At 66.5% G+C, this 111,648-nt stretch carries 113 protein-coding genes, 2 tRNA genes and 4 pseudogenes (1 of these 119 cut by a window edge); 57 read left to right on the top strand and 62 right to left on the bottom strand.

Annotation, left to right across the window (positions count from 1 at the left end):
* Positions 1-1,363 carry the 5' portion of an FAD-dependent monooxygenase gene (locus HCT51_RS13780; RefSeq protein WP_166877633.1) on the bottom strand. It extends 320 nt beyond the left edge of the window, so the window shows 1,363 of its 1,683 coding nt (coding positions 1-1,363); its start codon is at positions 1,361-1,363; its stop codon lies beyond the left edge, outside the window.
* A 71-nt stretch (positions 1,364-1,434) separates the two neighbouring features.
* Here HCT51_RS13780 and HCT51_RS13775 point away from each other — a divergent pair, with 71 nt between their 5' ends.
* Positions 1,435-2,202, top strand: coding sequence for a lytic transglycosylase domain-containing protein (locus HCT51_RS13775; RefSeq protein WP_224760503.1), 768 nt, complete (start codon positions 1,435-1,437; stop codon positions 2,200-2,202).
* Between the two features lie 19 nt (positions 2,203-2,221).
* Here HCT51_RS13775 and HCT51_RS13770 read toward each other — a convergent pair whose 3' ends face one another.
* Entirely contained in the window at positions 2,222-3,070 is an 849-nt protein-coding gene (locus HCT51_RS13770; protein WP_166877636.1) for an SDR family oxidoreductase, read from the bottom strand.
* A gap of 124 nt (positions 3,071-3,194) precedes the next feature.
* Between HCT51_RS13770 and HCT51_RS13765 the strand changes: the two genes are divergently transcribed.
* Together HCT51_RS13765 and HCT51_RS13760 are read left to right on the top strand one after the other, a co-directional pair.
* A complete protein-coding gene (locus HCT51_RS13765) occupies positions 3,195-4,100 on the top strand; it encodes a helix-turn-helix domain-containing protein (RefSeq protein ID WP_166877639.1) in 906 nt (301 codons plus the stop codon).
* A 117-nt stretch (positions 4,101-4,217) separates the two neighbouring features.
* Positions 4,218-5,591 carry an MFS transporter gene (locus HCT51_RS13760; RefSeq protein ID WP_166877642.1) on the top strand — a complete coding sequence of 458 codons (1,374 nt, stop codon included), beginning with the start codon at positions 4,218-4,220 and terminating at the stop codon, positions 5,589-5,591.
* A 17-nt stretch (positions 5,592-5,608) separates the two neighbouring features.
* On the opposite strand, the gene HCT51_RS13755 is transcribed toward HCT51_RS13760, so the two are convergent.
* Positions 5,609-6,322: an IclR family transcriptional regulator gene (locus HCT51_RS13755; RefSeq protein ID WP_166877645.1), complete on the bottom strand. Its 714-nt coding sequence runs from the start codon at positions 6,320-6,322 to the stop codon at positions 5,609-5,611.
* 149 nt (positions 6,323-6,471) lie between these two features.
* Between HCT51_RS13755 and HCT51_RS13750 the strand changes: the two genes are divergently transcribed.
* Positions 6,472-8,382, top strand: coding sequence for an FAD-binding monooxygenase (locus HCT51_RS13750; protein ID WP_166877649.1), 1,911 nt, complete (start codon positions 6,472-6,474; stop codon positions 8,380-8,382).
* 6 nt (positions 8,383-8,388) lie between these two features.
* On the opposite strand, the gene HCT51_RS13745 is transcribed toward HCT51_RS13750, so the two are convergent.
* Positions 8,389-10,041, bottom strand: coding sequence for a thiamine pyrophosphate-binding protein (locus HCT51_RS13745; protein ID WP_166877653.1), 1,653 nt, complete (start codon positions 10,039-10,041; stop codon positions 8,389-8,391).
* 202 nt (positions 10,042-10,243) lie between these two features.
* Between HCT51_RS13745 and HCT51_RS13740 the strand changes: the two genes are divergently transcribed.
* The 5 genes from HCT51_RS13740 to hpaD all read left to right on the top strand — a co-directional run bounded on the left by HCT51_RS13740 (position 10,244) and on the right by hpaD (position 16,126).
* Complete coding sequence (locus HCT51_RS13740; protein WP_166877656.1) at positions 10,244-11,740, top strand: fumarylacetoacetate hydrolase family protein; 1,497 nt, start codon at positions 10,244-10,246, stop codon at positions 11,738-11,740.
* Positions 11,741-11,760: 20 nt separating this feature from the next.
* The gene (locus HCT51_RS13735) at positions 11,761-12,456 is read left to right on the top strand and encodes a GntR family transcriptional regulator (RefSeq protein ID WP_166877978.1); all 696 of its coding nucleotides are present in this window, start codon (positions 11,761-11,763) and stop codon (positions 12,454-12,456) included.
* Positions 12,453-13,397, top strand: coding sequence for a 4-hydroxy-tetrahydrodipicolinate synthase (dapA, locus tag HCT51_RS13730; RefSeq protein WP_166877659.1), 945 nt, complete (start codon positions 12,453-12,455; stop codon positions 13,395-13,397). The genes HCT51_RS13735 and dapA overlap by 4 nt, the downstream gene beginning before the upstream one ends.
* Positions 13,398-13,399: 2 nt before the next feature.
* Entirely contained in the window at positions 13,400-14,920 is a 1,521-nt protein-coding gene (gene hpaE, locus HCT51_RS13725) for a 5-carboxymethyl-2-hydroxymuconate semialdehyde dehydrogenase (RefSeq protein ID WP_166877662.1), read from the top strand.
* A gap of 63 nt (positions 14,921-14,983) precedes the next feature.
* Entirely contained in the window at positions 14,984-16,126 is a 1,143-nt protein-coding gene (gene hpaD / locus HCT51_RS13720) for a 3,4-dihydroxyphenylacetate 2,3-dioxygenase (RefSeq protein ID WP_166877666.1), read from the top strand.
* A 6-nt stretch (positions 16,127-16,132) separates the two neighbouring features.
* On the opposite strand, the gene HCT51_RS13715 is transcribed toward hpaD, so the two are convergent.
* Complete coding sequence (locus HCT51_RS13715; RefSeq protein ID WP_166877670.1) at positions 16,133-16,333, bottom strand: hypothetical protein; 201 nt, start codon at positions 16,331-16,333, stop codon at positions 16,133-16,135.
* Between the two features lie 307 nt (positions 16,334-16,640).
* On the opposite strand from HCT51_RS13715, the gene HCT51_RS13710 reads away from it, so the two are divergent.
* The gene (locus tag HCT51_RS13710; protein ID WP_166877674.1) at positions 16,641-16,841 is read left to right on the top strand and encodes a hypothetical protein; all 201 of its coding nucleotides are present in this window, start codon (positions 16,641-16,643) and stop codon (positions 16,839-16,841) included.
* On the opposite strand, the gene HCT51_RS13705 is transcribed toward HCT51_RS13710, so the two are convergent.
* Positions 16,838-18,196 carry an MFS transporter gene (locus tag HCT51_RS13705; protein WP_224760502.1) on the bottom strand — a complete coding sequence of 453 codons (1,359 nt, stop codon included), beginning with the start codon at positions 18,194-18,196 and terminating at the stop codon, positions 16,838-16,840. The genes HCT51_RS13710 and HCT51_RS13705 overlap by 4 nt on opposite strands.
* A gap of 39 nt (positions 18,197-18,235) precedes the next feature.
* Positions 18,236-18,667 (bottom strand): VOC family protein, encoded by a 432-nt coding sequence (locus HCT51_RS13700; RefSeq protein ID WP_166877677.1) that lies wholly within the window; start codon positions 18,665-18,667, stop codon positions 18,236-18,238.
* 205 nt (positions 18,668-18,872) lie between these two features.
* On the opposite strand from HCT51_RS13700, the gene HCT51_RS13695 reads away from it, so the two are divergent.
* The 3 genes from HCT51_RS13695 to HCT51_RS13685 all read left to right on the top strand — a co-directional run bounded on the left by HCT51_RS13695 (position 18,873) and on the right by HCT51_RS13685 (position 21,076).
* Positions 18,873-19,784 carry an NAD-dependent epimerase/dehydratase family protein gene (locus HCT51_RS13695; protein ID WP_166877680.1) on the top strand — a complete coding sequence of 304 codons (912 nt, stop codon included), beginning with the start codon at positions 18,873-18,875 and terminating at the stop codon, positions 19,782-19,784.
* Between the two features lie 94 nt (positions 19,785-19,878).
* Positions 19,879-20,586: an SRPBCC family protein gene (locus HCT51_RS13690; RefSeq protein WP_166877684.1), complete on the top strand. Its 708-nt coding sequence runs from the start codon at positions 19,879-19,881 to the stop codon at positions 20,584-20,586.
* 25 nt (positions 20,587-20,611) lie between these two features.
* Positions 20,612-21,076, top strand: a complete 465-nt coding sequence (locus tag HCT51_RS13685) for a hypothetical protein (protein WP_166877687.1) — start codon at positions 20,612-20,614, stop codon at positions 21,074-21,076.
* 123 nt (positions 21,077-21,199) lie between these two features.
* Here HCT51_RS13685 and HCT51_RS13680 read toward each other — a convergent pair whose 3' ends face one another.
* The gene (locus HCT51_RS13680) at positions 21,200-22,807 is read right to left on the bottom strand and encodes a GMC family oxidoreductase (RefSeq protein ID WP_224760501.1); all 1,608 of its coding nucleotides are present in this window, start codon (positions 22,805-22,807) and stop codon (positions 21,200-21,202) included.
* Between the two features lie 141 nt (positions 22,808-22,948).
* Here HCT51_RS13680 and HCT51_RS13675 point away from each other — a divergent pair, with 141 nt between their 5' ends.
* A complete protein-coding gene (locus HCT51_RS13675; protein WP_166877690.1) occupies positions 22,949-23,542 on the top strand; it encodes a TetR/AcrR family transcriptional regulator in 594 nt (197 codons plus the stop codon).
* A gap of 24 nt (positions 23,543-23,566) precedes the next feature.
* Here HCT51_RS13675 and HCT51_RS13670 read toward each other — a convergent pair whose 3' ends face one another.
* On the bottom strand, positions 23,567-24,514 hold the full coding sequence (locus HCT51_RS13670) for an AraC family transcriptional regulator (protein WP_166877692.1): 948 nt from the start codon (positions 24,512-24,514) through the stop codon (positions 23,567-23,569).
* 81 nt (positions 24,515-24,595) lie between these two features.
* Here HCT51_RS13670 and HCT51_RS13665 point away from each other — a divergent pair, with 81 nt between their 5' ends.
* The 4 genes from HCT51_RS13665 to HCT51_RS13650 all read left to right on the top strand — a co-directional run bounded on the left by HCT51_RS13665 (position 24,596) and on the right by HCT51_RS13650 (position 26,853).
* Positions 24,596-25,438: a Rossmann-fold NAD(P)-binding domain-containing protein gene (locus HCT51_RS13665; protein ID WP_166877695.1), complete on the top strand. Its 843-nt coding sequence runs from the start codon at positions 24,596-24,598 to the stop codon at positions 25,436-25,438.
* On the top strand, positions 25,435-25,914 hold the full coding sequence (locus HCT51_RS13660; RefSeq protein WP_166877698.1) for an anthrone oxygenase family protein: 480 nt from the start codon (positions 25,435-25,437) through the stop codon (positions 25,912-25,914). The genes HCT51_RS13665 and HCT51_RS13660 overlap by 4 nt, the downstream gene beginning before the upstream one ends.
* A gap of 66 nt (positions 25,915-25,980) precedes the next feature.
* Positions 25,981-26,052, top strand: a tRNA-Arg gene (locus tag HCT51_RS13655).
* 297 nt (positions 26,053-26,349) lie between these two features.
* Entirely contained in the window at positions 26,350-26,853 is a 504-nt protein-coding gene (locus HCT51_RS13650; RefSeq protein ID WP_191413636.1) for a hypothetical protein, read from the top strand.
* Positions 26,854-27,087: 234 nt separating this feature from the next.
* Here the strand turns inward: HCT51_RS13650 and HCT51_RS13645 are convergent, their stop codons facing one another.
* From HCT51_RS13645 to HCT51_RS13635, 4 genes are all read right to left on the bottom strand, one after another.
* Positions 27,088-28,827: an ABC-three component system protein gene (locus HCT51_RS13645; protein ID WP_166877704.1), complete on the bottom strand. Its 1,740-nt coding sequence runs from the start codon at positions 28,825-28,827 to the stop codon at positions 27,088-27,090.
* Positions 28,827-29,075, bottom strand: a complete 249-nt coding sequence (locus HCT51_RS19030; protein ID WP_166877708.1) for an ABC-three component system middle component 6 — start codon at positions 29,073-29,075, stop codon at positions 28,827-28,829. The genes HCT51_RS13645 and HCT51_RS19030 overlap by 1 nt, the downstream gene beginning before the upstream one ends.
* Positions 29,072-29,977 carry an ABC-three component system protein gene (locus HCT51_RS13640; protein WP_224760500.1) on the bottom strand — a complete coding sequence of 302 codons (906 nt, stop codon included), beginning with the start codon at positions 29,975-29,977 and terminating at the stop codon, positions 29,072-29,074. The genes HCT51_RS19030 and HCT51_RS13640 overlap by 4 nt, the downstream gene beginning before the upstream one ends.
* A 216-nt stretch (positions 29,978-30,193) precedes the next feature.
* Positions 30,194-30,859 carry a GAP family protein gene (locus HCT51_RS13635; protein WP_166877717.1) on the bottom strand — a complete coding sequence of 222 codons (666 nt, stop codon included), beginning with the start codon at positions 30,857-30,859 and terminating at the stop codon, positions 30,194-30,196.
* 586 nt (positions 30,860-31,445) lie between these two features.
* On the opposite strand from HCT51_RS13635, the gene HCT51_RS13630 reads away from it, so the two are divergent.
* Positions 31,446-31,820 (top strand): hypothetical protein, encoded by a 375-nt coding sequence (locus HCT51_RS13630; protein WP_166877720.1) that lies wholly within the window; start codon positions 31,446-31,448, stop codon positions 31,818-31,820.
* 41 nt (positions 31,821-31,861) lie between these two features.
* Here HCT51_RS13630 and HCT51_RS13625 read toward each other — a convergent pair whose 3' ends face one another.
* Positions 31,862-33,001, bottom strand: a complete 1,140-nt coding sequence (locus tag HCT51_RS13625) for a low temperature requirement protein A (RefSeq protein ID WP_166877723.1) — start codon at positions 32,999-33,001, stop codon at positions 31,862-31,864.
* A 156-nt stretch (positions 33,002-33,157) separates the two neighbouring features.
* Between HCT51_RS13625 and HCT51_RS13620 the strand changes: the two genes are divergently transcribed.
* Positions 33,158-33,346 carry a hypothetical protein gene (locus tag HCT51_RS13620; RefSeq protein ID WP_166877727.1) on the top strand — a complete coding sequence of 63 codons (189 nt, stop codon included), beginning with the start codon at positions 33,158-33,160 and terminating at the stop codon, positions 33,344-33,346.
* A 20-nt stretch (positions 33,347-33,366) separates the two neighbouring features.
* On the opposite strand, the gene HCT51_RS13615 is transcribed toward HCT51_RS13620, so the two are convergent.
* The 5 genes from HCT51_RS13615 to HCT51_RS13595 all read right to left on the bottom strand — a co-directional run bounded on the left by HCT51_RS13615 (position 33,367) and on the right by HCT51_RS13595 (position 38,302).
* The gene (locus tag HCT51_RS13615) at positions 33,367-34,236 is read right to left on the bottom strand and encodes an EamA family transporter (protein WP_224760499.1); all 870 of its coding nucleotides are present in this window, start codon (positions 34,234-34,236) and stop codon (positions 33,367-33,369) included.
* 206 nt (positions 34,237-34,442) lie between these two features.
* Positions 34,443-35,486 (bottom strand): alpha/beta hydrolase family protein, encoded by a 1,044-nt coding sequence (locus HCT51_RS13610; protein ID WP_166877730.1) that lies wholly within the window; start codon positions 35,484-35,486, stop codon positions 34,443-34,445.
* Positions 35,487-35,634: 148 nt separating this feature from the next.
* On the bottom strand, positions 35,635-37,086 hold the full coding sequence (locus HCT51_RS13605; RefSeq protein ID WP_166877732.1) for an aminotransferase class V-fold PLP-dependent enzyme: 1,452 nt from the start codon (positions 37,084-37,086) through the stop codon (positions 35,635-35,637).
* 85 nt (positions 37,087-37,171) lie between these two features.
* The gene (locus HCT51_RS13600; RefSeq protein WP_166877735.1) at positions 37,172-38,005 is read right to left on the bottom strand and encodes an oxidoreductase; all 834 of its coding nucleotides are present in this window, start codon (positions 38,003-38,005) and stop codon (positions 37,172-37,174) included.
* 9 nt (positions 38,006-38,014) lie between these two features.
* On the bottom strand, positions 38,015-38,302 hold the full coding sequence (locus HCT51_RS13595; protein ID WP_166877740.1) for a hypothetical protein: 288 nt from the start codon (positions 38,300-38,302) through the stop codon (positions 38,015-38,017).
* Between the two features lie 175 nt (positions 38,303-38,477).
* On the opposite strand from HCT51_RS13595, the gene HCT51_RS13590 reads away from it, so the two are divergent.
* A complete protein-coding gene (locus HCT51_RS13590; protein ID WP_166877743.1) occupies positions 38,478-39,341 on the top strand; it encodes an SDR family NAD(P)-dependent oxidoreductase in 864 nt (287 codons plus the stop codon).
* Between the two features lie 40 nt (positions 39,342-39,381).
* Here the strand turns inward: HCT51_RS13590 and HCT51_RS13585 are convergent, their stop codons facing one another.
* The 6 genes from HCT51_RS13585 to HCT51_RS13560 form a co-directional block, all read right to left on the bottom strand.
* Positions 39,382-40,845: an aldehyde dehydrogenase family protein gene (locus HCT51_RS13585; RefSeq protein WP_166877746.1), complete on the bottom strand. Its 1,464-nt coding sequence runs from the start codon at positions 40,843-40,845 to the stop codon at positions 39,382-39,384.
* Between the two features lie 80 nt (positions 40,846-40,925).
* On the bottom strand, positions 40,926-41,420 hold the full coding sequence (locus tag HCT51_RS13580) for a MarR family winged helix-turn-helix transcriptional regulator (protein WP_166877749.1): 495 nt from the start codon (positions 41,418-41,420) through the stop codon (positions 40,926-40,928).
* Between the two features lie 112 nt (positions 41,421-41,532).
* A complete protein-coding gene (locus tag HCT51_RS13575; RefSeq protein ID WP_166877753.1) occupies positions 41,533-42,480 on the bottom strand; it encodes a 3-hydroxyacyl-CoA dehydrogenase NAD-binding domain-containing protein in 948 nt (315 codons plus the stop codon).
* 6 nt (positions 42,481-42,486) lie between these two features.
* A complete protein-coding gene (locus HCT51_RS13570; RefSeq protein ID WP_166877778.1) occupies positions 42,487-43,800 on the bottom strand; it encodes an MFS transporter in 1,314 nt (437 codons plus the stop codon).
* On the bottom strand, positions 43,800-44,561 hold the full coding sequence (locus tag HCT51_RS13565) for an SDR family oxidoreductase (RefSeq protein WP_166877782.1): 762 nt from the start codon (positions 44,559-44,561) through the stop codon (positions 43,800-43,802). Before HCT51_RS13565 ends, HCT51_RS13570 begins: the two co-directional genes overlap by 1 nt.
* A gap of 243 nt (positions 44,562-44,804) precedes the next feature.
* The gene (locus tag HCT51_RS13560) at positions 44,805-46,169 is read right to left on the bottom strand and encodes an MFS transporter (protein WP_166877786.1); all 1,365 of its coding nucleotides are present in this window, start codon (positions 46,167-46,169) and stop codon (positions 44,805-44,807) included.
* 138 nt (positions 46,170-46,307) lie between these two features.
* Between HCT51_RS13560 and HCT51_RS13555 the strand changes: the two genes are divergently transcribed.
* The 5 genes from HCT51_RS13555 to HCT51_RS13535 all read left to right on the top strand — a co-directional run bounded on the left by HCT51_RS13555 (position 46,308) and on the right by HCT51_RS13535 (position 51,479).
* Positions 46,308-46,997: an IclR family transcriptional regulator gene (locus HCT51_RS13555; protein ID WP_166877789.1), complete on the top strand. Its 690-nt coding sequence runs from the start codon at positions 46,308-46,310 to the stop codon at positions 46,995-46,997.
* A 96-nt stretch (positions 46,998-47,093) separates the two neighbouring features.
* On the top strand, positions 47,094-48,857 hold the full coding sequence (locus HCT51_RS13550; protein WP_191413633.1) for a bifunctional 3-(3-hydroxy-phenyl)propionate/3-hydroxycinnamic acid hydroxylase: 1,764 nt from the start codon (positions 47,094-47,096) through the stop codon (positions 48,855-48,857).
* On the top strand, positions 48,850-49,716 hold the full coding sequence (locus tag HCT51_RS13545; RefSeq protein ID WP_166877792.1) for an alpha/beta fold hydrolase: 867 nt from the start codon (positions 48,850-48,852) through the stop codon (positions 49,714-49,716). Before HCT51_RS13550 ends, HCT51_RS13545 begins: the two co-directional genes overlap by 8 nt.
* A 30-nt stretch (positions 49,717-49,746) precedes the next feature.
* The gene (locus HCT51_RS13540) at positions 49,747-50,697 is read left to right on the top strand and encodes a 3-carboxyethylcatechol 2,3-dioxygenase (protein WP_166877794.1); all 951 of its coding nucleotides are present in this window, start codon (positions 49,747-49,749) and stop codon (positions 50,695-50,697) included.
* Positions 50,694-51,479, top strand: coding sequence for a 2-keto-4-pentenoate hydratase (locus HCT51_RS13535; RefSeq protein WP_166877797.1), 786 nt, complete (start codon positions 50,694-50,696; stop codon positions 51,477-51,479). Before HCT51_RS13540 ends, HCT51_RS13535 begins: the two co-directional genes overlap by 4 nt.
* Positions 51,480-51,546: 67 nt before the next feature.
* Here the strand turns inward: HCT51_RS13535 and HCT51_RS13530 are convergent, their stop codons facing one another.
* The 5 genes from HCT51_RS13530 to HCT51_RS13510 form a co-directional block, all read right to left on the bottom strand.
* A complete protein-coding gene (locus tag HCT51_RS13530) occupies positions 51,547-52,920 on the bottom strand; it encodes an MFS transporter (RefSeq protein WP_166877800.1) in 1,374 nt (457 codons plus the stop codon).
* Positions 52,921-53,048: 128 nt separating this feature from the next.
* Positions 53,049-54,113 (bottom strand): NYN domain-containing protein, encoded by a 1,065-nt coding sequence (locus HCT51_RS13525; RefSeq protein ID WP_166877802.1) that lies wholly within the window; start codon positions 54,111-54,113, stop codon positions 53,049-53,051.
* A gap of 70 nt (positions 54,114-54,183) precedes the next feature.
* Positions 54,184-54,888: an amino acid deaminase gene (locus HCT51_RS13520; protein ID WP_166877805.1), complete on the bottom strand. Its 705-nt coding sequence runs from the start codon at positions 54,886-54,888 to the stop codon at positions 54,184-54,186.
* A gap of 209 nt (positions 54,889-55,097) precedes the next feature.
* Positions 55,098-56,345, bottom strand: coding sequence for an RNA polymerase sigma factor (locus tag HCT51_RS13515; RefSeq protein WP_224760498.1), 1,248 nt, complete (start codon positions 56,343-56,345; stop codon positions 55,098-55,100).
* A gap of 55 nt (positions 56,346-56,400) precedes the next feature.
* A complete protein-coding gene (locus HCT51_RS13510; protein WP_166877810.1) occupies positions 56,401-56,781 on the bottom strand; it encodes a YciI family protein in 381 nt (126 codons plus the stop codon).
* Positions 56,782-56,959: 178 nt separating this feature from the next.
* Between HCT51_RS13510 and HCT51_RS13505 the strand changes: the two are divergent.
* A pseudogene (locus tag HCT51_RS13505) lies at positions 56,960-57,652 on the top strand (NADPH-dependent F420 reductase); the annotation flags it as partial.
* A 59-nt stretch (positions 57,653-57,711) separates the two neighbouring features.
* Complete coding sequence (locus tag HCT51_RS13500; RefSeq protein ID WP_166877815.1) at positions 57,712-58,371, top strand: histidine phosphatase family protein; 660 nt, start codon at positions 57,712-57,714, stop codon at positions 58,369-58,371.
* 63 nt (positions 58,372-58,434) lie between these two features.
* Here HCT51_RS13500 and HCT51_RS13495 read toward each other — a convergent pair whose 3' ends face one another.
* On the bottom strand, positions 58,435-58,959 hold the full coding sequence (locus tag HCT51_RS13495; protein WP_166877818.1) for a hypothetical protein: 525 nt from the start codon (positions 58,957-58,959) through the stop codon (positions 58,435-58,437).
* Between the two features lie 366 nt (positions 58,960-59,325).
* Positions 59,326-59,697: a DoxX family protein gene (locus HCT51_RS13490; protein ID WP_166877823.1), complete on the bottom strand. Its 372-nt coding sequence runs from the start codon at positions 59,695-59,697 to the stop codon at positions 59,326-59,328.
* Positions 59,698-59,865: 168 nt separating this feature from the next.
* Between HCT51_RS13490 and HCT51_RS13485 the strand changes: the two genes are divergently transcribed.
* On the top strand, positions 59,866-63,870 hold the full coding sequence (locus tag HCT51_RS13485) for an AAA family ATPase (RefSeq protein ID WP_191413630.1): 4,005 nt from the start codon (positions 59,866-59,868) through the stop codon (positions 63,868-63,870).
* On the top strand, positions 63,867-64,118 hold the full coding sequence (locus HCT51_RS13480; RefSeq protein WP_166877828.1) for a hypothetical protein: 252 nt from the start codon (positions 63,867-63,869) through the stop codon (positions 64,116-64,118). Before HCT51_RS13485 ends, HCT51_RS13480 begins: the two co-directional genes overlap by 4 nt.
* 297 nt (positions 64,119-64,415) lie before the next feature.
* On the opposite strand, the gene mscL is transcribed toward HCT51_RS13480, so the two are convergent.
* Genes mscL through HCT51_RS13465 form a run of 3 tightly spaced genes read right to left on the bottom strand, consistent with a single transcriptional unit; the run spans position 64,416 to position 65,921 of the window.
* Positions 64,416-64,922, bottom strand: a complete 507-nt coding sequence (gene mscL, locus HCT51_RS13475; RefSeq protein WP_224760497.1) for a large conductance mechanosensitive channel protein MscL — start codon at positions 64,920-64,922, stop codon at positions 64,416-64,418.
* A 13-nt stretch (positions 64,923-64,935) separates the two neighbouring features.
* On the bottom strand, positions 64,936-65,334 hold the full coding sequence (locus HCT51_RS13470) for an FmdB family zinc ribbon protein (protein WP_166877831.1): 399 nt from the start codon (positions 65,332-65,334) through the stop codon (positions 64,936-64,938).
* Positions 65,335-65,336: 2 nt separating this feature from the next.
* Entirely contained in the window at positions 65,337-65,921 is a 585-nt protein-coding gene (locus HCT51_RS13465) for a 5-formyltetrahydrofolate cyclo-ligase (protein ID WP_166877834.1), read from the bottom strand.
* Between the two features lie 40 nt (positions 65,922-65,961).
* Between HCT51_RS13465 and galU the strand changes: the two genes are divergently transcribed.
* The 6 genes from galU (at position 65,962) to HCT51_RS13435 (ending at position 71,073) form a co-directional block, all read left to right on the top strand.
* A complete protein-coding gene (gene galU, locus HCT51_RS13460) occupies positions 65,962-66,855 on the top strand; it encodes a UTP--glucose-1-phosphate uridylyltransferase GalU (protein ID WP_166877837.1) in 894 nt (297 codons plus the stop codon).
* A 52-nt stretch (positions 66,856-66,907) separates the two neighbouring features.
* Positions 66,908-67,564: a GNAT family N-acetyltransferase gene (locus HCT51_RS13455; protein WP_166877841.1), complete on the top strand. Its 657-nt coding sequence runs from the start codon at positions 66,908-66,910 to the stop codon at positions 67,562-67,564.
* Between the two features lie 183 nt (positions 67,565-67,747).
* Entirely contained in the window at positions 67,748-68,650 is a 903-nt protein-coding gene (locus tag HCT51_RS13450) for a hypothetical protein (RefSeq protein WP_166877844.1), read from the top strand.
* A 160-nt stretch (positions 68,651-68,810) separates the two neighbouring features.
* Positions 68,811-68,883 (top strand) — tRNA-Ala (locus HCT51_RS13445).
* Between the two features lie 197 nt (positions 68,884-69,080).
* Complete coding sequence (locus tag HCT51_RS13440) at positions 69,081-69,902, top strand: hypothetical protein (RefSeq protein WP_166877846.1); 822 nt, start codon at positions 69,081-69,083, stop codon at positions 69,900-69,902.
* Between the two features lie 124 nt (positions 69,903-70,026).
* Positions 70,027-71,073 (top strand): NAD(P)-dependent alcohol dehydrogenase, encoded by a 1,047-nt coding sequence (locus tag HCT51_RS13435; RefSeq protein ID WP_166877848.1) that lies wholly within the window; start codon positions 70,027-70,029, stop codon positions 71,071-71,073.
* A 29-nt stretch (positions 71,074-71,102) separates the two neighbouring features.
* On the opposite strand, the gene HCT51_RS13430 is transcribed toward HCT51_RS13435, so the two are convergent.
* The 4 genes from HCT51_RS13430 to HCT51_RS13415 all read right to left on the bottom strand — a co-directional run bounded on the left by HCT51_RS13430 (position 71,103) and on the right by HCT51_RS13415 (position 74,942).
* Positions 71,103-71,699, bottom strand: a complete 597-nt coding sequence (locus HCT51_RS13430; protein ID WP_166877850.1) for an NADPH-dependent FMN reductase — start codon at positions 71,697-71,699, stop codon at positions 71,103-71,105.
* A gap of 92 nt (positions 71,700-71,791) precedes the next feature.
* Positions 71,792-73,162: an MFS transporter gene (locus tag HCT51_RS13425; protein ID WP_166877853.1), complete on the bottom strand. Its 1,371-nt coding sequence runs from the start codon at positions 73,160-73,162 to the stop codon at positions 71,792-71,794.
* Positions 73,163-73,356: 194 nt separating this feature from the next.
* The gene (locus tag HCT51_RS13420; RefSeq protein ID WP_191413895.1) at positions 73,357-74,670 is read right to left on the bottom strand and encodes an MFS transporter; all 1,314 of its coding nucleotides are present in this window, start codon (positions 74,668-74,670) and stop codon (positions 73,357-73,359) included.
* 80 nt (positions 74,671-74,750) lie between these two features.
* Positions 74,751-74,942 (bottom strand): hypothetical protein, encoded by a 192-nt coding sequence (locus HCT51_RS13415; protein WP_166876964.1) that lies wholly within the window; start codon positions 74,940-74,942, stop codon positions 74,751-74,753.
* A gap of 107 nt (positions 74,943-75,049) precedes the next feature.
* On the opposite strand from HCT51_RS13415, the gene HCT51_RS13410 reads away from it, so the two are divergent.
* Complete coding sequence (locus HCT51_RS13410; protein ID WP_166877856.1) at positions 75,050-75,397, top strand: DUF488 domain-containing protein; 348 nt, start codon at positions 75,050-75,052, stop codon at positions 75,395-75,397.
* Positions 75,398-75,402: 5 nt separating this feature from the next.
* On the opposite strand, the gene HCT51_RS13405 is transcribed toward HCT51_RS13410, so the two are convergent.
* Complete coding sequence (locus HCT51_RS13405; RefSeq protein WP_166877859.1) at positions 75,403-76,323, bottom strand: DUF4349 domain-containing protein; 921 nt, start codon at positions 76,321-76,323, stop codon at positions 75,403-75,405.
* A 97-nt stretch (positions 76,324-76,420) separates the two neighbouring features.
* Between HCT51_RS13405 and HCT51_RS13400 the strand changes: the two genes are divergently transcribed.
* The 4 genes from HCT51_RS13400 to HCT51_RS13385 all read left to right on the top strand — a co-directional run bounded on the left by HCT51_RS13400 (position 76,421) and on the right by HCT51_RS13385 (position 79,387).
* Positions 76,421-77,206, top strand: coding sequence for an alpha/beta fold hydrolase (locus tag HCT51_RS13400; RefSeq protein ID WP_224760496.1), 786 nt, complete (start codon positions 76,421-76,423; stop codon positions 77,204-77,206).
* Positions 77,207-77,246: 40 nt separating this feature from the next.
* Positions 77,247-77,627 carry a DUF1304 family protein gene (locus tag HCT51_RS13395; RefSeq protein WP_166877865.1) on the top strand — a complete coding sequence of 127 codons (381 nt, stop codon included), beginning with the start codon at positions 77,247-77,249 and terminating at the stop codon, positions 77,625-77,627.
* Between the two features lie 17 nt (positions 77,628-77,644).
* Positions 77,645-78,625, top strand: a complete 981-nt coding sequence (locus HCT51_RS13390; RefSeq protein WP_166877868.1) for an aldo/keto reductase — start codon at positions 77,645-77,647, stop codon at positions 78,623-78,625.
* Positions 78,626-78,688: 63 nt separating this feature from the next.
* Entirely contained in the window at positions 78,689-79,387 is a 699-nt protein-coding gene (locus tag HCT51_RS13385; RefSeq protein ID WP_166877871.1) for a response regulator, read from the top strand.
* A 48-nt stretch (positions 79,388-79,435) separates the two neighbouring features.
* Here the strand turns inward: HCT51_RS13385 and HCT51_RS13380 are convergent, their stop codons facing one another.
* Together HCT51_RS13380 and HCT51_RS13375 are read right to left on the bottom strand one after the other, a co-directional pair.
* Positions 79,436-80,164: an alpha/beta fold hydrolase gene (locus HCT51_RS13380; RefSeq protein ID WP_166877874.1), complete on the bottom strand. Its 729-nt coding sequence runs from the start codon at positions 80,162-80,164 to the stop codon at positions 79,436-79,438.
* A gap of 21 nt (positions 80,165-80,185) precedes the next feature.
* On the bottom strand, positions 80,186-81,394 hold the full coding sequence (locus HCT51_RS13375; protein ID WP_166877878.1) for an MFS transporter: 1,209 nt from the start codon (positions 81,392-81,394) through the stop codon (positions 80,186-80,188).
* Between the two features lie 306 nt (positions 81,395-81,700).
* Here HCT51_RS13375 and nrdH point away from each other — a divergent pair, with 306 nt between their 5' ends.
* From nrdH to nrdF, 4 genes are read left to right on the top strand one after another with little or no spacing between them, the layout of a single operon-like run.
* A complete protein-coding gene (gene nrdH, locus HCT51_RS13370; RefSeq protein WP_166877881.1) occupies positions 81,701-81,934 on the top strand; it encodes a glutaredoxin-like protein NrdH in 234 nt (77 codons plus the stop codon).
* Between the two features lie 53 nt (positions 81,935-81,987).
* Positions 81,988-82,404 (top strand): class Ib ribonucleoside-diphosphate reductase assembly flavoprotein NrdI, encoded by a 417-nt coding sequence (nrdI, locus tag HCT51_RS13365; protein WP_166877884.1) that lies wholly within the window; start codon positions 81,988-81,990, stop codon positions 82,402-82,404.
* Positions 82,374-84,533 carry a class 1b ribonucleoside-diphosphate reductase subunit alpha gene (gene nrdE / locus HCT51_RS13360; RefSeq protein WP_370626835.1) on the top strand — a complete coding sequence of 720 codons (2,160 nt, stop codon included), beginning with the start codon at positions 82,374-82,376 and terminating at the stop codon, positions 84,531-84,533. Before nrdI ends, nrdE begins: the two co-directional genes overlap by 31 nt.
* Positions 84,534-84,576: 43 nt before the next feature.
* The gene (gene nrdF / locus HCT51_RS13355; RefSeq protein WP_166877887.1) at positions 84,577-85,596 is read left to right on the top strand and encodes a class 1b ribonucleoside-diphosphate reductase subunit beta; all 1,020 of its coding nucleotides are present in this window, start codon (positions 84,577-84,579) and stop codon (positions 85,594-85,596) included.
* A 255-nt stretch (positions 85,597-85,851) separates the two neighbouring features.
* On the opposite strand, the gene HCT51_RS13350 is transcribed toward nrdF, so the two are convergent.
* On the bottom strand, positions 85,852-86,022 hold the full coding sequence (locus tag HCT51_RS13350; protein ID WP_166877890.1) for a hypothetical protein: 171 nt from the start codon (positions 86,020-86,022) through the stop codon (positions 85,852-85,854).
* A 445-nt stretch (positions 86,023-86,467) separates the two neighbouring features.
* On the opposite strand from HCT51_RS13350, the gene HCT51_RS13345 reads away from it, so the two are divergent.
* Together HCT51_RS13345 and HCT51_RS13340 are read left to right on the top strand one after the other, a co-directional pair.
* Positions 86,468-87,154 carry a hypothetical protein gene (locus tag HCT51_RS13345; protein WP_166877892.1) on the top strand — a complete coding sequence of 229 codons (687 nt, stop codon included), beginning with the start codon at positions 86,468-86,470 and terminating at the stop codon, positions 87,152-87,154.
* 181 nt (positions 87,155-87,335) lie between these two features.
* The gene (locus HCT51_RS13340; protein ID WP_224760494.1) at positions 87,336-88,520 is read left to right on the top strand and encodes an IS30 family transposase; all 1,185 of its coding nucleotides are present in this window, start codon (positions 87,336-87,338) and stop codon (positions 88,518-88,520) included.
* Between the two features lie 100 nt (positions 88,521-88,620).
* On the opposite strand, the gene HCT51_RS13335 is transcribed toward HCT51_RS13340, so the two are convergent.
* On the bottom strand, positions 88,621-89,337 hold the full coding sequence (locus HCT51_RS13335; protein WP_166878857.1) for a GNAT family N-acetyltransferase: 717 nt from the start codon (positions 89,335-89,337) through the stop codon (positions 88,621-88,623).
* A gap of 406 nt (positions 89,338-89,743) precedes the next feature.
* A complete protein-coding gene (locus tag HCT51_RS13330) occupies positions 89,744-90,577 on the bottom strand; it encodes an alpha/beta fold hydrolase (RefSeq protein ID WP_166878853.1) in 834 nt (277 codons plus the stop codon).
* Positions 90,578-90,734: 157 nt separating this feature from the next.
* Here HCT51_RS13330 and HCT51_RS13325 point away from each other — a divergent pair, with 157 nt between their 5' ends.
* Positions 90,735-92,864, top strand: coding sequence for a transcriptional regulator (locus HCT51_RS13325; protein ID WP_166878849.1), 2,130 nt, complete (start codon positions 90,735-90,737; stop codon positions 92,862-92,864).
* Positions 92,865-93,269: 405 nt separating this feature from the next.
* On the opposite strand, the gene HCT51_RS13320 is transcribed toward HCT51_RS13325, so the two are convergent.
* Positions 93,270-93,554 (bottom strand): hypothetical protein, encoded by a 285-nt coding sequence (locus HCT51_RS13320; protein WP_166878846.1) that lies wholly within the window; start codon positions 93,552-93,554, stop codon positions 93,270-93,272.
* 138 nt (positions 93,555-93,692) lie between these two features.
* Here HCT51_RS13320 and HCT51_RS13315 point away from each other — a divergent pair, with 138 nt between their 5' ends.
* The 3 genes from HCT51_RS13315 (at position 93,693) to HCT51_RS13305 (ending at position 95,392) form a co-directional block, all read left to right on the top strand.
* The gene (locus tag HCT51_RS13315) at positions 93,693-94,106 is read left to right on the top strand and encodes a hypothetical protein (protein ID WP_166878843.1); all 414 of its coding nucleotides are present in this window, start codon (positions 93,693-93,695) and stop codon (positions 94,104-94,106) included.
* Between the two features lie 587 nt (positions 94,107-94,693).
* Positions 94,694-95,014: a hypothetical protein gene (locus tag HCT51_RS13310; protein WP_166878839.1), complete on the top strand. Its 321-nt coding sequence runs from the start codon at positions 94,694-94,696 to the stop codon at positions 95,012-95,014.
* 213 nt (positions 95,015-95,227) lie between these two features.
* The gene (locus HCT51_RS13305) at positions 95,228-95,392 is read left to right on the top strand and encodes a hypothetical protein (RefSeq protein ID WP_191413627.1); all 165 of its coding nucleotides are present in this window, start codon (positions 95,228-95,230) and stop codon (positions 95,390-95,392) included.
* 9 nt (positions 95,393-95,401) lie between these two features.
* Here HCT51_RS13305 and HCT51_RS13300 read toward each other — a convergent pair whose 3' ends face one another.
* The 5 genes and pseudogenes from HCT51_RS13300 to HCT51_RS13280 all read right to left on the bottom strand — a co-directional run bounded on the left by HCT51_RS13300 (position 95,402) and on the right by HCT51_RS13280 (position 98,146).
* Positions 95,402-95,779 (bottom strand): hypothetical protein, encoded by a 378-nt coding sequence (locus HCT51_RS13300; RefSeq protein WP_166878834.1) that lies wholly within the window; start codon positions 95,777-95,779, stop codon positions 95,402-95,404.
* Between the two features lie 91 nt (positions 95,780-95,870).
* A pseudogene (locus HCT51_RS13295) lies at positions 95,871-95,990 on the bottom strand (transcriptional repressor LexA); the annotation flags it as partial.
* Between the two features lie 100 nt (positions 95,991-96,090).
* On the bottom strand, positions 96,091-96,441 hold the full coding sequence (locus tag HCT51_RS13290; RefSeq protein ID WP_370626834.1) for a GNAT family N-acetyltransferase: 351 nt from the start codon (positions 96,439-96,441) through the stop codon (positions 96,091-96,093).
* A gap of 246 nt (positions 96,442-96,687) precedes the next feature.
* A complete protein-coding gene (locus HCT51_RS13285; protein ID WP_166878830.1) occupies positions 96,688-97,116 on the bottom strand; it encodes an ester cyclase in 429 nt (142 codons plus the stop codon).
* Positions 97,117-97,408: 292 nt separating this feature from the next.
* On the bottom strand, positions 97,409-98,146 hold the full coding sequence (locus HCT51_RS13280; RefSeq protein WP_166878826.1) for a helix-turn-helix transcriptional regulator: 738 nt from the start codon (positions 98,144-98,146) through the stop codon (positions 97,409-97,411).
* Positions 98,147-98,197: 51 nt separating this feature from the next.
* Between HCT51_RS13280 and HCT51_RS13275 the strand changes: the two genes are divergently transcribed.
* Both HCT51_RS13275 and HCT51_RS13270 read left to right on the top strand, forming a co-directional pair.
* On the top strand, positions 98,198-98,926 hold the full coding sequence (locus HCT51_RS13275) for an alpha/beta fold hydrolase (protein ID WP_166878823.1): 729 nt from the start codon (positions 98,198-98,200) through the stop codon (positions 98,924-98,926).
* Positions 98,927-99,586: 660 nt separating this feature from the next.
* Entirely contained in the window at positions 99,587-100,846 is a 1,260-nt protein-coding gene (locus HCT51_RS13270; RefSeq protein WP_224760493.1) for an APC family permease, read from the top strand.
* Here HCT51_RS13270 and HCT51_RS13265 read toward each other — a convergent pair.
* From HCT51_RS13265 to HCT51_RS13250, 4 genes are all read right to left on the bottom strand, one after another.
* Positions 100,825-102,171 carry a dipeptidase gene (locus HCT51_RS13265; RefSeq protein WP_166878818.1) on the bottom strand — a complete coding sequence of 449 codons (1,347 nt, stop codon included), beginning with the start codon at positions 102,169-102,171 and terminating at the stop codon, positions 100,825-100,827. The two genes, HCT51_RS13270 and HCT51_RS13265, sit on opposite strands and share 22 nt — an antisense overlap.
* A 2-nt stretch (positions 102,172-102,173) precedes the next feature.
* Positions 102,174-102,623 (bottom strand): hypothetical protein, encoded by a 450-nt coding sequence (locus HCT51_RS13260; RefSeq protein WP_166878814.1) that lies wholly within the window; start codon positions 102,621-102,623, stop codon positions 102,174-102,176.
* Complete coding sequence (gene gadC / locus HCT51_RS13255; RefSeq protein ID WP_166878810.1) at positions 102,620-104,095, bottom strand: glutamate/gamma-aminobutyrate antiporter GadC; 1,476 nt, start codon at positions 104,093-104,095, stop codon at positions 102,620-102,622. The genes HCT51_RS13260 and gadC overlap by 4 nt, the downstream gene beginning before the upstream one ends.
* Before the next feature lie 424 nt (positions 104,096-104,519).
* Positions 104,520-105,656 (bottom strand): M24 family metallopeptidase, encoded by a 1,137-nt coding sequence (locus HCT51_RS13250; protein WP_224760492.1) that lies wholly within the window; start codon positions 105,654-105,656, stop codon positions 104,520-104,522.
* A gap of 116 nt (positions 105,657-105,772) precedes the next feature.
* On the opposite strand from HCT51_RS13250, the gene HCT51_RS13245 reads away from it, so the two are divergent.
* The gene (locus HCT51_RS13245; protein ID WP_224760491.1) at positions 105,773-105,973 is read left to right on the top strand and encodes a PLD nuclease N-terminal domain-containing protein; all 201 of its coding nucleotides are present in this window, start codon (positions 105,773-105,775) and stop codon (positions 105,971-105,973) included.
* A 32-nt stretch (positions 105,974-106,005) separates the two neighbouring features.
* Here the strand turns inward: HCT51_RS13245 and HCT51_RS19025 are convergent.
* Positions 106,006-106,068 (bottom strand): annotated as a pseudogene (locus tag HCT51_RS19025) (helix-turn-helix domain-containing protein); the annotation flags it as partial.
* 229 nt (positions 106,069-106,297) lie between these two features.
* Entirely contained in the window at positions 106,298-106,483 is a 186-nt protein-coding gene (locus HCT51_RS13235) for a hypothetical protein (RefSeq protein WP_166878807.1), read from the bottom strand.
* 140 nt (positions 106,484-106,623) lie between these two features.
* Between HCT51_RS13235 and HCT51_RS13230 the strand changes: the two genes are divergently transcribed.
* The 3 genes from HCT51_RS13230 to HCT51_RS13220 all read left to right on the top strand — a co-directional run bounded on the left by HCT51_RS13230 (position 106,624) and on the right by HCT51_RS13220 (position 108,370).
* Positions 106,624-107,457, top strand: coding sequence for an endonuclease/exonuclease/phosphatase family protein (locus HCT51_RS13230; RefSeq protein WP_166878803.1), 834 nt, complete (start codon positions 106,624-106,626; stop codon positions 107,455-107,457).
* 201 nt (positions 107,458-107,658) lie between these two features.
* Positions 107,659-108,072 (top strand): hypothetical protein, encoded by a 414-nt coding sequence (locus tag HCT51_RS13225; protein WP_224760490.1) that lies wholly within the window; start codon positions 107,659-107,661, stop codon positions 108,070-108,072.
* On the top strand, positions 108,065-108,370 hold the full coding sequence (locus tag HCT51_RS13220) for a transcriptional regulator (RefSeq protein WP_166878800.1): 306 nt from the start codon (positions 108,065-108,067) through the stop codon (positions 108,368-108,370). Before HCT51_RS13225 ends, HCT51_RS13220 begins: the two co-directional genes overlap by 8 nt.
* A gap of 160 nt (positions 108,371-108,530) precedes the next feature.
* Here the strand turns inward: HCT51_RS13220 and HCT51_RS13215 are convergent, their stop codons facing one another.
* From HCT51_RS13215 to HCT51_RS13195, 5 genes and pseudogenes are all read right to left on the bottom strand, one after another.
* Entirely contained in the window at positions 108,531-108,869 is a 339-nt protein-coding gene (locus HCT51_RS13215; RefSeq protein WP_166878797.1) for a YciI family protein, read from the bottom strand.
* Between the two features lie 205 nt (positions 108,870-109,074).
* Positions 109,075-109,209: pseudogene (locus HCT51_RS13210) on the bottom strand (superoxide dismutase); the annotation flags it as partial.
* 29 nt (positions 109,210-109,238) lie between these two features.
* Positions 109,239-110,282, bottom strand: coding sequence for an LLM class flavin-dependent oxidoreductase (locus HCT51_RS13205; protein ID WP_166878793.1), 1,044 nt, complete (start codon positions 110,280-110,282; stop codon positions 109,239-109,241).
* 57 nt (positions 110,283-110,339) lie between these two features.
* Entirely contained in the window at positions 110,340-111,008 is a 669-nt protein-coding gene (locus tag HCT51_RS13200; protein ID WP_166878790.1) for an NADPH-dependent F420 reductase, read from the bottom strand.
* 345 nt (positions 111,009-111,353) lie between these two features.
* On the bottom strand, positions 111,354-111,548 hold the full coding sequence (locus tag HCT51_RS13195; RefSeq protein WP_166878787.1) for a hypothetical protein: 195 nt from the start codon (positions 111,546-111,548) through the stop codon (positions 111,354-111,356).
* Positions 111,549-111,648 lie beyond the last annotated feature (100 nt).

Genomic DNA, 111,648 nt, shown 5'->3' with positions numbered 1-111,648 from the left:
CCCGCCCGTCGAGCTGCACCGCCGCGTCGGGCAGTCGCCGTCCCGCCTTCGGGCCGTGTTGCAGCGCCGGCGTGCCCTCGACCGACAGCGGGCTGTGCCGGTAGTTGATGTTGAGCTCGGCGACCGTGCGGAAGGCGGCGGTGCGCAGGGCAGCAACCACCGCGCGCAGGCCGCGCTCATCGCGCCCGCCGCGCGCAGGCTGCCCACCGCGCCGACTACGCCCACCGAGTACCAGCGCCGCGATCCGCGGCGCGATCCGCGCCCGAATGAACCGCACCGCCGGGTTGATGCTCGTCGCCACCCGGAACGCCCGGTTCGTCAGCCGGATCACCTGCCGGGCAACCGGCCGGCGCTCGGTGTCGTAGGTCGCCAGCAGCTCCCGGCCGGCGTGGCCGCGCAGCACGAAGGCGAGCTTCCAGGCCAGGTTCGCGGCATCCTGAATCCCGGTGTTCATGCCCTGGGCTCCGGCCGGACTGTGGATGTGCGCCGCATCGCCGACCAGGAACGCGCGCCCGGCCCGGAACCGCGCCGCGTGCCTGCTGTTCACCGAGAACGTCGCGGTCCAGACGGGATCGTGCAGCCGCGGCGGCCTGGCGGTGTGCCGCGCGATGGCCGCCTGCAGGGTGGGAAGGCTCGGCGGGTCGGGCGCGCCGGTCGGGAGCATCACGATCATCCGCCAGCTGGCCGGCGACTCGATCGGAAAGAACAACAGGATCCCCGCCGCGGAGAGGAAGGCGTGCACTCGATCGGCGGGCAGCCCGTCGACCTCGAGATCCGCGAGTCCGAAGGTCTGCGGAAACGCGGTGCCGTGAAAGCCCAGCCCGGTGAGGTGCCGCACCGCACTGTGCGCCCCGTCGCAGCCGGCCACGAACCGCGCCCGCACGGTCGACGTGGCGCCGCCGGTCTCGATCGTGCACCGCACGCCCCCGGCATCCTGCTGCAGCGCGACCAACCGACATCCGCGCTCCACCGGCACGCCGCCCTCGGCCAGGTGGCGCCCGAGCACCCGCTCGGTCTCCGCCTGCGAGAGGAACAGCAGGTACGGATACGCGGTGTCCCGCACCGCCCCGGCGTATAGCGTCAGCGGCAGTTCGCGCTCGCCGAGGTGCAGGCTCACCTGCACGGCGCTGCGCCCGAGCTCGACCAGCTCGGCGGCCACCCCGCTCGCGGCCAGCACCTCGAGGCTGCGCGGTTGGATCGCCAACGCCCGCGACTCGTGCACCGCCTGCGGTTCCCGGTCGATGATCCGGAACCGGATGCCGAACCGTTGCAGCTCCACCGCCAGTACCAGGCCGCTCGGGCCGGCGCCGACGATCAACACGTCGACGTCGTCGTTCTCCGGATCAAGCGGCCCGCTGGCCATGACCTCACTCTAGGCTCCGGGCCTCCTGTACACAGCGCCGATTGGTCGCATCAGCGGGGTAGCGTGTACGGGTGGCGCGCAGTGATCCGTTCAAGAGCATCCTGCTCGGCGCTCTCGTCGCCGCCCTGCTGGTCGGCGGGATCGTCTGGCTGATGTCGCTCGAACGCGTCTCCCGCCAGACGCAGCAGGATCCGACCGCCCCGATCGCGGCGTCGCTCGCGCCCGGGCCGGTGATCGAGGCCCCGGATGCCGCGGCCCCGAGTTCCCCGGCCGGGATCGCCATCCGGGTCGACCAGGGCTGGCTGGCCGCCGTGGCGCAGGCCACCGGCATCCCGGCCCGGGCGCTGGCCGCCTACGCCGGCGCACAGTTGCGGCTGGCCGACGAAGCACCAAGCTGCCGCATCGGCTGGAACACGCTCGCCGGCATCGGACGCATCGAGTCGGGACACGGAAGCCACGGCGGGGCGAGCATCGACGCCGAGGGAGTGGTGGCCCCGCCGATCCTCGGCATCCAACTCGACGGGTCGTCCTCTGCGGTGATCAACGACAGCGACAACGGAGCGCTCGACGGCGACGCCGAGTGGGACCGCGCGGTGGGCCCGATGCAGTTCATCCCCGACACCTGGTCGCGCTGGGGCGCCGACGGCAATGCCGACGGCATCACCAACCCGCACCAGATCGACGACGCGGCGCTCGCCGCCGCCCGCTACCTCTGCGCCTCGGGCGACCTGAGCGGTGCGGAGCGCTGGCGGGCCGCCATCTTCTCCTACAACCACAGCGAGCAATACGTGACGGATGTCGCGGACGCCGCGAACGCCTACGCGGGCCAGGTGGGCTAGCCGGGGTTTCGGCGGGATTTCATGCGGCGTCGTCATGCTCGAGCGACGACGACAACTCGCGGTACGCATCGGCCTGCGCCAGCAGGTCGGCGGCTTTTCCTTCGGCGGTAGCCACCGCGTCGGCTCCCGCTAGGAAGCGCAGCGGCGGCTCGGCGGATCCGGCGATCGTAATCAGTGCGGCGGCGAGCTTCCTCGGGTCGCCGCCCTGCTTGCCGTTCATGCTCGACCACGCCGCGATGGTCGCCGTGGTGCGCTCGTCGTAGTCCTCGATCGTCAGTTCGGGCCAGAGCGTGGACGCGCCCTCGACGAGTAGCTCGGTGCGGAAGAACCCGGGTTCCACAATCGTGGTGCGGATGCCATACGGCTCCAGGTCAAACCGCAGCGATTCCATCCATCCCTCGAGGGCGAACTTGGACGCAGAGTAAGCCGCGACAAACTCTTGGCCGACGAGGCCAGCGGTGGAGCTGATCGTGATCACATGGCCGCCGCGCTGTTGACGCATGATCGGCAGGATGGCGCGGGTGACGTTGAGCTGTCCGAAGAAGTTGGTCTCCATCTGCGTGCGGAACTGCTTGTCGCTTATGACCTCGAAGAATCCCGCATAGAAGTTGCCCGCGTTATTGACGAGGACGTCGATTCTTCCGAACCGCTCGATCGCCTGCTGGGCAGCGGCAGTGGCCGCGTTCGGGTCGGTGATGTCGAGAGCGACTGCGAGAAGGTTGTTGTGGTCGCCGACAGCCTGGCGCACCCGGTCCGCGTCGCGTCCGGTCGCCACGACGGAATGACCCGCCCTGAGCGCTGCCTGCGCGATATCGACACCCAAGCCGCGACCCGCGCCGGTGATGAACCATGTCTTGTTACTAGCCATTGAGGCCTGCCTTTCGTGGTGGTGGTTCCAGTCAATCCGGGACAGCGCAGGGGAGGGAGTCACCATCGTTAGGGGTAATGCCAGTGACCCCCACAGGTGCGTCCTGCTGTCGTAGGTTCGAGGCATGGACAGTCGAACCGACATCCGCGAATTCCTGACCACGCGGCGAGCTCGCCTTACTCCGGAACAGGCCGGTCTGCCGAACTTCGGCGGCCGACGCCGGGTACCGGGACTGCGCCGCGAAGAGGTCGCCCTGCTCGCAGGGATGAGCGTTGAGTACTACGTGCGCCTCGAGCGCGGAAACGCCACTGGCGTTTCCGAGAACGTGCTGGAGGGAATCAGTCGGGCTCTCCAACTAGATGAAGCCGAGCACGCGCACCTCTATGACCTGATTCGCGCCGCCAACTCAGGAATCCGTCCGCAGCGGCGCAGCTCGCCGCGAGTGCGGCAGGTGCGACCGGCGCTGCAGCAGACACTCGACGCGATGTCCAGCCTGCCGGTGGTCGTGCAAAACGGACGGCTCGATATTGTGGCCGCAAACCGGTTGGGCTTCGCCCTGTTCTCCGAGATGTTCGTGCAGCCGCAGCGTCCCGCGAACTTCGCCCGCTTCGTCTTCCTCGACGAGCGAGCGCAGGCTGTCTATCGCGACTGGCAGGATGCCGCGCAGCAGACGGTTGCCCTGCTGCGCAGTGAGGCCGGACGCGCGCCGTACGACCGCGCTCTCACCGACCTCGTCGGAGAGCTCTCGACCCGCAGCGAGCTCTTCCGCACCTTGTGGGCGTCACACGATGTGCGGGAACACCGCACCGGCCAGAAGAAGCTCCATCATCCGGTGGTCGGCGATCTCGACTTGACCTACGTAGGCATGCAGCTGTCCTCGGAGCGCGGCCTGCAACTCATCGCCTACACCGCGGAGCCGGGTTCGGCGTCTCACGACGGCATCCAGCTCCTGGCGGCGTGGGCTGCGACCACTGATCACACCGCCGCGTCCACGCCGATCGCTGAGGACGCCGCGGATCGCACCGTCTGACCGGGCTCACACGCGCTTCTATTGCGTCGTACTCGAAATCGTATATAGTCTGGGTCAGCAAGGGAGCTGCTCTGCTCCCGTGCGACAACGATGTCAGCGTACGAAGGAGTACCAACCATGAGCGCAACCGGGTTAACCCCGACTGGATCGATCGCGAGCGTTCGCGACCGCCGACGAGTGGTGTTTGCCACGGTCATCGGCACCACCGTGGAGTGGTACGACTTCTTCATCTACGCGTCAGCGGCCGCCCTCGTGTTCGGGCAGCTGTTCTTTGAGCCGCTGGGGCCGCAGGCCGCCATCCTGGTCTCATTCGCGTCGGTGGGCGTGAGCTTCCTCTTCCGTCCGCTGGGCGCATTCCTCGCGGGCCACTTCGGTGACAAGTACGGCCGCCGCGTCGTGCTGGTGATGACCCTGATCCTCATGGGTGCTGCGACGGCCCTGATCGGGCTGCTGCCGACCTATGCGCAGATCGGCATCGCCGCACCCATCCTGCTGATCCTCTTGCGTATCCTCCAGGGCATCTCTGCCGGTGGCGAGTGGGGCGGGGCGGTGCTGATGGCCGTCGAGCACGCACCCACGAAGAAGCGGGGGATCTTCGGAGCATCCCCGCAGATCGGTGTTCCGCTCGGCCTGCTGCTCGCGTCGGGAATCATGGCGCTCATGACGCAGATCGCCCCCGGCGACGCGTTCCTCGAGTGGGGCTGGCGCATCCCGTTCCTGCTGAGCATCGTGCTGATTCTGATCGGCTACTGGGTGCGCCGGCGGGTGGAGGAAAGCCCCGTGTTTACCGAACTCGCGCAGCGGAAAGCCAAGTCGCGGATGCCGATCGTGCAGCTGTTCCGCAAGCACACGCTGCTCGTCGTCATCGCCGCGCTCGTCTTCGCGGGAAACAACGCCGTCGGCTACATGACCACCGGCGGCTACATCCAGAACTACTCCACCAACCCCGAAGGCCCGATCGGTCTCGAGCGCGGTCCGGTGCTCTGGGCGGTCGCCGGCAGTGCGGTCGTATGGTTGCTGTCGACCATCGCCGCCGGGCGGATCTCAGACGCGATCGGCCGACGCAACACCTACCTCATCGGCTGGGGCATGCAGCTGGTCGGCGTGATCGCGCTGTTCCCGCTCGTGAACACCGGCACCGTCGGGGGCCTGTTCGCCGGCGTCGCGATCCTGACGCTCGGCCTCGGTTTCACTTACGGTCCGCAAGCGGCGCTCTACTCAGAGCTCTTCCCGGCGTCGATCCGGTTCTCGGGAGTCTCCATCTCCTACGCCATCGGTGCGATCCTCGGTGGCGCGTTCGCCCCCACTATCGCCACGGCTCTCGTGCAGGCCACGGGGTCGACCTGGTCGGTGACCTGGTACCTGGCCGGCATGACGCTGGTCGGGTTCGTGGCGACACTGCTGCTGCGTGACCGCAGCGGCATCCCGCTCGGTCCCGACCATGAGGCCGAGCAGGCGAAGAGCCCGATCTACGGGGCGTCGAGGGTCTAACCCCCGAGGGCCTGACCTCACCCGCCGAGCGCCTCGCGAATGGTCGCAGCCGACCTCGCGAGGCGTTCGGCGACGGATGCCGCCGAGGTTCCGTTGGGCAGGTACACCACGGCGATCGCCGCGGGTGCCCTGCCGCGTAGCGAGAGCGGCACCGCGATCGAGTGCAGGCTCGAGATCACCTCGTCCTGGCTCTCCGCCCAGGCCCGCACCGCCACCTCCCGGATCTCCTCCACCAAGGCAGCGCTCATGCCCTCCGGCCACGACTCGGGCGGGAGCTGGGCCAGGAGCGCCTTGCCCGGTGCTCCTACCGTGATCGGATGCCGCGTGCCGGGGCGCTGGGCGACGGTGGCCACCCCGTGCCGCGGTTCCACACTGGCCAGGGTCACGCACTCGTCGCGGTCGAGCACCGCGAGAAACGCTGTCATCCCGAGTTCGTTTGCCGTCGCGGTGAGCTCGGGCAGCGCTTCGGCCTGCAGATCATGCGCGACCCCGGCGGCGAGTGCCGCCAGGCCCGCGCCGAGCTCGATCCGACCCGCGGCGTCGCGTTCGATCAGTCCGTGCGCCTCGAGCGTGCGGACCAGCCGGTAGGCGATCGACCGGTGCACGCTGAGTTGCGTCGTGATCTCGTCGATCGACAGCGGCTGACGCGCGTCGGCCAGAATCTCGAGCACGCGGATGCCGCGGCTCAGCGTCTGCGAGGACGCACCGGTCGCGCTATCAGCCTTCGTCATGCCGTCAGCCTTCGTCATCGCTGTGCTCCATTGCGCGTAGAAATCGTCTCGGCTAGCATCGGTTCAATAGTAGAACTCGTTGTTCGATATTAGAACACACTCTTCGACACGGATGTCGGGGAAGTCAATGAAGACACGTGAGGAATCCCATGCAGTTCCACCACCACGGCTATGTATCAGGCGATCCGCGAGTGAGTCCTGCGGCTGGAACCGGGGTGAACCGCCCCGAGGAGGTTCCCGACGAGGTCGATGTGCTCATCGTCGGCGCCGGCCCGGCGGGCATGATCCTCGCCGCGCAGCTCTCGCAGTTCCCTGAGATCACCACGCGACTCGTGGAGCGGCGGCCCGGTCGCCTCGAGATCGGTCAGGCAGACGGCATCCAGGCCCGCAGCGTCGAGACCTTCCAGACGTTCGGCTTTGCGGAGCGGATCATCAGCGAGGCGTACCACATCACCGAGATGGCCTTCTGGGGCCCGGATGCCGCGGACCCGACCAAAATCGTGCGCACCGACCGGGCAATCGACGACGAGATGGGCATTAGCGAGTTCCCGCACCTCATCGTGAACCAGGCCAGAGTGCTCGACTACTTCGCCGAGGTGGCAAAGAACTCCCCGACACGATTGGTACCGGACTACGGGCTCGACTTCGTCGGGCTCGAGGTCGCCGATGAGGGCGAGTACCCGGTCACCGTGACGCTGCGCGAGAGCGCCGGCGAGCGCATCGGCCAAGAGCGCCAGGTGCACGCCAAGTACGTGGTCGGCTGCGACGGCGCACGCAGCGGCGTGCGGGAGTCGATCGGCCGCAAGCTGGCGGGCACCCAGGCCTTCCACGCGTGGGCGGTCATGGATGTGTTGGCCGTCACCGACTTCCCCGACATCCGTACCAAGTGTGCGATCCAGTCGGAGGCCGGCAGCATCCTGCACATCCCGCGTGAAGGTGGCTACCTGTTCCGCATGTACGTCGACCTCGGCGAGATTTCGCACGAGGACCACGGCAAGGTGCGCGAGACGACGGTCGAGACCGCGATCGTCAAGGCCAACCAAATCCTGCACCCGTACACGCTCGACGTGAAGAATGTGGCCTGGTACAGCGTGTATGAGGTTGCGCACCGTCTGACCGACAAGTTCGATGACGCGCAGCCGGAGAGCGGCCGGTCGCCGCACGTGTTCATCACTGGTGACGCCTGCCACACGCACAGCGCGAAGGCCGGGCAAGGCATGAACGTGTCGATGCAGGACGGCTTCAACCTCGGTTGGAAACTCGCCCACGTTCTCACCGGGCGCAGCCCCGAGAGTCTGCTGGAGACGTACTCCGACGAGCGGCAGGTCATCGCGCAGAACCTGATCGACTTCGACCGGGAGTGGTCGACGATGATGGCGAAGAAGCCAGAGGAGTTCGCCAGCCCGAAGGAGTTGGGGGAGTTCTATGTGCGCACGGCCGAGTTCCCGGCCGGCTTCATGACGCAGTACCAGCCGTCGATGCTGATCGGTGAGGCGACGCACCAAGAGCTCGCGACCGGCTTCCCGATCGGCAAGCGGTTCAAGTCGGTGCCGGTGGTGCGCGTCGCGGACGGCAACCCGGTTCACCTGGGTCACCACCACCGCGCTGACGGGCGCTGGCGGCTGTACGCCTTCCCGGGCGCCGCGGCATCCGGTGGCGATTCGGCGCTGCGGAACTGGGCCGACTGGCTGGCGACCTCGCCGGAATCACCGGTCGTGGCGCACACGCCCGCGGGCGCCGACATCGACAGCGTCTTCGACGTCAAGGTGGTCTACCCGCAGCGGCACGTCGACGTCGACATCCTGAGCGTTCCCGAGATCTTCCTGCCCCGCGTCGGCCCGTTCGAGCTGATCGACTACGAGAAGGTGTACGCGGCGGACGAGGAGGACATCTTCGAGCTGCGCGGCATCGATCGGGAGTCCGGATGCGTGGTGGTGGTGCGACCCGACCAGTACGTGGCGCACGTGCTCCCGCTCACCGCGACCGGAGAGCTCGCGGCGTTCTTCGCCGGCAACATGCTCGCCGCGCAGGGGGCGGCCGCCGAGCTCGCCGAGGCCTGACCTCGGTCAGCTGTTCACCCGGATAATCTCCTGCTGATACGGCGCGATGATCTCGCCCGAGATGCGGAGATCCAGTAGCAGGAAGGGGCGCTCGCCGGCTGGGCGGGCGGTCCAGGCCGCGAGGGCGTCGAGGTCTTCGAGTCGACGCACCACGATGCCCTCGGCGCCGACCGCATTCCCGAGGGCGGCGAAGTCGACCTCGGGAATGCGCATCGGGCCGTCGGCGAGACCCTTCAGCCCGTAGAGGTTGACCTCAGCGCCGTAGGCGGCGTCGTTCCAGACCACCGCGATCCCGTGTCCGCCGGCGACCCGCACCGCCGATTCCAGGTCGGCCAGGGCCATCAGGCCGCCGCCGTCGCCCGTGTTCAGCACGATGGTGGCGTCGGGCTTGGCCCTGGCCGCTCCCGGCATGCTCGGAAAGCCGAGGCCGATCGACTGGAATGCCGTGCCGACCATCACCATCCGGTCGGGCGAGGCGACCGGCCAGTACATGTTCGACCAGCCGAGGAAGTGGCCGCCGTCGGTGACCACGACCCGGTCGGTCGGCAGTATTTCCGCGATCCGCCGCGCCGCCGAGCGCGGGTCGAGGCGACCATCCCGAGCGAGCGGCTCACCGGGATGGAGCTCCGTGATTCCACTCAGATCAAGCGACTCGCGCCATCCGCTGGACTCGGCGTCGAGACTATCGAGTTCTACGACGAGGGCACGGGCCACGACGGCGGCGTCGCCGCGGATGTAGCCACCGACATGCGGGTGAGTCGCGGTCGGGGCGACATCGACCTGGATGACGCGAGTGCCGGGGGCGAACAGGCTGCCGAACCGCATCGTGAACTGGTTGAGCGACGCACCGAACACCCCGACGACGTCGGCCTCGTGGATCAGCGCCATGGCCTTCTCGGCGCCGAACCCTCCGGTGACGCCGAGGTCGTAGCGCGCGTCGGGGAACAGGCCGCGCCCGAGAGCGGTTGACGAGGTGAGGGCGCCGGTGGCGTCGGCCAGCGCGCCGAGGGCTTCGCCGGCTCCGGCCAGCCAGGCGCCGCGGCCCGCCAGCAGCAACGGCCGCTCGGCGCCGGCCAGCGCCGTCGCCGCGTCGCTCACCGCGCCCAGCGCGAACGCCCCGGTGGGGACCAGCGGCGCGGGCAGTCGCGGCTCGGGCACCGGCGGTACCGGGCCGGCGTCGAGCGCGGCCACGTCGTAGGGGATCGCCAGCACCGTAGGTACCCGGTAGGACAGCGCATGCTCGACAGCGATGACCGTGGTGGCCGCGGCATCCGCTCGTCCGACCGTATAAGTGCGGGCGCCGACCGCCGAGGCCAGCGCGATCTGGTCGACGTCCCACGATCGGGGCCCGGAAGTCGGCTCGTCGCCCACGACGAGCACCAGCGGCACGCGCGCCTGCACGGCCTCGGCCAGTGCGGTGAGGGTGTTGGTGAATCCGGCGCCGTAGGTGGCGGTCGCTGCGGCGAGGCCGCCGCCGGCCCGATGGAAGGCGTCGGCCGCAACGACACCGCCGGCCTCATGCCGGACCGCGGTGAAGGAGGCGGATGTCTGGCGCTCGATGGCGTCGAGGAAGTAGGCGTTGCCGTTCCCCATCACTCCGAAGACGTGATCGACATGGTGGGAGAGGGCGACGGCGACGTGGGCGGATACGGTCGGCATGACAAGCCTTTCGAGACAAACGGGGACTATTCCGTATGTGTCTCGCGCGGCGGCGGTGCGGCAACACTGCGGCTCGGCTTCGTGCTCATTTTTCGAGCACCGGGTCGGCACCCGGCCGACCATGACAAGGTGAGTCTAGCGATCGGCCGGTGCCGGAAAACCAGTGCTTGGCAATATGTATCAAAAGATATACGATCTAGCCATGACCGATCAGGAACTGTCGGACCGCACCGGGGCGGACGCCGAAGCACAGGCCAGTTTTCGCCGTCCCGGCAAAGTCATCGCCCTTCACCTCAACTACCCCAGCCGCATCGCGCAGCGCGGTCGAGTGCCCGCGCAGCCCTCGTACTTCCTCAAACCGAGCAGCTCGGTGGCCGAGAGCGGTGGCGTGATCGAGCGGCCGGTCGGAACCGAGCTCCTGGCGTTCGAAGGCGAGATCGCCCTCGTCATCGGCACTCCGGCGAAGAACGTCTCGCGTGAGGAAGCCTGGTCGCACGTGGCCGCGGTCACCGCCGCGAACGACTTCGGCGTGTACGACCTCCGCTGGGCAGACAAGGGCTCCAACCTGCGGTCCAAGGGCGGCGACGGGTTCACCCCGCTCGGCCCACGCCTGATCGACGCCCGGTCGATCGACCCGACCGCGCTGCGCATCCGCACCTGGGTCGACGGTGCCCTGGTGCAAGACGACACCACCGCCGAGCTGGCATTCCCGTTCGATCAGCTGGTCGCCGACCTGTCCCAGCTGATCACCCTCGAGCAGGGCGACGTCATCCTCACCGGTACCCCCGCCGGATCCAGTGTGGTCGCCCCGGGACAGACGGTGGAGGTCGAGGTGGATGCCCCGGATGCCGCGGGGTCACCGTCGAGCGGACGCCTCATCACCACCGTCATCCAGGGCCAAATCGAGCCCGGCACCCACGGGGCAGGGCCACAGGTCGACGACCTGCAGCGCAGCGAAGCCTGGGGGAGTCGTGAGGCGGCGGGTCTGCCCGCGCTTCCGCAGCCCTTCGAGCTCACCGCTGAGCTGCGCGAGAAAATCGCCTCGGTCGGCACGGCGACGCTCAGCGCGCAGTTGCGCAAGCGCGGCCTGAACAACGTCACGATCGACGGCGTGCGCCCCACGCACCCGGGCGAGCGGATGATCGGCCGGGCGCGCACCCTGCGCTTCATCCCGAACCGGGAAGACCTCTTCGAGACCCACGCCGGCGGCTTCAACGCCCAGAAGCGCGCCTTCGACTCGCTCGGCCCCGGCGACGTGCTCGTGATCGAGGCGCGCGGCGAAGCCGGAACCGGCACCGTCGGCGACATCCTCGCCCTCCGCGCCCAGGCGCTCGGGGCCGCCGGCGTCGTGACCGACGGCGGCATCCGTGACCTGGCTGCCGTGACCGCGCTCGAAATTCCGGCGTACTCGCAGGGCGGGCACCCCGCCGTGCTCGGCCGCCGGCACGTGCCGTGGGACACCGACCTGACCATCGCCTGCGGCGGCACCGCGGTGCAGCCCGGCGATGTGATCGTGGGCGACGACGACGGCGTGCTCGTGATCCCGCCGCGCTACGTCGAGGAGGTCGTCGAGGCCGCCATCGTGCAGGAGCGCGAGGAGACCTACATCGCCGAGCGGGTCGCCGCCGGGGAAAGCGTCGACGGGCTCTACCCGATGAACGCGGCCTGGAAGAAGCGCTACGACGAGGAAACCCGATGACTAAGAACGCGACGAACTCGATGACGGATGCCGCGACGACGGATGCCGCGGCGCCGAGCAAATCCCAGCGGGCCTACGCGTTCGTGCGGGGCCGCATCGAAGACGGCCGCTACACCCCCGGCTTCCGGCTGGTGCTCGGCCAGATCGCCAAACAACTCGAGATCAGCGTGGTACCCGTGCGCGAGGCGATCCGCCGGCTCGAGGCCGAGGGCCTGGTGACGTTCGAACGCAACGTCGGCGCGCAGGTGGCCATGGTCGACGAGCGCGAGTACTTCTACACGATGGAGACGCTGAGCCTGGTCGAGGGCGCGGCCACCGCGCTCTCCGCCCCCTTCGTCACCCCGGCCGACCTCGTCCAGGCCCGCGCCATCAACGCCAAGATGATCGACAGCCTCGACGACTTCGATCCGCACCAGTTCACCGAGCTCAACCGCGCGTTCCACTCCGTGATCTTCGAGCACTGCCCGAACCCGCACATCCTCGACCTGGTGCACCGCGGCTGGAAGCGACTCGCGGTGCTCCGCGACTCCACCTTCAGTTTCGTTCCCGGTCGCGCCCGCGACTCGGTCGACGAGCACGAGCAGTTGCTGCGCCTGATCGAGACGGGCGCCCAGACCCTCGACATCGAACTCGCCGCCCGGGCCCACCGCACCGGCACGCTCGACGCACTCCTTAACTACCAAGCCACTCACCACACCGAAAGCGCAGGACGATGACGTTCAGAACCAACCCCCACTCGATCCGAGGCTCGATCGCCCCGCTCATCACGCCGTTCGCCGAGGATGGCGCGGTCGACCACGAGAGCCTGGCCAACCTGGTGAACTGGCAGCTCGCCAACGGCACCCATGGCCTGTCCATCGGTGGGTCCACCGGCGAGCCGAGCTCGCAGAGCATCGACGAGCGCTTCGCCGCGATCAAGACCGTCATCGACGCCGGCGCCGGTCGCGCACCCGTGGTCGCCGGCACCGGCAGCGCCAAGCTCGACGAGACCATCGAGCTCACCGGCCGGGCGGTCGATGCCGGAATCGACGCCTCGCTGATCATCACGCCGTACTACGCGCGGCCCACCCAGGAGGCGCTGTACGTCTGGTACAAGACGATCGCCGCCGAGTTCCCCGACCTGCCGATCCTCGCCTACAACGTGCCGGTCCGCACCGCGGTCGACATCGCCCCGGAGACCATCGCCCGGCTGTACCGCGACGTCGACAACTTCGTCGGTGTCAAGGAGACCACCAAGGACTTCGAGCACTTCTCCCGGGTGCTGCAGCTCTGCGGCAAGGAGCTCATCGTCTGGTCGGGCATCGAGCTGCTCTGCCTGCCGCTGCTCGCCCTCGGCGGCATCGGATTCCTCTCCGCCACCGCGAACATCGCCCCGGCCGCCCACGCGAAGATGTACGAACTGTGGGAGGCGGGCGACATCGAGGGCGCCCGCGAGATCCACTACGGTCTGCACCCGCTCGTCGACCTGCTCTTCGTCGAGACCAACCCGGCACCGAGCAAGTGGGTGCTCGAGCAGCGGGGCCTCATCCGTTCCGGATTCGTCCGCCCGCCGCTGATCACGCCCACCGACGGCGGCCTGACCAAGATCCAGGCCTACCTCGAGCAGGGCGCCGACTACCTCACCCCCGTCGGTGAATTCAACATCGGAGGAAAGTGACCATGACGATCCAACAGAGCCCGAGCATCCAGCACATCCCCGAAGGGCTGCCGGAGAAGATCCAGCACTACGTCGACGGCGAGTTCGTCGACAGCATCGGCGGCGCCACCTTCGACGTGCTCGACCCGGTGTCGAACCAGACCTACGTGCAGGCCGCGGCCGGTCAGCGCGAAGACATCGACCGCGCGGTGGCCGCCGCCCGCAAGGCGTTTGATGAGGGCCCCTGGCCCCGGATGCTGCCACGCGCCCGGTCGCGGGTGCTCAACCGCATCGCCGACATCGTCGAATCCCGCGACGCCCGCCTGGCCGAGCTCGAGTCGTTCGACTCCGGTCTGCCGATCACCCAGGCGCTCGGCCAGGCGCAGCGTGCGGCAGAGAACTTCCGCTTCTTCGCCGACCTGATCGTCGCCCAGACCGATGACACCTACAAGGTGCCCGGTCGGCAGGTCAACTACGTGAACCGCAAGCCCAAGGGCGTCGCCGGGCTGATCACGCCGTGGAACACCCCGTTCATGCTGGAGAGCTGGAAGCTGGCGCCGGCGTTGGCATCCGGATGCACCGTGGTGCTGAAACCCGCCGAGTTCACGCCGCTCTCGGCCAGCCTCTGGGCTGACATCTTCCGTGAGGCCGGGGTGCCAGACGGCGTCTTCAACCTGGTCAACGGATTCGGCGAAGAAGCCGGCGACGCCCTGGTGAAGCACGAGGACGTGCAGCTGATCTCCTTCACCGGCGAAAGCTCCACCGGGCAGACCATCTTCGCCAACTGCGCCGCAACCCTCAAGGGCATGTCGATGGAACTCGGCGGCAAGTCGCCCGCCGTGGTCTTCGCCGACGCCGACATCGAGGCCGCCCTCGACGCCACCGTGTTCGGCGTGTTCTCGCTGAACGGCGAGCGCTGCACCGCCGGCTCGCGCATCCTCGTCGAACGCAGCATCTACGACGACTTCGTGGCACGGTACGCCGAACGCGCGAAGAACATCGTGGTCGGCGACCCGCACGACCCGAAGACCGAGGTCGGTGCGCTCGTGCACCCCGAGCACTACGACAAGGTGATGAGCTACATCGAGATCGGCAAGAGCGAGGGTCGTCTCGTCGCCGGCGGCGGTCGACCCGACGGGTTCGACACCGGCAACTACGTCGCCCCCACGGTGTTCGCCGATGTGAAGCCGGATGCCCGGATCTTCCAGGAGGAGATCTTCGGCCCGGTCGTCGCGATCACCCCGTTCGACACCGACGAGGAGGCACTCGCGCTCGCGAACGGCGTGAAGTACGGCCTCGCCGCCTACATCTGGACCAACAACCTCAAGCGCGCCCACAACTTCTCGCAGGCGGTGGACGCCGGCATGGTCTGGTTGAACTCGAACAACGTGCGCGACCTCCGCACCCCGTTCGGCGGCGTCAAGGCGTCCGGCCTCGGTCACGAGGGCGGCTACCGCTCGATCGACTTCTACACCGACCAGCAGGCCGTGCACATCACGCTGAACGAGGCGCACTCGCCCCGGTTCGGCACCCAGTCGAAGTAACTCGCTGGTATCGAAACCCGCCACACCGCGACATCCGCTCAACGAAGAGAAAGCACCAGCATCATGACCGAACCGATCATCACCGACGACGCTGCCGAGCCGGTCGTCACCTACACCGACCCCATCCCCGCCCCGACCAACCCCATCCCCACGCCGACGGCCACCGCGCCGGACATCGTGCGGTGCGCGTACATGGAGCTCGTGGTCACCGATCTGGCCGTGTCCCGCGCGTTCTACGTCGACGTGCTGGGCCTCGTGGTCACCGAAGAGGATGAGAACGCCGTCTACCTGCGGTCGCTGGAGGAGTTCATCCACCACAACCTCGTGCTGCGGAAGGGTCCGATCGCCGCGGTCGCCGCGTTCTCTTACCGGGTGCGCACCCCCGAAGACCTTGACCGCGCGGTCGAGTTCTACACGGAGCTCGGATGCCGCGTCGAGCGCCGCGCCGAGGGCTTCACCACCGGCATCGGCGACTCGGTGCGGGTCGAGGACCCGCTCGGCTTCCCCTACGAGTTCTTCTACGACGTGCAGCACGTCGAGCGCCTCGCCTGGCGCTACGACCTGCACACGCCGGGCGCGCTGGTGCGGCTCGACCACTTCAACCAGGTCACCCCCGACGTGCCTCGCGCGGTGAAGTACATGGAGGACCTGGGATTCCGGGTCACCGAGGACATTCAGGATGAGGCCGGCACCACCTACGCGGCCTGGATGCGCCGCAAGCCCACCGTGCACGACACCGCGATGACCGGCGGCGACGGCCCGCGCATGCACCACATGGCGTTTGCGACGCACGAGAAGCACAACATCATCGCGATCTGCGACAAGCTGGGCGCGCTGCGGATGTCGGACGTGATCGAGCGCGGACCCGGCCGCCACGGCGTCTCGAACGCGTTTTACCTCTACCTGCGCGACCCCGACGGCCACCGGGTGGAGATCTACACGCAGGACTACTACACCGGCGACCCCGATAACCCGGTGGTCACCTGGGACGTGCACGACAACCAGCGCCGCGACTGGTGGGGCAACCCGGTCGTGCCCAGCTGGTACACCGAGGCCTCGGTCGTGCTCGACCTCGACGGCAACCCGCAGCCGGTGGTCGCCCGCACCGACGCGAGCGAGATGGCTGTAACCGTTGGGGCCGACGGCTTCTCGTACACGCGCAAGGACGACAGCGTGCAGGGGTTCAAGCTCGGGGCGTCCTTGTGACGAGTATCAGCGCGTCGCGCGCCGGCGGTAGCGACGAATCAGCAGCACGTCGATTGGGGCAACCAGGCCCAGCGACAGCACCAGGGCAAACCACTGGCCGGTAGCGACGCTGGCCCAAACACCCACGCCCAGAATCAGCGCACTGTAGATCGCGGCCCCAACCCACACCCAAGGGGTCCACTTCACTGTGGCCGGACGCGCGCTCATATCGACAGAGTACTGCTCTCGCGCTGAAACTGACCACTATTCACAGCCCGCTGCTACGGTGTCACCGTGACAGTGCGGGCTCGGGATGCGATTGCTGGGGCGACGGTCTGGCTACCGCTGATTGTGCTCGCGGCGACGTGGTTGCGGTGGGCTGGCGACCTGCCGGCTGCCAAGCCGGAACTTATCCTCACTTCGATCGCAAGTGCGGATGGCACCGCTGCCGCCCCGACTTTCGGTGGCACATGGACTGGGTGTGGTTCAGCCGCGAACACGTCGGTAGCGTGATCAGTCGATCACGAGGGGTGCAATGTTCTGCCGAACTACAGCGGGTCTGGCGGGGGCTCCCGCCACCGCCATGGTGCTTGCGGCGGCGGAGTTCGACGTGGTCGCCATCGCGATCGGCGTGCCGATCGGGGTCGTCGTGCTGGCGAGCATTGCCGGGTTACTGATCTGGCGGGACCGGTCTGGTCGCATCGGCAGCTCGCGGAGACGTCGCCGCCGGGATTAGCCGCGAGCGGCCACGCGCGGTGCGACGACGATCGCAGCCGCCGCAATCACCGCGGCGAACGCGAACACGCCGGGGAAGCCGAACGCCGCGAACACCAGGCCAATGACCGCCAGTGCCAGCGCCGAGCCCAGCGAGTCGGAGATCGACATTGCGGCGCTGTTGAACCCCTGGTTCTGCTCGGTCGACATGGCGAGGGTCATTACGCTGATCCGCGGGTACATCAGCCCCATCCCGCCGCCACCGAGCAGCCAGCCGGCGATCGCGACGGAGGGCGACCAGCCGAGCAGCGCGGTCGCGAAGGCGAGCAGGATGGCCACGAGCACCAGCACGGTGCCGATCGTGGTGGCCGCGCGGTTCGACAGCGCGTCGCCCATGCGGCCCTGCAGCCACGAGGTCGCCGCCCAAGCCAGCGCGCCGGAGGTGAGTGCCAGCCCGGCGAGGCTCGGCGAGAAGTCGTACTGGTCGATTAGTAGGTACGGCAGGTACACCTCGGCGCCGAAGAAGGATGCCGCCGCCAGTCCGCGCAGCAGCACCACGCTGGGCAACCGACGCCGGGCGGTGAGGGTTCCGCGCGGCACCAGGGGGCGCAGTGCGATGAGCGCGACGATCACGGCGGCGAGGGACAGCCAGCCGCCGATGCGCGGCACGGTGGCCACCAGGTTGAGTGCGAGCACTGCGGCGGCGGCGATGATCGCCCACATGATGCGCCCCACCGCCCAGGGCGTCTTGGGTCCCTCGGCGTTCGTCGACGCCACACTGCGCATCGCCGGCCCGACCATGATGGTGGCGATCACGACCAGCCCGACCACGCCGAGGAACACCCAGTGCCAGCTCAGCCATTCGGTGACCACGCCGGCGATGAACGGGCCGATCAACGACGGGATCACCCAGGCGGCGGCGAAGCCGGCGAAGATCGCGGGATGCAGTCGCGGCGGGTAGATGCGGGCGATCACCACGTACAGCGCCACGGTGACCGCTCCGGTGCCGAGCCCCTGCACCAGGCGGCCGGCGACCAGAACCGGCATGGCGGTCGCGGTTCCGGCGATCAGCAGGCCGAGCGCGAACAACGCCGACGACGTGTACAGCGGAGCCACCGGCCCGCTGCGATCCGACCAGTTGCCGGCGACCACCATGCCGATCACCGCGGTGGCAAACGGCCCGGCGAATGCCAGCGCGTACAGGCTCGCGCCATCCAGGTCTGCGCTCACCACCGGCATCACCGTCGTGACGGCGAGCGATTCGAACGCTCCGAGAAAGACCAGCGCGCAGGAGCCGATCGTGATCCACAGGTAGCCGCGGCTGAACAGGCCGGGAACACGCGTGGTCGTCGTCGGGGTAGGCAGGTCGGCGGGCACGGGTTCGAGCCTAGGTCGAGTCGAGCGTGGCGACTACCGCTAGAGCGCCTGGCCTGCCCGAACCTCCAGATAGTGCGGGTTGAACATGACGCCCAGGATGTTGCCGAACGGGTCGACGACGGTTGCGGTGATGAACCCCTCGCCCCGATCGGCGGGCGCCTCCCGTTCCGTCGCGCCCATCGAGACCAGCCGCTGCACGGCGGCTGGCACGTCGTCGACGTGCCAGTACACGACGGCGCCGGCGGGGCTGCCTGCCGTGCCCGGCAGGGCGTACTTGCTGTCGACGATGCCGAGTTCCTGGCTGTAATCGCCGACCCGGTACTCGATGTACGCCGGCGGCTCAGGCGCCGGCGGTCGCACGAAGTACGGCTCGATGCCGAAGATCTGGGAGTACCACTGCTGTGCGGCTGGAATGTCCGCAGCCCAGAGGTTGACCGTGGCGATCCCGTGGAGTTTCAGTGACGAGTTCATGAGCTGCCCAATCCGCGGCGACTGCCGCCCGGCCGGAATTTCTGCACTCCGCCCGACAGTAGCCACTGGGTGCTCCGAGTTCTAGGGGTCGGCTTGGGGCCCGACCGCACAGCGCCGGGGCACTGGTGCCGGGGCACTGGTGAGGTGCGGACTTCTTCGCCAGACTGAGCAACAGGGGACACGGGACAGGTGAAAGGGCGGTGACATGAGAGTTCTGCTCGCCGGGGCATCCGGCACCCTGGGAGCCCCATTGATCAGGCAGCTGGTCGCGGCCGGCCACGACGTCACCGGACTCGGGCGATCGGGGAGCGATCGCATGCGGCAACTCGGCGTCACCCCGCTGATCGTCGACGTGTTGGACCGCGACGCGCTGCTGGCCGCGGTCGACGGCCACCATTTTGACGCGGTCATAAACGAACTCACCTCTTTGAAGAAGCTGCCGCTACAGCACCGCCACATGGCCGCCACCAACACGCTGCGGTCGGTCGGCACCACGCACCTGGTCGAGGTGGCCCGGGCGACCGGCGCCGGCAGGTTCCTCACCCAGTCCATCGTGTTCGGGTACGGCTTCGCCGATCACGGCACCGAGGTGCTCACCGAGCAATCGCCCTTCGGGGTGATGCACGGCACCGAGTTCGACGTGCACGTGTCGGCGATGGTTGATACCGAGCAGCAGGCTATGACCGCCGAGGGAATCGAGGGGATCGCCCTTCGCTACGGACTGTTCTACGGCGCGCCAAGCGATACCAACAGGGTGGTGTCCATGCTGCGCAAGCATGCGCTGCCGGTGGCACGGCACGGCGGCGAGTTGCCGTTCATCCACCACGAGGATGCCGCTGCCGCCACCGTCGCCGCGCTGGAGCGCGGGATCGGCGGGCAGGCCTACAACATCGTCGACGATCTGCCCGCAACCTTCCGCGACCTGGTCACCGCGATCGCCGACGCGCACCACGCCCCGCATCCGCTGCCGCTGCCGACCGGGGTGCTGGAACTCGCCGCCCCGTACGGCGCCGCGGTGCTCGGCGAGGTATCGATGCGGGTGTCGAACGCGAAGGCGAAAGCCGAGCTGGGCTGGATGCCACGGTTCCCCACGTATCGCGAGGGCGCTGCCGGGTAACCCTGCGAGGGCGGAGGATTCCGCTCACCGTTTGGGCTGGTCGCAGCCCTGCAGTGCAGGTTAGGGTTTGCGAAACGGCGAAATGAGGTCAGTCATGAGTGGTTCATCCAGAGGCTCGGCAGGGAGGGCGCTCGCCCTTATCGCGATCCCAATCATCGCGGGCGCTGCCTATGTGAAGTATTTCCGACCCAAGCAGGTGCGGTGGGGGAGCGAGGACGCGGAAGTGTCGGCCGTTCTGCCCGGCGATGAGTTGGTTCGGCAGCCGAAGATGACCACGACGCGGGCCGTCACGATCCGCGCGACACCGGCCGAGGTGTGGCCGTGGCTCGTGCAGATGGGTTACGGCCGAGCGGGCTTCTACTCGTATGACCAGAGCGAGAAAATCGCCGGAGTTGACCCCGCGCGGTCGCGCAAGATCCTGCCGGAGTTCCAGCAGCTGAATGTCGGTGACGTGATCCCCTGGGGCGAGAACAACGAGGGCATTCCGGTGCGGATGCTGGAACCCAACTCTGTGCTGTCGCTCGGCGGCACGATGGACGCGTCCACTGGCAAGTTCGTCAGCGCAACCGCCGCGCGCCCGGAACGCCCCATCGACGTGTCGTGGACCTTCGTGCTGAAGCCGGTGGGCGAGACATCCACGCGGCTGCTCACTCGCACCCGCGTCGCCTACGACTCCCCGCTGATCGGCGCCGCGGTGCACGCGATGCTCGAACCGGGCCAGTACATGATGGAACGCAAGATGCTGCTGGGAATCAAGGAGCGCGCCGAGGCGCACCCGGTGCGATCGGATGCCACCAGCTAGCGTCCTCCCGACGAGGGCACGAGCGATGATCGGTACCCGAAACCAGCGACTGCTCGTAGTGGGAGTCGCGCTGCCCGTGGTCATCGCGGCGACCGCCTCGATCGTGATGATCTCCTGGCTGCCGGAGTTGCCCTCCGAGGTTGCGACCCAGTGGAACGCAGACGGAGTCAGCCAGACCTCGAGCGTCTGGCTGAGCATTCTGCTTCCGCTGGGCATCGTCGCGCTGTACTCGGCGTTCATCACCGGTTCGGTGGTGGCAGGCCACTCGAGCAGCTTGGTCGGCGCCCGCATCCTGATCGTCTCCGCCCCATTTCTCGCCTGCCTGCTCGCGATCGGGGTGACCGGCTCCGTGTACGGTCAGCGCGGAATCACGGACCCGCTGACGGCGCCGGATCCGGGTCCGTGGCTACTGACCGGTGCCGCCGTTGGCCTCGTGGTTGCCGCGCTGTGTTGGCTGGTCGTGGCGCGCACGGATGTCGAAGGCCGATAGGCCACTCGCGCCTCTGATTGCCGCCCGCAGCCACACCGTCCCGAGCGAACCTCCGCGATTGACGTATGTCACTCTGCAGTGACATACGTCAATCGCGGGCCGCGCGAATGGGCTAGTTCCGGGTTAGCCGGCCTTCACCAAGTCCGCGCCCTTCTCGCCGATCATGATGACGGCGGCGTTGATGTTGCCGGAGACAATCGTCGGCATGACCGAGGCATCGATGACGCGCAGCCCATTAACCCCGCGGACGCGGAGTTCGGGATCCACCACGGCCATGGCGTCCGTGCCCATCCGGGCGGTGCCGGAATAGTGGAATCCGGTATCCGCCGTCGTCCGGATGTAGTTGAGCAGTCCCTCGTCGGTGTCACCCACCGGGCCGGGGGCGATTTCCTTGATGTCAAGGTTGGACGGCATCGCGTCGACGATCTGCGTCGCGATCTTCATACCGGCCATGATGGTGCGCACGTCCTCCTCCTCTGACAGATGGTTGAAGAGGAATGCCGGGCTGACCTTCGGATCCGCCGAGGTGATGTGCATGGTGCCCCGGCTGAGCGGGCGGTTCTGGTACATCCCAATGCGGAAGCCGGAGAACTTCGCCAGGCCCCATCCCGCCTCGGCCGGCATGAACGGCAGGAAGTGCAGGTGCAGGTCCGGTGCCTCGGCGCCCGGCTGGGTCTTGAGGTACGCGCCGCCCAGGGAAGCGCCGATGGTCAGCGGCCCGTTGCGCTTGCCGGCGAAGTAGCCGATGCCGGTCAGGCCTTGCTTGATGATGTTGCCGGCCTTCTGGTTCAGCGTCCACTCGCTGGAGGTCGTGTATTTCCGGCCGACCTGCACGTGGTCCATCAGGTTCTCGCCTACCCCCGGCAGGTCATGCACCAGGTCGATGCCATGCTCGCGGAGAAGGCCAGCGGGGCCGACTCCGGAGATCTGCAACAGCTGGGGCGTCTGCAGCGCGCCGGCGCTGAGGATGACCTCTCGCTTTGCCGACGCCCGGACAGTCTGCCCGTCGCGCTCGTAGATGACACCCGTCGCGGTCGTGCCGTCGAACTCCACCTTGGTCGTCAGCGCGCCGGTGAGCACAGTGAGATTGGGGCGCTTGCGGTTCGGGTGGATGTAGTTCAGGGATGTCGAGGAGCGCTTGCCGTTCCAGGAGGCCAGGTCCCAGTAGCCGGTGCCCTCGGTATCGGCGCCGTTGAAGTCGTTGTTCTTCGGAACCCCGAGGCTGCGGGATGTCGCGTCGAAGAACGTGTCCGCGAGCGGGTTCTGCCACCGGGCGAGCTCGATGCCGAGGGGGCCGTCGTCGCCGTGGAACTTGCCGGCGCCTCGGTGGTCGCGCTCGGACTTCTTGAAGTACGGAAGCACGTCGTGGTAGCCCCACCCCTTGGCGCCCTGGGATTCCCAGGTGCTGTAGTCCAGGGGGACGCCGCGGACGTGCACGAGGCCGTTGATGGCGCTAGAGCCGCCGACCAGCTTGCCGTGCGGCAGTGCGTACCGCTTGTTGTTGAGGTGCGGCTCAGGCTCGGTCTGGTGGTCGAACCACATGTACTTCTTGTTGAAGAGGATCTTGGCAAAGCCCAGCGGGATGCGCGACCACATGCTGCGGTCTGCGGGGCCGGCCTCCAGTAAGAGGACGGATTTCTTGGGATCCTCGCTCAGGCGGGTCGCGACGATCGCGCCCGCCGATCCGGCTCCGACGACGATGTAGTCGTACTCAGTTGCTTGCTTTACCACGATGAACTCCTCTGTCGCTGCTGTGAGACATAAAACAGGGAATGTCTCAGCGTCGCATGTCATCATATGTAACCCGGTCAACCCGGAAAGGATTCCCGCGCCCTGCGGCGCTGCCCGAGACGGCGCATCTAGACTTCCCCCATGTCCACTCCCGATGCCTCTGCAGCGGTGGAGCGCATCCTGGATTCCACTGAGCAGTGCTTCCTCCGCTACGGGGTCTCGAAGACCACGATGGACGACGTGGCGCAGCAGGCGGGAGTCTCCCGGGCGACCGTGTACCGGTACTTCTCCGGTCGCGACGGCCTGGTCGAGGCGTGGATCCGTCGGCGCTCCGCCCGCTACCTCGAGGACAACCGGAAGTGGCTGACGCGGTGGTCGTCTTTCGCTGAGCGGCTCGAAGAGGGAATCGTCGAGGACGTGCGTCGGAGCAATGCAGATCCGTTCGTGCACCTGGTCGCCACAGATCCGCGCCTCATGTCCGCTGAGAAGGGGAGCTCGACTCTCTCCGAGGATCTGACGGCCGAACTGTGGAACCCGATCCTCGACGATGCCGAGAGGACGGGCGAGCTGAGACAAGGCCTCGATCGACGGGAATTGTCCGACTGGATCACCCACCTCGAAATCATGTTCATCACCCGCTTCGACGACGACGAGGACTCCCTTACCCGGATCCGGTCCTTCGTCCGGCAGTTCGTGGTTCCGGCTGTGGTGGCGCCGGACTTCACGAACGGATGACGCGGATCGGAACTGCGTCGAGGCTTACGCACTCCGCGCCGCGCCCGCCAGTCCGCGCCGATACTCCGTCGGGCTGGCGCCGAACTGCCGCTTGAACGCGGTGCTCAACGCGAACGGGCTGCCGTAACCGACCCGGTCGGCGATCGCGGCGGTGGTCAGGGCCGGGTTGGCGAGCAACTCGCTGGCCAGCAGCATCCGCCATCTGGTCAGGTAGCCCATCGGCGGTTCGCCGACCGCGGCGCGGAAGCGGTGCGCCAGCGTCGCCCGCGACACGGCCAGACGGGCGGCGAGGCTGTCGATGGTCCAGTCCGCGGCCGGGGCGTCGTGCAGCAGGTCGAGGGCGTTGGCCACGAGGGGGTCGCGGGTTCCGGCGAGCCATCCCGACGCGGCATCCGGATGCTCGTGCGCCCACGCCCGCATGGCGTGCACCAGCACGATGTCGAGCAGGCGGTCGACGGTGCCGCCCTGACCGGGGTCGTCGGTGCTGATCTCGGCGTCGAGCAGCCGCAGCAGCGCAGGGTCGAGCGAGCCGACGGGGATGACCGCGACATCCGGAAGCGACGCGGCCACCGTGGCGCCGATCTGGGCGTCGCTTTGGTAGGTGCCGATCAGCATCGTGGTCTGCCCGCTGGCGGCGTTGCCCCAGGTGCGCAGGCCGCGGCTCATGCTGAGGCTGACGCTCTCGCCGGCGACCGTCGTGCAGCGCTGGTCGGGGTGGATGATGATGCCGGCCGCGCGGTCCGGGCTGTCGGCGACCGTGTACGGGGTGGGTCCGCGCATGATGGCGACGTCGCCGGCCTCGAGCGCGACCGGATTCGGGCCGGTCAGCCATGCGGTGCCGGAGACCATCGCGATCAGGGTGAGCGGCGCCTGGTCTTGCACGTCGATGCCCCACGGCGGGTCCATCACGACGCGGAGGGCGAAGGCGCGTTGCGCGCGGGGGCCGGTGAGGAGGTGGCTGAGCGGGTCCATGCGACCGACTCTAGACGATTGCGTATGAAACCGACACCCTGAGCTATTCAGCATCTGGTCCGGTGTTGATTGGGTAGAGGCATGACAGAAAACACCGTCCTCGTTCTCGGCGGCACCGGCCGCACCGGCCAGCGCATCGTCAACCGCCTTCAGGCGCGTGGCATCCCCACGCGCATCGGATCCCGCTCCGCCGCCCAGCCCTTCGACTGGGATGACGCGTCCACCTGGGATGCCGCCCTCACCGGCGTTTCCGCCGCCTATGTCTGCTACTCGCCCGACCTCGCCTTCCCCGGCGTCTCCGACCTGATCGCCGACTTCGCCGAGCACGCCCGCCGCCGCGACGTGCGCCGACTCGTCATCCTGTCCGGCCGCGGCGAGGAGGGAGCGCTCGCCAGCGAGCAGGCGATCCAGCAGTCGACGGATGATTGGACGGTCGTGCGCTCCTCCTGGTTCGCGCAGAACTTCAGCGAGCACTTCCTGCTCGGCCCGGTACTGCGCGGACGCCTGGTGCTGCCCGCCGGCACCGTGCGCGAGCCGTTCGTCGACCTCGACGACCTTGCCGACGTCGCCACCACGGCGCTCGTCGACGAGGGGCACGCGGGGCGCGTCTACGAACTGACCGGGCCGCGACTGCTGTCGCTGACGGATGTCGCGGACGAACTCTCCCGCGCGACAGGCCGCACCATCGAGTACGTGCCCGGCACACCGGACGAATTCGTCGCCGACGTCGCCGCCGACGGCATCCCGCACGAGGAGGCCGCGCCGCTCGCCGAGCTGTTCGAGTCGATCCTCGACGGCCGCAACGAGTCGCTGACCGACGGCATCGAGGCCGCGCTGGGACGTCCCGCCACCGACTTCGCCGACTACGCGCGCCGCGCCGCGGCAACCGGCGTCTGGGACGTCGAAAGCCAGGTGGCCTCATGAGTGCGCTCGCCACGGCGCTGACCGCGGCGGCCGCCGTCGGCGCTGGGGCGGCCGGGGGCGTCTACCTGGCGTTCTCGGCGATCGTCTCGCCGGCGTTGCGGGCCCGGCCCGCCGCGGAGGCGGTGGCCAGCATGCAGCGCATCAACGAGCATGCGGTGCGCGCCCCGTTCATGGTGGTGTTCTTCGGTGGGGCGGCCGCGGCGTCCGCGGTGATGGTCACCGAGCTGGCCACGGGCCAGGCCACTGAGAACCCAGCGCGGGCCCTCGGCTCGGCGCTAGCACTGGCCTCCTTCGTAACGACGGTGGTGGCAAACGTCCCGCGCAACAACGCGCTGGCCCGGGTGAGCGCTGTGTCGTCTGGGGCAGCGGATGCCGCCTGGCACTCCTTCGACCGCCCCTGGACCCGAGCGAACAACGCACGAGCAGCCTTCGCTCTGGCGGGTGCCGCGCTCCTCGCCGCCAGTTCCGTTGGTTGAGGAGCGAGCGCCAGCGAGCGTCTCGAAACCCACCCACCCCGTACTTTCGCTAAACTCAACCGGTCAGCCTCTGTAGCTCAATGGAAGAGCAGTTCCGTCCTAAGGAAAGGGTTGGGGGTTCGAGTCCCTCCAGGGGCACTGCCGGATACTTTCGGATTTTGGACGCTGCACTTTGTCGTCGGCGATCGAGGCTACTCTTTCAGCGTCGCGGCAGTGGCCCATCGTCGTGACGGATTTTCCCCACTGACGCTGCTCATTTGATTCGGTCGGGGCTTGTCGCCCGCATGCTCGTGCGGCTAGCGGCGACAATGGAGTGTGAGCAGCAAGAAGTCATTGCCCCCTGAAGGCTGGGACGATCACGTTTCCGCGCGTCTGCCGGAGATTCGGCAGGGTCATCGCAATGCGCGATTCTCACATGAGTTGATTGTCGGCACGGTGGCCGGCGAACTCCGGGCAGCCCACGCTGACACCAAAAAGCACGAACTCAAAATCCTCGCCGCCGTTGCCGCTTTGGACTACGAGATGAAAACGCTGCTGCTCCGGCTCATTGAGGCGTCCGCGGATCGGGCCGTCTGGCAGAAGTACCTCGCCCTCGTCATGTGGCAGGTCTTGGAGGAGCTTCCAAAGTGGCTCGGGGCAGGCCTTCAGGCCGAGGGGAAGGCCTTCAAGGACGCCGTCAGGGATGTCCGCAAGGATCAAGTGTTCATGGATGAGCTCGGTCAGATTCGAAACGGGGTCGCGGCGCACCTTGGGCTGGCGGCTGACGTCCCGGGTTCGGTCGAGTGGTCGGTGGATTCCATCGCCAGCGAGCTGAGAGGCGATCCCGCAGTCCACACCGAGCTCGTCTTTCACGCGATTGCGGTTTCCGGGGCGGTGCATCAGCTCGGGTCATCAATCCTCCGGAAGTACGCTGCAACGTTCCCTGGCGCCAAGGCCTGAGTCGTCCGGATATCGGTCAGCCAGGCAGGGCCGGACGGTCTCAGTAGTCTGGGTCGACAACGTTCCGCCACAGGAGGTGCGATATGGCCCGATCGAGCTCCGTGCGCTGGTCTCGTCGGGGGACCGACAGAGTGATCGCCGACTTGAGGACGTCCGGCAGCCTCGGCGGGCGCGTGATGGAGTTGGATGCCCATGCTCTGGCGGGGTAGGGCGCGTTGATCGCTCATTTACCGATCACTCGAATCGGAAACCGAACAGTCCGCCATCCTCATAGTCGTCGGTCAGACGAGGCTCGATGACGTATTGCGCCAAGGAGACGCCACGACGTTCGACTTTGTCGAGCTCATCAGAATTCATCGTTACGACGTACTGGATCCCCTCTTCCTCACACACTTGTGTCGCGAGGTTGAGAGCTTTCGCCACCTGCCGCTCGTCAACTCCGTCAAAAAGGTGACTGTCGTGAACGAGAAAATCGGGACCGCGGCCCGCTCGATGCGCTAAAACCGCCCATGTCAGATCAAAACAGAAGACAACCATCTTTCCTATGCCTTGGCTGTCCTCGCCGCCGATGTGTGGCGCGATCTTAAGGCTCTTATCGAGAGCGACAATTTCGACGTACGCCTCGCGCTCTGGTCCGTATAGAGCCACGGCGAAGCGCTGAAAGAGCGAGTTGACCTCGTCTACGATGGACTCCCGCTCGTCGAGGTCCCGTGAGATCTGTTGTTGTAGCTTGCTTCGTTCGAACTTGATGTCGGCCTGCGTCGCTTCAAGTTTTCTTGCGGTCTCGTGCCTTGACTCCAGTAACTCCAGCGATGCACGCGCGTGCGACAGCTGATCGTGTAGCGCCGTGTATGCCTCTAGGGCCCCACCCTCATTTAGCATTCTCAGCAATCGCGCATGGTCGTGACCGAACCGTTCACGTTGAGCCTGTCGCTCGTCGAGGCGTTCTCGAGTGGAGTCAATCTCTTCCTGCAGGTATGTGCGGCGGTTCACCATGACGGAGTCATGGAACCGCCGCACCTCCTCGTAGGTTCGAACGACACCGTTTGGGATACTTACGCCAAGTTCGCTGTACACGCGCCCGACATAGTCCATTCCGGGCTCTGCCTCCGCTAGAATCGCGGACTCCAGATCCTGAAGATTTCGACGATCAGCGGCATCTTGAACCCGTAGGCCACGTATCTCCGCGTCAATCTCGTCGGCCTGCATCTGCAGCAGCTCGTGCTCCGGCAAAACGGTAAATGCGGCAACCTGGTCGGCAAGCTCGCGCGCGCGTCGGCTCGCAGCGGTGATCTGTCCGCGCAATTCGGAAGCGGATCCGATTACCAGGCCAAAGACCGGGTCTTTGGCCGCTTGCCGCAGCTTTTGTCTCAGTGACTCTCTCGCGGCAATCTTCTGATAGTCCGCAGCAAGACGCCAATCCAGGCCAAGGAGGTACGCCGCGTTAGTGGATGCCTCCGCTGCGCTTTGCTTCGCGAACGTCGTAACCGCGTCGTCCATGCCGTGTTGGCTAACGCGCCGAATGTACAGCGCAAGCAGTCCTCGAGCAGAAACGCCCGTGTGGTCCTCGGGAAGATCAAACAGGTCATGACCGATCGCCTTCGCCCATTCCACATTGGTCACCTGGTCGGCTACGGCGACAGCCTGCGTCGCATCAACCACATTCGGCGCCAGCAGTACTTTCGGGCGTTTCCTAAGCGATCGAGTGATCGAGATCTCAGACGCAGTCCGACGCCAATCCATCTCCAGCGTAAAGCTGTGGTCGCTAAGCGCGGAGTTCTTGAGTACCGAGTCTGTGAGTGTTCGCAGCCCCAGAAGAAAATGTAGGACCTCGATTAGCGAGGATTTTCCGGCACCGTTTCGACTGTCCGTGGACGTCGATTCACTCGCCCTATCGGCGACGAGGATGTTCAGGCCGTGGCGAAAGGTGATGCTCTTGAATCTTTCGTCATCGGATCGGAGCGATAAGAGCATTAGTTCTGACCTTTCTTGCGGAGGAGGCCCTCGTCATATTCGAGGGCGCCCAATGCAAACAGAACATCAACTGCAAGCACGAACCACCCAAACGAGATTGGGGCCGTGTGGCGATTTCGTTCCCGCCATTCCTTTAGGGACGCCCATGTCTGGCTGATTGTCATTGGTTCCTTGAGAACCATCGCGACTTGCGCCGCGACAGATACCAGCGCTCGCTGCGGAGCAATCCCTTTGGTCGGAGTAATCACGCCTGTGTCACCAGCGCAACGGGGGGTACCCAACCTGCCGGAGGATTATCGAAGATGTCACACCTCTGGAAGAAGTACGCGAGAACCGCAGTTTGAGCGCGATAAGCGGGGCCAGCCGTGGTCTTCGAGCCCGCAAGAAAGACGCGCAGCCTGAGCAGAATTTCTTCAGGCTCCGATACTGAGCGCTTTGCATCCACGTACTCTGCGCGGAATCGTGCAGCGACGTCATCCAGCTCGGTCACGTCGATCCGCTCGCCGTAGTAGGAATCGATCAATCCGCTATGTTTCATCCCGTCCCGGACCTCAGCCTGGCTTTCAACGGTCAGTTCGCTGTAGTGCAGCTTCTGGACCGAAACGGGCGAAGCAGTTCCAGGGTTGCTCGAGATGACACGATTTGCCGCGAGGTGCTGAAGCAAATCCTCCATTTCCTCCAGACCCACTGTGACCGTGTGCTCGATCGGAAGGGGCATCTTCAGCACATCTTCGACTGATATGCGGGCAGCGCCGCCCAACAGGTCTCGTATGTGACGCATGCCCATCAACTCGAATTGCAGTCCCGGATGGTCTGTACTCAGTGAGACGAGCTCCTCTGATATGTCGGGATGAACACCACGCACATCGTTGTGGACGAACACAAAGGTTGTGAATTGCCCGTTGCGCTGCCTTAGTGCGCTCTTAACATCGGATCGCAGCTTCGCGATTGATGCCGCGGCATTCGGGGTCTCGGGAGCGTAGCAGGCATACAGCTTCCCGAAGTGAAGGCTCATGCCGTCACTGCCCTTGTCCCCGAGTTTGCCGTGCGTGCGCACGTCCACGAATCCGGGAACGCAGAGGGTCATCACGTCGTGAAAGAAGTCCTCGAAGGAGTTGCCGGTCAATCCCCACATGACTGTCCACAGCATGGGCCGTAGCGAAAGTCGCTCGTAGAACTCCAAAGCGTGACCCCCATCACGTCGATTGACATCGCCAGCCTAACGACTTTCCATCGTGTGGCCCGACGGTTCAGTACCTTTCCTCAGTTTTTTCTACAGAGCCGTTCACGACGGGCTGATGGGCGACGGCTGAAGCTCGAGGAGTGCCACCGACGGTACGGGCAATATGGAAGAGGGCCGTACCTCCTACCAGCGAGCAATACCCATAACAACGATCACCACGCCGATCAGCGCCAGGATCACGCTGGTGAGGGCCTCACCGTTTCGACTCATCCACGACTGAACTCTCACCAGCCGAGGTTCCATACGGGCCGGCGCCGCGAGCGTTGCGATCACCGGCGCTGCAACGGTCGATGCCGCGATGAGGGTATAGATCGTGATCGCGAGCAGGGCGGATGACGCCGCCTCTGTATCGGCGCGAATCGAGAGCCCGGCAGCGCCAGCGAGCAGCAGCCCCTTCGGCCGCAGATTGAGGACAAACCCCAGGCCCAGCGCCGGCCACGGACCGAACCTGTCGACCTTCTTCAGCCACTTCGCCCCTGTCGATCTCGTCTGGTGGCGTGACCTCACCCAGGACCATGCCGCGACGCCGATGATTGCGACACCGAAAAAGATTTGGAGGGCGGCAATGACCGTGTCCGGTCGGCGCGGTGAACGGGAGGTGGGGACGCCCTGGGCCAGAAGCGTAAACAGGAAGAGCACGACGAAGATGCCGACGACCCAGCCGACAAGGAACGGCAGCGCTGCCCGGCCCCGGTTGGGGGAGAGCAGGATGAAGATACTCGCCATGATCGGTACCGAACTGAGCGCAGCCGCCAGCGCGATCGGGAGAATCGGAACGATCGCCTCCACTGGGCCGTCCCCCTTTCACCTGATCGAGGTTGAACCGCGATTCTAAGACTGTAGAACCGCACAGGTACAAGCGGCCGATCGGCCCCGCGTCATTCTGGCACTGGCAGGGCCATCGTCCCTCGTTTGGGGAGTGTCGGTCATCTGCGCTCCTCGGTTAGAAATGAGAGGCTTTCGAAAGGGGCGTCGAATGGGCACTGGTCCACGGGACTGGAGTCCTCCCGGTTATTGGGATGACCCGCCACCAGGGCCGCGACCTCGACGCTCCTATCCAGCGACGGCCGTGGCCGAGCGTCCTCGACCAGCACCGAAAAGAGACAGCCGCCTTCGCGGCCTCGTAGCAGTAATGTTCGGGCTGTTCGCTTGCTGGTGGCCGCTGTCATTGGCCGAACCCGGATTCCGCGGATTCGCGGTCACGACGGCTGGGATCAGCGCTATCTTTCTCGCGGTGAGCGCGGGTCGGGCCGGTTACCGGGTGTTGGCGACACTCGGCCTGCTCCTTGGTATTGCCGGAACGGTCCTCTGCGCTTGGAGCCTCTCCGCATACCAGTGGCCTGACACGGTTCCAGCTGCACCAACACTGACTTCGTTGACAGCGCCGGAGAGCGAGGCAATCACGCCCCTCGTGCCGGTTGAAGCCCGAGTCATCCCGCCGATCGAGGGGGCGAACATCGCGACGACACCCGATGGACAGCTTCGCGCGAACCTCAGGCATGTCGTGTTCTCGCTCGGTGCCGGGCTGAGTGGCGCACAGCAATTCGGGAGGTTACCGGCGCAGCTGTTCATCGCGGAGGACCGGATGATCTACACCGAGACCGCCACCTTCTCGAAGCTTCCGCCTGACATGGACCTGGGCTATGCGCCATCCGCCGACGGCCAGCACTTCTCGATTCGGGTGAGCGACGCGCTCAGTGGAATTGCTGTGAGCCTCAATTCGGCAGATGGACTGGTCGTTGACGAGTAGGAGCCGAGGCCCGTGCGGCGGTGTCGTGCATCGCGGCCAGCTCAGGAAGTTGTCGGCGCACTGCTCCGCTGGCGCGCTGCACCCTCAAGCACGAGCATCACCGAGAGCACGGCCACCACGATCACGATCGCCCAGATTGCGGCCACTGCTGCGAGCACCGGAACGGATACCGCGAGCACCAGCGCCGCGACGATGCGGATCACCGGCCAGGGCAGGTCGGCAAGGCGTCCGAAGATCGCCGTGGAGGCCGCGTAGGTGGTGAGTCCACTGGCGAGGGCGGCTGCACCGAACCAGCCGAACGGCTCGGTTTCCCCGATGTGCGCCATCGCCTCCTCGATGCCCAGCGCAGCCAGGATCACCCCGGCGACGATCAGGAAGTGCACGTAGGTGTACGCGTCGCGGGCAAGGACGACGCGCGCGGCATCCGTTCGATCATTCAACGCGTGCTCGCCCGCCGCCGAGATGCGCGCGAAATAGGCCCACCACAACAGGATCGAGAGCGTCACGGCGAACACGACGCCCACCGTGATCGGCCAGTCGATCGGCTCGCGGGCCACGCCGACGCCGACCGCGACGATCGATTCGCCGAGGGCGAGGATGACGATGAGTCCGTGTCGTTCCGCCCAGTGCGCGGGGGAGTGCAGGCGCCAACCGCCCCCGCCGCGCGAGCTGAAGTAGGTCAGCGCCGCTTCGTAGAGGAACGCGCCCAGCCAGATCCAGGTCTGGGCCGGACCGCCGACCAGCGCGCCCACGATGAGCGCCACAGACGCTGGCGCCATCGCGACGGCTTGGGTGAGCAAGACTTGGCGGCGTAGACCGGCATCGTCGCCTGCGGCCACCAAGTACAGCGTGATGTGCACGATGCGCACGAGTGTGTAGGCGAGCGCCAGCACGAGCGGCCCGTCCCATCCGCCGGGGAGGTCGTCGTAGGCCTCGGGGATGGTGAGCGCCGCGATGAATATCGCGATCATCGCGATGCTCATGCCAACCTGCATCACGCCCTGGTCGGCCGGCGCCTGATTCGCGAGCCACCCGTACGACACCCATGTCCACCACAGGAGCGCGAGCACCACGAGCGCTTGCAGGATGCCGAGTGGGCTGTGGGTGTCTGCCATCAGGCGGCTCACCTGAGTGAACGCGAACACGTAGACGAGATCGAAGAACAACTCGAAAGTCGTCACTCTGGCGGAGGCATCCGCGACGCGCACACGGGTCCCACTGAAGGGAGAGGATGCGCCACCTTCATTTCGCACTCGATCAGGATGCAGGATGCCGGGCGGGAAAGAAACGGGTCGGGACGGGCTACCAGCCCGGCCGAATGAGCTACCTTCAGAAACATGGTTTATGAGCCGAGCTTCTGGAGCTACCTCGTGACGATCCTGTGGGGGCTTCTCGTTGCCTTCGGGGCCGCGGTGCTCGCCTCCCTGATCGTGCTGATCATCGCCGCGATTCGCGCGCTCAACGCGTACTCGCACAATATGCGGCTGCGAACCGCGATCCTGCTTGCGGAGCACGAGGAGAGCTGACCGCGCGGTCGCTCCTCAAGTCAGTCCAGCAGCGGTGTCGCCCGTGGCCGGCGCGCGGATAGGGTGACGCCGAGGCTCGCGAGCGAGACCAGCACCAAGGCCAAGATCTGCAACCATCCGAGCGCTTCGCCGAGAATCACCAGGCCGGCCAGAGCGGCGACCGCCGGCCCCAAGCTGGAGAGCACCCCGAAGACTCGCGTGGGCATCCGCCGCAGCGCCACGAACTCGAGTGAGTAGGGCAGCACGGATGTCGCGATCGCGACGCCCACGAAGAAGATCAGGATCGTCGGATCCGCGGTAACGGAGTTGACCGCGCTCGCGGCGCCGAACGGCGTCGCGACGATCGCCGCGATCACCATCGCGACCGCGAGGGTGTCCAGCCCGCCGCCGGTGCTGCCCAGCCGGGAGCTCGCGAGAATGTAGACGGCCCAGAACACCCCGGCGACGGCGGCGAACAGCAATCCAATCCAGGAGAGTGTGGTGGTCGCCTCGAAGCCCAGCATGAGCACTCCGGCGAACGCGAGCAGCGCCCACGCGGCATCCGTGACCCTGCGCACCTGCGAGAGCGCGACCGCCAACGGGCCGAGGAACTCGACGGTCACCGCGATGCCGATCGGGATCTCGTCGATGGCCAGGTAGATGAAGCAGTTCATGCCGCCGAGAGCGAGCCCGAGTGCCGCGACGGTGATCCACGTCTGCCGCGTCCAGGACCTGACCTTGGGGCGGACCAGGGCTAGAAGGATCAGACTCCCGAGTACCAGACGCAGCGTCGCTGCGCCCAATGCACCTGTTTCATCGAAGAGCGTTCGCGCTGATGCGCTACCGAACTGCACCGAGACTATGGCGGCCACTGCGAGCACGGGCGGGGGAACTCGGTCAAGCAGGTGCACGGCACGAGCCTAGTGTCGCGAGTTCCTCGCCCGAGAAGTGGCGCGTCCGCGAGATGCCCGGGTGCGGGCGCACCGAACCGAACCGCGCGGAGGCTCTCACACAATGCGGTGCTACATAGCCCCGCGCGGTGTGAGAGACCCCGCACGGTTCACTGCGTGACACCGCCGTTCTCCTGCGGGGACAGGGATGTGGCTGTGGCGACTGGTCAGTCCAGCTCGTCGTCGAGGAACTCCTCGGCCAGCTCCATCGCGTCACGCCATCGGGAGCTGAAGATGTGCCCCTCGCCCTTGAGTCGCACCAGCCGAACGTCCGAGCCGGCCGCGTTCCAGACATCCGCTGTCGCCTCCGACCACTCGACCGGCGTGACCGGGTCGTCGGTGCCGTGGATGATCAGCAGCGGAGCCTCGGCACGGTTGGCGAACGTGCGGGCTGAGATGTCCTGCCAGAACGCCGGTCGGTCTTCCGGGGTGCCATACCGGGCGAAGATGCTCCCGCTCGTGGCGCCGGCCATCAGGCTCAGAACGTGCACGTTGTCGACCGCGTCGCTCGACGCCGGCGCGATCGCGACGACCGCGTCGATCAGGCCGGGCTGCGCAACCATCGCGTTGATCACCAGGGTGCCGCCCATCGAGTGACCCATCAGCGCGATGCGGTCCTCGTCAAGGTCGGAAAGGTCGGAGAGACCGGGCAGGCCGGATAGGTCGGCGGCCGCCAGGGCGCGCGCCGCGTTGATCACGTCGAGGGTGGCGCCCATGTCGATACTCAGCGCGGTCTCCGCCTTGGTGCCGGGCTGGCTGCTGCGCAGGTCGACGTTCAGCACGACGTATCCGGCTCGGGCGAAGTAGTCCCTCTCGGGATTCATGCGCCCGCCCTGAATGAATGAGTCCGGGTGGGTCAAGCCGTGCGCCAGCACGATGCCCGGGTACGGGCCGTCAGCGGTCGGGATGCTCAGCCCCGCGGTGATCGTGACACCGCCGCTCTGGTAGCTGGCGCTATACGTGGAGTAAGCGGCGACCTCGGTGGTCTGCTCGCCGATCTCCAGGCGCGGGTTCTCGTCGTTCTCGGCCAGCGTGCGCAGGGTCACCCGGTCTGACTCGGCGACCTCGTCCGGCCCGAACACCGAGTCGGATGCCGCGCACCCGCCGAGCAGCAGGGCGACGAGCACCGCCAGCCCGAGCGCGCCGCCGAGGTGTCTAGACGTCCCGAAGCAGGGCCGTTGCGGCATCCCGAGCCCTACGCGTTCAGTCATCGCGGCACTCCTCACAAGCCGCCCGCACCGCCGCCAGAGCACTGCTCCCATCGCGACATCCGGCAGCAGCCGACAGCCGAGCACCGCCGACCGCGCGCGCTTGCCGCACCAGCTGCCGAGGAGAGCCGAATTTTTCCGGCGCACGACGTCAGGCCGATTCGCTGTGGCTGTGGCTGTGAGTGTGTTCGCGGGGATGATCGACCAGACGCATCCCCAGTGCGGGGAGGGGGCGGGGATCGGGGTCGGGTTCGTACATGTCGGTCTCGGGGTCGATTGCGTACGTCCAGCGAGGCCCGTCCGCCGCAATCGCGCTCAGGGCATCGCCAAGGGCGTCCACGTCGGCTGTCGTAGAACCCAGCCCCATGCTCATGCGGGCGGCACCCGGGAGCCGCGCGTGATGACCGTCGCGCGTCTCGTCGAGCAGCCGATGCATCTCGGAGTCGTCGACCTTGAGAAGGCGCGCCATCAGCGGGTGTGCGCAGAAGCATCCGTGCCGAATGCCGATGCCATACTCGGCCGAGAGCGTCGCGGCGAGGAGGTCGTACGGCACTCCCCGCAGGCTGAAGGTGAGGAGGGCGACGCGCGGATGCCCCGCCGGCCAAACTCGGTAGTGCTCGAACCCATCGATGCCGGCCAGGCGTTTGCGGGCGTAGGCCAGCAGCTCGCGCTCTTCGGCGGCGATGCGATTCATACCGACCGCGCCGAGCGTGTCGCATGCGACTCCCAGCGCGACGGCGCCGATGACGTTGGGGGATCCCGCCTCCTGGCGGTCGGGGAGATCCGCCCACAGTGTCTCGTCGACGGTCACGAGCTTCACAGCGCCGCCACCGCGCAGGAATGGATCGCCCGACGAGAGCCAGTCGCGCTCGCCGATGAGCGCACCCGCTCCGTACGGCGCGTATAGCTTGTGACCCGAAAGCGCGAGGTAGTCGATTGCGTCGCGAGCCATGTCGATCGGTGCGTGCGGCGCGAGCTGCGCGGCGTCGACCAACACGCGCGCACCGTTCTCGTGCGCCACGCGAGCGACCTCACGGATGGGCCAAATCTCGCCGGTCACGTTGCTCGCCCCGGTGACCGTGACGATGTGTGGATCGTCGCTCCGCGGAAGCCTCCGTAGCGCGGTCTCGAGGTTCTCGAGCATCTCGGCAGGCGATTCGGGTATCGACAGGTATCGCACCCCGAACCTCTTCCAGGGCAGCAGGTTGGCGTGATGCTCGCCGGCGAATGCGACGACCTGGGTGCCCTCCTTGAGCGTGCCGGCGAAGAGGTTGATCGCATCGGTCGTGTTGCGTGTGATGATGACGGCGTCATCGTCGCGTGCGTTGACGAAGTGATGGATCGACTCGCGGGCGCCCTCGTACGCGGCGGTCGAGGCACGTGACTTGAAACCGGCGCCGCGGTGGACCGACGAGTACCAGCCGAGCAGTTGCTCCACGGCATCGTGAACCGTCTGGAGCGCGGGAGCCGATGCGGCATAGTCGAGGTTCACATAGCGTCGCATCTCGCCGGTGACCAGTGGCACCGCCGTGTCTGAGCCGACGAGGCGAACGAGTTCGCTTCCGTGGATGGTTGCAGATGTCGTGGCACTGGTGGCGCCCATGGGGCCATCGTACTCCGGCCGCCTTTCCTCGCCGTGGGCGGCAACGAAGTATCCGAGCGGCAAGCGCCGCGCCGCCGGCCCGTCCTCACATGCCGCGCCCGAAGCGCCGCCACAGCACGGCGTCCATCGCGCGGTCAGGCAGCAGCCGTCGCCCGATCACCGCGGACTTCGCGTGCGCGCCGATGGCGTACCGCGTCTTCGGATGCCGCGACTTCACCGCCGCGGCGATCGCGTCCGCGACCACCGACGGGTCGGAGCCGCGCTGCGGATGGTCGGCGGCCGCCATCTCGTCGGCGACGCTGCGCGCCAGCCGACCGTATGCGGTGCCGCCCGACACCTGCAGCAGGCTCTCGCGGGCGATGGTGCTCCACTCGGTGAGGATCGCGCCCGGCTCGATGATCACGACCGTGATGCCGAACGGCTTCAGCTCGAGCCGCAGCGAATCGCTGAGGCCCTCCACCGCGAACTTGGTGGCGTGGTACCAGGCGCCGAGCGGTTCGTAAATCTTGGCACCCATCGACGAGATGTTGATGATCTTGCCCGCGCCCTGCGCGCGCATGGTGGGCAGCACGAGTTGGGTCAGCCGCGCCATCCCGAACACGTTCACCTCGAACTGGGCCCGGCCCTCGCTGAGCGGCACGTCCTCCAGCGCGCCGTACGAGCCGTAGCCGGCATTATTCACGAGGATGTCGAGGCGTCCGGTGTCGGCGAGGATGCGGTCAACGCCCGCCGTCATGGATGCGTCGTCGGTGACGTCCATTTCCAGCAGGCGCACCCCGGCGACCTCAAGCGGCGACATCCGCTCCAGCCGGCGGGCCGAGCCGTAAACGGTGAGGCCGAGCCCGGCCAGGCGGCGGGCGGTGGCTTCGCCGATTCCGGATGACGCCCCGGTGACCAGCGCGACCTTCGGAACTCTCATGGGCGAACCCTACGCCGACCAGCCGAGCAACGACTCGCCGAGCATGACCGCGCCGAAGAGGGTCGGTAGGGCGGCGATCGGCACGAGGATCGTCCACCCCGGGTGGTTTCGCAGCAGCCAAATGGCGAGGACCAGCAGCGCCAGCCAGATCAGCCAGAGGGTGACGATGGCATCAAGAGGCGCGACGAGGCCGACGGCCACGAGGGGGATGCCGGTGGCGAGGTGCAGCACGAGTCCGAGCCAGCCGATCACGAGGCTCGGGATGGAACGGTTGCTGGTGGGAGGGGAAGCTGACACGGTCGCCTCTTCTCGTCGCTTGGACCCGACGGTAGCAGGATGTCGCGGCGCGATGCCTCGCGCAAATTGCTCGGGCTCCGGCGCAAGGCTGCGCAAGGCTGTGGCGGACGGCTCGTTGGTGGCACGCTGGTGCCATGGCTGCGGGCCGCCGGGCCCGTGAGATCGGCGGATTGACATGACCCTGTCGCTGGTGGGAAAGGTTGCGCTGGTTACCGGGGCCAGCCGTGGGGTTGGTCGGGGGATCGCACGAGGCCTGGGCGAGGCCGGTGCCACCGTTTACGTGGGCGGCCGCACGGTGGTGGAGGGGACCGCCGCCTCCCGGCTGCCGGGAACCGTGCAGACCACCGCCGAGGAGGTAACCGCACTGGGTGGTCGCGGCGTCGCCGCCCCGCTCGACGTCGGGGACGACGAGCAACTGCGGGCGCTGATTGCCCGCATCGACCGGGAGCATGGGCGCCTCGACATCCTGGTTAACAGTGCCTGGGGCGGATACGAGCGGTTCACCGATGGCAGCGAGTTCAATCCCGGACCGTTCTGGGAGCAGCCGCTGGCGCTGTGGGACTCCATGCACCGGATCGGGGTGCGCTCGCACTACGTCGCGTCCGCGCTCGCGGCGCCGCTGATGATCCGCAGCGGGCCGGGGCTGATCGTCTGCCTGTCCTCGTTCGCCGGGCAGGTGCGGGTGCCGCCGGTCGCCTACGCGGTGGCGCATGATGCGATCGACCGGCTGGCGAAAGACATGGCAGAAGACCTGAGGCCGCACCGCGTGGCATCCGTCTCGCTGTATCCCGGTCTGGTGCTCACCGAGAGTGTTGTTGCCAACCTGCAGTACTTCGCCGACCAACCGAACCGCGAGACTCCGCTGTTCGTCGGGCGGGCGGTGGCCGCGCTCGCCGCGGACCCGGACCTGTTCCGGCTGACCGGGCGCTGGCTGGTGGCCGCCGAAGTCGCGGCCGCCTACGGCGTGACGGACGAGGCGGGGGAGTTGCCCGACTCGAACCGGGCGTGGATCACCGGGGATCCGGTGCCGCCGTTCTGAGTGCACCGTGCGCTGTGCACCGTCGTTCTAAAAGCACTGCCTAGAACGGGAACTGGGCGTGCCCCTTCTGTTGGACCGTCACCCAGCGCAGCTCGCTGAATGAGTTGATGCCCGCCTGGCCGCCGAACCTGCCGTACCCGGAGTTTTGCGCCCCGCCGAACGGGGCCATCGGCTCGTCGTTGACCGGTTGGTCGTTCACGTGCACGATGCCGGTGCGCAGCCGCTGGGCGACGCTGATGCCCCGGGAGACGTTCTCGGTGATCACGCCCGCGGTGAGCCCCAACTTGGTGTCGTTTGCCAGGCGGATGGCGTCCTTCGCGCTCTTCGCCGGCAGCACCGTGGTGATCGATCCGAAGATCTCGTCGTGGTAGATGGACATCTCCGGGGTGGTGTCGGTGAGCACGGTCGCCGGAACCAGCGCGTGGTTGAGTTTCTGGCCGCCCGCGGCGATCTTCGCGCCCTTCGCTACGGCGTCGTCGATCAACTGGTACTGCCGCTCGGCGGCCTTCGCGTTCACGGCCGGGCCGATTACGGTGTTCGGGTCGGTCGGGTCGCCGGTCGGCAGGGTGGCGACCTTTGCCGCGAAGCGGTCGGTGAACTCGTCGGCGATGCTGTTGTCGACGATCACCCGGTCGATCGACATGCAGATCTGCCCGGCGTTCATGTAGGCGCCGAAGGTCGCCGCGTTCACGGCGTAGTCGAGGTCGGCGTCATCGAGCACGACCAGGCTGTTCTTGCCGCTGAGTTCCAGCACGGTGGGCTTGATGTGCTGTGCGGCGAGAGTGCCGACGATGCGGCCGACCTTGGTGGAGCCGGTGAAGTTGACGCAGCGCACCCGGTCGTCGCTGATCAGTGCGGTGACGACATCGGATGCATCGTCCCTGGCGTTGGTGATGACGTTCAGCACCCCGGCCGGAAGCCCCGCGTCCAGCAACACATCCGCGAGGAACAGCCCGCACGCCAGCGGGGCGTCTTCGCTGGGCTTCAGCACCACGGTGTTGCCAACCGCGAGCGGGATGGCCACGGCGCGCATGCCGAGGATCAGGGGCGCGTTCCACGGCGCCAGGGCGGCGACCACCCCGTACGGCTGCCGCACCGCGAGGGAGTACTTGCCGGGCAGGTCGGTGGCGAGCACTTCACCGAGCGGCGCGGTGCTGGCGGCCGCCGCGGAGCGCAGGATGTTCGCGGCCAGTGCGGCGTTGAACTGCGCCCAGCTGCTGACCCCGCCCACCTCCTGGGCCATCAGTTCGATCGCCTGATCGGTGCGTTCCTCGAAGAGGTCGGCGGCGCGCAGGAAGATCCTGGCGCGGGCGCTGGGGCTGGTGCTCGCCCAGCTTTCGAAGGCATCCGCTGCGGCGCCGACCGCCCGGTTCACGTCTTCGGTGCCGGCCGCCGCCACGGTGGCGTAGACCTCGCCGGTGTAGGGGTTGATGTCCTCGGTGGTCTTGCCGGATGCCGCTGGCACATGTTCGCCGTTGATGATCAGCTCGCGGGTGATGGTCATGTCGACTCCTTCGTCGATCGCCCCCGGACGCCTGGGCCCCCACCTCAGACAGTATCCGGGGCGGTGGCGGAAGGAAACCTCTAGCGGGAGCCGGCGGCTTCCAGGCTGGTTAGCAGCGCGCGCAGTTGCGCGGTGAGCCGCTCGCAGTCGTCAGCAGGTAGGGCTTCCAGCAGGCGCGCCTCGACATCGAGAACGGCGCGCAACACGGGGATCGTCTTTGCCTGTCCGGCATCCGTCAGCTGGATGAGCGCACCTCTGCCGTCCGACGGGTTCGTCTCGCGGGTGATCAGGCCAGCATCGAGCAGCTTCTTCATGCGCTTGGTGGTGCCGGCGGCGGAGCACAGCATGTTTGCAGAGATCTCGCTCGGGGTCATCGGCCGGCCGGAACGGGTGAGCAGGGCGAGGATGTCGAACTCTGAACGAGTGACGTCGAGTTCTTCGAGCACGCGGTCGGTGCGCGTCTCGATGAGCTGCGCGAGCCTGGCGATGCGCCCGATGATGCCCGCGGGTTCGGTATCCAGCCCGGGCTGGATTTGCGCCCATTGCGCTTGGGCCTTGTCGATGTAGTCGGTCACGGTGGTCACTCTACTTTTCTTTGGATGAATTCTCAGCTTATGGGTGATGCTCCTAGTGAGCGGTATAGGCGATAGGGGGAGTGCCCCTCCCGGGGGAGGGGCACTCTCTCGGCTACGGAAGCTGGGGTGCCTGCTTCTTGGCCGCGATCAGTTCGATCAGCAGCTGGTCGCGGGCCTTCAGCGTCTCGGCGAAGTCGTAGCCCTCGAGCTCCGCGTCCACGCCGGCAGCCATGGGGCCGATGTAGTCGTCGGTCTCCGGGTACTCGCCGAGGTCGCGTGCCCACTCGCGCTGCGCCGGCCCGATGTGCTCGAGCACGTGGGTGATGCCACCGTCGCCGCCCGAGGCGTGCAGGTTCAGGAACGGGCCGAGCAGTGCCCAGCGCAGTCCGGGTCCCTGCGAGATCGCGGTGTCGATGTCGGCAACCGACACGACGCCGTTCTCGACCAGCGAGAACGCCTCACGCCACAGGGCAACCTGCAGGCGGTTGGCGACGTGGCCCTTGACTTCCTTGTTGATCCGGATCGGACGCTTGCCGATGCGGGTGTAGAAGTCGAGCGCCTTCTGCACGCTTTCTTCGCTGGTCTGCTTGCCGCCGAGAACCTCGACGAGCGGGATCAGGTGCGGCGGGTTGAACGGGTGGCCGAGAACGATCCGCTCGGGGTGCTTTGCACCCTCCTGCGCGTCGCTGATCAGCAGCCCTGACGACGAGGTCGCGATGACCGTGTCGGCGGGAGCGGCCGCCTCGATGCCGGCGAGGATCGCGCGCTTGATGTCGATCCGCTCGGGACCGTTTTCCTGGATGAAGACGGCGTCCTTGACGGCGACGGCCACATCGCTCGAGAAGCTCAGGTTGTCGCGCGAGGCACCCTCGGCAAGGCCGAGCGTCTCCAGCGCGGGCCAGAACCCGTCGACCCATGCGCGCAGCCGACCTTCCGCACCCTCGGCGGGGTCGGATGCCGCGACGGTGAAGCCCTGGGCGAGGAAGTACGCGGTCCAGCTGGCTCCGATTACTCCGGTGCCGACGACGGCGACCTTCTCGTTGATTCGTGATTCAGTCATGATTTCTTACTTGCTTTCTACTGCTGCGCCCGCCGGGGCGAACTTGTCTTCCAGAGCGCTGCTGCCGCGGGTCATCATCAGGCCACCGATGATTGCCACGATGCTGGTCAGCGCGAACACCACCAGTGCCGCCGTCCAGCCGCCGGTGGCGGCGAACAGGGCGCCGCCGAGCAGCGGGCCGAGCGTTCCGAACAGGTAGCCGGTGCCCATCGAGAATCCAGCGATGGAGGCCGAGCCCTGCGCGGTGCGGGTGCGCTTGTTGAACATGGTGATGGCGAGCGGGAACGCGCCACCGCCGATGCCGGCGATGAACGCCCACAGCACTGCCTGCTCCGGAGCGATGATGATGCCGGTGTAGCCGATCGGGAAGACCAGCGCGAGGATCACCGCGACCGGCGCGACGTTCTTGAGCTTGGTCGCGAGGATTGGCGTGATGGCTGCCATCGGGAGCGTCAGGAAGGTGAACACCGAGAACGCGGCCGCGGCGTCAGCCTCCGACATCCCACCGTCCTGGAAGATGGTCGGCATCCAGGCCAGCATCGCGTAGGTGTTCAGTGACGCCATCGCGTAGAACAGTGCGGTACCGACGGCGATCGGGCTCTTGATGAGCTGGCCGAGGCCGAGCTTCGGACCGCTGGGAGCGGCCACGCTGTTCGCCGTCGTGAGTGTCGCGTTCCGCTTCTTGCGCAGCTTGACGAGCTGCACGATCCACGGCAGAGCGGCGAGCAGGGAAATGATTCCCCACGAGGCGATCGAGAAGCGCCATCCCGCTGCATTGGCAAGGGGGATCGCCGTCAGTGCGGGAAGCGTGGCGCCGGCCTGCATGAGCAGGGCGAACACGGTGAGCATGGCTCCCTGGCGGTCCGGGAAGTACTTCTTCACCAGCGGCGCACCCACCACGTTGCCAAAGCCCATACCGAACAGCGCAACGGCGCTCAGCACGAAGAACAGCGGAACGCTGTCGGTCAAGGCGCGACCGAAGGTACCGACGACAGCCAGAAGCATCGCCAGGGCGGCGGTGAGCTCGGGGCTCCAGCGTCGGATAATCACCGGGGCGAGGAAGCCAGCGATACCGAAGCTCAGCGTGGGCAGCATGCCCAGGAAGCTGGCGCCGGCAACATCGATGCCCATGTCTTCACGGATCGTGGTGAGAAGCGGCGACATCCCGGTGATCGCGTAGCGCAGCGTGATGCCGAGCAGCACGATGCCGATGATCAGGCCGACGCGGCCCTTCCACAGGCTGACCTTGGTGAGGCCGGATGCCGCGTCAGCGGGCGCAGCGGAGGGGGCCGCCGGAGCGGCCGAGGTAGTCGTAGTCATTACACGGCCGCCTTGGAGTCTGCGTCGATCGGGAACATCTGGCCGGAGATGGTGCGCGCGTGCGGTCCGGCGAGGAACACGATCAGCGCGGCGATGTCGTTGGGGTTGATGAACTGCTTCACCGACTGGTTGGCCATGGCGGAGTCGATCTCCTCCTGCACAGTGCGGCCGGAGACCGATGCGCGGCCCTCGAATACGCTCATGATGCGCGGGCCGTCGACGGCTCCCGGGTGGATGGTGTTCGAGGTGATGCCGAACGGGCCAAGCTCCATGGCGAGGGTCTTCGCGAAGCCGACCAGGCCCCACTTGGTGGTGGAGTACGCGACGCGGTTCGGGTAACCGAAGCGGCCGGCGAGCGACGACATGGTCACGATGGATGCGGCATCCGACTGCTTGAGCAGCGGGATGGCGGCCTGGGTGACCATGAAGGTGCCGGTGAGGTTGATCGACACAACTGCGGCCCACTGGGCGGCGTCGTACTCTTCGACGGGCGAGGTCGGGCCGGCGATGCCGGCGTTGTTGATCAGCACGTCGAGGCCGCCGAGCTCGCGCTGGACATCCTCGAACATGGCGGCGACGGATGCAGGGTCGCTGACGTTGGTGATCGAGCCGGTAATGTTTTCATGTTCGGCAGTGATGGCGCGCACTGCCTCTTCGTTAATGTCCGCGATGTGCACGCGGGCTCCCTCGGCGACAAACGCCTTCGCAACGGCCAGTCCGATGCCGCCGGCACCGGCAGTGATCAATACACGCTTGGACACGTGGTCTCCTCTAATTGTTTGGCCTGGGAGGTAACCCTGCGAAGGCCGGAATTTCTTTTACCGGAAAACCATAACACTTATTTCGCCGGTGTATTACTTTGCATAGAAATCTTTGGCGACCCGTTTTGGTGGAGGCGAGTAGCTCGTAGCTCGGGCGGAGAACGGCCGCTCGGGAGGCCGTTTCCTGCTGAAAACGTCCTCCCGAGCCGACTGTCTCCGCCCGAGCTATGCAGGCACGGCGCGTCAGTGCACCAGCTGGGCCTCGCTGGGCTCGACGTTGGTGTCGCGCTCGGGCGTGGCACCGATGAGTGGAGCTTTGGCCGTCTCCCGACTGACGAGCACCGCGATACCGGTGATCACGCACAGTCCGGTAAAGAAGAGCGCGATCAGCCCGGTGTTCGTGCCCCCGCCTCCTGCGGCAAGCAGCGCCGCGGCGATCAGCGGGGCGAGGCCGGCACCCAGGGTCGTCGCGATCTGATAGCTCAGCGAGACACCCGTGTAGCGAGCCTCGGTGCCGAACTTCTCGCTGATCCACGCGGCCAGCGGACCGTACATCAGGCCCTGCACGATCGGGTTGCCGATGATGAACGCGAGCAACAGGGCCCACGAGGAGCCCTCGGTGATCAGTGAAAAGAACGGCCAAATCAGCACGATGCCGAGCACCACACCGGTGAGCATCACCGGCTTGCGCCCGACGCGGTCAGAGAGGAGGGCGAACGCTGGAATGGTGAACATGTGGACGAAGTTGGCAATCGTCACCAGCACGAGTGCGGTCGTCCGGTCGTGGCCGACACCGACGGCGTAGTTCAGCGCGAAGGTCGCCAGCAGCGACTGCATGAACAACGGCGCGAGACCGCCGCCGATCGCGGTCAGCAGTTGCTTGGGGTAGCGGGTGAAGATCGTGACGAGCGGCACCGCGCGGTGCGTCGGGGCGGCCTTTCGCGCCGCTTCGAACTCGGGCGTCTCGGTCACCTTCAGTCGCATGATCATGGCGATGACGACGAGGATCGCGCTCATCAGGAATGGAACCCGCCAGCCCCAGGCCAGGAAGTCGGCTTCGGGCAGGGTGGAGAACGCGGTGAGCACGAGCGTCGCCAGCACGGCGCCGCCCGGGCCGCCGGAGGCGACCATGCTGGCAGCAAAGCCGCGTCCCTGCGGCTTTGCGTGCTCCATGCTCATGAGGGCCGCTCCTGCCCACTCCCCTCCCACGGCAATGCCCTGGATCACGCGCAGCGTGACCAGGATGACCGGCGCGGCGGCGCCGATCTGGTCGTGCGTCGGCAGCAGACCGATGGCGAAGCTGATGACCCCCATGATCGTCAGCGTGATCACCAGCATCTTCTTGCGGCCCAGCCGGTCACCGAAGTGGCCGAAGAGGATGCCGCCGAGCGGGCGCGCGACATAGCCCGCGGCGAGCGTCGCAAACGAGGCGATGGATGCCGCGACTGGATCCAGATCCTTGAAGAAGAGAACGGGGAAGACCAGGCTCGCGGCCGTGCCGTACAGCAGGAAGTCGTACATCTCGACCGTGGTGCCGAGGTAGCTTGACACCATCGCGCGCCGACGGGCGCGGTCGGTGGGTGTGGAAAGGGTAGTGCTTCGGCTCATTGAAACTCCATTGTTTTCGAGGCCGCGCCTTAGAGGCGGAGGGCTGTGCACATATCGCACGAATACGTGCGGATAGTGAAATACAGAATCAGGGTTGACGTGGCGGTTGTCAAGTTCGGGTCGCGGTAGCGTGTGCTCATGACTATCGAGAAGGCTGCGAACGCCGGCCCGGGCGGAGCGCAGACGCTCGCCCGTGGCATCCTCGCCCTTCAGCATGTGGCGGAGTCGGGCGTTGGCCTCTCCACTCAGGAAGTAGCCGACCTGCTCGGCGTCCACCGCACGATCTCGTATCGCATTCTTTCCACGCTGGCCGAGGCGAATCTGATCGCGAAGGGCAAGGATGGGCGCTATCGCGGTGCCGCTGGCCTCCTGAAGCTCTCCGCCGGCGCCTATCTGGCGCTGCGCGAAACGGCAGTGCCCATCATGCGCGACCTGGCCAATGAGCTCGCGTCAACCGTGTCGCTGCTGGTGCCGGAGGGCAACGAGGCCGTCGCCATCGCCGTCGTCGAACCGCAGGGCGCCCGCTACCACATTGCGTTCGCCGAGGGCAGCAGGCACCCGCTCGACCGGGGCGCCGCGGGACACGCGATCCGCGCGCAGTTCCCACCGATCGCGAGCGATCCGGAACCGGTGCGGCGGGCCCGCGAACTCGGATACGCGCGCACTTTTGGCGAAGTCGAGCCGGGAGCCCACGGCTTGGCCGTGCCCTGCCCGGCCCTCGGTCTCACTGCCTGCCTCAACCTCATCACCTACCGCGAAGACGTTGTCGACGGAGCGGTGGACCGGATGATCGTTGCCGCACGCGAGATCAGCGCCGCCAACAGCTGATCAGATCCCGCGGTTGACAGCGGGGTCGAACCATGTCATCGTCTTGTACACATAACGCACGCAGACGAGCGTTATGTGAACAGCTAGGAGTCAACGGTGACCAATGTTTCTTCCCCCCAACTGAGCACCGATGTCGCAATCATCGGTGCCGGGCCAGCAGGGCTGAGCCTCGCCAACCTGCTCGGCCGCTACGGGGTGCGCGCGACCCTGTTGGAAGCCCGCGATACGCTGATCGATTTCCCTCGCGGCGTCGGTCTGGATGACGAGTCCCTCCGGTCGATGCAGGCCATGAAGCTGACCGACGCCGTGCTGCCGCACACGACCCCTCAGCACGTGATGCGGATGGTCAACGGGCGTGGCCGCGTGATGGTCGAGATCCGTCCGGGCACCGACGAGTTCGGCTGGTCGCGGAGGAACGGGTTCCTGCAGCCACTGGTGGACCGCGCTCTCTACGAGGGTCTCGCTCGATACGAGCACATCGACGTTCGCTTCGGCCACACCGTCGAAACCCTCGACGACCGCGGTGACCACGTCATGGTCACTGCGAACACCGACAGCGGCACCACCACCCTGCGCGCACGATTCGTCGTCGGCGCGGATGGAGGAAAGAGCCTCACCCGCCACCACATCGGCACCAGCTTCAAGGGACAGTCGCCGTCAACCCGATGGCTGGTTGTCGACTGCAACGACGACCCGCTCGGCACGCCGAACGTCTTCCTCGGCGCAGACCCGCGTCGCCCCTATGTGTCGATCGGGCTGCCTCACGCGGTTCGCCGCTTTGAGTTCATGCTGTTCGACCACGAACCAGACGAACTGGTCGAGGACGAGGCATTCGTCAACTCCCTGCTCGCCCCGCACGTCACCAACCCGAGCGGCCTGAACTTCATTCGCAAGCGTGTGTACACCCACCACTCGCGCATCGCCGGCAACTTCCGCAGCGGCAACATCTTCCTCGCCGGCGACGCTGCCCACCTCATGCCGGTCTGGCAGGGACAGGGCTATAACTCCGGAGTGAGGGATGCCACGAACCTCGCCTGGAAGCTCGCCTCGGTGGTCAAGGGCTTGAGCTCGGACGGCATGCTCGACAGCTACGACCAGGAGCGTCACGCTCACGCCAAGGCGATGATCGACCTGTCGACTTCATTCGGGAAGATGATCAAGCCCACTAACCGGCTGGTTGCCGGAGCCCGTGACGCCGCCTCGGCGGTGCTCAACCTGTTCCCCTCGGTCAAGGACTACTTCGCCCAGATGAAGTACAAGCCGATGCCGCGCTACACCCGCGGGGTCGTCGTCGACGCGAGCGATTTCACGCCGGGCCGCTCGTCGGCCGAACTCAACCGTGATCACACCGCATTCCGCTCGGCGAACACCACAGTCTCGCCGGTCGGCACCCAGTTCATCCAGCCGCTGGTCCAGACACCCGACGGTAAGCAGGTGCTCCTCGACGAGGTGACCGGCGATTGGTGGAGCGTGCTCATCTGGGCCGGCAGCACGGGGCAAGCCTTCGACCGGGCCGCACTCGACACACTCCGCCGGATGGGCGCGAAGGTGGTCTGCGTGCTGCCGATGACCCAGCTCGGTCACGAACCGGACCTCGGCGGCAGTGCCGGAGTCGACACCGCGGTTATCGGTGACGTCACCGGCAAGCTCAAGCTCTGGTTCGACCAGCGCCCGACACCGGTACTGTTCCTGCGGCCCGACCGTTTCGTGGCCGCCGCCTGCCTGATCGAAGACGCCTCTGCAACCGTCGCTGCCCTTGCCGCGGCCGTGCATCTGACCCCGGCATCCATCTCACCCGTGCTGGTCCAACCGGTTCAGAGCACGAACAAGACCACGAAGAAAGAAGCTGTCAATGCGTGAGTTCACGAGTGTTTGGTCTGATCTGGCTGAGGTGTCGTTCAGCCAGGGGTTCATCGAGCATGCCGGCTACCGCACCCGCTACCTGCATACCGGCGACACGTCGAAGCCGACCCTGCTGATGCTGCATGGCATCACCGGGCACGCGGAGGCGTATGCCCGGAACCTGCGTTCGCACGGGGAGCATTTCTCGGCGTGGGCGATCGATTTCATCGGGCACGGGTACTCGTCGAAGCCGGAGCATCCGTTGGAGATCAAGCACTATATCGACCAGGTGCTGACCTTCATGGACGCCATCGGCGTTGAAAAGGCGTACTTCAGCGGCGAGTCGCTCGGCGGCTGGGTGACCGCGAAGCTGGCGCAGCTGTACCCGGAGCGGGTGGAGCGGATCGCGCTGAACACCATGGGCGGCACCATGGCGAACCCGCAGGTGATGGAGCGGCTCTACACCCTGTCCACCGAGGCGGCGAACGACCCATCCTGGGCGCGGGTCAAGACCCGGCTGGAATGGTTGATGGCCGACCCGACCATGGTCACCGATGACCTGATCAAGACCCGGCAGGCGATCTTCCAGCAGCCGGACTGGCCGATGGCGTGCCAGATGAACATGGCGCTGCAGGACCTCGAAACCCGGAAGCGCAACATGCTCTCCGACGATGACCTGCGCGCCATCCAGGCGGAAGCGCTGGTGATCTGGACCACCAAGGACCCGTCCGGCCCGGTCGATGAGGGCCGCCGGATAGCGGGGCTGATCCCGAACGGGTCCCTAGCGGTGATCGAGAACGCCGGGCACTGGCCGCAGTACGAGCAGACCGAGATCTTCGACCAGATCCACCTGGACTTCCTGCTGAACCGCAACTGACCGGCATCCCGAAAGAAGAGGACAGAAGCAATGACGCTCGCACTAGTGACCATGTCGCACAGCCCCCTGCTGGAGTACGTCGACCCGCCCGCCGACGTGAAAGCGGCGGTCGAGGCGGCCTTCGACCAGGTCCGCTCGTTCGTGCGCGAGTACGACCCGGATCTGGTGATCAACATCGGCCCGGACCATTACAACGGGTTCTTCTACGACATCATGCCGCCGTTCTGCATCGGCTATGAGGCGGTCGGCGTCGGCGACTTCGGCACCCAGGCAGGCCCGCTGGACGTGCCCACCGACACCGCCCGGGCACTCACCGAGTACCTGATGGAGCACGGCATCGACATGACCGTGTCGCTGCGGATGGAGGTCGACCACGGCGCGGTCCAGCCGATGGAGATCATCTACGGTGATTTCACCGCGAAGCCGATGCTGCCGATCTTCATCAACTCGGTCGCGCCGCCATTCGCCCCGCTGAAGCGGATCCGGCAGCTCGGCGAGCTAATCGGACGGTTCGCCAGCACCGAACTGGCCGACAAGAAGGTGCTGCTGATCGGCTCCGGCGGGCTCTCGCACGAGCCGCCGGTGCCGCAGATCGCGACCGCAACCCCCGAGGTGCGCGAGGCGCTGCTCGGCGGCGGCCGGCACCTCACCCCGGAGGCCCGCGACGCGAGGCAGCAGCGGGTGATCAACGCGGCGCGAGACTTCGCCGCCGGGATCAACGTGGTGAAGCCGCTGGCCCCGGAATGGGACCAGGAACTGATGCGCATCCTCGCCTCCGGCGACCTGACCCCGCTCGATGCCTGGTCCCCGGACTGGATGAGCGAGGTCGCCGGCAACTCCTCACACGAGGTGCGCACCTGGATCGCCGCCTACGCCGCCCTCGGCGCCGTCGGTGACTACACGGTCGACTACTCGTTCTACAAGCCGATCCCGGAGTACATCGCCGGCTTCGGCGTCACCTACGCAACACTGAACTCATGACGACCACGACTCGAAACGCCCTGATCGCCCGCGAGCTGCTCGAGGCGGACCGCACCGGCCAGCCGGTTCCCCGCCTGACGCACCGCTTCGATGGGCTGAGCGTGGATGACGCGTATGCCATCCAGTCGATGCAGCTGGAGGAGCACCAGGCGGCCGGGCGGGTGCTGGTCGGACGCAAGGTCGGGCTCACGTCGCTGGCGATGCAGAAGCAGCTGGGCGTCGACTCTCCCGACTTCGGTTACTTCTTCGACGACATGGTCTACGGAGACGGCGCCGCCATCCCGGTGGCAAGGTTCATCGCCCCCAAGGTGGAGCCCGAGTACGCGTTCGTACTGGCACACGACCTGACCGGGCCGGGCGTCAGCCTCGAGGACGCCGCGGCCGCGGTCGCGAGCGTGCATCCCGCGATCGAGATCATCGATTCCCGGATCGCGAATTGGGACATCGGACTGGTTGACACGATCGCCGACAACGCCTCCTGCGGCGCGATCGTGGTGGGCCGCGAGACGCTGGATATTCCAACGGAGGAGCTCGGCAAGGTGGAGTGCGTGCTGCGCTTTGACGGCGTGGCGGTGGACAGTGGGCTCGGCTCCGCCGTGATGGGTAACCCGTTGGCTCCGCTGGCCTGGCTGGCGAACGTGCTGGGGGAGCGGGGCGTCACCCTCAAGGCTGGGCAGACTGTGCTGCCGGGCGCGTTCATGGCGGCCGCCCCCGTCGAGCCAGGCCTACACGTGACCGCTGACTTCGGTGTGCACGGCGCACTCTCCGTGTCGTTCGTCTGATCCTTCCTAGTTTCGCCGCAACGCGTGGATGTCCGCGTGGGGCACAGGCAAGTTCTGGCGAGTGGGGTTAGTGCACGAGCTCTGGGGCGGGTTCCGGGGTCGCGGCACGTGCGGGTGTCGTGCCGATCAGCGGGGCGTTCGCCGTCTCCCGACCGGAAAGCACCGCGATACCCGTGATCACGCTGAGTCCGGTGAAGAACAGCGCGATGAGCCAGGTGTTCGTGCCGCCGCCTGCAGCCGCGAGCAACGCCGCCGCTATCAGCGGGGCGAGGCCGGCGCCGAGGGTGGTTGAGATCTGGTAGCTCAGTGAGACGCCCGTGTAGCGGGCTTCGGTGCCGAACTTTTCGCTGATCCAGGCGGCGAGCGGACCGTACATCAAGCCCTGCACGATCGGGTTGCCGATGATGAAGGCGAGCAGCAACGCCCACCCTGAGCCCTCCGAGATGAGCGAGAAGAACGGCCAGATCAGCACAATGCCGAGCACGACACCGGTGAGCATGACCGGCTTGCGGCCGACGCGGTCGGACAGCAGCGCGAACGCCGGGATGGTGAACATGTGGATGAAGTTGGCGATTGTCACCAGCATGAGCGCGGTGGTGCGGTCGTGGCCGACGGTCACGGCGTAGTTCAAGGCGAACGTGGCGAGCAGTGACTGCAGGAATAACGGCGCGAGCCCGCCGCCGATCGCGGCCAGCAGTTGCTTGGGGTAGCGGGTAAGGATTGTGACGAGCGGCACTCCGCGGTGCGCCGAGTCCGACTGCTGTGCCGCCTTCTGCGCGGCTTCGAACTCCGGCGACTCTGTCACCTTCATGCGCATCACCATGGCGATCACGACGAGGACAGCGCTCATCAGGAACGGCACCCGCCAGCCCCAGGCCAGGAACTGGTCTTCGGGCAGCACCGAGAACGCGGTCAGCACGAGGGTCGCCAACACCGCGCCACCCGGTCCGCCGCTGGCGACCATGCTGGCGGCGAGCCCGCGGCCCTGGGGCTTCGCGTGCTCCATGCTCATCAGCGCAGCTCCGGCCCACTCGCCACCGACGGCAATGCCCTGAATCACCCGCAGGCTGACGAGGATCACCGGTGCAGCCGCGCCGACCTGGTCGTGTGTCGGCAGCAGGCCGATCAGGAAGCTGATGACACCCATGATCGTCAGGGTGATCACCAGCATCTTCTTGCGGCCCAGTCGGTCGCCGAAGTGGCCGAAGAGGATGCCGCCGAGCGGGCGCGCGAAGTATCCAGCGGCGAGCGTGGCGAATGAGGCGATGGATGCCGCGACAGGATCCAGATCCTTGAAGAAGAGAACCGGGAAGACCAGGCTCGCGGCTGTGCCGTACAGCAGAAAGTCGTACATCTCGACCGCGGTGCCGAGGTAACTCGAAACCATCGCATTCCGGCGGACGCGGTCAGGGGACGGGGGAACGGCAGCGCTACGGCTCATGAAAAGGTCCATCGGTACGAGGCCGGCGCCTCAGAAGGAGAAGCGCTATGCCAGAATTTCTTTACCGGTAAACCTTAGCGTCTATTTTACTGGTGTATTACTTTGCATAGATATTCGCCGCGATGGAGTTACGCGACGAACGGCGAGCTCGGCCGCAGCCGCAGTCGACGCACCTGCCCGTCTTCCTGCAGCTCCACGAGGTTGCCGCGCGACTGCACGAAGTCGGTGAAGCTCTTGTAGCCGAGCGCGGACTCCTGGAACGACGGGTCCATGCGCAGCATCTGGTTCTTCACGTTCGAGCTGCCTAGCCACTCCTGGTCGTCCTTGGCGTGGCCGAGGCGCAGCGCCCGCACCAGCAGGTTGGATGCCGCCTGCTGTGCGGCCTGCTGTGCGCGACGGCTGGTCGGCGGCTCCACGCTGGAGGCGGACTCGGGTTCGGGCTCGGCCGCCGGCGATTCGTCGGGCGTCGCGGCATCCGTCCTCTTCGGTCCGCGCTTTCTGGCGGACGCCTTCTCTGCAGTCTTGTCCGGAGTCTTCGCGGCGGCGGCCTCAACGACCTCCTCGGCCGCGGCCACAACGGCCGCCTCGATAACGCGCGGCTCCTCCTCTTCCATGGTGAGCAGGGCGTCGTAGTCGGCGAACTCGTCGCAGGCGGCGGCGAGGTGCTTGCTGGTGGACCCGGCAACGCCGATGCCGACCACGTAGCGGCCGAGCCGCTTGGCGCGCTGGGCGAGCGGGATGTAGTCGGAGTCGCCGGCGACGATCACCACGTGGGTGAGGTCATCCAGGCGGAACAGGTCTTCCACCACATCGATGGACAGTCGGATGTCGGCGCCGTTCTTCATCGACGCGACCGCCGGGAACAGCTGCACCAGGTCGACGGCGCGGTCCATCAACTGCCGCCGGTAGCTGGAGTTCACCGGAACCGACCAGTCGGCATAGGCGCGGCTGATCACGATCGAACCGAAGGATGACGCGTAGTCAAGCACCGCGCTGATGTCGACGGTTGCCTGCTCGACCTTGGTGGCTTCCTCTGACCGGTCGGCTTTGGGGCGGCGGTCGCCTTCGGGGGCGAAGCTGCGCACCTTGTCGCGGTGAAAATGCCCGCGCCCGTTCACTTGGTCGTACCGGGAAATCACGATGTTGTCGAAGTCGATGTATACGGCCACTCGAGCGTCGACGGGTTCAGTCATGAGGCCAGTCTGACGCGTCTCCGGGCCGATGACCAACAGAGAAGCGTTCAGGTCGTGCCTCGACCACCGCTCAGACGACCGCGTTGTAGCGCAGCCGGGGCGGCTCGGCATCGAGCGCAGCCACGAACTCATCAATGGCGCCGGACACCGGGAAGGCGGTGACCAGACGGATGCCGCTGGGCCCATCCAACGCGTACACCAACGCCGCCGGCCCTGCCTGCCCCGCCCGACGCGACCGCCACAGCGTGGTGTGCGCGGTCGTGTCGTCGGCAATTCGGTCGTCCCGCTCGTACACGACCCCGGCGTTCACCGCGCCGCGGGCGATCGGCAGCACCATGCGCGTCACCCGTTCCAGCAGGGTGCCGTTGTCGAGCCGCCAGGGCAGGAACGCGTCGGCGTCGAGCCCGAGCGCGGTGGCGAGGGTGCCGTCGAGCCAGCGGTCGCGCTTGAAACCGTGCGGGGTGGCGGAGGTCGAGAGCAGGTAACCGTAGACGTGCAGCAGCCCGGCGTTGGCCACCGGGTAGCGGGCGGGCAGCCCGGCGCGCTGTGCCAGCGCGGTCACGATGCCCTCACCGAGCACCGGCTGCTGGGTGTTGTCGTCGATCACGGTGGACTCGGCCCAGCTGTCGAACAGTCCGTGGGCGCGGTCGCGGTCCAGTTGCACGCCGAGCCAGGGGAGTCGGTCGAACGTGTCGGCGGGGTCGCCGGCGGCGGGTTGGTCGGGCGTGCCGAGCAGGTCGGCAGCACGGAGAAGTCGGTGGAGCGGGGTGGTCACCGGGCCACTTTAGGCAGTGTGCCCGGGCAACGGCAGGGTCGCGGCATCCGTGGCAGACAGGATTCACGCCATGTTCACCGAGCGGCCGTGCGAGCGGGCCAGCACCCGTCGGTCGAGCTCCTCACCCGTCGAGCGAGCGTGCCGAGATCCTGAGGTCTGGCGTTTGGTGGTTCCCGCGACTTGGGAACGACCGATTGCCAGACCTCACGTCAGGGGGTGCCGAGCCGCGCTGCCTTTGCGGTCAGGTAGGCGCGCACGGCGGGGTCGGTGGTCAGCGAGATCGCCTTCTCGTAGGCGGCCGCGGCCTCGCCGACGCGGCTGGCCTCGGCGAGCAGGTGGGCGCGGGTCGCCCACGCCGGCTGGAAACGCAGGATTGCGGCATCCGGAATCGCATCCAGCGCGGCCAACCCGGCGGCTGGCCCATCCAGTCGGCCGATCACGCCGGCCAGGGAGACGGATGCCCCGAGCGTCGGAGCCACCCGGATCAGTGCCTCGTACAACGCGCGCAGCGCCCGCCAGTCGGTCTCGCCGGAACTCGCCCGCGCGCAGTGCGCCGACTGGATCGCCGCCTCCAGCTGGAACCGGCCGCTGCGCCCGAGCGTCGCGGCACGGCGCAGCCAGGCCTCACCGCGGCGGATCAGCGCGGTATCCCACAGCGTGGTGTTCTGCTCGTCGAGCGGGACGAAGCGGCCATCGATGTGGCGCGCGTCCGCCCGGGACAGCGACAGGGCGATCAGCGCGGCGAGGCCGAGGGCCTCCGGTTCGTCCTCGAGCAGGTCGGCGAGGGTTGCCGCCAGGTACAGCGCCTCGGCCGACATCGACTCGTGCAGCGTGACGCCCGAAATCAGGAACCAATCGATCGCGTATGCGCCGTAGATCGCCTCGAGCACGGCGGGCAAACGGGCGGGCATCTGCACCCGCTCCGGCACCTCGAACGGGATACGGGCGACGCGGATGCGCTGCTTCGCCCGCACGAGTCGCTGCGCCATGGTCGCGGTCGGCACCGCGAACGCCTCGGCGATCTCCTTGGCCTCGAATCCGAGCACCGTTTGCAGCATCAGGGGAGTGCGCGCGCCGGGGTCGATCGCGGGGTGCGCGCAGACGAACAGCAGCGCCAGCCGTTTGTCGGGGATGGCGTCGAGATCCAGCGTCTCGATCAGGCCGTTCATACCGCCCTCCAGTCCGTGCGTCCCGTCGAGGCCCGCCATCCCGGCCATGCGACCCTCCACCCGGTCGAGCGCCACGGACGTGCGGTTCGCCGCCGACTTGTAGCTGTCGCGTTGCCGGTTGCGGGCCACGGTGAGCAGCCAGCCCTCGGGATTCTCGGGAACTCCGGCGTGCGGCCAGGTGGTGAGCGCCTGCGCGAACGCGTCGGCGAGGGCGTCTTCGGCGGCGGGGATGTCGCCGGTCGGCGCCGCGAGCACGGCCAGCAACCGGCCGTACGAGGCGCGGGCCACCAGCTCGGCCCGCGCCCGCGCGGTCGACTCGGATGCGGCGGCGCCCCGGTTGCGGTCAGTCGTGCTGACCCTCCCACTGCCCGTCGTGGAACACGATCGCCGACGGACGCACCTCGATGACCCCGTACTCGGCGGCCGGGCACTTCTCCGCCCAGGACAGCGCGGCATCCAGATCGGGCACGTCGATCACGAAGGTGCCACCGAGCTGCTCCTTGCTGTCGGCGAACGGGCCATCCTGCACCTTCAGGGTGCCTTCACGAGAGCTGACCGTGGTCGTCGTGGACGACGGCTGCAACACGTCGGCCGACAGCAGCACGCCGGAGTTGTGCAGGTCCTTGGCGTAGATGTCGAACGCCTTCTTGCCCTCGGCCATGGCCTCGGCGCCAAGTTCGGCTTCGGTCATCTCGGGATAATGCATCAGCAGTGTGTAACGCATGGGACTTCCTTCCCTCGGTTGTTACCGTAATCGTCGGCCTCGCTGACCGACATACCCCTATGACGATCGGGCGGCCGCCCAATCGACAGCCGGGCATAATCTGGTGCGCATCCGCGTTATACGGTGTGGTTGATGTGACAACCAATGGTCTCGACCAACCGATGGACGAAGGGAACGACGGATGCCGCTGAGTGGCAAGTCAGACGCAACGATCGGCGTGCTCGGGGTCGGCCGGGTGGGCAGCGCAGTTGCCCGACAGGCGCTCAAGGCCGGCTACCAGGTGAAGGTCAGCGGTTCCCGCGACCCGGAGCACATCAGCCTGCTCACCGAGATCGTCATCCCCGGTGCCGAGCCGGTGACCGCTGCGGATGCCGCGTCCGCCGCCGACCTCGTGGTGCTGGCCGTTCCGCTGCACAAGTACCGCACCCTCCCGGTCGAGGCGCTGGCGGGCAAGATCGTGATCGATTCCATGAACTACTGGGCGCCCATCGACGGCGTGATCGAGGAGTTCGAGGGTCGCTCCAGCAGCGAGCTGGTGCAGGAGTTCCTGCCAACCTCGCGCATCGTGAAGACCCTCGGCCACATCGGCTACCACGAGCTCGAATCCGATGACCAGCCGGCCGGCACCCCCGGCCGCCGTGCCCTCGGCATCGCCGGGGACGATGACGAGGCCAAACAGGTCGTCGCCCGGTTCATCGACAGCCTCGGCTACGACGTGGTGGATGCCGGAAGCCTGCTCATGGGCGAGCACTTCCAACCGGGCACCCCGATCTTCAGCGGACGGCACAGCGCCGCCGACATCCGCAGCATTCTGGACGAGGCGACGACCGCCACGACCGCCGCGACCGCCGGTCTGACCGCCGCCGAGTAGTCGCCCGGCCGACCTACACTGGAGCGACGGCGCAACGCCCGCACCACTCGAGAGGTTCCATGCGACTCCTGCTAATCCGTCACGGTCAAACCCCGTCTAACGTCCTCGGCGCACTCGACACTCTCGTGCCCGGCCCCGGACTCACCGAACTTGGCAACCAGCAGGCCGCCGCGGTTCCGGATGCGCTCGCTGACGAGAACATCGGCGCCATCTTCGCGTCGGTGCAACGTCGCGCCCAGCTCACCGCCGCGCCGCTGGCCGCCGCACGCCGACTGGGCGTCGTCGTGCGCGAGGGGCTGCGTGAGATCAGCGCCGGAGACCTCGAAATGAATACCGACTGGGAGTCGGTGAACATCTACCACCGGGTGTCATTCGGCTGGTCGGACGGAGAGCTCGACCTGCGGATGCCGGGTGGCGAGAACGGCGTCGAGGTGCTCGGGCGCTTCGATCAGGTCGTGCACGAGGCGGTCGAGCTGGGGCAGGAGACGGTGGCGTTCGTGGCGCACGGGCAGATCATCCGCACCTGGACCGCGGCGCGCGCCGAGAACATCGACGTGGAGTTCGCCGCCCGCCACAGTCTGCACAACACCGGCATCGTGGTGGTCGAGGGAGATCCGGATGCCGGTTGGATCGCCCACACCTGGAACGGCGTAGCGATCGGCGGCCCCACCGTCGATGAACCGACCAGCGCCACCGGCCCGGGCGGCGAGCCGTCCTAAGTTAGCGCTGACTCGCTGTGCGGCGAGGGGCGGCCGCCAGCTCAGTGCCGGCTCAGTGCCGGCTCAGTGCTCGATCCGGCGTAGCGTCCGCGCAATCAGCGCCGCCGCGATGCCCCCGGCCACGGCCCCGACGATCAGCGGCAGCGGGCTCAGGAAAGAACCGTACGAGAGCGTAACCGTGAACGTCGCCGCAGCCGTGACGAGCGCGCACAGGCCGAACGCAGCCACGCCGCCGACCAGTGCCTGCCGTCCAATCGACCAGTCGCGATCCCGGTCACCGAACCTGATCGCGGCGAACGCGGCCACGGCAGCCCCCAGACCCACCGCGGCGCCGACCATCGCGCCGATCATGGCGGCGTAGAGCGCAAAGAAGAGGCCGGGGCTCCAGACCGCGGCATCCGCCTCGCTGAGTAACAGCTGCACTGACTGCAGCGCGAGCGGAACGACGGGGACCAGCGCGCCCAGCACAGCGCCGACCCCGACCGCTTGCAGGAACAACTGCACCACCGGGCTGGGTTTCCACACGGTCTGGGCCTCGTCGGCGGCGATCTCGTCGGCGACGGTCTCGGCGTCCACGTTGAAGTCCACGCTCGCAGCCTATTGCCACGGCCGAGCCGAGCGAGGGCAAACAAAACGCCGCGAGGCAGACGCATCACTGCGTCCCCCCGCGGCCAGCGCCCGTTGCTGGCCAATCGAGCGTGTCGAAATCGTGAGGTCTGGCGTTTGGTGGTTCCCGCGACTCGGGAAGGACCAATTGCCAGACCTCACGTCAGGGGATGGGGACGAGCATGCGCGGCTGGTCTCCACCCCGATCCTGAGGTCTGGCGTTTGGTGGTTCCTGCGACCAGGGAACGACCGATTGCCAGACCTCACGTCAGGGTGCGCCGAGCGGCGCTGGCCGCGGGGCAGACGCAGCTGTGCGTCGCCCCGCGGCACCTGCGGTCGCCGAATCGCTTAGAACGGCTCGACGAAGAATCGTCCCACCGCCACGAACAGCGCGAGCAGCAGCAACACCACGTTCACCGGGATGACCTGCTTCTCGCTGCGGCGTGCGTGCACCACGATCGCGCCGACCATCAGCACGGCGACCGCGGTCGCCGAGATCGGCACCAGGATCGGCGCGATGCCGACGATCGGAGGCAGCACCAGAGCCACCGCGCCCAGCACCTCGGCCATGCCGATGAGCTTCACCTGCGAGGCGCTGAAGTCGTTGACCCACCCCATCGAGGTGGCGAGCTTTTCCTTCGGCTGCAGCGCCTTCATTGCGCCGGCTGCGAGGAAGAGGAGGGCGGCGATGCCCGCAACGATCCAGAGAGCAATTTCCATATCGGGTTTCCTTTGATTCTGAAAGAAAGTCGAGAATTACTAACGGCTCAACTGATGGATGCCGCAAACAATTCCCGCGAAGTTCACCAGTCGACCGAAACCCCGCGTATCTGCGCGGTTTCGGGGCTAATACGGCTTAAGGTTGCCTGCGTGTGGCGTGCCGAAAGAGTGACTGACGAGACGGTAGAGCAGCTGGCCTCCGTGGGCGACAGCGTGCAAGACAGCAGCGCGCCCGAGGGTGCTGTGCCAGACGGTGCTGTTCCGAACGGCGCCGTCCCCGACGAAGCGGTGCCGAGCAGTCCTATGCCGAACACCGCCATACCGAACACCGCCGTGCCGATCAAAGCGCCCACCGGCGCCCTGCGCCACAGCCCCCCGCCCAACCCGGCCGACCGAGTGCCCGACGACGAGGCCCCGAACGCCGCTCTGCTCGGCCGCACCCGGCTGTCGCAGAACACCGTGAACACCCGGCCCCGCGGCGCCGCAACTGCCGATCGGCCAAGTCTGATCGAACCACGAACCGAGGCGGACAAGCTGGCTCAAGCGACTGACACCGAGACCGAGCCGGCCACCAGCTGGCGTGACGAACTGGCATCCATCGGCGGACGCTCGCCGCTGCTGCACTTCGCCGACACCCCGAGCACGCGCATCGAGTTGAGCGTGACGCATCCCGGCGGCCTCGCCCAGTTCATCACCGGCAAGACCACGCCGCTGTCGAGCCTGATCCGCGACGACCTCGCGCTGCGTGCCGCGAAGAGCGCGGCCGGGCTGATCGCCGCGAAGGGTCTCGAGCTCTCCACGGCGCGGGGCATCGACTCGATCCACCTGGGCATCGGCATCGCCGAATGGACCAACGACGGCGTCGAGTACCGCGCTCCCGTGCTGCTGCGGCCGCTCGCCATCCGCCGCCACGGACGTGACTTCGAGGTCAAGCTGCGCGGCGACGCCTTCCTCAACCCGGAATTCGGCCGGGCCATGAAGGAGCAGTTCCAGATCACGCTGGATGCCGAGGCCTTCGTGCGGCTCACCGACGACGACGGCGCCTTCAAGCCAAACCCGGTGATCGACCGGTTACGCGGGCTCACCAGCCACCTGGAGTGGTTCAACGTTCAGCCGCGTCTGGTGGTGTCGTCGTTCGCGGACGTCGCCTCTGGACTGACCGCGGATGCCGCCAACTGCGAGCATCCAGTGCTAGACGCCCTCGCCGGCAACTCCACCGCGAAGTGGAGCGTGAAAGAGGGGCACAGCGAGATCGAGGCGCTCGGCGCCGACATGCGCGAACCCTCCACCGACGTGCTGCTGCTCGACGCCGACTCGGAGCAGGAGCAGGTGGTCGCCGAGATCGCCGCCGGCAACTCCGTGGTCGTGAAGACGCTGCCCGGCACCGGCGGCACCCAGACCATCGTCAACGCGCTCGGCGCCCTGATCGGCCAGAACAAGCGGGTGCTGGTCGTCAGCCCCCGCCGCGCCACGCTGCGCGGCATCGCGCAACGTTTCGGCGACGTCGGCCTGCCCGGGCTCGCGGTCGCCCCGCGCACCCTGCGCCGCGACATCATCCGTTCCATCTCCCGCAACGAGAAGGCGAAGGCCGCCGAGCTGGCCGAGGTCGACGACGCCCTGGTGCGCCTGCGCACCGTGCTGCTCGACTACCGCCAGGCGCTCGCCAAGCCTGACGCCGTGCTCAGCATCAGCGTGCTCGACTGCGTCACCGAACTCAGCCGGCTGGCGCTGCTGCCGACCCCGCCGTCGACCACGGCGCGGCTGTCGCGCGCCTCGGTGGAGCGCCTCGCGCACGACCGGCACCGGGTCGCCGACACCATGGTGCAGGCCGCGAGCCTGGGGGAGTTCCGCTACGGACCGGGCGATTCACCGTGGTACGGCGCGCAGTTCGCCAACGGCGAGGAGGCCGGCCGGGCGCACGCGCTGGCCAAGCAGCTGAAGGCCGAGACCCTGCCCCGCCTGCTGGTGCGCGCCGGAGAGCTGATCGGCTCCACCCGGCTGCGCCCGTTCGAGTCCGTGCACGAGCTCGGCATCTACCTGCGGCTGCTCACCGACCTGCGCGACACCCTCGACAAGTTCCTGCCGGTGGTCTTCGACCGGTCGATCAGCGAGCTGATCGCCGCGACGGCTCCCCGCCGTGAGGCGCCCGAGATGTCATCCGGCAACCGTCGCCGGCTGAAGAAGCTCGCCAAGGAGTACGTGCGCCCCGGCGTGCACGTGAACGACCTGCACGACGCGCTGTCGCGCATCCAGCAGCAGCGCATCCTCTGGCAGCGGTTCGTGGCCAGCGGGGTCACGCCCGAGGTGCCGGTGGGCATCGCCGACGTGCAGGTGGCCTACCAGGAGGTCACGCAAGACCTGTCGCTGCTCGACGGTCCGCTCGGCTATGTGTCCCGAGAGCAGCAGCTCGCCTTCCTGCCGATCGACACGCTCACCCAGCGGATCACCGCGCTCGCCGCCGAATCCGACGTGCTGAACAACCTGCAAGAGCGCACCGCCCTGATGACGACGCTGCGCGACCTCGAGCTCGACCCGCTGATCAACGACCTGGCGATGCGGCACCTGCCAGACTCGCAGGTCGGCGCCGAACTCGAGCTGGCCTGGTGGCAGTCGGCCCTGGAGTCGCTGCTCGAGGCAGACCGGGCCCTGCTCGGCGCGAACACGCCCGTGCTCGACCGGCTCGAGGCCGACTTCCGCCTGGTCGACGAGGCGCACGCCGCCGGCAGCGCCCAGCTGCTCGGCTGGCAGGTGGCGGAGAACTGGAAGCTCGGCATCGCCGACTGGCCGGACGAGGCCAGCCAGCTGCGTAAGACACTGCGCCGCGGCGACCTCACCGCGTTCGACCTGCAGACCAGCGCCCCGCACCTGTCGCGCGCGGTCGCCCCGGTGTGGCTGGCCTCCCCGTACGAGGTGCACGAGATCGCCGACACCATGCCGTTCGACACCGTCGTGATCGTCGACGCCGGCGCCACCACGATCGCCGAGAACGTCGGCGCCATCCGTCGCGCCCGCCAGGTGGTGGCCTTCGGCGACCCGGTGACGCAGACCCCGACGCCCTTCACCATTGCCATCGACGAGCCGGAGACGGATGTCGCGACATCCGCCCCCCGTCCCATCGACGATCGGCACGACGACTCCGCGCTGGCGAAGCTCAGCGAGCTGCTGCCGACCCTGTCGCTCACCCGCAGCTACCGCGCCGGCGGCGAGGACCTCGCCGAACTGGTGAACCGCCGCTTCTACGGTGGGCGCATCCAGTCGCTGCCGTGGGCCGGCAGCTTCCTCGGGCACGGCAGCCTCACCCTCGACTACATCGAGGACGGCACCGGCATGCCCAACCCCGACGACGGCTCGGTGGAGAGCGTCGACGCCGAGGTGCAGCGCGTGGTGGAGCTGGTGCTCGCCCACGCCGCGACCCGCCCGCAGGAGTCGCTGATGGTGCTCACCGCCAGCGCCAAGCACGCGGTGCGCGTGCAGCACGCGGTGCTCACCGCGGTGGCGGCCCGTCCGGACATCAGCGAGATCATCATCGGCGACCGGCCGGAGCCGTTCGCGGTGCTCACCCTCGAGCAGGCCGTGGCGCAGAGCCGCGACCGGGTGATCTTCTCCATCGGCTACGGACGCACCCCGCACGGCCGCGTGCTCAGTGACTTCGGCGCCCTCGGCGAACCCGGCGGAGAGCGCCTGCTCGCCGTCGGCATGACCCGCGCCCGCCGTCACCTCAAGATCGTCACCTGCTTCCGGGCCGAAGACATCGAAGAGGGCCGGATGAACCACGGCGCCGTCGCCCTCGCCGAGATCCTCACCGAGATCAGCGCCCGCGCCGCCGAAGACCCGCTGCCCGATGACAGCGACCCGATGCTGGTCGACCTGGCCCGCCGCCTGGAGAAGCGCGGCCTGGTCGTCGCCCTCGGACACCGCAACAAGCTCGGCCTCGTCGCCGCGCACGGTGGCGCCTGCATCGCGATCGACACCGACGCGGTGCTGCAGCGCACCAGCCTGCGCGAGTCGCTGCGGCTGCGCCCGGAGATGCTGCGCCGCCTCGGCTGGCACTACCTGCGGGTGCACTCCTTCGAACTGTTCAGCGACCCGGATGCCGTGGCCGACAAGGTCTGCGCCATCATCGGCGCACCCACAGGCCCGATCACCGAGCCGATCGGGGTGGTCGGTGCGTGACCTCGGACGACCACACCAAGCCTGACCAGCAGCCGACGGATGCCGCGGATGTCGCGGGTTCGCCCGACGCCGTAGCCTCGCCGGATGCCGCGGGCCCGCCCGCTGCTGGCGCGCGCCGCAAGCGCCGCCGTGTCACCACGGAGCCGCCGCCCGGATCAGACCCGACCCCGTCATCCGAACAACCGCGCCACGACGAGCACGAGAATGACGACCGCCTGAAGCAGGACAAGCCCCCGCACTGGGGCTGATCAGCGCCGCGGGGTGCGGGGTGCGCAGAACGGCAGCGATCCGTCGCAACACGCCGTGCAAGACAGGCCGCCGGCGGCGTGTCATCCCGGAATGCTGCCGTTCTGCGCGGCTGACTGCCGCGCGACCGCCCCGCGCAGCGCGCGGGAGGTACTTCGCTGGCTGCGACATCCGTAATTCAGCAGAAATGGCCCATGCCACTCGGCGGCATAGGCCATTTCTGCGGAATCAGGTGTGAAACAGGGTGGATAAGCAGCGCCCGGTCGCGCCGCGGCCCGCTCGGTTCGAACCGGGTGGTTCTAAGCGTGGTCGCGCGCGGCGGGGACGCCGTCGGACAGCTCGGAGTGCCGCCCGCGGTCCGTCTGCACCTGCGCCAGGATGTCGCGGATCTCGGCGAGCAACTCCGTCTCGGTGGGAGCGGACTCCTCGACCGGAGCACCGGTCTGCGCGGAACGGCGAGCGGCGGCGTGCTCCCGGAACTTGTTCATCGGGAAGACGAAGACGAAATACACCACGAGCGCGACCAGCAGGAACTGGATCACGGCGGCCAACACCGCGCCGAACCCGAGCTCAGCGGTCCCTGCGCCGCCGAGCGTGGGAATGGTGACGATGCCGGTCTGCGACAGGCTCTCGGCGTTGAACAGTGCGCCGATCAGCGGGTTGAACAGGGACGCCACCAGCGTGTTGACGATTGCCGTGAACGCGGTACCGATGACGACCGCGACCGCCAGGTCGATGACGTTGCCCCGCGTGATGAAGTCTCTGAATCCCTTGAGCACTGTGTATCCCTTGGTTTCGGGCGCCATCGGGCGGCGCGACTCAGCTGGCAGCGGCGCTGCTACCGGAAGCAGATGATCCAGACGAGGACGACGAAGAAGACGACGAAGACGATGATGATGATGATGATGATGAAGCGGATGCCGCAGCCGGCGCAGCCGCGGACGACCCGCCCGACGACCCAGACTCAGACCCAGACTTGCCCGACGACCCAGACTCAGACTTGCCCGACGACCCAGCCTTGCCAGACGACCCCGCCGCGGCGGCACGGCTGTCGGTGCGGTAGAAGCCGGAGCCGTTGAACGTCACCCCAACCGCCGAGAACAGCTTGCGCAGTTTGCCGCTGCAGCTCGGGCACACGGTGAGCGAGTCATCCGTAAACGCCTGCTGGATGTCGAACGAATTCGAGCACTCGGTGCAACGGTAAGAGTAGGTGGGCATGATCAATCCTTAAACGAAACTATTCCTGACGGAGTCACCGCACCGTCGACTCGCTGGTCATGCACTTCGCTGGGCACCTCGTCGACGAGCTCACTGTCGAAGATGACAGCATAGACGGGCGGGCACTTCTCCATCGAACCCAACGTTTTGTCGAAGTATCCCATTCCCCAGCCCATCCGCATGCCGGAACGGTCGACGGATGCTGCGGGCACGAAGATCAGGTCCACCTCGTTGATCGCGATCGGGCCGAGCAGTTCGCTGGTCGGGGTCGGCATCCCGAACAGGTCGTCCTCTTCGTCGCCGCCGTCGTATGGTGCCCAGTCGAGCAGGCCGTCTTGCCGGGAGACCGGCAGCAGCACCCGGATGTCGCGGTCGCAGGCCCACTGCACAAACTCCCGCGTGCTCGGTTCGTACGGCGTGGACAGGTAGGCAGAGATCGAGCGGGCGCCGGTGCGCTCGACAAGCTCGATCAGGTTGCGGGTCAACGCGGCATCCGCCTTCGCCCGTTCCGGAGCCGTCATGAAGCGCCGGCGCTCGCGCAACTCGGCCCGCAGTGCGCGCTTTTCGTCAATCGCGTCGTACGACATAGTTGAAGTGTATTTGGATGCGACCGATAGCCTTAGTCACATGCCCTTCCAGATCTCAAAAGCCGTAATACCTGCCGCCGGACTGGGAACACGATTCCTGCCGGCCACCAAGGCGATGCCCAAGGAGATGCTGCCGGTTGTCGACAAGCCGGCCATCCAGTACGTGGTCGAGGAGGCCGTGGCAGCCGGGCTGACCGACGTGCTGATGATCACCGGGCGCAACAAGAACGCTCTGGAGAACCATTTCGACCGCAACGGCGAGCTGGAGGCGACCCTCACCCGCAAGGGCGACACCGACAAGCTCGACAAGGTCAACTTCTCCACCAACCTCGCCGACATGCACTACGTGCGCCAGGGTGACCCGCTGGGTCTCGGCCACGCCGTGCTGCGCGCCAAGATGCACGTGGGCCGCGAGCCGTTCGCCGTGCTGCTCGGTGACGACATCATCGACGAGCGCGACGTGCTGCTCAGCCGCATGATCGAGGTGCAGGGGCAGCGCAACGCCTCCGTGGTCGCCCTGCTCGAGGTCGACCCGGAGCAGGCGCACCTCTACGGTGTGGCCACGGTCGAGGCCACCGAGGAAGAGGACGTGGTGCGCATCACCGGGCTCGTCGAGAAGCCCGCACCGGGCACCGCCCCCTCCAACCTGGCCGTGATCGGACGCTACGTGCTGAAGCCCGAGGTGTTCGACGTGCTGGAGAAGACCGCGCCCGGCAAGGGCGGCGAGATCCAGCTGACCGACGCGCTGGAGACGATGGCGACCGCCCCGGACTGGACCGGCGGCGTGTACGGCGTGGTGTTCCGCGGCCGACGCTACGACACCGGCGATCGGCTGGACTACATCAAGGCGATCATCCAGCTCGCGGTGGACCGCGACGACCTCGGCCCCGACCTGACACCGTGGCTGAAGGACTTCGCCGCGAAGCTCGACTGAGCCCCTCAGACTGAGCCCTCACCTGGAATCGAAAAGCGGCTAGAACTAGAACATGTCAGCGCCCGCACCAACCCTGCGTCAGGGTCGCATCAGCATCCGTCCGATCCGGCTGCGGGATGCGCGCGTACTCGAGACGGAGCTCGCCGCCAACCGCAGCTGGCTGCGGCGCTGGGAGGCCACCAACCCCAGCGGCTCGATCAACTTCGACACGCGGTCGAGCATCCGCTCCTTGTTGGCCAACTCGCGCGCCGGAGCCGGCGTGCCGTTCGTGGTGGAGTACGACGGCCAGTTCGCCGGGCAGCTGAACGTGTCCTCGATCGCATACGGGTCACTGTCGAGCGCCACGATCGGCTACTGGGTGTCCGAGCGCTTCGCCGGTCTCGGCATCACGCCCGCCGCGGTGGCCCTCGCCACCGACTTCTGCTTCTTCTCGCTCGGGCTGCACCGCATGGAGATCTGCATCCGGCCCGAGAATGTGGCGAGCCTGCGCGTGGTCGAGAAGCTCGGCTTCCGCTACGAGGGGCTGCGCCGACGCTACATCCACATCGACGGCGACTGGCGAGACCACTTCTGCTTCGCGCTGACCGTCGACGAGCTTCCGCAGGGCGTGATGCGGCGCTGGCTCGACGGGCGGGTGCCGGCCTCCGCGGCCACCGTGCCGGCTGCCGATCGGGCGCTCGCACAGTCGCCGCTGCGGCTCGGCGGCTAAGGCGCCCTTGTGGCCTGCCGCGCACCGGCACTGTCGACTCGAGGGCGTCCGTTGCGACGCGGCCGGTTTCGGTTGAGAAGCGCCGGATGCTCGGAGCGTTTCGTTGCCCCGCTGCGGCGTGTCGCGCCGGAAACGCCGCGCGCCGCGCACAAAGCTTTGCCCGCGACTCTGTAGCGTAGAGACATGGAATTCTCGGGGGCGGGTACCGCGATAATGCTGGCGGTCGCAGCATTGCTCTGGCTGGTGTATCTGCTTCCGGCGTGGGCGAGGCGCCGCGAGTACCTCGCCACCGAGCGCAATGCCGTGCGTCTGCAGCAGACCCTGCGGGTGATGGCCGAGACCGCCGAGGTTCCCCAGGCCGTTCGCGCCGAGTCCACCGCCCGTGAGATCGCCGCCCAGCAGCGCACCCTCAAGCAGGAGGCGCAGCGCGCCGACGCCGTCGCCCGCGCCCGCGAGGCCGCAGCCGCCCGCTCCGAGCAGCGCCGCCTGGTCGAAACCCAGCCGGCGATCGCCGCCGCGGTCACCGCCACCGACGCCGCCCTCAGGTTGCGCCGCACCCGCGCCGCGACATCCGTAATTCTGCTCGTCGCGCTCATCACCGGCGTCGCGCAGCTGGCGCTGATGGCCACCACCGGTGTCGCCGCCGGCGCCTGGGGTGTGCTGATTGCCAGTGGCGCCGTGGGAAGCACCGCAGTGTGGATGCTCGGACGCCTCGCCAAGGTCGGACGGGCCCGGATGTCACGTGCCATGGCTACCCCGATCAGGCGACAGGCGCCCGCCCCGGTGCGTACCGCGCCGCAGCCGCAGGTCGCGCGCGAGTGGACCCCGGTCCCGGTGCCGAAGCCGCTGTACCTGTCGAAGCCCGAGGTGCAGAAGCCGGTGATGGTCGAGGTCGACCTGATCGCCGAGCTGCGCCGTGCCGAGGAAGAACGCCAGGCGGCAATCGTCGCCGCGCACGCCGAGCCCGAGGTCGTGCCGATCAACGCCCAGGTGCAGAGCCGGTTCGCGCGGATGGGCATTGTCGAGCACGACACCACGCAGGCGCCCGACCTCGACGCTGCGCTGCGCCGCCGCCGTCGTGCGTAGCCCCGTCTGCAGGTAGCACGAGGCGAGCGCCGCGGAAACGGCCGAGCGCCCCTGCCGCGGCGCGAGCGTTCGGCCGTTTTCGCAGCGCTCACCCCAGCGCGGCGGATGTCGGCCGCGTCTCGAAACCCTCCCGCGGGGTGATAACCTAACTAGGCAGTTTGGGCCCATGGCGCAGTTGGTAGCGCGCCTCGTTCGCATCGAGGAGGTCAGGGGTTCGAATCCCCTTGGGTCCACAACTAACAGCCCCGGCCATTAGGCCGGGGCTGTTTTCATGCCGGGCGCGTTCGTCCCGAAGGAGATTCGGGCGACACGCCCTGTGCGCTGGCGCGGCACGCCGCGGCATTCGCAGCTCATCCTCCTGAATGCACACGGGCCCCCTGAATGCGCGGCGCCCCTGCCGCCGGGTGCCGTCCGGTTCTAGCATCGGAGCATGATCGGTTCGCGCTCCATCGCGGTGCTGGCACTCGTCGTCGCGGCATCCCTGGCCGGATGCGCCCCCGGCCAGCCCCCAGACCAGACCGCCGACCAGACCAGCCCCGACCAGACCAGCCCCGACCAGACCACCTCTACCCCGTCCGCGACATCCGCTCCCGGCCCGGTGATCGACCCCGGCGACGGCGGCAACTACCAGCCCGACCTCACCGCGGCCGACACGGTCGCCGCGATCGACAACCAATACCTGCCGCTCGAGGTCGGTTCACGCTGGGTGTATGAGGGGGAGTCCGACGGTGAAATCGAGCGCACCGAGGTTGTCGTCACCGATCAGCGGCGCACGGTGATGGGTATCGACGCGGTCGTGGTGCGCGACTCGGTCACCGTGAACGGGCAACTCGTCGAGGACACCTTCGACTGGTTCACCCAGGACACCGACGGCAACGTTTGGTACCTCGGCGAGGACGTGAAGGAGTACGACGCCGCCGGCAGCGTGAGTACCGCGGGATCGTGGGAGGCCGGCGTGGATGGCGCGCTGCCCGGCATCGTGATGCCGGGCGTGCCGCGGGTGGGTGCCGCGTACCGGCAGGAGTTCTACCCGGGCGAGGCGGAAGACCTGATGCAGGTGCTGCGAGTGGACGAGCGGATGACGGTGACCTTCGGTTACTTCGAGCAGGTGATCACCACCCAGGAGTGGAATCCGCTCGAACCCGAGGTTGTAGAGGAGAAGTCCTACGCTCCCGGCATCGGAATGATCGTGGAGAAGACCGTGCGTGGCGGAAGCGGCACCGCCGAGCTGATCGAGCTCAACGCGCCCTGACCGTGGCACCCGGGTGCACGCGGGGATACACACGGAGCGCCAAGGGGCTGGGCGTACCGTGACCAACAAATAGGCAATAGGCCCTCAGGCGTCCGCCGTTCGGGCCGGGAACGGAGTAACCGTCATGCGTGCAATCGTGTTCACCGATTACCAGACCTTCCCCTCCCTCGAGGAGGTGGAACGTCCCCAGCCCGGTCCCGGCGAGGTGCTGCTGAAGGTCGCCGGCGCCGGGGCCTGCCACTCCGACGTCGCCATCTACAAGGACTTCGTCGAGGGAGCACCGGGCGCCCAGCGACCGGCGTTCACCCTCGGCCACGAGAATTCCGGCTGGATCGAGGAAATGGGACCCGGAGTGCACGGGTTCACCGTCGGCGACGCGTTCCTGGTCTACGGACCCGTCGGCTGCGGCCACTGCCGCGCCTGCTCGCGCGGTCAGGACACCTACTGCGAGAACGCCGCCACCATGCCGTACCTGGGCATCGGACTCGGCCGCGACGGAGGGATGGCCGAGTACGTTGTCGTGCCCGCCCGGAACCTGATCCCGCTCGGTGACGCCGACCCCATCGCCGCAGCGCCGCTCAGCGACGCCGCCCTGACCCCGTATCACGCCATCAAGAACTCGCTCCCGAACCTTGCCGGAGGCGGCCGATTTGCCCTGGTGATCGGGCTCGGCGGGCTCGGTCAGATCGCCGTGCAGATCCTGTCGGCGCTGACCGGAGCCACCATCATCGCCACCGACATGAAGCAGGATGCGATGGAGCGCGCCGCCGCAGCCGGAGCGCTCACCGTTCCCGGCGGCGACGGTCAGGTCGCCGCCATCCGCGCCCTGACCGATGGACGCGGCGTGGATGCCGCATTCGACTTCGTCGGTGCGACGCCCACCATCAAGACCGCGCAGGCCTCGATGGCGCAGGGCGGACGCTGCACGGTGGTCGGCATCGCGGGCGGCACCACCGAGTGGTCGTTCTTCGGCACACCGTACGAGTCGACCATCACCAACACCTACTGGGGCACCATCGAAGACCTCTACGAGGTGGTCGACATGTACCAGGCAGGGCAGATCCAACCGGAGATCGAGCGGTACTCGATGGATGACGCACTCGAGGCGTACCGAAAGCTCGAGTCAGGGCAGCTTTCCGGACGTGCCGTCGTGGTGCCGCACGGCGTTTAGCGCCGGCAGAACTACCGCGGCCGCCGAACCTACCGTCCGGTCTTCGGAACGACCGTCAGCACCCGGATGATGAACTCGCGGAACTCCTCCAGGAAGTTGCGCAGGAAGTCCGTGGTGCCGTCGTTGGTGACCTCACCGTCATCGGTGATGAGCCCGGGTGTGATGTGAATGTACGCCTCCGGGAAGTTCATCTGTGGCGAGTTGCAGAACGACATCACGCTCTTCAGGTTCTGCTGCGCCACCACGGTGCCGAGTGCACCGATCGACGCGCCGATCATCGCGGACGGCACCCGATTGAACGAGTTCTGTCCCCAGGGACGGCTGCCCCAGTCGATGGCGTTCTTCAGCCCACCCGGGATGGACCGGTTGTACTCGGGGGTGATGAACAAGACGGCATCCACCGAGTCAATTGCGTCCTTGAACGCGCGCGCCTCCGGTGGGAACTCCGCGTCGTAGTCGGGGCTATAGAGCGGCAGATCCTTGATCGGGATCTCGGTCAGTTGCAGCTCGCGCGGCGCGAGGCGCACGAGTGCCTTGGACAGCGTGCGGTTGATCGACGCGGTGGAGAGGCTGCCGACGAAGTAGCCAACCTTGTACGGGGGCTCGTGCTCGATGATGGTGGCCATGGCGCTTCCTTCTTTCGGTGGGAGTGGTGGGTAAGCGCACTTCCCAGTGTCATCCCGGGGCAGCTGGATGTCACGCCTGCACAAGCGGGGATCTACTCGTGCGCGGCATCCGCTCGTTGTTTGATGGGATTTCGGATGCCGATGAATGACACGACCCCGCCCAGGATGAACAGCGCGGCGGTGGTGATCATCGCCCGCCGGAAGCCGGCGGGGTCGAGCCCGGTGATGGTGATCACGCCGAGGAAGGCGATCGCGACGAGGCCGGCGACGCGCGCCACCGCGTTGTTGATCGCCGAGCCGATGCCCGATTGGCTGGGGTCGATCGAGCCGAGGATCGCCGAGGTGAGCGGCGCCACGGTGATCGCCAGACCCAGCCCGAACAGCACCACACCGGGCAGCACCTGGGTGAGGTAGTTCACGTCGGGGGTGATGGTCAGCAGCACGATGAAGCCGATTCCCATCACGAGTGGCCCGACAGTCATGAACAGCCGCGGCCCGTACTTTCCGCCGAGCCCGCCGATGTAGGAGGAGAGCAGAATCAGGATGATCTCGACCGGCATCAGCGCCAGGCCGGCGAGCGTCGCCGGGTACCCGCCGGTCTCCTGCAGGAACACCATCAGCGCGAAGTTGCCGAGCGAGATCCCGGCGTAGATGAAGGTGGTGGCGACGTTGCCCCAGCTGAAGTTGCGAACGTGGAACAGGCTGAGCGGCATCATCGGGTCACGAATGGTGTGCTGCCGCCATAAGAACGCGGCGAACGAGAGGATGCCGACCGCCATCGTCGCCCAGATCGCCGGGTTCTGCCAGCCCAGGTTGCCCTGCTCGATCAAAGCGAACACCGGGGCACCGATGCCGATCGTGGCGAGCACCGCGCCGAGGAAGTCGATCCGCACACCCTCCTTGCGCACATCCGTGTGGCCCAGCCGCACCAGCAGCCACAGCGTGATCGCGATCGGCACCACATTGATCGCGAACACCAGCCGCCACGACAGCAGGTCGACGAAGATGCCGCCCACCAGCGGGCCGGCGATGAACGCGGCGCTGGTCCAGGCTGTCCAGGCGCCGATCGCCTTGGCCTGCGCGACGTCGCGGAAGCTCGACATGATCATCGCCAGCGAACTCGGCACCAGCATGGCTCCGGCGATGCCCTGCAGCGCGCGGGCGACGACCAGGAACTCCGGGGTGGGGGCCACCGCGCAGAGCACCGAGGCCACCCCGAAGCCGATCAGGCCCCAGCGGATCACCTTGATGCGCCCGTATAGGTCGGACAGCGACCCGGCCACCAGGATCAGGCCGCCGAGGGTGATCAGGTAGGCGTCGACCACCCACTGCTGGGTGGCGAGTCCTCCGCCGAGGTCCTCCTTGATCGCGGGTAGCGCGACCGTGACCACCGAACCGTCGAGGAACGCGACGAAGGAGGCGAGAATCGCGATCGCGAGAACCAGCCGTTGTTCCCGTGTCATGAGCACATTGTCGTCGCATTCGGGGGTGGCCGCATAGTGCGCGCGCTCGCGGCGCACTCACGGGGGCGATTGGGCCGCGCAGAACGGCAGCATTCGGCGATGAAACGCCGTCCGTTGGCGCAGTTGAGCGGCGCGTCGCGAAGGATCGCTGCCGTTCTGCGCGCGCAGCCGCGCCTCCCGGCGCAGCCGTCCCCCTACGGCGTCGGGTTGAGGGCGTCGTAGTGCCGGAAGCCCGCGTTGAACCGCATCAGCAGCGCGATCAACGCCACGATCAGCGCCCCGCCGAGCACTGGGGCAATCCAGAGGGCCGCGAACGCCGCCACGACTCCGATGTAGAAATCGCCCACACGAGGTCCACCGGTGACCACGACGGTGAAGATGCCCTGCAGCCGGCCGCGCATGTTGTCCGGGACAGCCGTCTGCATCATGGTCGTCCGGAAAATCGAGCTGACGTTGTCGGCGGCACCACTGCCGGCCAGCAGCAGACAAGCGAGGATGAGGGCCGGCAGGTTCGCGGCATCCATCGACTCGGTGATCGGATGAATCCAGCCCGTGTTCGCGACCGCGAGCACCACCCCGAACCCGAGCACACACGCGCCGTACGCCGCGATCGCCCAGCCGATGGCCCGACCGTGCCAGCGCACCTGACCGACCCGGCCCGAGAACAGGCTGCTCACCATCGTGCCAAGCGCACCCGACGCGGTGAGCAGGCCGACCGCCACCGGCCCGCCGCCGATGATGAGCGCCCCCACGGCGGGAAACAGTGCGTGCGGGCGGCCAAAAGTCATGGCGATAATGTCGACGATGAACGACATCCGGATGTTCGGCGCCGTCCGCAGGAACGCCAGACCCGACCGCACCGAGTCGAGTCCTGGCTTGTGCCGCTCGCCTTCCGGCACGATCGCCGGCAGGGTGAAGATGCCGAGGAACGCAGCGGTGAACAGCACCACGTCGATCGTGTAGGTCCAGGTGAAGCCGACACCCGCCACGAGCACGCCGGCTAGCGCCGGTCCGACCGTGATCATGAGTCCCATGCTCATGCCGGTCAGCGCGGATGCCGCGGGCAGAAGCTCCCGCGGCAGCAGGCGCGGCAGGATGGCGTTCCGTGAGGTGCCCATCACGGTGGCCGCCGCAGCGTTGAGCGCCGTGAACAGGTAATAGGGCCAGAGCACGTCAACCGACAGCCAGGCGCTGCCGGCGATCGCCGCCGTCGACAGCCAGGCGACGATCGCCGAGGCGAGCGCCACCTTGCGCCGGTCGAACGCGTCGGCGAGCATGCCGCCGTAGAGGCCGGCGAACACCATGGGCAGCAGGGCGACGGTGCCGACCATCGCCACCGCGAAGGTCGAGGACGTCATGTCGAAGATGTGCAGACCGACCGCGACCACGGTCATCTGGCTGCCGATCCCGGCGATCGTGTTGCCCGCCCAGAGGCGAGCGAAAGCCGGACTCTGTTTCAGGGGAGTGAGGTCGACAAGGTGCGTGCGCGTGCCGGCTGAAACAGAGATGGTCGTGCCCTTCGAACAAGCGACACAGGCCGCTCCCCGATGGTACCGGTGCGGCGAAGGGGATGACGGGACGGGCTGCGCTACTCGGCTGGCGCTCGACTCAACGCAGGCGTCGACGTCGCGCCGGCGTCCTCCAGCACCTGGACGAGCCCATGAGCGTTCTCGGTGGCCGGTAGGTTCTGGCGTGCTGCGCTGAGCGAGAGCACAACCCAGAGGGCGAGCACCACAAGCACGAGCACCGCGATCACGTAGACCCACGTGCGTTTGCTCACGTCGTCAGAATCCTCCCAGAACCCGATGGTCGTCAAGGGGTCTGTGCGCAATGTCTGCGGGGTCGCGTGCGCTACTTAAAGGGCGGGGTCGCTGGCAGGATGGGCCCATGGCAGTCCAGCTGAAACGCGCGTACGACGATGCCGATCCCGCCGACGGATATCGCGTGCTCGTCGACCGGCTCTGGCCGCGCGGCGTCACGAAGGACCGCGCCGCGGTCGACCTGTGGCTGAAGGATGTCGCGCCGAGCTCCGAGCTGCGGAAGGAGTGGCACCACAACCCCGGCCGATTCGACGAGTTCGCGGGACGGTACCGTGCCGAGCTCGACCAGGCGGCGGCGGTCGCCGAGCTGGAGGGCATCATCGCGCAGCACCCGACGGTCACGCTGGTGTACGCCTCGAAGGACCCCATGGTCAACCACGCTGCGGTGCTGCGCGACTACCTCGCCGAGCGCTGACCGAGCTAGCCAGCCCCGGGCGTGCCGGAGTCTGCAGCTGAAGCAGCAGCAACCGGACCACCCGGCTGCACGCCCTTGCGCCGCCGAACCCGCCGCGCGACGAAGATCACCGCGGCCGCGAGCAGCGCGACCAGCACCAGCCACGGCAGCAGCACCCCGAACGCCACCAGCAGTCCGGCGAAGAACCCGACAAGCGCTTCCCACCCGGCCGTCAGCCCCGACCAGAACGTGTTCGGGGTCTCGGGTGCGGCCTCCGTCTCCGAGAGCAGCGTGAGCGTGATCGTCGCCAGTGCCACCTGGTCGGCGTAGTAGCGGCGCTGCGACTCCAGGCTCTCCAGCTCGGCCTGCCGAGAGGACAGCGCGGTCTCCAACTCGATCAGGGTCTTCGTGTCGGTCGCGGAGCTGAGCAATGCCAACAGGCGGTCAACGGATGCACTCAGCGCCTCGATGCGGGCGTCGAGGTCTTGGACGACCACGGTGACATCGTCCGTGGCGACCGACACCTCGCGGGCGTCGCCGAGTCGCTTCAGGTCGTCGAGCACCTGCGTCAGCCGATCCGCGGGAATACGCAGGGTCAGCGTTGCGCTGCCCGGGCTGCCGTCGGTCGGCGTCCGTTCGTACCGGCTGTCGACTCGGCCGCCGGCCGATTCGACGATGTCGGTGGCGTCCGCGGCCGCGGCGATCGGGTCGTCAGCGACCACCGTGATCGATCCAGTGCTGATCACCTGCCGGTCGCCATCGGACTCCGCGACATCCGGAATCGCACCGGGCGCACCCGGCGCCATCTCGCTGCTGATGCCACCACCCTGATCGGTGACCGTGCCCTCGGGCGCGGTGGTGCTCGTGTCGCTGCCAGCCAAGCCGGTGCACCCGGCGAGGGCGATGACGGCGGCCAGGAGTGCTGTGGTTCCCAGTATTCGCCTCATGCCATCACGGTACGGTGCAAGCCATCCTGAGCACTACCCAACGTTTGTCACGATTTGAACGTCAGCACGGATGTCGCCACCTGCCATAATCGGGGCTGTGGGGTGGTTCGGCTGGACGCGTAAAAGCAAGGCGCCCGTCCTGCACGTTGCGAGCGATGTGGGAACCGGGCCGGTGGTGATCCTCGTGCACGGCATCGCCTCGTCATCGGTCACCTTCGAGAACCTGGTTCCGCTGCTGGCCCCGCACCATCGGGTCATCTCCATCGACGTGCTCGGGTTCGGCGAATCGCCGTCACCCGACGAGGCCGCGTACACGATGGAGGAGCATGTCGAGGCGCTGGATGCCACCATCCGCTCGCTCAAGCTGAAGCTGCGGTTCGTGCTTGTCGGGCACTCGCTCGGCAGCCTGATCGTGGCGCGCTACTCCACGCTTCACCCGCGCAAGCTCACGAAGCTGGTGCTGGTCTCGCCGCCCATCTATGTGCCGCCGAGCGCGGTGTCCGACCCGATGGACCGCGCCGCACTGGGCATCTACAGCAAGGTTTACGAGTACCTGCGCGGCAACAAGGAGTTCACCATCAAGGCCGCGACCCGCCTGGGCCGGCTCTCGCCGATCAAGAACGTGCTCGACGTCTCCGAACGCAACTGGCGCGCCTTCGTGTACACGCTGCAGAACGCCATCGAGTCGCAGACCAGCGTCAGCGACATCGCCGCGGTGTCGGTGCCGGTCGAGGTGGTCTACGGCACCTTCGACCCGTTCCTGGCCCCGGCTGGGCTCAAGATCGTGGGGCAGATGCGTCACGTCACCGTGCATAAGGTCGACGCCAACGACCACCTGATCCGCCCCCGGCTGGCCCGAGTCGTCGCGGCGGCGGTCGGCTGACCCCTTCCCGCCGGCTCGCGCGCGCCTCTACAGTCAGAGCATGAATCCTGTCGCGCAGGTGCTGGCGGTTCTGGTCGGCGTGCTGGTCATCGGGGTGGGAGTGCTCGAGGCCTTCTTCTACCGCGATCAACGGTTCCACTCGATGTTCCTCATCCGTCCGGAAGTTCAGCGCGCGGTGCGGCTGTGGGTAGTGAACCAGGGTTTCTACAACATGGTGCTCGGCGCCGGCGCGATCCTCGGCGTCATCCTGCTGCAGACGACGGACCCGCTGATCGGCCGCACCCTGATCTTCTTCGTCTGCGCGGCGAACGTGATCCTGGGCATCGTGCTGGTGGTGTCGAATCGCACGCTGTGGCGCGGCGCGATCGCACAATCCGGGCTGCCGCTCGTCACGATCATCGCCGCCCTGGTGGGCGGCTGAGACCGGAGGCTGTGCACATGGAGCACCGAATTCTGGGCCGCACCGGCCGCCGCGTGTCGGTGATCGGCCTCGGCACCTGGCAGCTCGGCGGCGACTGGGGTAAGGTCGACGAAGCGGATGCGCGCGCGGTGCTCGACGCGTCCGCGGCATCCGGCGTCACCCTGTTCGACACCGCGGATTCCTACGGCGACGGCCGCAGTGAATCGATCATCGGCGCGTGGCTGGTCGACAACCCCGACAGCGGGGTGACCGTCGCCACCAAGATGGGCCGCAGGCTCGACCAGGTGCCGGAGAACTACGTGCTGGCGAACTTTCGAGCCTGGACCGAGCGGTCCCGGCTGAACCTGGGCGTCGACACGCTGGATCTGGTGCAGCTGCATTGCCCGCCCACCGCGGTGATCGAGAGCGACGAGGTGTACGACGCGTTGGACACCCTGGTGCAGGACGGCGCGATCGCGCATTACGGGGTGAGCGTCGAAACCGCCGACCAGGCCCTCGCCGCCATTGCCCGACCGGGAGTGGCGACGGTGCAGATCATTCTGAACGCGTTCCGGCTGAAGCCGCTGGACGCGGTGCTGCCCGCCGCAATCGACGCCGGCGTCGGCATCCTCGCCAGGGTGCCGCTGGCGTCTGGACTGCTGAGCGGCAAGTACACCCGCGACACCACGTTCCCGGCCGACGACCACCGCACCTTCAACCGGCACGGTGAGTCATTCGATCAGGGCGAGACCTTTGCCGGTGTCGACTTCGAGACGGGCGTGATCGCGGCGCAGGAGTTCGCGGCGCTGGCCGGCGACCTGCCGCCGGCGCAGGCGGCGCTCGCCTGGGTGGCGCAACTCGATGGGGTGTCCACGGTGATCCCGGGCGCGCGCTCACCCGAGCAGGCCAGGGCGAATGCCGCGGCGGGGGAGCTGCCACCCCTCGGCGACGACTTCACCGCGGCGGTTCGCGACCTGTACGACCGCTACTTCCGCGCCGACGTGCACGCGCGCTGGTGACCGCGGGGCGAACGTCGTAGGGGTTGTGTCGGCGGCCCCGGTGGGCGAGGATTCGGGAACACCATGACGAACGAGCTTCCGGTGGATCATCCTGACGGGCCACGACTCGATCGTGTTCCGCGGCGAACTCGTGTCTTCGTTCTTGACGATCATGAGGTGGTGCGCCGCGGGGTCGCGCACCTCATTGAGTCCGAACCCGATCTGCACCTGATCGGCGAGGCGAGCAGTGTGCGGGAGGCTCGGGCGCGGATACCGGCCACCACTCCCGATGTGGCACTGCTCGACGTGCGCCTACCCGACGGCAACGGAATAGACCTCTGCCGCGAGCTGAACGCGCAGGCTCTGCCCACCGGATTTCTCATCTTCACCGCGCACGACGACGAACAAGCCAGGCACGCCGCACTGATCGCGGGCGCGGCTGGATACCTGGTGAAAGACATCCGCGGAAACCAGCTGGTCGCAGCGATTCGTGCGGTCGCGGCGGGAAAGTCGATCCCGGATCGGATCCCGCACGAGCGAACCGGCGATGCACTGGCTCTGGGGGAGCGGTCGGACCCCCGCCTGGATAGCCTCAGCATGCGCGAGAGACAGGTGCTTGCGCTGATCTCGTCTGGGTTGACGAATCGGCAGATTGGCGAGCGACTCACCATTGCGGAGAAGACGGTGAAGAACTACGTGTCCGGACTGCTGGCGAAGCTGGGTTTCGAGCACCGCACCCAAGCCGCGATCTTCGCCGTTCGGGGAACCCGGTCAGACGACTGAGGGAGCAAACAGACGGTGCGCGTGTGGACCAAGACGCCCGGGGGCAGGCTAAAACTCGTCGAGCCAGCCGAGCAGCACCGAGGCCGTGACATCCGGGGCCTCACGGTGCGGTGAATGCCCGCTGCCCGAGATCTTGGTGTACCGAACCAGCGGGTTCTGCCGCGCCAGCCGCTGCCCGACCTCCGGCGGCAGCATGGTGAAGACGGCGGGGTCGCCGCCGATGATCAGGGTGGGCACGGTGAGTGCGGATGCCTCGGGCAGTAGGTTCCACGGCCGGTTCTGGTCGAACACGCGCCCGGCAGCATCCGGATCAACCTGTTCGAGCGCGGTCTGCTTCGCCTGGATGTCGCGGGCATGCCAGCTCGGGTGCGCAGCGGTGAGCTCATCGGCGTTCTGCGTGAGTTCGGCAACCTCGCCGGCCCGGATCTGGTCGAGGTCGGAGTCGGTCAGCAGCAGCGGCGGATCGAGCAGCACCAGGCGGTAGGTGAACGAGTCGTTCTGCGCCGCGATGATGCTGGCGGTGGCGCCGAGCGAGTGGCCGATCACGAGGTCCCACTCATCAACGGGCAGGTCGGCGGCGAGGGCGTCGAGCGTGTAGTCGTCGACGCGTGGCGCTCCTCCGTGGCCGCGCAGGTCGACCATGGTGACCTGCCAACCCTCCTGCACCAGACGCTCGGCCAGCTGCCACCAGGTGCCGCCGTTCGACCCCAGGCCGTGCACGAGCAGGGCGCGCTTGCCGGATGTTCCAAGGGTGGTGAGACGGGGAAGGGCGACCATGCCCTTACGCTACCGAACGACTCAGCTGGGCTGGACCGGCACCGGCTCGGTGTCGGGAATCGGACTGGCGTCCCGGCCGCGCAGGTCGGGGTGCCAGCGCACGAAGATCACGGCGAACAGGAATCCGGCGAAGACGAAAACGGATGCCACCACGAAGCCGCCGACGGCCATGTACGCGTCGATCATGAAGCCCGCGATTGCCGATCCGATTGCCGCGCCGATCAGCTGTCCGGTGCCGACCCAGCCGTAGGCCTCGGCGGTGTCGCTGAACTTGACGCTCGCGGAGACGATCGCGAAGCACACCGCGAGGGCCGGGGCGAGTCCGATTCCCGAGATCAGCAGGGTGAGTGACAGCCACCAGAAGTCGAGCACCAGACCGGCCAGAGCGATGCCGACGAAGACAATGAACATGCGCCGGGCGAGCGCCCACGGCCCGACCGGCATATGCCCGAATGACAAGCCGCCGGCGAGCGAGCCGATCGACCAGATCGCCAGCACGATGCCGGCCTCGGGCCCACCGTCGCCGTAGACGGCCACGACGCTGGCCTCCACCGCGGCAGTGCCGCCGATCATCAGGAAGCCGACGATCGTGGCCAGCAGCACCGGCCTTCTGAGCAACACCTTGCCGAACGCACGCCGGCTGCGCGGGATGCGCACCCGCCCGACCTCTGGCGACGACAGGAACCAGACCCCACCGAGCACCAGCAGTGCGGCCGCGACGAGGATGGCGACGGTGGTGGAGATCTGCGTGGCGATGAACGTGGTGATCACCGGGCCCAACACCCAGATGATCTCCTGCGCAGATGCGTCGAGCGAGAACAGGGGAGTGAGCTGCTTGGAGTTGACCATCTTCGGGTAGATGGTGCGCACGGCGGGCTGGATCGGGGGTGTGCTCAACCCACCGAACAGGCCGACCAGCATGTACAGCCACACCGGCATCTCGATGAAGGCGATGGCGACCATAGAGAGCAGGCACACCACGAGGGTGAGGGTGATGACCGGACGCATGCCCCAGCGGCCCATCCAGCGGCTGGTGAGCGGACCGGCGACGGCCTGGCCGATGCTCGTTGCCGCCAGCACCAGCCCGGCTGCGCCATACGAATCGTGGATGCGTTCGATGTGCAGCAGGTAGGCCAGCGAGAGCATGCCGCTCGGAAAACGGGCCATCAACTGAGCACTGATGATGCGCGCCACGCCGGGCGTTCGCAGGATGCTCATATAGCTCGTCACAAGAGCATCAGTCTACGGTTCGCAAACGACGCGAAGACAGACTGGAGCGCGTCCGCGCGACACGCCCGAGAGAGCCACTGCGGAGGTTAATTCTTGCCGCAGAAATGTCGGTGGTAAGGGGAAGAATTGGGGACAAAGCTGGGAGAAACGGGCCAAATCTGTTCATAAGCCTGTGGACGAACCTGTGAATAATGACACGACTGTAATTACTTCATCTAGTGCCGGATCAAATGAGGACCACAAGATGTAGTATCGATTCACTGCCAAACAAGATCCGTGGCAGGTCGCAAAAGGGGAGGGAATTAGATGGCAATCACCGTTTACACGAAGCCGTCTTGCGTGCAGTGCACCGCAACATATCGGGCACTCGACAGCAAGGGAATCGAGTACGAAGTTCTCGACGTTTCGACCGACGAGCAGGCCCTCGAAGCGGTCAAGTCGCTCGGCTACATGCAGGCCCCTGTCGTCATCACCGACGACGACCACTGGTCGGGATTCCGTCCAGACAAGATCAACGAACTGGCCACTCGCATCGCGTGAGACCAGTCCTTCTTGATCAGCTCAAGAAGGACCGCTCTCCCTGGAGCATCGCAATGAATCGACTGGTTTACTTCTCCAGCGTTTCAGGCAACACCGACCGATTCGTCAAGAGCCTGGGCCGGAAGGCCACCCGCATTCCACTCAAGGTGCACGACGATCCGATTCACGTCACTGAGCCCTACGTTCTCGTTCTCCCCACCTACGGCGGCGGAAACGGGAGGGGTGCAGTGCCCAAGCAAGTGATCAAGTTTCTCAACGACGAGAAGAACCGGTCACTGGTGCGCGGCGTCATTGCCGCGGGCAATACCAACTTCGGCGAGGCCTACTGCATTGCCGGCGACATCGTCGCCGCCAAGTGCAAGGTCCCGTTGCTTTACCGTTTTGAACTTTTCGGCACGCCCGACGACACTCGGGCCGTCAACACAGGATTGGACCAATTTTGGAATCTGCAGTCGCAAATCTCCCTGTAGTCACAGCGAGCAAGGTCGAGGGCCTGGACTACCACGCCTTGAATGCGATGCTCAACCTGTACGACGCCGATGGCAAGATCCAGTTCGATATGGATCGCGAGGCGGCCCGTCAGTACTTCCTGCAGCACGTCAACCAGAACACCGTGTTCTTCCACTCGCTGAAGGAGAAGCTCGACTACCTGGTGGAGAAGGAGTACTACGAGAAGGCCGTTCTCGACCTGTACCCGTTCGAGTTCATCGAGGGTCTCAGCGACCTGGCGTACTCGAAGAAATTCCGCTTTGACACCTTCCTCGGGGCGTTCAAGTACTACACCTCCTACACGCTGAAGACGTTCGACGGCAAGCGCTACCTGGAGCGGTTCGAAGACCGCGTGGTGATGACGGCGCTCGGCCTCGCCCAGGGCGACCAGAAGCTCGCCACCAACCTGGTCGAGGAGATCATCGCCGGCCGATTCCAGCCGGCCACCCCGACCTTCCTGAACTCGGGCAAGGCGCAGCGCGGCGAGCTGGTCAGCTGCTTCCTGCTGCGCATCGAAGACAACATGGAGTCGATCTCGCGCGGCATCAACTCGTCGCTGCAGCTCTCCAAGCGCGGCGGCGGTGTCGCCCTGTCGCTGTCGAACATCCGCGAGGCCGGTGCGCCGATCAAGCAGATCGAGAACCAGTCATCCGGCATCATCCCCGTGATGAAGCTGCTCGAAGACTCCTTCAGCTACGCCAACCAGCTCGGCGCCCGTCAGGGTGCCGGAGCCGTGTACCTGCAGGCGCACCACCCCGACATCCTGCGCTTCCTTGACACCAAGCGTGAGAACGCCGACGAGAAGGTGCGCATCAAGACGCTGTCGCTCGGCGTTGTCGTGCCCGACATCACCTTCGAGCTGGCGAAGAAGAACGAGGACATGTACCTGTTCTCGCCGTACGACGTGGAACGCGTGTACGGAGTGCCGTTCGGCGACATCTCGATTACCGAGAAGTACTACGAGATGGTTGACGACGCGCGGATCAAGAAGACCAAGATCAACTCTCGCGACTTCTTCCAGACCCTCGCCGAGATCCAGTTCGAGTCGGGCTACCCGTACATCGTGTTCGAAGACACGGTGAACGCGGCGAACCCGATCAAGGGCCGCATCAACATGTCGAACCTGTGCTCCGAGATCCTGCAGGTGAACACCCCCACCACCTACAACGCCGACCTGTCGTACGACCAGATCGGCAAGGACATCTCCTGCAACCTCGGCTCGATGAACATCGCCCTCGCGATGGACTCGCCCGACTTCGCGCAGACCGTCGAGACCGCGATCCGCGGCCTCAGCGCGGTGTCCGATCAGAGCCACATCTCGTCGGTGCGGTCGATCGAGTTCGGTAACGACAAGTCGCACGCCATCGGCCTCGGCCAGATGAATCTGCACGGCTACCTGGCCCGCGAGCGCATCTACTACGGCTCCGAAGAGGGCATCGACTTCACCAACATTTACTTCTACACGGTGCTCTTCAACGCGCTGCAGGCGTCGAACAAGATCGCCATCGAGCGCGGCCAGGCCTTCGAAGGCTTCGCCGACTCCAAGTACGCGTCGGGGGAGTTCTTCGACAAGTACACCGAGCAGGTCTGGGAGCCGGCAACCGAGCGCGTGCAGGAACTGTTCGCGAACTCGCAGGTGCACGTGCCCACGCAGCAGGACTGGCTGGAGTTGAAGGCATCCGTTCAGAAGCACGGTATCTACAACCAGAACCTGCAGGCGGTGCCGCCCACCGGTTCGATCTCGTACATCAACAACTCGACGTCGTCGATCCACCCGATCGCGTCGAAGATCGAGATCCGGAAGGAAGGCAAGCTCGGCCGCGTCTACTACCCGGCGCCGTTCATGACGAACGACAACCTGGACTACTACCAGGACGCCTACGAGGTCGGCTACGAGAAGACCATCGACACCTACGCCGCCGCAACGCAGCACGTGGACCAGGGCCTGTCGCTGACGCTGTTCTTCAAGGACACCGCCACCACTCGCGACATCAACAAGGCGCAGATCTACGCATGGAAGAAGGGGATCAAGACGATCTACTACATCCGCCTGCGTCAGATGGCCCTGGAGGGCACCGAGGTCGAGGGCTGCGTCTCATGCATGCTGTGACGATTTCCCCCCTCGCTTCCGCGTATAACCAAGGACACAACTGATGACTCTCACCGACAAGGTCAACTCGGCCGCCAACGACCCCGCCCACCAGGGCAAGGTCAAGCTGGTCAGCCACGTCAACGCGATCAACTGGAACCGCATCCAGGATGACAAGGATGCCGAGGTCTGGGACCGCCTGGTCAGCAACTTCTGGCTGCCCGAGAAGGTGCCGCTTTCCAACGACGTGCAGTCGTGGGCGACCCTGACGCCCGAGGAACAGACGATGACCATGCGCGTGTTCACTGGTCTCACTCTGCTGGACACCATCCAGGGCACCGTCGGCGCGATCAGCCTGATCCCGGATGCGATCACCCCGCACGAGGAAGCGGTCTACACGAACATCGCATTCATGGAGTCGGTGCACGCGAAGAGCTACTCGTCGATCTTCTCGACGCTCAGCTCGACGCCGGAGATCGATGCTGCGTTCCGCTGGTCGACCGAGAACGAGAACCTTCAGAAGAAGGCTCAGATCATCATGGACTACTACCGTGGTGATGACCCGCTGAAGCGGAAGGTTGCCTCGACCCTGCTCGAGTCGTTCCTGTTCTACTCGGGCTTCTACCTGCCGATGTACTGGTCGTCTCGCGCCAAGCTCACCAACACCGCTGACCTCATCCGGCTCATCATCCGCGATGAGGCCGTGCACGGGTACTACATCGGCTACAAGTACCAGAAGGGTCTCGAGAACGAGACCGAGGAACGCAAGCAGGAGATGAAGGACTACACCTTCAGCCTGCTCTACGAGCTCTACGACAACGAGGTGCAGTACACCCAGGACCTCTACGACGGAGTCGGCCTGACCGAAGACGTCAAGAAGTTCCTGCACTACAACGCCAACAAGGCGCTGATGAACCTCGGTTACGAGCCCATGTTCCCGAAGACGGTCACCGACGTGAACCCGGCGATCCTGTCCGCGCTCTCGCCGAATGCCGACGAGAACCACGACTTCTTCTCGGGCTCAGGCTCCTCGTACGTGATCGGCAAGGCCGTGAACACGGAAGACGACGACTGGGACTTCTAGGCCCCCGCCGCCTCCGCCCATCACCAAGATAGTTGTCGCGATTCCGTTGCAGTGGCGATCGCGACAACTGTCTTGGAACAGACTTGTTGCGTTCGAGGCTCCCTGACAGGGCGCATCAGCGGGCGGGTCTTGCGGGAATTGCGCGACATCACGCCCGCGGCCCCACTGCGGCGTCCGTAAGAGCCTCTAGTATTCCCGCTGACTCTGGTCATCGACGAGCGAGCCCGTTGAGCACGGATGAAATCCGCTGCCCGGTCAACCTCCAGGCAACGGCCTGACCTTCGGACCGGATGCAGCAGCCAGAGATTCGAGATGTGCCGCAGCCTGTTCTGTCGCGTCAGCGATTCGACGAAGAGCAGCAACGATGCTGATGCTTGAGAACAGGACGAGCAGAATCAGGATGACAAGCAGCCAAATGGGATCCATTTCGCGATCCTATCGATCGAACGCATGCGGGCTGTCCAACTACTTCGATAGATGATCGCCGGTGCCCGCTCAGCGTCCGATTATGGGCATTCAGCTTCAGGTTCGATCTCGGGCCAGCCCACCGCGTCACTAGGGACCCATAGGGTGGCCTCATGAGCCTGCAGCCCGATGATTTGCTCACCGGCCCTCGTGGAAGACGGCTGTGTCTTGCGTTCGCGCTGGAAGGATGGGAACTTCTCCGCGTCATGCGGTTTCGCTCAGACCGAGCCAGAGTCCCGCTTTCAGCACGAGCTCGCGACCACCGAAGAAACACTGGGGCTGCCGACGCACGGGCAACGAATCCAGATGACACGCTTTCTCTGAAGTCTCATAACCCACCTGCGTCGTAACTCATCAGTTTCGAACGACTGTGGGAATCTACGACGGCGCGGGTCAGACTGGATAAATGGAGTACGGCGGAGTTGTACCGACAGATGCCCCGGACCCGAGCATCGAGTCCGAGTCACGGGTGCGGAGTCTTGGCTTCCCTGTGTTCCAACTCAAACCGCAGCCGTCGCTGACGCGTGCACCGATTGCCGGCTTTACGGAGAGCAATGGGTCAGTTGGCCAGGAGGAACTGTCGGTGTTGTTCACTTACACGCTGTGGAAATATCCCGACGACCACTCCGACCCTCGCAACGAGATCGAGCTGGACGAACGAACGCGTCGGGCCCTCGAAGAAGAGCCCCCGTGGGGTCGCCCCAAATGGCTGATCGAGCAAGCTCAGATGTTCCGGTACCCAATGCTCTGGGATGCGGTCCGCACCGCCTGGCATGCTTCGCCGGATCGCGAGCGGGACTCACTTCCGCAGCAGCTCGTTGACCACACCAACCACGTTCTGCGCAACAGCTTCCGTGAAGAGCTTGGCCTTCCCGCTGGCCCGAGCACGCGTAACGATTGGAAAGTCACGCCCACCGCGGTGACGGAAGCCTCCACCAACGTCGACGGCCGCGACCGTCCTGCCGTGCAGATCGACACCGATCCATTTGTCCACGCCGTCGGATTCCGCGTCGATGAGCATGTGGTGTGCACGAGCGTCCTTCCCCGCGAGAGCCTGCCGTTTCTTGACTTCTCCCTGAAAACCTACGAGTAAACGGACGCCGCCGCGAGCGTGAGCCGGGACTGCCATGCCAAACTCTGCCCCGAAACCACACTCCGTAAACGAGGTTTCGATACGGCACACGTTTGTGATGAACCGCCCCAGGCTTTATCGACTGTCTCGTAACTTGAGCTCAAGCGGTCAGTGCATCACCTCGAACTTGTGAGGTGTTGTGATGGCTCGTCCCGGCTACCCGTTTCAGGTGCGGAGCTTGTTCTGGAAAGGGGTGCGGTCCGGGCTGTCGGTGACCAATGCGGCGCTCGGCGTCGGCGTGTCCCGGCCGACCGGATACCGCTGGTTCCGGGAGGCTGGCGGGGTGATCCCCGAATCGGCGCGGACAGCGCCAGTGCCCCGTGCCCGGCTGACGTTCCAGGAGCGGGAGGAGATCGCGGTCCGGAACGCCGCTGGGCAGAGCGGCCGGGAGATCGCGGCCGTGTTGGGCCGTGACCCGTCGACGATCTCCCGGGAACTGGCCCGGAACCGGACCGGTCAGGGCTACCGGGCCACCGTTGCCCAGTCGCTGACCGACCGGCGTGGCCGGCGGCCGAAGCCGCGGAAGCTGACCCGGTTACCCTTGCGTCGGAAGGTTCGGGCGTTGCTGCGCAAGCGTTACAGCCCGGAACAGATCGCCGGCCGGTTGCGGCTGGAGTTCCCCGATGACCCGGAGATGCACGTGTCCCACGAGACGATCTACCAAACCATCTACGTCCAGGGCCGCGGCGCCCTGCGCGCCGAGCTGGCGTTGGCGTTGCGCACCGGTCGGGCGTTGCGCAAACCGCACGACTCCGGCAGCCGCGGCGGGCCGATCAAGGACATGGTGATGATCAGCGAACGCCCCGCCGAGGTGGAAGACCGCGCCGTCCCGGGGCACTGGGAGGGCGATTTGATCATCGGCTCGACCGCCTCGAACAGCGCGATCGGCACCCTGGTGGAACGCAGCACCGGGTTCGTGATGCTGCTGCACCTGCCCGGCGATCACACCGCCCGCACCGTCGCCGACGCGATGATCCCCGCCATGCAGTCCCTGCCCGAACAGCTGCGCCGGTCGCTGACCTGGGACCAGGGCTCGGAGATGGCCCGGCACCAGGAGATCAGCCTGGCCACCAGCATGGACATCTACTTCTGCGACCCGCACTCACCCTGGCAGCGCGGCTCGAACGAGAACACCAACGGGCTGCTGCGCCAATACTTCCCGAAGAGCACCGACCTCTCCGTCCACGGCCCCGGCATCCTCGAGAACGTCGCCGCCGAACTCAACGCCCGACCCCGCAAACGCCACGGCTGGCACACCCCCGCCGAAGTCCTCGACAGGCTACTCTCGAACCCATCGAAACCAACCGGTGATGCACTGACCGCGTGAATCCGCCTAACCTCGGTGTCTCAAAACCCATCGTTTCCGGGCGTGGGCGTTGCGACGCATGGCAACCGCTCCAGAGACGGGGTCATCTCCGCCACCTGGATCATCGAGTGCGCAGCGCCGACCGCTGCTTCCCGTCCGCATCAAAGTTTTCAGGAGCGAGCCAGGCTTCGAAGCCCTCCTTAATCTGCGGCCAGTCGCGGTCGAGGACCGAGAACCACGACGTGTCGCGGTTGCGCCCCTTGTAAATTGTCGAGTGGCGGAACGTGCCCTCGAAGCTGAAGCCCAGGCGGTCGGCGGCTCGACGCGACGGAGTGTTGAGACTGTCACACTTCCACTCGTAGCGGCGGTAGCCCAGCTCGTCGAAGACGTAGCGCATGAGGAGGAAGTGTGCCTCACTGGACATCGGAGTTCGCTGCATAGCGCGGGAGAAGATCACCCACCCCACCTCGATCGCACCATTGGTCGGGTCGTGCCTCATGAGCGAGAGGGTGCCGACAGCCCGTCCATTTGACGCGTCGATGACCGCGTAGTGTCGCGGGTCGTCAGCCTGCGCCTGCGCGTGCAGCCAATCGCGATACAGCGCGGACGAGTCGAACGGCCCGACCGGCAGATAAGTCCAGTCGCTGTCGTCGGAGGCGGCGGCATACGCGGCCGAGAGATCATCGGCATGACGTGCCGCGTCGAGGCGTTCGAGGATACAGTACCGGCCTGGCAGCTGGTCAGCGTCTGGCAGCCGCCGAGCGGTCCAGTGGGGCAGGGCGAGACCGATGGGCTGGCCGTACTGGTTGGGCTCCGTATCAGAGTATTCCGTGTTCACAGATCAAGGCTACGAGAACGGTGTTGTCAGCATCCTCATCACCGGCAACTAACGCCACGGAGCCATCAGAGAACACCGCCACAGATCGATCAACTCACATTTATGGCGCGACCCGAAACGTGCCCGCAAACGATAGGTTGCGAGACACCATTGCTTGCGAGACGTGTCCCGCTTGAGGTCCGGCTTACGCGATACCAAGACGCCACTAAAAACGACTTCCGGTTCCGGGGACGGGCGCGGAGGTGCTGTTGTTGTACCGCAGGTGGAACGGATACCCCGCGCCCGGAAAGCCCTCGCCCGGCTCCAGACACTGCTGTTGTCGAGCCCGTGGGCTCGACTGCCCGGCTTGATTGCGGTGCGGGCGGTGAAATGCGTGAGTCGTTGATCGAGGCGTGCGACGGGTGAGTCACTCGGCAAGGAAGTCCGAAACTAGGCGGTTGAAGTCGTCGGGGCGCTCGATCGGCACCACGTGCGAGGACCCGTCTCCTCGGATGACCTTGAACCGTGCGCCGGGGATCGCGTCGGCAACCTCGCGCGCTATCCACGGTGGTGTCAGCAGGTCCTGCTCACCCACGACGACAAGGGTCGGGGCCGTGATCGCGCCCAGCCGACCTAGGGCATCGAACTGCAGGTAGGCATTCGCCTGTCGCCCGTATGCCCCGGGACTCATCGGGTACGGATTGCTTGCCAGCAGCGCGGTGGTGTCCTTTACCGCTTCGTGGTTCCGAAGGAAGGCCGTCGAGAACAGCGAAGTGAGCTGCTGGCCGCCAAACACCTTCCCGGTCGCGTCGTTCGCCTTGACCCAGCTCCAGATTTGGATCGGATCTACGGCGCTTCGTGCCGGCGCTGCTCCCGTCCCGGCGAGGACCAGCCGATCCAGCCGGTCCTCGTGTCGCAGGGCGAACTCCAGGGCAATCATCCCGCCCATGGAGAGCCCCAGCAGGTGGGTCCGCTGAATCCCCAGTGCGTCGAGCAGACCGGCGAGATCATCTGCCATGTCTGCAATGCTGTACGGGCTGCTGGCTTTCGAGCTGCGGCCGGCGTCGCGGTTGTCGACCAAGACCACCCGGAACTGCGTGGACAGGGCCGGGACCTGTGCCAAAGTCCAGAGCGAGGAGTCGTACCCGATCCCCATCACCAGAACGAGGGCCGGTCCTTCACCATGGACCTCGTAATACAGCACCTGCCCGTTCGTCTGCACCGTGCCTGATCGTGGCAGCTTCGTCACGTTCGTGTTCATGGGGATTCTCCTTGTGATTGGCCCGTCTCCCGGCGTGTCCCGTTGCCGGGGATCGGGCTTGGTAAACCTCTATGCGTGAGAAAGACTGTTACCCGGGTAACCCCCGGTGTTACGCCGGGACCGGGTCGGAGCGGGCATGCCTGAGGATCGGTGAGCGATGTACGACGACGCCGAAGCGGCGCTGGTGGAGCAGGCGCGCGGGGCAGCCTCGAGCGGTGACTGGCCGCAGGCGTACGACCTGCTCGTCGGCGCGGACGCGCGCGTCCGGCTTTCGGTGGAGGACCTGGGGCTTCTGGCCGAGGCCGCATACGCCGCCGGTCATCTCGACGTGACGATCGAGGCGTGGGAACGTGCGCATGCTGAGGCTGTGCGCCTCGGCGATCCCATCGCGGCGGCCGGCGCGGCGGCCCGCGTCGCCCTGCACCTGCTGATGGACACCGCGCTGATGGCACCGATCCGCGGGTGGGTCAAGCGGGCGGAGCGACTCCTCGTGGGGTACGACGAGACGCCGGTCCATGCATGGCTGGCGGTCATCAAGAGCTACGAGCGCCTGATGATGGGCGACATCCGCGCCGCCCATGAATGGGCCGGCCGGGCCATCACGGTGGGCTCGGCCTGCAACCCGGCCGCGGCCGCCCTCGGCAGGGTGGCAGAGGCGCATGCCGTGATCCTGGAGGGCGACGTGCGCCGGGGCCTCGAACTCGTCGACGAAGCAGCGGTGGCCACCATCTCCGGTGAACTCGATGCTATATCGACGGGAATGGTCTATTGCGAGCTGGTGTGCATGCTCCAGGGGCTCGCCCAGTACGACCTCGCCGAGGAGTGGACGGAGGCCATGGAGCGGTGGCGCCACGGAAACGGTATCGGCAGCATCCACGGGCGCTGCCGCGTCCACCATGCCGAGATCCTGCGGCTGCGTGGGTCGTCCGCCGAGGCTGAGCGGGTGGCCCTGGCGGCGTGCGCGGAGCTCCGACCCTACCTCCGACGCGAGTTCGGGTGGCCGCTCACCGAATTGGGCCGCGTGCGATTCCAGATGGGCAATCTGCGTGGTGCGGAGGAGGCCTTCCTCGCAGCTCGCCAGGCTGGGTGGGATCCGGAGCCGGGACTCGCCTTGGTGCGACTGGCTCAGGGTGACGTGGCTTTGGCGTCAGCATCCATCAGAGACGCGCTCGAACATCCTCTGACCGTCCCTTCCAGGGAGCTGCCGCCGAACACCGACCTACGCCGGGCCCCGCTGCTGGCCGCGCGGGTCGAGATCGAGGTGGCGGCCGGAGACCTCGCCGCTGCCCGCGACGCGGCCGACGAACTTGCGCGGGTGGCCGCAACGTTCCAGAGCAGGGCACTGGCGGCCAGCGCGGCCATGGCAGACGGACGAGTGCGGTTGGCAGCCGGCGAGGTGGCGGGTGCCCGGCACGCGTTCGACACTGCCGCCCGGCTGTGGGGCCTCGTGGGGGCTCCGTACGAGGTCGCGTTGGCGCGCACCGGGCTTGCACATGCACATCGCGCCGCGGGGGATGAGGCCGGTGCCCACCTGGAGCTGCGGGCAGCCAGCGCCGCCGTCGAAAACCCGGGAACAGAACGTCATACGGACCGCACCGTGTCCACCGCGGGGGCTGGTGGCCGGAAGCTTCTGGCCGGCAGCCCTTCCGGGGCGGTACCGTCGTCGCAGGCGGGGACGCGGCAGGTCGGCGACCGCAAGTCAGACCCCAACGCCTTTCGCCGGGAGGGCGACTACTGGTCCATCTCGTTCGAGGATCACATTATTGCGCTGCGTGATCTGAAGGGCCTGCACTATCTCGCGCGGCTCCTCGCGCATCCCGGTCGGGAGTTCCACGTGCTCGACCTCGTGGCGAGCGGGGTGGATCCAGCCGCGGCCCATCCTGGTGTGCCTGATCCGGAGCTGACGCCTTCCGGATGGGGGGACGCCGGTGCACTGCTCGACACCCAGGCCAAGAACGCCTACCGCCGGCGGCTTGCGGAGATCGATGAGGACCTTGAGGAGGCGCGACTCATGAGCGACAGCGGACGCGTTGTCCAGGCGGAGGCGGAACGTGACTTCCTCATCCGCGAGCTGTCGCGCGCTTTCGGGCTCAGCGGGCGTGGCCGGCGCGCCAGTTCCGCGTCGGAACGCGCCCGCGTCAGCGTGACCCGGGCGGTCCGCCATGCCATGGGTCGGATTCGTCAGCACGACCCCCCGCTGGGGGAGCACCTCGATCGGGCGATCCGGACGGGGACCTACTGCGTCTACCTGCCGGACTCACGCGTCACCGGTTCCTGGAGGATCTGAAAGCTCCGCCCACTTTGTTGTACCGTTCCAGAGATTTGTCGCGTCTTGGCGCGTTGGACGCGCCGGCAAAGGCGCCCGCTCAGCGTCCGATGGCCGGGGCCACATCGGTCTGAGGGAAGTAATCTCTAATTTCCCTGGACGTTTCGGTCAAATCGTGTGAGGAGCGCTCCGACGAGATGAATCACCCCGAACACCGTCAGAACGAGTCCCGCGAAGAAGATGGCCCACAGCCAAGGGTTCCACCCGCTGGTTCCGGTGGCATCGGCATATAGGCCGGACTGGAACAGAGTTACGCCTCCTGAAACCAGAACGATCGCGCCGAGGATCGAAACTAACGCCGCCCCTGAAACCTTTATTGCTATTCCTCCGTGTGTTGATACCGCCGTCAAAGGTGAATGAGCCTACCTACGAGGGTGTTTCTGCCGACCATCGCGGCCAGGTGTCGACGGGAGCGGTCGGGTCGAAGCCGCGCAGCCGGACGAGTTCCACTTCTCCGAGTGAGCGCGTGACCGCCCAAAGGCTGTGCATCCGTCCTGCTGAGTTGGCCGCGATCCAGGACAACACCTCGTCTAGGTCTGCTTCGGAGAGCTCCCACGCCTCGCACTCCATGCCCGTCCAGAAAAAGACACGGTAGGCAGGGTCGACGACTTCGGTGGTCTGGTCACGAGGATCGATCGTCCGTGCTTGCATTCGACTAACCTACTGATTCGCCGAGACTCGGATCCCTTGGTTGCCCAAATCTGCTGCCCGCTCAGCGTCCCCCCGACCGGACGGACGCCCAGCGAGCTGGTCCGGAGTCGCTTCCCAGGCCCACGGTAGAGTTCGAGCGTGAATGTCAGTCGCTTGTCGGTCGCCATCGGTGCACTCGCCCTGCTCACTGTTATCACGGGCTGCACCGCCTCGGGCGGCTACCCGATATTCGACCGAGAGCAGACAGCGGAGGACGAGCTGCCGGCAGTGTTCGACAAGATGGATCTCGGTGAGTACGACGTGGCCAGTTCCCGTTTCTCCGCGACGCACGAAGGCGTCGACTACTACCTCATCAAGGAAGTTGACGCCGCCGGGCGTCCCACGGAGTGCGTGGCGATTGCCGACCCGGAGTGGCCGGTGATCGGTTGCGGTGCCTACTCGGTGGTCAGCGGAATCGGTGTCGACGAGGTGCAGCTCGTTCCGGCTCCCGCCCAGGATGACGACGAGTGGACGGCGATCAGCGACAACGTGAGAGTGAAGGCTGACAGTTAAGCGACTCCGACAGTAGGAGCGCGGCCACGCGCGTGACGGGTTGGAGTGTTCCGAAGTGGATCGCCTCATCGAACCCGATTAGCAAGTTGGAAGTGCTGCCCGTTCAGCGTCGGCGAAGTGGAGCAGCCAGCCACCTCGAAGCAGAGCAACCTTCACTTCAGTGTGATAAGTGGCTAGTGTGTCGCTGAGTGACAGACAGCCCACTGCCCTTTCGACGAGGACCCCATGCCCAGACTGAGCCCACGTCTTGCCATCGCCGTCGCAACTCTGGCGGCGATCGGCCTTGCCGGCTGCGCCACCGACCGCGCACCGGATTCCGAGCCGATTGAGACCCCGGCGCCGCTTGCCGTGACCGTGCCCATGCCGGACCTCGGTCCGGCTCCGCCGCGGGATCAGCTGACCGACGAGCAAGTCGAGGTCATGCGCGTGGAGCAACTGGACTTGGATTGGGAACGGGTGGTGGCCGCGCACCCGAACGCCGTGCGCCCCGATGTCCATTTCGCTGGTTACCTGACGACAGAGGATCACACTGAGGTGCTGAGCGCCTGCTTCGCCGAGATGGGGTTCCGTTCGGGCTCGGCACTGACATGTACGGCAAAGTCAGCGGGATGGAATGGACCACAGACTTGGAAGAGCACGCGGTGGGCGCCTACGTTTGCCTGGGCAGGCATCGGAGCCAGCCCTTCGCCCCGCCGAACGACGCGCAACTCGGCTGGGTGTACGACTATCTGACCCAGTTCCTCGCACCCTGCTACGAAGCCAACGGGATCGAGAACCCACCCGGGCCGTCACGCGAGGATTTTGTGGCCAACTGGCCTGACCAGGGCTGGTTCCCCACAACGGGGCACTTCCCGATGGAAATAGACGAGGAGAGGGCAATCTTCGAAGCATGCCCGCCGCCAGCGTGAGGAGAAGCGTTCCTGATGCTTCGCTCGTAACTGGTCTTGGCTAGGCGCCACGATCGGAATAGCACCATTCATCGCCGCCTCGATAGCCGCCTCGCAATGTTCGCCGCGTCTGGCGAGTGACCCAGAGGGGACGGAAGAGGTCCGCATCATGCGAAAATCCTTCCCTTTCGCTAGACCTCAATCAGCGTCGAAACGCCCGCGCCCGAGGTCGAGATGACGCTGCTGGTGCCATACGACAGGGGCGACGTCATCTCACGCCTGCACGTGCAGGGCAGGGTGCTGAAGACCGAGTATCTGGAGAAGGGCACGCGAGTGAGGGCGCTGGTTCACCCGGCAGGGGTGGACGCGCTCAGCGACTTCGTCGAACGCCGCGCCTAAGCTCGGCGGTCAGGCAGTTGCCTGCTCGACGTCCTCCCGCGTTGCACGCGTGGCGGCGAATTCGACGCCGCGCGGACGTGAGAGGAGCAGCGCGACGATCGCGACCGCGCCAAGGACGGCGTCGGGCAGCCACGTTCCGAGCGTGACGACGTGCGACGCCAGAAACAGGGGCAGTGTCCAGAGGGAGAGCCAGACTAAGCGGGTGCCGATCCCGCCCAAGGTGGCTACGAACCCGATGAGTGCGAACGCCGCACCGAACGATGCGATGAGCACTTGGGCGTCATAGGGGAACGGGTCATCCACGAACAGGGTGGAGAGCGCGATGACTCCGGTGAGAACAAATAACACGCAGAGCACAATCTGACCGACACGAGCACGTGCTGACATGACACATTCCCTTCAGTGAGGACGCTGTGCGCTCACCCTAGGGGTAGTCATCGGACATCGGCAATCGCAGTTCGATCCGGATCCCCGACGGTCAGACCGAGCGGAGCACCGCCACGACCTTGCCGAGCACCTCGGCGTAGTCGCCGAGGATGGGTTCGAAGTTCGAGTTGCGCGGCAATAGCCAGGTGTGGCCGTCGCCTTGAGGATGAACAGGTCACCCTTGCCGACCAGCTGGCGGGGGAGCGGGAAATCACCGCCGGCGACGGATTGATTTGGCAGCGTTTCGTCCTAGGTGGTTGATCGGCCGCGCGTCAGCGCAACTGGGCGAAGACGCGCACGGGACCTGAATCGAAATCTGATCGCTCCGTCATTCCCATGGATTGGTAGAAGGCGCGTTGCTGCGGTTCATCATCGGTGATGAGCACCGTTTGCCGAACGTGCTGGTACCGCTCTTTCACCTGAGTGAAAAGGGCACGTCCCACGCCGGTTCCTTGGAACGCCGGGTTCACCAGGATGTCTTGCAGATAGCAGATTGTCGCATCGTCGGAGATGGTCCGAGCGAGGCCTATTAGCTTGCCGTGTTCGCTCCGGGCCGCTACTACAAAGATGAGTTCTTTATCGCTCGATAGAGCAGTTCTGGGTTGTTGGTGTACGCCGCCCAACCAACAGAGTCATATAGCGAAAGCACTTCCGCATCGGACACTGGGAGGGCGGTCGATATGGTGAAGTCAGACATTGACGTGGTGTTGCACGGCGTTTACCTCCTGGGCGCTGAGACCGGTTTGAGTCCCATGCCTAGACTTCCGGTTCCTAGGCGAAATGCCGTAATGCCCGTCCCGCTGGCCCCCTTCCCATCCGCCCATCAGCGCGATCTGCGAGCAACACCAGAAATCATTCAACGTGCCCGCTCAGGGTCCCGGCAGTGTGATGACGCCGAGCTGCTGCATCAGCGCGAGATCGTTCCTATCCGACCAGTGTTCGACGAGTTTGCCATTCGCGATGCGGTGAATCGCCACCGCCGTCTCGCGGAGGTTCGTGCCCGTGGCGCGCAGCGGGCCTGGAAGATCCCCATCATGGCGGCCGTACGCCGTCAGCCTCGTTACCACCTTGTCGCCCTCGGCGATCTGGTCCTCGATCTCATGCCGACCGGGTGTGGCATTCCAGAAGATCTCGAAAGCTCTTTTCAGCCCCTCACGCCCAGCCGGTAGTCCGGGAAACGGCGCCGGATTGTGGTCGATGTAGTTCTCAGCAACCAACTCATCCATTGCGTCAACGTTTCCGGCATCGATCTCCGCGTAGAACCGCCGCACAAGTGCCTTGTTCTCTTCGGGCTCCATGACTACCTCTCCATATATAAGGGGCAAGTTAGTGCCCGACCCACCCGAGGTCAAGGTCGTCCCGCGCCCGGCGTGGCCTGCCGCCTCGTCTGACGAATGTTGCCGACTGAGAACGACCACCGTCAACGTTGAATCGGTGCCCGTTCAGCGTCACTGAAACGGCTCGCGGATTCGAGCACATCGTGGTTCAACCATCCGCCGGTTCAAGTGGTGGTCTAAGCATGAAGCACCAGATGTAAGCACCGAAGGCGCAATATCGGCTCGGTTGGCCGAATCGGATAGCACTCCTGCTCTAATTCGGGTGCGGCGTAGCATCGCAGACATCGCCGGCCCCACTGCTGGTGACGGGTCTCGCCGTCTGAGGCGGCTGACCGATCTCTTCGAGCAGTAGGTCGACGGCGAGTTCGGCGGTGGCAGAGGCGTGCTCGATGCGGTCCAGGCGGAACCAGCGCACGCCTTGGCGCAGTCGGCAGTGCGCGATGAGGTACCAGTGACCGTCGGTGTATGCGAGCAGCTGGGGGTCGACGCGCCGGGAGGTGACCTCACTGTTGGCGTCGCGGTAGCGCAGCGCGAGGACACGGCGCTGCTCCAGCGCAGACTCCACCGCCGTGCGCACGCGTTTTGAACCGTGCGGTGTGCCGTCCTCGTTGGTCCAGATCCGGCGGGTCAGGCGGGCGGTTCGATCACGTGCGGGCGGTTCCATGACATTGAGGATCTTGGTCAACGCAGCCCGGCCGTGGCCGTCGAAGGGCTGGCCGCGGTGAGCCTCGACGGCCGCCGCAAGAGCTGCCGCTTCGGTGGGGGTGAACGTGACCGGTGGCAGGGTCGCGGACTCGTCGACCAGATAACGACCGCTCCGTCCGAGGCGGGCCCATACCGGGAAACCCGCCTGCTGCAGCGTGGAGATATCCCGCTTGACGGTGCGCAGGCTGACCTCGAACACCGCGGCCAGCTGCTCCGCGGTCCGCCCGGTATGGCCAGCGCGGCGGAGTTCCTCTCGCATGGCGTAGAGACGGTCGATTCGATTCACGGTCTAAATGGTGCCATAAGGGTGTCATTGAGACCCGTCAGACTTCACTTCATGACAATCACAGAGCGCACACCCCGTCCCGTTGTCCTCGTTCCCGGATACTGGCTCGGCGCCTGGGCGTGGGACATCGTCGCCGACCGCCTCCGCGCGGCTGGCCACCAAGTCACTGCGATCACGCTGCCCGGCTTGGAGCGGGCGTCGGTGCCCCGTGACAGCATCCATTTCGCTGATCACGTCGCCGCAGTCCACGGTGCACTATCGCTGGTCGGGGAAGATGCTGTCCTGGTGGCCCACAGCGGCGCCGGGGCGGTAGCCACCGCGGTTCTGGACGCCGCGCCCGACCAAGTCTCCCGCGTCGTCTACGTCGATAGCGGTCCGACAGCCGACGGTTCGGTGCCGCGCCCCGACCTCAGCGACGGCGTCGCGGAGCTCGTCCTGCCATCGTTCGAGGACCTCGTGGCCGCCGGCGGCAGCCTGACGGGGCTGGACGAGGAATCCCTGACCCAGTTCCGCAGGCGAGCGGTCCCGCACCCCGCCGGCGCCGTCCGGGAGCCAGTGGTACTGAATGATCAACGACGCCACGCCGTACCCACCACGCTGGTGTGCTGCTCCATCCCCAGCGAGACGGTCCAAGCTATGACTGCGGCGGGCGAACCTATGTTCGCCGCAGTGGCGCAGCTCTCGGATGTCGAGTACATCGACCTACCCACCGGACACTGGCCCATGTGGTCCCGACCCACCGACCTCGCCGACCTCATTTCGGCCGCCGCAGGCCGATAGGGGCAGTGCACCCCCACTCTTATGTGCCCGACACAGCGTTCCCGTCAGAAACGTCTTCCATCATCACGGCCGACCATTGCCAACGATCGCCTCCATCCGCTTCCGTCGAAAGCTAAGACAAATTTGCGATTCTTTACATCTGGAGAGCAACGCCGATGGACCCATTCGAAGCGCCCGCTGAAGGTCCCTGAGAGACTTCGTCGCGCGCACGGTCAGAGCGCGATTGCAAACCCCCGCAGAGAAAAGTGAGGCTGCCGCGAAGCCCATGCCAACTGTCGCGGCCAACTGTCGCGGTGAGCAACGTGCGTGCCGACACCGCGGCGCGCCCCCCTAAGTTGGTTGCAACGACCGGCTGGCCAGCCAAGTGGTGACGGCCATGATGAATATGGCCACCGCACCAATTGACGCCAACTACACCCTGTTTTTTTCGGTGCAGTTCGCAAGATGATCGCACAGACGGCTGGTCGATCCGGCGCAGAAGAGCAGCACCACCAGCACGAAAGACGTTGCAGACAGGCGCCACGGGGACTTGCTAGGTGGCGATCGTTCAGACGCACGAAGGGGATGACGGGATGGAGCGCGCTCACTATGCTGGCGCTCAACTCGCCCAGTCGAGCGCTCGAGGAGATGGCGATGTCGACTACGGAATCTGCTCGGCGGATGACGGTCCTCCAGGCGACCTTCATCGGCGTGGGTTCGATGGTTGGTGCCGGGATCTTCGCACTCCTCGGTGCCGCCGGCGCGGTTGCAGGCGCGGCAGTCTGGGTGTCCTTCCTCGTCGCCGGCGCGATCGCGGGACTGCAGGGCTACTCATTCGCGAAGCTCGGCGCCACGTTCCCGACCGGCGGCGGCATCCTCACGTATGTGGCGCGCGGCTTTGGCGAAGGCCATGTGGCCGGCGTCACGGCCTGGCTGTTCTACGTCGCGGGTGCGATCGTCACGGCGATGGTCGCCGCAGCGTTCGGCGGCTATGCGAGCTCAGTCTTCGCGGATGACGACGTGTTCTGGTCGAAGGTGTTCTCGGTCGCGCTGGTGCTCGTGATGACCATGCTGAACGCGATCGGGTCCAGCACCGTCGCGCGCGTGCAGGCGGTCATCGTGAATATTGTGCTCGCCATCCTCACGGTGTTCGCGGTGGTCACGATCGCGAACTGGGATCTCGCCCTGCTCGCCCCGTCGGGCTATCCCGGAGTGCGTGAGATCATCGCCAGCGTCGCCCTGACCTTCTTCGCGTTCCTCGGCTTCCGTGAGATCACGTTCACCGCGAAGGACCTTCCCCACCCGCACCGGCAACTGCCGCGAGCAATCTACCTGGCCCTCGCCATCGCGACGACGATCTATGTCGCGGTCTCGCTCGGCGTGTTCGGCACACTGACGGCCGATCAGGTGACCACCTACGGCACCACGGCGCTGGCTGAAGCGGCGAAACCGACCCTCGGAGAGGCCGGGTACGTGCTCATGGTCATCACGGCGCTATTTTCCACGACGGGCGCCGTCAATGCGGGCCTCTACCCTTCGGTGGGCATGACCCGGCAGCTTGCTTCCGTTGGCCAGTTCCCTCCGTTGTTCGCCCGCACGGCCCTGCGTGCACCGGTCGGGCTGCTCGTGATGGCTGGGATGACCATCCTGCTGGTGACGTCCTTCAACCTCAACAGCATCGCCTCGATCGGCAGTGCGGTAGCCCTGCTCGTGTTCTCCACTGTGACGGTGGCGCACTTCCGCGTGCGTCGAGAGACGGGCGGGAACCTGTTCGTGCTCATTGTCGCGCTCGTCGCCACGCTGGGCACGTTCGTGGTGTTCTGCACGACGACCCTCGTTGACGAACCTGCGACGGCGATCGCGCTCGTGGTCATCATCGCCCTGGCCGTCACCATCGACCTGGTCTGGAAGCGGGTGCGTCAACCGGGAGCGGCGCCGTAGCTGCGGAGGAACAGCGCAAGGGCCAGCGCGAGCCGCTCGATCTCGGACGGGTCGACGCTCTCGTTTGGCGCGTGAATGAGCGCGAGTGGCTCCTCCACTCCGAGGAGGATGATCTCCGCACCCGGGTACGTGTCGGCGAACACGTTGCACAGCGGGATCGATCCGCCCTGTCCGAGGGTGGCCATCGGCGTGCCATACGCCTCGTGCATCGCCGTGCCCATCGCCCGGAACCCCGACCCTTCGATTGATGCTCTGAACGGTGCGCCGACCGCTTCCGTCCGTACGTCGACGTTAACCCCCCACGGGGCATGGTCGCGCAGCTGCGCCACAAGAGCGTCGTGGGCGTCGTTCGCGTCGGTGCCGGGCGGTATCCGGAGGTTGAGCCGGGCGGCGGCACGCGGCACGATCGCGGCCGACGAGCCCGTCACGGGCGGGCAGTCAATCCCCAGCACGGTCACCGTGGGGCGCGCCCACAGCATGTCTGAGACGGCTCCGTCGCCGAGCAGTCCGACGCCGTCCAGTACGCCGGCGTCGGCGCGGAATTGCTCGGCCGCGTACCGCTCGCCGTCCCACGTCTGAGTCGCGTCAAGACCCTCGATCGTCGTGTTGCCCCGCTGGTCGCGCAGGCCGGCGAGCATGTCGATGAGGGCGGCCAGCGCGTCGGGAGCCGGGCCGCCGAACATGCCCGAGTGCACCTCTGAGGCGAGTGCCTCTACGGTTACGACCACGTTTGCCATGCCCCGCAGGCTGACGGTCGCCGCCGGCCTTCCGACCGCCGCGTTCCCGGTGTCGCACACCAGGATGGTGTCCGCCCGCAGCACGTCGGGGTTGGCGGCGACATAGGCCTCGAGGCCACCCGTGCCCTGCTCCTCTGAGCCCTCGACGACGAGCTTCAGGTGCACCGGGATGTCGTCGCCGAGCGCTCGCAGTGCGAGCAGGTGCATGACGATATTGCCCTTGCAGTCCGCAGCCCCGCGTCCGTACCAGCGCCCGTCCACCTCGGTGAGTTGAAAGGGTGGTGTGCGCCATGCGGACTCGTCGAGCGGGGGCTGCACGTCGTAGTGCGCATACAGCAGCACCGTCACGGCAGCTGGATCGGCAGAAAGACGTGCTCCCACGACGGCTTGGCTGCCATCGGGAGTGATCTCGAGTCGAGCGTCGGCGAAGCCGAGCTGGGCATAACGGTCGCGTACCCACTCCGCCGCCTTGGTGCACTCTTCGGGCGGGAACTGGCGCGGGTCGGCGACCGACCGGATGGCCACGAGCTCGGCGAGCTCGGGCTGCACGGTCGCCATCAGCTCGCTGATGCGAGCGCGGAGGTCCATCGTCATCCGTTCGCCGAGTCGGTGGTCTCGAGGCTGTCGACGAACTGCTGGAATTCGTCCAGCTCATCGGGGCAGTACACCTTGATGATGGCCAGCTGGCCCTGCATGACCTTGTTGTCGACGATCACCGGACGTGTGCCCGGACCGCCTGAGCCGTTCGTCAGCAGTCCGTACAGCGTCGCACGGCTCAGCGCCTGGTTTGGGTTGGCGCATGCGGCGCCGCCGTCGTCGCCGAGTACGCGGGCGATGACCTCCGGCTCGGGCGTTGCCGTCGCGCCGGCGTCTTCGAGCGTCTGAATGAGCTCATCGGCCTTTTCCATGGCCCGCTGGGTTTGGCGGGCCGTGCTGAACGAGAGCACCGCCCACACGGCAAGGATCACCAGCACAACGGCCGCGACGATATAGACCCATGAGCGTTGGCGTCGGGTGGAGTGTTCTGTCCCCGTACTCATTTCGCCACCTCCTCCTCCGACTCAGCAGCCGCCTCCGGCAGCTTCCACGACGGCTTCCGGAACCGGTAAAACAGCCACGGTATGAGCAGCCCGAGGCCGAGGGCACCGCCGGCGACGATCACGAAGTAGACCCACGGGTTGCCGCCGCCGAACTGCGAGGGTGGGATGAACCCGACGAGCAGGGCGGCAAGCGAGGCGGCGAAGCCGATGCCGCACAGGCCGATGAGCATTGGTGCGCGGTAGCCGCGCGGGTGGTCGGGGTGACTGCGCCGCAGCCGCACGGCAGCCACGAACATGAGCAGGTACATGATCAGGTACACCTGAGTCGTGATCACCGAGAAGATCCAGTAAGCGCTGGACACGTTGGGGATGAGCGCGTAGCCGAGGGCGATCACCGTGGTGACGAGCCCCTGCGTGACCAGCAGGTTCTGCTGCACACCGTTCTTGTTCAGCTTCTGCAGGAAGGGGGGCAGGTATCCCTCTTGGCGCGAGATCAACAGCAGACCCTTCGATGGTCCGGCCAGCCACGTCAGCATGCCACCAAGCGAAGCCGCTACGAGCGCGATGCCGATGATCGGGGTGAGCCATTGCCAGCTGAACACCGCGAGCACCGCGTCGAACGCCTGCATCACGCCCGCGGTAAGCGAGAGCTGGTCGGCCGGCACGATCCAGCTGATGGCCAGGGCCGGCAGGATGAAGATCAGCAGCACTAGGCCCATCGAGAGGAAGATCGCCTTCGGGAATTCCTTGGCGGGCCTGCGCAGCGACGACACGTGCACCGCGTTCATCTCCATGCCGCTGTACGACAGGAAGTTGTTGACGATCAGCACGAGGCTCGCAAGGCCCGCCCACTGCGGGAAGAAGTTCGCCGCGGTCATCGGCGCGGCCGACGGGTTGCCCTGTCCAAGGTAGACGGCACCGAGTATCACCAGCAGGGCGCCGGGGATCAGCGTTCCGATGATCAGGCCGGCGCCGGCAAGGCCGGCGACGCCCTTCGTCCCTCGGGACGAGATGAACACGCCCGACCAGTAGCAGACCATAATCACGAGTGCCGTCCAGACCCCGCTGCTCGCGAGGGCAGGGTTGATCACGTAGGCGAGCGTCGATGCCACGAACCCGAGCAGGGTCGGATAGTAGAAGATCGTCATCGCGAACTGGCACCAGACGGCGAGGAAGCCCATCGGCTTCGAGATGCCGGTAGCCACCCAGTTGTAAACGCCGCCCTTCCACCCCGACGCCAACTCCGCCGAGACCAACGACGTCGGCAGCAGGAAGACGATCGCGGGCACGAGGTAGAGGAACACCGCCGCCAGCCCGTAGACCGCCATCGTGGGCGCCGGTCGCAGGCTCGCCACCGAGGCGGTGGTCATGAGTGCGAGTGCGATCCACGAGATATAGGCCGTTGCCGGCGGCTTCCCGCCCGGGATGCCTCCGCCTCGGGCGCGGCTGGCCGAGGCATCCTTGGTGCTCATTGCGACATCCTTGATCGGGGCGTCGCTGCGGGCCGCCCTGCGATCCAGTGGAGCTCCGACTTCAACCGCTTGATCATGGCGTCCGCCCTTCTCAGAGCACCCCAACGCTGTGCCCTACAGAAAGGGCCCCGCTCACCCGCTAGTGGCGCTGAGATGCCGATCTGAAACTCAGGATGCTCCCAGATCTGCTCCTCGTCAATGGGCCTTTTGTCCGATTTCCGCGGGGTCGATGTGCGGTGCTCCAGGCGACAAAGGCGCTACTGAACGGCGGGTTCGCTTGGCAGGATGAGGCCATGGCACTAGAGCTGTTCATCTGGGTGAACGGGCCACCCGACCAGACGGGCCGTTCTAAGAACTGTTTCAAGAACCGCCAGAAAACGAAACGCTCCTGAGAATTCTCGGGAGCGTTTCGTTGTGGGAGGCCCTACTCGACGATACGGAGGGCATGGTCGGTGTTGTTGAGCCGCTCACCGCCGCTGTCGGTGACCGTGACGATGTCCTCGATACGGACGCCGAAGCGGCCGGCGAGGTAGATTCCCGGTTCAATCGAGAAGCACATCCCGGGCCGGAGGCGTTGCTCCTCGCCCTCGACCATGTACGGCGGCTCGTGGGTCGTCACACCGATTCCGTGACCAGTGCGGTGGATGAACTCCTCGCCATACCCTGCCTCGGTGATCACCGCCCTGGCGACCCGGTCGATTTCCTGGCACGGCACCCCCGGACGGACCGCTTCGAACGCCGCCTGCTGTGCGCGTCTGACCACCTCGTGGACCTCCCGCACCTGTGCCGACGGCTCGCCCACGCACACCGTGCGGGTCGTGTCCGACCCGTAGCCGTACATGAGACCGCCGAAGTCCAGCACCACCGCATCACCCTGCTCGATCACCCGATCGCCTGCCTCATGATGAGGGTTAGCGCCATTGGGGCCAGAGCCGACTACGGTGAAGTCGACCTGCTCATGCCCGAACTCCCGCAAGAGCCTGGCCAGGTCTGCAGCCACCTCCGTCTCGCGCCGGCCGGCGAACCGCATTTTCACGATCTCGCCGTAGGTCGCGTCCGCGGCGGCGCCCGCCATCTCGAGGCGGCCGAGTTCGTTGGCGTCCTTGACCGCGCGCATCATCGGGAGGCTTTGGCTCAACGCCCGGTAGCGGGTATTGGGCAGTGCCGCCTGCAGTCCGAGCAGATGCATCGCCCATGCCGAGTCGGAAATCCCGAACCGCCCGTCCCGCTGCAGCAAGGGACGGGCCGCCTGGTACGGGTCCGTCCCATCGACCCAGTCGACGATCGCCACGCCGGGTGAGCCTTCGGCGGCTTCCGCATCGGGCCTTTCCAACACGGGCACGAGCAGCGTCGGGCGCCCGTGGGGGGCGAGAACCAGCATCGTCAGCCGCTCGGTGATCGCGGTCGGCCGGTAGCCCGTGAGCCACAACAGGTCCGGGCCAGGCGTCACAATGACGCCGTCAAGTCCCGCCTCGAGCGCGTCGTCCACCACACGAGCCATCCGGGCCGCATAGTCGTCGCTCGTGAACCTGCTGGGTTCCGATCGCATCTGTGGCTTCATCGCACTGCCTCCCTTGTGCCTCCGTCTCAGGATCGCACCCCGCCCGAGCCCTGAGAAGTCTTCCCGCACCGTACGCTTGGCTGCACTCGCAGCAGTCAACGTTCCCGGAGGATTACTTGGATCTCTTCACGCTGGGCTTTCTGTTCGTCGGCCTCGTTCCACTGGCCCTCGCGATTTGGGCGCTCGTGAGCATCGCCCACACCCCGTCCGAGCCGATACCGAAAGTGCTGTGGGTACTAGTCGTGCTCTTCTTCCCGCTGATTGGTCCGATCCTGTGGTTTGCTATCGGTCGGTCGGCGGCCTTGCAGAAGAATTGATGCTCAACACCACCGGGTAGTGAGCAGGCTAATCAGGAATCTGGCTTGTATTCCAGGATGTCCCCCGGCTGACAGTCGAGTACACGGCAGATCGCATCCCGCGAGTCACAACAGGGAAGATATCGGCGTCCGGCTTATGAAGGCCGTTTCAGCGCGTAGAAGCTGACCCCGCCGAGTCAGGCGGCAGCGGCGGTATGGAAGGTGTCGCGAACGCAAGGGTCAAATGCGAGAGGTCGTCGCGCGAGACAACCGCGGTGAGTATCCGATCACCCAAGTCGGCCCCGATGGCATAGACGTGCGGGTCAGTGTCCATGCGCATGGCGGTTACGTCGACCCGTCGATTGGGAAGGTAGCAGGCTCGATGTGCCGCTCGGTCACCGGGGAATCGAGCTCGCCGGGGAAGCCGCCGCCCACGCGTTGCTCGCGGAAGATGTTCATCAGGATGTAGTTGACGTGCCCGACCAGCGTCGACTCTGGAGTCACCGCGATATTCAGGCCTTGTCGCGGCATGTGTTTGGGGCTGATCCTCGATAGAGGTTTTCGAGCGATTCCGTCACCCGTTGGGGGTCTCGACAACCTCGACCAGCGGGAAGCCTGCTCGACCGGCGGGTGCAGGCAGGAGCTCAACTGGCCGCACATAGGCTGGCCACATGACGGACAGCGCACTCATCGGCCCCGTCAGCGCACCTGATCTGCACGTCATGAGCTACAACATCCGTCGCCGCCTGCCGCATATCAACCCGCGCAGCCCCGACCGGTGGGTTCACCGCCAGCCACTATTGAAACGACTACTCCAGGCGGAGCAGCCCGCGCTGCTCGGGGTGCAGGAAGCATTGTTCGACCAGGCCAGCTTCGTGCGGCACACACTCGGCGACCACTACCGCTCGATCGGACACGGCCGCGAAGCCAACACCGGCGGCGAGGGCTGCCCGATCTTCTACGACTCCCGGCGGCTGCGCGTGCTCGCGTGGCAGCAGACGGCCCTCTCCGACACCCCGCACGTGCCCGGATCCAGCTCGTGGGGCAACCACGTTCCGCGCGTCGTTGTCGACGCCACCTTCCGCGACCTCGCCACTGGCGCCGAGTTCCAAGCCGTGAACACCCACCTCGACCACAAATCCCGCATCTCGCGGCTGCGATCCGCCGACGCGCTACGGAGCATCGTGTCCGCTTCGCCGCTTCCGGCGATCATGACCGGTGACTTCAACACGGATGCCGACACCGACCCATACGACGCCCTCACCGGGCAGGGCCTGCTGCTGGACACCTGGGACACCACCGATAGGCGACTCACCGAGGTGTGGGGAACGTTCCCGGACTACCGTCCGCCGCGGCACGACCGCAAGCGCATCGATTGGATCCTCGTCACCCCCGGCATCGCGGTGCCAAAGGCCGCCATCAACGTGACCCGGTACGAGGGCGGCTGGCCGTCCGACCATGCGGCGGTGCAGGCGGTCCTGAACCTCGTCACGACCGCGTCCTAAATCCTTCACAGGTGGCGGCTCGCACGAGCAATCCCCAGTCGCGCTGAACCTCCGGCATCCCGGTCCGCGAACTCGCATCCATTCGGCGAATCTAGCCGTTGCCGAAGTCGCTTACCGACTCGGAAAGTATTTGTTATGCTTTCCGTTATGGAAAGTCAATCTAAGCGTCCGTCGCCAGACGAAGCCACAGATGCTCTGAATGTGCTGTCGACCGACCGGGAGCGCCTCGCTGCGAGCGTCCACGTGCCTTGGGTGCTGCTGGCCGCCTTCGGAGGCGTGGGCGCGTGGTGGGTCTCCGCTGCGGCGGCCACCAATCCCGGCGAGAGCTACGAACCGCCCTCGTCGGGTTGGCTGGCTCTGGTCGGGACGCTCGTGATCGCGTATCTGATCCAGCGCGAGACCGGCGTCCGCTTCCGGAGTATGGGCGCGCGTGCCGGCTGGGCCGTCGTCGGGATCATCGCCGCCTGTCTCGTGCTCTTCAGTGTCTCTCTTGGCCTCGTGTCGTTCAACATGCACTGGGCTGTCGTACTGACCAGCCTGGCTGCGTTCGCGGCGACCACATGGCTGGCCGGCGTTGCTTTTCAATCGGCAGCGGAGAAATTGCGCCGTGAGTGAGGCACGGTTCGACGAGACCATCCATGCACCTGTGCGGCTGCGCATCTGTGGGCTCCTGCGCCCGGTCGACCACCTTGACTTCGCCGTCCTGCGCGACGCACTGAACGTGTCGGACGCCACGCTCTCCAAGCACCTGAAGACTCTCACCGCAATCGGATACGTCTCCTCCAGCAAAACCGCCTCCGCTGGCCGCGGCGACGCACGCCGGATCACCTGGTTGTCCCTCACCCGGGCGGGACGATCTGCGTTCGACGCGCACGTGCGTGCATTGCAGCAGATCGCTGGGTCCTCCGCCTGATCTGCAAGCGGTCCCGGTAGGGATTCGCAAATTCACGTCACTGGCGGGCGAGCTTATTCGTATGAATGGGGTTTGCTGCCGTTCAGGGTCCGGCTATGGGGCGGCTCTCGATCTAGGTCATCTCGGCGGCGGTGACCCATGCGTGACGGGCGATCGCACGTTAACTGTCCGGGTCGTACCCGAACTCGCGGAGTTCCTGCGAGCAACGGCAGGCCACCGCGATCTTTCTCGCCCACTCGACGGCGTCCTCGCGCGTCGGCAGCTCCAGCACGGTGAACCCGCCTGTAAGTTCGCTGCCCGAATAGATTTCAGTGCCCATTGACCCGTCGGAGGAGACCAGCACGGGATCGACTTTCTCCTCGATCCCGCCGCCGAATACGTAGACGCCGGCAGCCTTCGCCTCCTCGATCACAGCGTGGGATTCAGCGACGACGATCGGGAACTCTTCCTCGGTGAGGACCATGGCTTCGCTCGGGAAGGAGATGAGGTATTTGGTCATGTCTCGATGGTGCCCCCGGACGGACCGGACAGCAACGGTTAGGACCCAGCGCAGCTTCAGATATTCGTCCCGTTCGACGTCGGTTTACGAATCAGTCAAGGCGCCCGGGCGTTGGTGCTTGAGGATGAACTCGCGGACCGCTGGCGACTGGATCTGAACGAGTCGGTTGCCGAGGCATGCGTCTCGGTCACTGTCGTTCTTCTAGTTCCATGGCGGTGTTCGCGCCGGCGACGTAGGTGGCGTGGTGCTTGCTGTGGTGCAGTTCCATGATGCGCGCGGAGACGTGCGGCTCCAGCGCGGCGTAGTCGTAGTCCAGTTCGGGCAGGGTGAACTTGTTCATTGTGTTCCTTTCGTTGGTGGTCGTTCGGGCTATTTGGCGGCGAGGAGGCGTTCGACGCGAGGCTTCACCTCGGTGGCGAGCAGCGTGATGGATTCCAGAAGGTGCTCGTGAGGGAGGCCGCCGACATCGGTCTGCAGGAAGTGCCGCATGTGGCCGAGGTACCCGTGCAGGTGTACGATGCGCTTCGCAACGTCGTCGGGATCACCGACGTAGTACGCCCCCGGCGCCTGGGCTTGCGCATCGTATGCGCGCTTGTCGGGGGCGGCCCAGCCGCGCAACTTACCCATTTCAGTCACGAGGTTGCGCCAGCCAGGGTAGAAGCGCTCCAGCGCTTCCTTCTTCGTCGGCGCGACCAGCCCGACTGCGGCAACGGAGACCTTGATGTTGTCTCCCGTGTGTCCTGCTTGGGCGGCGGTGCGGCGGTACAGCTCGGCTAGTGGCGCGAACCGGTGTGGCTCCCCGCCGATGATGCCGTAGGAGATTGGAAGCCCGAGCTGCCCGGCCCTCGCGGATGATGACGCGTTGCCGCCAGTGGCGAGCCAGATCGGCAGCCGACCACCGGTCGGACGTGGCACCACGGCGAGGTCATTCAGGGTCGGGCGGACAGATCCTGACCAGGTGACGCGCTTGGAGTCGCTCTCATTGATGGTCATGAGCAGGTCGAGTTTCTCGGCGTACAGCTTGTCGTAGTCGCGAAGGTCGTGTCCGAAGAGGGGGAAGGTCTCCACGGAGGAGCCTCGTCCGGCGGTGATCTCCACCCGGCCGCCGCCGGAGATCGCGTCGGCGGTCGCGAACTGTTGGAAGACACGCACGGGATCGTCGGTGCTGATGATGCTCGCGGCGCTGCCGAGGATGATCCGGTCGGTCGCGGCGGCCGCGGCTGCGATCATCGCTCCGGGCGACGAGGCGGGCATGCTCAGCGTGTGGTGCTCGCCGATTCCGAAGTAGTCAAGGCCGGCTTGGTCGGCGTGCACGATCGCGTCGAACAGGTTGCGGACGGCTTCCGCGGTGGAGCGTTGGCTTCCGTCGGGGTTGAGTTGGGTGTCGCCGAAGCTGTAGGCGCCTAGTTCCATGGGTATCTCCAATGTCTGGTTTGAATGAAGGGTGTGCTCGCCGGGTGTGGCGAACAGTCAGCCGCGCTCGGCGCCGCTCAGGGATGGGGTGTCAGCGCTTCTGCTCAGTTCCTCCTGCAGTTCGTCGGCGCTGTGACGGCCGCCGAAGATGGCGGTGCCGGGCTGGAAGGCGGCACCGGTCTGCAGCGATCCGGCATGTACCGGGTCAAATCCGAGACGGTCGATGATGTCCATGACAACGGTGACCGCCGCAGCGTCATCACCTGCGACGCCGAGGGCACGGCGATGCTCACTGCCAGCCGGAAGACCGTCGGTTTCCAGCTCGTGGTATCCGATGTGGTTGAGCGTCTTCACCACGCGTGCGCCGGGGAAGTAGTCGCGGATGATCTCGCTTGAACTGCGGACGTCGATGTCGAAGTCGTTCAGGCGGCCGTCGATCGGCGCCCAGTAGTTTATCGTGTCGATCACGATCTTGCCCGCGAGAATGCTGGGCGAGACGGTGCGGTACTTGTGCAGGGGCACAGCCACGATCACCAGATCTGAGTCCGCGACGGCGTCCGCTGCTGACATGGCGCGCGCTCCGGGAACAACGATGTCGACGAGCAGCTCGATGTCCGACCCCGCCCCAGATCCGGCAATGTTGACGTCATAGCCGGCCCTCAGTGCGGTGCGGGCAACGGCGCTGCCGACCCGGCCTGCCCCGAGGATGCCAATCGTTCTGACCATGGAATACCTTTCGCTTCTGAATGCGGCGCGCCTCCGTTGAGAGGTACTGGCGCCGGTATCAACGATCGCAACCACAGCAAGACAGGGCAAAGGTGCGGTAACCTACTAACTAATAGTTAGCAGCCTTCGTCCACCGGACATCAACGGCGCAGGTAGCGAAATAGGCTCAGAGGGGTTTTTGCATGTCCATCAGCAGACGCTGCTGCCCGTTCAAGGTCGCGCTACGGGTCGGTTGATGGGGTTCGATCTAGCAAACGATTCGATTCACAGGCATGAACGCCGTCAAACGCTCGCTCGGAGGTCGGGGAGCCGATCTTGTCGAGTACGCGGAACGATGGGGTGCTCCTAGGCGCCCACGGTCGCCCAGAGCGTGCGCCGCGCGATGGCTGTCGCGATGTCGATGATCGCGGCAGTGGCCCGGTTGGCGTAACCGTGGCCGAGGGGATACTCAGCAGCTCGTGGTGCGATTTCGGGTTCGTCAATGCTGGCCCTGCCGATGATCGATCCGCAGTCCGGCCCGTTCTCGAAATGGACTGCCAAGTGTCGATTAACCAGCCAAATCGGAGGACGATTAAGGGACGTCCACCGTAAGGAGGCTGGTGATGTGCTACTCGTGGCATGAGGATGTCGAGAAGAGTGT

It is taken from the genome of Salinibacterium sp. ZJ450 (genome assembly GCF_011751885.2).
Classification (GTDB): Bacteria; Actinomycetota; Actinomycetes; order Actinomycetales; family Microbacteriaceae; genus Ruicaihuangia.
This window is presented reverse-complemented; position numbering and strand designations above follow the sequence as displayed.

Coding starts and splice junctions, on each gene's coding strand:
- HCT51_RS13770 (WP_166877636.1), bottom strand. CDS start 3,070: ATGGCTAGTAACAAGACATGGTTCATCACCGGCGCGGGTCGCGGCTTG.
- HCT51_RS13765 (WP_166877639.1), top strand. CDS start 3,195: ATGGACAGTCGAACCGACATCCGCGAATTCCTGACCACGCGGCGAGCT.
- HCT51_RS13760 (WP_166877642.1), top strand. CDS start 4,218: ATGAGCGCAACCGGGTTAACCCCGACTGGATCGATCGCGAGCGTTCGC.
- HCT51_RS13755 (WP_166877645.1), bottom strand. CDS start 6,322: ATGACGAAGGCTGATAGCGCGACCGGTGCGTCCTCGCAGACGCTGAGC.
- HCT51_RS13750 (WP_166877649.1), top strand. CDS start 6,472: ATGCAGTTCCACCACCACGGCTATGTATCAGGCGATCCGCGAGTGAGT.
- HCT51_RS13745 (WP_166877653.1), bottom strand. CDS start 10,041: ATGCCGACCGTATCCGCCCACGTCGCCGTCGCCCTCTCCCACCATGTC.
- HCT51_RS13740 (WP_166877656.1), top strand. CDS start 10,244: ATGACCGATCAGGAACTGTCGGACCGCACCGGGGCGGACGCCGAAGCA.
- HCT51_RS13735 (WP_166877978.1), top strand. CDS start 11,761: ATGACGGATGCCGCGACGACGGATGCCGCGGCGCCGAGCAAATCCCAG.
- dapA (WP_166877659.1), top strand. CDS start 12,453: ATGACGTTCAGAACCAACCCCCACTCGATCCGAGGCTCGATCGCCCCG.
- hpaE (WP_166877662.1), top strand. CDS start 13,400: ATGACGATCCAACAGAGCCCGAGCATCCAGCACATCCCCGAAGGGCTG.
- hpaD (WP_166877666.1), top strand. CDS start 14,984: ATGACCGAACCGATCATCACCGACGACGCTGCCGAGCCGGTCGTCACC.
- HCT51_RS13715 (WP_166877670.1), bottom strand. CDS start 16,333: ATGAGCGCGCGTCCGGCCACAGTGAAGTGGACCCCTTGGGTGTGGGTT.
- HCT51_RS13710 (WP_166877674.1), top strand. CDS start 16,641: ATGTTCTGCCGAACTACAGCGGGTCTGGCGGGGGCTCCCGCCACCGCC.
- HCT51_RS13700 (WP_166877677.1), bottom strand. CDS start 18,667: ATGAACTCGTCACTGAAACTCCACGGGATCGCCACGGTCAACCTCTGG.
- HCT51_RS13695 (WP_166877680.1), top strand. CDS start 18,873: ATGAGAGTTCTGCTCGCCGGGGCATCCGGCACCCTGGGAGCCCCATTG.
- HCT51_RS13690 (WP_166877684.1), top strand. CDS start 19,879: ATGAGTGGTTCATCCAGAGGCTCGGCAGGGAGGGCGCTCGCCCTTATC.
- HCT51_RS13685 (WP_166877687.1), top strand. CDS start 20,612: ATGATCGGTACCCGAAACCAGCGACTGCTCGTAGTGGGAGTCGCGCTG.
- HCT51_RS13675 (WP_166877690.1), top strand. CDS start 22,949: ATGTCCACTCCCGATGCCTCTGCAGCGGTGGAGCGCATCCTGGATTCC.
- HCT51_RS13670 (WP_166877692.1), bottom strand. CDS start 24,514: ATGGACCCGCTCAGCCACCTCCTCACCGGCCCCCGCGCGCAACGCGCC.
- HCT51_RS13665 (WP_166877695.1), top strand. CDS start 24,596: ATGACAGAAAACACCGTCCTCGTTCTCGGCGGCACCGGCCGCACCGGC.
- HCT51_RS13660 (WP_166877698.1), top strand. CDS start 25,435: ATGAGTGCGCTCGCCACGGCGCTGACCGCGGCGGCCGCCGTCGGCGCT.
- HCT51_RS13645 (WP_166877704.1), bottom strand. CDS start 28,827: ATGCTCTTATCGCTCCGATCCGATGACGAAAGATTCAAGAGCATCACC.
- HCT51_RS13640 (WP_224760500.1), bottom strand. CDS start 29,977: ATGCTGTGGACAGTCATGTGGGGATTGACCGGCAACTCCTTCGAGGAC.
- HCT51_RS13620 (WP_166877727.1), top strand. CDS start 33,158: ATGGTTTATGAGCCGAGCTTCTGGAGCTACCTCGTGACGATCCTGTGG.
- HCT51_RS13610 (WP_166877730.1), bottom strand. CDS start 35,486: ATGACTGAACGCGTAGGGCTCGGGATGCCGCAACGGCCCTGCTTCGGG.
- HCT51_RS13605 (WP_166877732.1), bottom strand. CDS start 37,086: ATGGGCGCCACCAGTGCCACGACATCTGCAACCATCCACGGAAGCGAA.
- HCT51_RS13600 (WP_166877735.1), bottom strand. CDS start 38,005: ATGAGAGTTCCGAAGGTCGCGCTGGTCACCGGGGCGTCATCCGGAATC.
- HCT51_RS13590 (WP_166877743.1), top strand. CDS start 38,478: ATGACCCTGTCGCTGGTGGGAAAGGTTGCGCTGGTTACCGGGGCCAGC.
- HCT51_RS13585 (WP_166877746.1), bottom strand. CDS start 40,845: ATGACCATCACCCGCGAGCTGATCATCAACGGCGAACATGTGCCAGCG.
- HCT51_RS13575 (WP_166877753.1), bottom strand. CDS start 42,480: ATGACTGAATCACGAATCAACGAGAAGGTCGCCGTCGTCGGCACCGGA.
- HCT51_RS13570 (WP_166877778.1), bottom strand. CDS start 43,800: ATGACTACGACTACCTCGGCCGCTCCGGCGGCCCCCTCCGCTGCGCCC.
- HCT51_RS13560 (WP_166877786.1), bottom strand. CDS start 46,169: ATGAGCCGAAGCACTACCCTTTCCACACCCACCGACCGCGCCCGTCGG.
- HCT51_RS13555 (WP_166877789.1), top strand. CDS start 46,308: ATGACTATCGAGAAGGCTGCGAACGCCGGCCCGGGCGGAGCGCAGACG.
- HCT51_RS13545 (WP_166877792.1), top strand. CDS start 48,850: ATGCGTGAGTTCACGAGTGTTTGGTCTGATCTGGCTGAGGTGTCGTTC.
- HCT51_RS13540 (WP_166877794.1), top strand. CDS start 49,747: ATGACGCTCGCACTAGTGACCATGTCGCACAGCCCCCTGCTGGAGTAC.
- HCT51_RS13535 (WP_166877797.1), top strand. CDS start 50,694: ATGACGACCACGACTCGAAACGCCCTGATCGCCCGCGAGCTGCTCGAG.
- HCT51_RS13530 (WP_166877800.1), bottom strand. CDS start 52,920: ATGAGCCGTAGCGCTGCCGTTCCCCCGTCCCCTGACCGCGTCCGCCGG.
- HCT51_RS13525 (WP_166877802.1), bottom strand. CDS start 54,113: ATGACTGAACCCGTCGACGCTCGAGTGGCCGTATACATCGACTTCGAC.
- HCT51_RS13510 (WP_166877810.1), bottom strand. CDS start 56,781: ATGCGTTACACACTGCTGATGCATTATCCCGAGATGACCGAAGCCGAA.
- HCT51_RS13500 (WP_166877815.1), top strand. CDS start 57,712: ATGCGACTCCTGCTAATCCGTCACGGTCAAACCCCGTCTAACGTCCTC.
- HCT51_RS13490 (WP_166877823.1), bottom strand. CDS start 59,697: ATGGAAATTGCTCTCTGGATCGTTGCGGGCATCGCCGCCCTCCTCTTC.
- mscL (WP_224760497.1), bottom strand. CDS start 64,922: ATGGCGCCCGAAACCAAGGGATACACAGTGCTCAAGGGATTCAGAGAC.
- HCT51_RS13470 (WP_166877831.1), bottom strand. CDS start 65,334: ATGCCCACCTACTCTTACCGTTGCACCGAGTGCTCGAATTCGTTCGAC.
- HCT51_RS13465 (WP_166877834.1), bottom strand. CDS start 65,921: ATGTCGTACGACGCGATTGACGAAAAGCGCGCACTGCGGGCCGAGTTG.
- galU (WP_166877837.1), top strand. CDS start 65,962: ATGCCCTTCCAGATCTCAAAAGCCGTAATACCTGCCGCCGGACTGGGA.
- HCT51_RS13455 (WP_166877841.1), top strand. CDS start 66,908: ATGTCAGCGCCCGCACCAACCCTGCGTCAGGGTCGCATCAGCATCCGT.
- HCT51_RS13450 (WP_166877844.1), top strand. CDS start 67,748: ATGGAATTCTCGGGGGCGGGTACCGCGATAATGCTGGCGGTCGCAGCA.
- HCT51_RS13440 (WP_166877846.1), top strand. CDS start 69,081: ATGATCGGTTCGCGCTCCATCGCGGTGCTGGCACTCGTCGTCGCGGCA.
- HCT51_RS13435 (WP_166877848.1), top strand. CDS start 70,027: ATGCGTGCAATCGTGTTCACCGATTACCAGACCTTCCCCTCCCTCGAG.
- HCT51_RS13430 (WP_166877850.1), bottom strand. CDS start 71,699: ATGGCCACCATCATCGAGCACGAGCCCCCGTACAAGGTTGGCTACTTC.
- HCT51_RS13425 (WP_166877853.1), bottom strand. CDS start 73,162: ATGACACGGGAACAACGGCTGGTTCTCGCGATCGCGATTCTCGCCTCC.
- HCT51_RS13410 (WP_166877856.1), top strand. CDS start 75,050: ATGGCAGTCCAGCTGAAACGCGCGTACGACGATGCCGATCCCGCCGAC.
- HCT51_RS13405 (WP_166877859.1), bottom strand. CDS start 76,323: ATGAGGCGAATACTGGGAACCACAGCACTCCTGGCCGCCGTCATCGCC.
- HCT51_RS13395 (WP_166877865.1), top strand. CDS start 77,247: ATGAATCCTGTCGCGCAGGTGCTGGCGGTTCTGGTCGGCGTGCTGGTC.
- HCT51_RS13390 (WP_166877868.1), top strand. CDS start 77,645: ATGGAGCACCGAATTCTGGGCCGCACCGGCCGCCGCGTGTCGGTGATC.
- HCT51_RS13385 (WP_166877871.1), top strand. CDS start 78,689: ATGACGAACGAGCTTCCGGTGGATCATCCTGACGGGCCACGACTCGAT.
- HCT51_RS13380 (WP_166877874.1), bottom strand. CDS start 80,164: ATGGTCGCCCTTCCCCGTCTCACCACCCTTGGAACATCCGGCAAGCGC.
- nrdH (WP_166877881.1), top strand. CDS start 81,701: ATGGCAATCACCGTTTACACGAAGCCGTCTTGCGTGCAGTGCACCGCA.
- nrdI (WP_166877884.1), top strand. CDS start 81,988: ATGAATCGACTGGTTTACTTCTCCAGCGTTTCAGGCAACACCGACCGA.
- nrdF (WP_166877887.1), top strand. CDS start 84,577: ATGACTCTCACCGACAAGGTCAACTCGGCCGCCAACGACCCCGCCCAC.
- HCT51_RS13350 (WP_166877890.1), bottom strand. CDS start 86,022: ATGGATCCCATTTGGCTGCTTGTCATCCTGATTCTGCTCGTCCTGTTC.
- HCT51_RS13345 (WP_166877892.1), top strand. CDS start 86,468: ATGGAGTACGGCGGAGTTGTACCGACAGATGCCCCGGACCCGAGCATC.
- HCT51_RS13340 (WP_224760494.1), top strand. CDS start 87,336: ATGGCTCGTCCCGGCTACCCGTTTCAGGTGCGGAGCTTGTTCTGGAAA.
- HCT51_RS13330 (WP_166878853.1), bottom strand. CDS start 90,577: ATGAACACGAACGTGACGAAGCTGCCACGATCAGGCACGGTGCAGACG.
- HCT51_RS13325 (WP_166878849.1), top strand. CDS start 90,735: ATGTACGACGACGCCGAAGCGGCGCTGGTGGAGCAGGCGCGCGGGGCA.
- HCT51_RS13320 (WP_166878846.1), bottom strand. CDS start 93,554: ATGCAAGCACGGACGATCGATCCTCGTGACCAGACCACCGAAGTCGTC.
- HCT51_RS13310 (WP_166878839.1), top strand. CDS start 94,694: ATGTACGGCAAAGTCAGCGGGATGGAATGGACCACAGACTTGGAAGAG.
- HCT51_RS13305 (WP_191413627.1), top strand. CDS start 95,228: ATGACGCTGCTGGTGCCATACGACAGGGGCGACGTCATCTCACGCCTG.
- HCT51_RS13300 (WP_166878834.1), bottom strand. CDS start 95,779: ATGTCAGCACGTGCTCGTGTCGGTCAGATTGTGCTCTGCGTGTTATTT.
- HCT51_RS13285 (WP_166878830.1), bottom strand. CDS start 97,116: ATGGAGCCCGAAGAGAACAAGGCACTTGTGCGGCGGTTCTACGCGGAG.
- HCT51_RS13275 (WP_166878823.1), top strand. CDS start 98,198: ATGACAATCACAGAGCGCACACCCCGTCCCGTTGTCCTCGTTCCCGGA.
- HCT51_RS13270 (WP_224760493.1), top strand. CDS start 99,587: ATGACGGTCCTCCAGGCGACCTTCATCGGCGTGGGTTCGATGGTTGGT.
- HCT51_RS13265 (WP_166878818.1), bottom strand. CDS start 102,171: ATGGACCTCCGCGCTCGCATCAGCGAGCTGATGGCGACCGTGCAGCCC.
- HCT51_RS13260 (WP_166878814.1), bottom strand. CDS start 102,623: ATGAGTACGGGGACAGAACACTCCACCCGACGCCAACGCTCATGGGTC.
- gadC (WP_166878810.1), bottom strand. CDS start 104,095: ATGAGCACCAAGGATGCCTCGGCCAGCCGCGCCCGAGGCGGAGGCATC.
- HCT51_RS13250 (WP_224760492.1), bottom strand. CDS start 105,656: ATGAAGCCACAGATGCGATCGGAACCCAGCAGGTTCACGAGCGACGAC.
- HCT51_RS13235 (WP_166878807.1), bottom strand. CDS start 106,483: ATGCCGCGACAAGGCCTGAATATCGCGGTGACTCCAGAGTCGACGCTG.
- HCT51_RS13230 (WP_166878803.1), top strand. CDS start 106,624: ATGACGGACAGCGCACTCATCGGCCCCGTCAGCGCACCTGATCTGCAC.
- HCT51_RS13215 (WP_166878797.1), bottom strand. CDS start 108,869: ATGACCAAATACCTCATCTCCTTCCCGAGCGAAGCCATGGTCCTCACC.
- HCT51_RS13205 (WP_166878793.1), bottom strand. CDS start 110,282: ATGGAACTAGGCGCCTACAGCTTCGGCGACACCCAACTCAACCCCGAC.
- HCT51_RS13200 (WP_166878790.1), bottom strand. CDS start 111,008: ATGGTCAGAACGATTGGCATCCTCGGGGCAGGCCGGGTCGGCAGCGCC.